Genomic DNA, 115,343 nt, shown 5'->3' with positions numbered 1-115,343 from the left:
CCACGGACTCCAGCGCTTCGGTCGAATCGATCATGCTCGGGAGCCTAGTCGGCGGTGTTCTCCCGCAGCCGCCTCAGCATCAACGCCAGGTGCAGCCGGAACCGGCCGGCCGCCGAGTCGAGCTCGAACCCGAGCACCGACTCGGCGCGGGCGAGCCGTGCGGGCATCGTGCTGTGGTGCCGGTGCAACGCCGCCGCGGCCTTGCGCACCGAACCCGTGGCGCACACCACGTCCAGCATCGTGATCATGCCCGGTTCCGCGGCCAGCCGGTCGAGCGCGCACACGTCGGGCAATGCCGTGATGTCCGCCAGGCCGACCTGTTCGGCCAGAAGCGCGAGGCCGCCAAGCCTTTCCCACCACACCACCGGCTCACTGTCCGATGTGTACCGCAGCGCCGTGCGCGCGGCCTGCCAGGACCTGGCCGCGTCGATCGCGGGCAGCGACGGGCCGACGCCGAGCCGGGCGGCCGTCTCGGGGACCTCGGTGGTCAGCACCGCACGCACCGAGCCCAGCAGCACCGACCGTCCGGGAACCTCTGCGGTGGCCGCCAGCACGCGCAACGGCGCCGTGGCGGCGATGCCGAGCAGGTGCAGCGCGCGGGAGCGTTCCGCCGTGCCGACGCCGTCGGACAGGACGAGCTCGACCAGCGCGGGGTCGCCCAGTTCCGGCAGGGGCACGCTGGAGTGCTCGAGCAGCACGGCGGCGGCGATCGCGAACCGTTCCAGCAGCATGTCGTCCAGCGGCGCGGGTGCGCCCTGGCGGGCGACCCAGACCTCCACGCCGGCCTCGAGCGCGCGGACCGAGGCCTTCGCGGGCACCGGGCCCGCGGTGACGGCGCCTCCGGCGTCGGCGCGCAGCAGGAGGCCCTGGCCGGGCGCGTGCAGGCCGACCGGGCAGCCGGCGAGTTCGGAGGTGCTGCGCACCAACGCGTCCAGGCCCGCGCGCTCGGTGATCAGGCGATCGAAGAACCCGATCACCCTCACCGCGCTCTCGGCGTCGGCGTCCAGCCCGGACAACCTCAGCAGCAGGCCCTTCATCCCGTCACCATAGCCCCGACAGGTGGCTGGCCGAGTGGCCGAATCGCCCGCCACGTGTCGGCTGCCCGCACCGCCGTTCCGAGCCGAGGATTGGTCCCATGAGCTACGACCTGGATCCCGAACTGCTGCCCTGGCTCGACATGCTGCCGCAGGTGACCCTCACCGACTACGACGCCCTGGTCGCCGGCCGCACCCAGCAGTCGGAGCTGGCGAACCTCGTGCCGGTGTACGAGCCGGCCCACCCGATCGAGGTCCGCGACGAGGCGGCTCCCGGTCCGTCCGGCGCCCCGGACGTGCGGGTGCGCGTGTACGGCCGGGCCGGCCGCGAGAACCCCGTGCCCGGTCTCGTGTACATCCACGGCGGCGGGTTCATCATCGGCAGCGTCGAGATGTTCGAGGCGCACGTGCTCAAGCTCGTGGACCAGCTGGACATCGTGGTCGTGTCCGTCGACTACCGGCTCGCCCCCGAGCACCCGTTCCCGGCGCCGGTCGAGGACTGCTACGCGGCGCTGCGGTGGACGGCGGCCAAGGCCGCCGAGCTCGGCATCGATCCCGCGCGGCTCGGCGTCGGCGGCGAGAGCGCGGGTGGCGGGCTCACCGCCGGAACCGTGCTGCTCGCCCGCGACCGCGGTGGCCCCGAGCTCGCCTTCCAGCTCCTCGGCATCCCCGAGCTCGACGACCGGCTCGACACCGAGTCGATGCGGGACTACGTCGACACCCCGCTGTGGAACCGTCCCAACGCGATCTACAGCTGGACCGCCTACCTGGGCACCGAACCGGGCGGCGACGACGTCTCGCCGTACGCCGCCCCGTCGCGTGCCACCGACCTGTCCGGGCTCCCGCCCGCGTTCGTCACCACCTGCCAGTACGACCCGCTGCGCGACGAAGGCGTCGAGTACGCGCGACGGCTCGCGCACGCGGGTGTACCGACCGAGCTGCGCCTGTACCCCGGCACGTTCCACGGTTCCTCGCTCGTCGAGAGCGCGGAGATCTCACGCCGGATGTTCGCCGACGAGGTGGACGCGTTGCGCCGCGGCCTGAAGGTCACAGACTCCCGGTGACCGTGCTGCCGGACTTGGTGACGTAGTAAGTGACGGTGGCGCCGCTCCAGTAGTGGAACGTCAGCGTCACCCGCGCGTTGTCGTTGACCTCGGCGAAGAACTCCGGGGTCAGCGTCGTCGCGCCGGTGGTGTAGTTCGGTGCGAACGCCCGGTCGAACTCCTTGAAGGAGGTCCAGTTGTGCGGTCCGGCGTTCGACCCGTCGGCGTACTTCGCTTCCATCGTGGCGAGCAGGTCGCCGCGGAAGGTGGTCGGAATCGCGAACGAGCCCGTGGTGCCGGTCGCAGCGGACAGCACCGGTGTGTCGTGCGTGATCAGGTTGACCCGCCACGGCACGCCTGCGGAGAAGTGGGCCGTGAGCACGGCGTTCGTGCCGTAAGCGCGTGATCCGCTCAGCCTGGTCATCGCCGCGGCGGGCAGGGTGAGCTGGTCGCCGGAGATCGTGTAGTCGGTGCCCCGCACCAGTTCCGTCGTGCCCTGACGCAGGCCGGTGAACGTGGTCCCGTTGGGGCTCAACGTGATCGTCTTGGCGGTGACGGCACTCGACCGGGCGCTGAACACCTGGTCGGACGAGGCCGTGCCGGAGCGGGTGGTCCAGCTCGACTTGATCTGCGCGGCGAGTTCCGGGTCGCTCCACTGGAAGGATGTGCGGCCGAGGTGCTGGCCGTTGTCCCACAGCATGGTGGTGATCTTCTTGGTGCGCGCGTAGTGGCCGAAGTGCTCGAAGAACTTCAGCTTCTCGCCCTGTTCGATCGTGCCGGTGTGGCGGTCGAACCCGAGCAGTCCGTACTCGCCGAGGATCACCGGGACGCCGCGCGCGACGAAGGTGTTGTGCACGCGGTCGAACGAGTCGGTCAGGTCCTTCTGCGCGGTCGCGTCGTACCGCGTGCCGCCCGCCACATTCACGCTGAACGGCCAGTAGCCGTAGTAGTGCACGGTCGCGGCCAGGTTCGCGTCGCCGAATCCGTTGATCGACGTCGCCAGCTCGTCGAGGCGTGCCTGGTCGGACGACGTGTGCAGGGTGGGCAGCACCAGGAGGCGGGTCGCGTTGTTGCCGCCCGAGCGCCGCACGATGTCGCGGAAGGACGCGTTCAGCTCGTGCAGCAGCTGTGCGTTCTGGGCGTCACCCGAGCTGCCGGTGAACTGCGGCTCGTTCACGCTCTCGAACACGAGCTTGCCCGGTGAGTCGCGGAACGCGGTGGCCAGCTGCGTCCAGATCGCGTTGTAGCGGGTGAGCACGCCGGTCCGGTTCGACGGCATGGCCGCGATCCACTGCCACGAGTCGTGGTGGATGTTGATCATCACGTGGAAGCCGTCCGCCAGCGCCCAGCCGACGACCTCCTTGACGCGGTTCAGGTACGCCGCCTCGATCACGTGGTCCTGGCCCTGGTGCTGGCCCCACGTGACGGGGATGCGGATGCTCTTGAAGCCCTGCGCCTTCACGTTGTCCAGCAGTGCTTCCGTGACACGCGGATTGCCCCACGACGTCTCGTCGCTGCCGGTGGCGTCCAGCGTGTTGCCGAGGTTCCACCCCGGCTGCATCGCCGCGACCTGTGCCATCGCGTCGCCCGGCACCGGGTTCCCGGTGGTGGTCGTCGTGGTCGTCGTGGTCGGGGGCGTGCCCGGTTCGCCGGTGCACGTGACGCCGTTGAGGGCGAACGACGGCGGTGCCGCGTTGGTGCCGGACCAGCTGGCGTTGAAGCCGAAGGACACCGAGCCGTTCGACTCGATCACCGCGTTGTAGCCGGCGTTGACGGCGGTGGCGTCGGCACCGGACGACGTGACGGTGGCGTTCCACGCCTGGGTCACCCGCTGACCGGACGGCCACGTCCAGGTCAGGCGCCAGCCGTCGACGCGCTCACCGAGGTTCTTGACGGACACGTTCGCGGTGAACCCGCCGTTCCACTGGCTCGGTACCGCGTAGTCGACCTTGCAGCCCGGCGCCGCCGCGGCGGGAGCCACGACCGCCAGGCCGACGCTCGCGGCCACCGAGACGAAACCCGCTGCCAGCGCGGCAAAACGTCTTCCGAACACGACACACCTCCCGGTCTGGGAGCGTTCCCAGATGGCCGCACTGTAGCCATCTCCCAGAACGCCAGGAAGCGTTCCGTCGATTCGAAATCGAACGCGAAATCGCTCTGCCGAATCGCTTTCGTGACCGTTACAGTCCTCAATCTGGGAGCGCTCCCAGTCCCAGCTCCCCTGTCATCGGAGGCTGACGTGCACCGTCGCGTGATCAGAGCTGTGACAGCCGTCGTCGTCGCGCTGCTCGCACTGGCGGCCGGTCCGCTGGTGTCCCCCTCGGCGGCCGCACCGGCGTTCAACTACGGCGAGGCGCTGCAGAAGTCGGTCTGGTTCTACGACGCCCAGCGCTCGGGGAAGCTGCCCGCCGGCAACCGGGTGAGCTGGCGCGGGGACTCGGCGATGCGCGACGGCGCCGACGTCGGCCTCGACCTGTCCGGCGGCTTCTACGACGCCGGTGACCACGTGAAGTTCGGGCTGCCCTTCGCGTTCAGCGTGTCGATGCTCGCGTGGGGCGCCGTCGAGAACCGGGCCGCCTACGCGGGCTCCGGCCAGCTCCCGCACCTCATGGCGAACCTGCGGCACGGCACGGACTGGATCATCAAGGCTCACCCGTCCCCGAACGTCGTCTACGGGCAGGTCGGCGCGGGCAACCCCGACCACGCGTGGTGGGGCTCGGCGGAGGTCATGCCGATGGCCCGTCCGTCGTACAAAGTGGACAGTTCGTGCCCCGGATCCGACCTCGCCGGCGAGTACGCGGCGGCGATGGCCTCGGCCTCGATGGTCTTCAAGGACACCGACCCCACCTACGCGGCCACCCTCCTCACACACGCCAAACAGCTCTACACGTTCGCGGACACCTACCGGGGCAAGTACAGCTCGTGCATCACGGACGCCGCGAGCTTCTACAACTCCTGGAGCGGCTACCAGGACGAGCTCGTGTGGGGCGCGATCTGGCTGCACCGCGCCACCGGTGACGCGAGCTACCTGACGAAGGCGAAGGCGGAGTACCAGAAGCTCGGCACCGAGCCGCAGAGCACCGAACGCTCCTACAAGTGGACCATCGCCTGGGACGACAAGTCCTACGGCGCCTACGTCCTGATGGCGAAGCTGACCGGCGAGCAGGGCTACGTCAACGACGCCAACCGCTGGCTGGACTTCTGGACCACCGGCTACAACGGCAACCGGGTGCGCTACTCCCCCGGCGGTCAGGCGGTGCTCGACAGCTGGGGTTCGCTGCGGTACGCCGCCAACACCGCGTTCGCCGCGCTGACCTACTCGGACTGGCTGTCCACTCGCGACAGTGCTCGTGCCAGGACCTACCACGACTTCGGCGTGCGGCAGATCAACTACGCCCTGGGCGACAACCCGCGCAACGCGAGTTACGTCGTCGGGTTCGGCACCAACCCGCCGCGCAACCCCCACCACCGGGGCGCGCACGGTTCGTGGGCCGACAGCATCCAGGAGCCCGCCGTCAGCCGGCACGTCCTCCACGGCGCACTGGTCGGCGGTCCCAGCACGAACAACGACGCCTACACCGACAGCCGCAGCGACTACGTGATGAACGAGGTCGCGCTCGACTACAACGCAGGCTTCACCGGTGCGCTCGCCCGCCTGTACGGGGAGTTCGGCGGCACCCCGCTCGCCTCCTTCCCGGCCGCGGAGACCCCCGACGGTCCCGAGCTGACCGTGCAGGCGTCGGTGAACCAGAGCGCCGCCCAGTTCACCGAGATCAAGGCCTTCGTGCTCAACAAGAGCGCGTGGCCGGCGCGGACGTTCAACGGCACCCTGCGCTACTACTTCACGCTCGACGGCGCCACCACGCCCGGCCAGATCACGGTCACCACGAACTACAACCAGTGCGGCACGCCGGGAGCGCCGGTGCAGCACAGCGGCGCGATCTACTACGTGGAGATCCCGTGCACCGGAGTGGCTCCGGCCGGGCAGTCCGCGTTCCGCAAGGAGGTCCAGTTCCGCATCACCAGCGCGGGCACGTGGGACCCGGCCAACGACTGGTCGCACACCGGCCTCGGCAGCGGCAACACCGTCGCCCAGACCGACCGGATCACGCTGCGCCAGGACGGGAGGACGGTGTGGGGCACCGAGCCCGGCGGCGCCGTGGAGGACAGCGAACCGCCGTCCGTCCCCGGTGGACTGACCGCCTCCGACGCCGGTCCGACGAACGTCACGCTGAACTGGACCGCCTCCGCGGACAACGTCGGAGTGGCCGGGTACGACGTGCTCAGCGGCACTACCGTCACAGGAACGGCGACCACGACCAGCCTGCGGGTCACCGGCCTCTCACCGGACACGCCGTACTCGTTCTCGGTGCGCGCCCGGGACGCCGCGGGCAACGTGTCCGGTGCCAGCACCCCGGTCAGCACGCGCACGCTCCCCGGCGTCGCCGCCACTCTCGCGGTGCAGCACAAGGGATCCGGCTCGGCCACGTCGAACCAGATCGGCGCCACGCTCCAGCTGACGAACCGCGGCACGGCGCCGGTCAGCCTCACCACCACGACGATCAGGTACTGGTTCACCGGCGACGCACCGTCGGCGAGTTACCAGGTGTGGTGCGACTGGGCGCAGATCGGGTGCGCCACCGTCCAGGTACGCGTGGTCAAGCTCCCCGCCGCGCGCACGGGCGCCGACGCGTACGTCGAGGTCTCCTTCAGTTCCGGCAGCCTCGCGGCGGGAGCGAGCACGGGTGAGATCCAGGTGCGGACAGCGAAGTCCGATTGGTCCTCTTTCAACCAAACCGACGACCACAGCTATCGCGTGAGCAACGCGCTCAGCGACTTCGACCGGGTCACCGCCCACACCGGCGGCTCCCTCACGTGGGGCACCGAGCCCTGACGAACTTCGGGGCGGGACGTTCTGCACGGCACAGGCGTCCCGCCCCGTTCCCACTTCGCGGTCGCGCTCTCACGAATCGGACACGCGGGCGTTTCGTCACGTTCGATCTGACGGTCGCGGACTCCTACGATGAGCGTCATGACGGAGATCGACCGGCAACGACGGCCCGGCCCGCGGATCGAAGAGGTCGCCCGGCTGGCCGGAGTGTCCAAGTCGACGGTCTCCCGGGTGATCAACGGCGAGCAGTACGTGAGCGCCAAGGCACGCGACGCCGTGCACACGGCGATCACCCATCTCAAGTACAGCCCGAACCAGGCGGCCCGCTCCCTCGCGGGCAACAAGGCGAACGCCATCGCGTTGATCGTCTCCGAGCAGGGCAGCAGGGTCCTCGGCGACCCGTTCTTCGCGGGCGTGCTGCGCGGCGTGCACGCGGAGCTGACCGGGCGGCGCATCCAGCTGCTGCTGATGCTGAGCCGGCCGGAGGACCACGACGACCTCCTCGCCTACCTGGCGGGCGGCCACGTGGACGGCGCGCTGCTGGTGAGCCTGCACGGCGACGACCCGCTGCCGCTCCTGCTCCAGGAGTACGGCCTGCCGGTGGTGGTCGGCGGCCGCCCTCTCGCGGCGGGCTCCGTCCCGTTCGTGGACTCGGACAACTTCACCGGCGGCCTCGACGCCGTGCGGCACCTGGTCTCGCTGGGACGCACGAGGATCGCGACCGTGGCGGGCCCGCGCGACATGGCGGCGGGCCTCGACCGGCTCAGCGGCTGGCGGCGGGGCCTCGGCGAGGCGAGGCTGTCCGCCGACCTGGTGGCGGAGGCCGACTTCACCCCGGAGAGCGGTGCCCTCGCCATGACGGAACTGCTCGACCGGGCCCCCGGCATCGACGCCGTCTTCGTCGCCGCCGACATCATCGCCCTGGGCGTGCTGCAGGTGCTGCACGCACGGGGCAGGCGCGTTCCCGAGGACGTGGCGGTCGTCGGGTTCGACGACTCGCTGCTCGCGTCGACCGCGACTCCCCCGCTCACGACCGTCCGCCAGGACGTCGAACAGCTCGGCCGCACGATGACGTGGCGGCTGCTGGGCGAGCTCGCCGGTGACGCCGGCCTGCCGCCCTCGCTGCTGCTGCCGACGTCTCTGGTGCGCCGCGCGAGCGCCTGAGCCGGCGCAGACCGGGCGTGATGACCGCTGGGCGCGGCGACCCGGAACGCAGGCTCCGCCAGAGGCGGTGGGCAGCAGGACAGCGGGCGCCGGAGACGGCGTGCGCCGAGCCGTTCGAGGCCCGGCGGACGCGGTGCGCACGACGCCATCACGCCTGACGCAGCCTCACCGAACATCGCCCCGCATCAACCTTTCCGGCCCAACGCCGTCCTCCGAACGGCGCTGTCCCCGAAGACGCCATCCGCCACCGGACGCGTTTCCCAGGCGGACATGTCCGCACCCGCTCCCACCACCCGCTCGACGCGTTCAGTGCCGGAAGAAGCACGCAGTGTTAACCCATCGGTCACTTTTCCGGGAACGCTCCCAGGTTTCAAAACTGTGACCTGAACCATGAACGACGAGGTCATGCCGTTGACCGGCGCCGAAAGCGCTTGACACTGACCGAAGTGTGTCTTGACACACGTTCGAAGCCGGGACGACACTCCTCGACGTCTGGGAGCGCTCCCAGAACCGCCGCCGAGACCAGAGGAGTTCTCCCGTGCGACACCGTTGGATCAGCGTGCTGATCTGTGCCGCCGTGTCCGCCGCCGCCACCACAGCGTGCGGGACAGGTGGGGCTAGTCAGACGGCAGATGGAAACACCGAGCTGACGATCGCCACGTTCAACGAGTTCGGTTATGAAGAGCTGTTCAAGGAGTACGAGGCAGCTCACCCGGACGTCAAGATCACGCAGCGCAAGACCGGCCAGGGTCAGCCGCACCACCAGAACCTGTTCACCAAGCTGGGTGCGGGATCCGGCCTCGCGGACATCGAGGGCGTCGAAGAGGGCTACCTCAGCCAGGTGATGTCGAAGGCCTCCCAGTTCAACGATCTCAAGGAGATCGGCCCGAAGATCGAGGACGGGCGCTGGCTGGACTGGAAGACCCAGGCGATGACCACCAAGGACGGCAAGCTCATCGGCTACGGCACCGACATCGGTCCGCTGGCCATGTGCTACCGCAAGGACCTGTTCGCGCAGGCCGGTCTGCCGTCCGACCCCGAGGGCGTCAAGGCGCTCTTCGCCACGTGGGACAGCTACTTCGCCGCCGGTGACCAGTTCGTCGCCAAGGTTCCGGGCGTCGCGTGGTTCGACAGCGCCGCGCAGGTCTACAACGCCATGCACAACCAGCTCGAGACGGGCTACTACGACAAGTCCGACAAGCTGGTCGTCGACACCAACTCCGACATCAAGTCCAACTGGACCGCGGTGACCGGGGCTGTCGCCAAGGGACAGTCGGCTCGGCTCGGTGCGTTCAGCAACGAGTGGAACACCGGCTTCAAGCTCGGCAAGTTCGCCACCAAGACCTGCCCGTCGTGGATGCTCGGCGTGGTCGAGACGCAGGCCGGTCCCGAGAACAAGGACAAGTGGGCGGTCACCGACGCGTTCCCGAACGGTGGCGGCAACTGGGGTGGCTCCTACCTGAGCGTGCCGAAGCAGAGCAAGAACGCGAAGAAGGCCGCTGAGCTCGCCGCCTGGTTGACCGCGCCGGAGCAGCAGATCAAGGCGTTCAAGGCCAAGGGCACGTTCCCCAGCCAGACCAAGGCCCTCGAGGCGCCTGAGCTGCTGGAGCAGACCAACGCCTACTTCGGCGGCGTCAAGGCCGGCGAGCTGTTCGCCACGCAGGCCAAGAAGATCAAGGCAGCGCAGTACAAGGGTCCGGCCGACGGCCAGATCCAGGAGACGGTGTTCAGCCCGGCACTGCAGTCGGTCGAGCAGGGCAAGAACGCCGACGAAGCCTGGACGACCGCCGTCGAGGGCGCGAAGAAGGCGGCCAAGTAGTGACGGCCACTCTCTCCAAGGTTGACCGCGGGCGAGCGCAGGAGGCTCGCCCGCGGCCTCCGCGGCGGTACCGGCTGTCCAATCTGGACACCAAGGTGTCGCCGTACCTCTTCGTCGCACCGTTCTTCGTGCTCTTCGGGGCCATCGGGCTGTTCCCGTTGCTCTACACGGCCTACGTCTCCCTGTTCGACTGGGAGGTCGGCGCCGACGAGCCGCTGTTCATCGGTCTGGAGAACTACCGGACGCTGTTCGAGGACGACCAGTTCTGGAACGCGCTCTTCAACACCTTCAGCATCTTCCTGCTCTCGAGCGCGCCGCAGATCGTCGTCGCGGTGCTGATCGCGGCACTGCTGAACGCGAACCTGCGGGCCCGCACCGGGTGGCGGATGGGCGTGCTGCTCCCCTACGTGGCGAGCCTCGTGGCGTTGACGATCATCTTCGGCAACCTGTTCGGCCCGCAGTACGGCCTGGTGAACGACGTGCTCGGCATCATCGGCATCGACCCGATCGACTGGCAGGCCAGCACCTTCGGCAGCCACGTCGCCATCGCGTCGATGGTGAACTGGCGGTGGACGGGCTACAACGCGTTGATCATCCTCGCCGCCATGCAGGCGATTCCGCGTGACGTCTACGAAGCCGCGCTGGTGGACGGCGCGAGCGCGCTGCGGCAGTTCTTCAGCATCACGCTCCCGATGCTGAAGCCGACGCTGATCTTCGTGATCATCACCACGACCATCGGCGGCCTGCAGATCTTCACCGAGCCGAAGCTGTTCGAGCCGTCCGGCGGCAGCGGCGGCGGTACGGAGCACCAGTACCAGACCGTCGTGCTCTACCTGTACCAGTCGGCGTTCCAGGGCCTCGACCTCGGCTACGCCTCCGCGATCGCGTGGGTGCTGTTCATGATCGTGATCGCCGTCGCCGCCCTCAACTTCTTCATCACCAGGAGGGCCGTCCGATGATGAAACGACCTTCCTTCGTGATCTACGGGATCCTCGGCGCGTTCGTGCTCGGCTCCGCCTTCCCGTTCTACTGGTCGTTCCTGGTCGCCAGCCGGGACAACTCGGTGCTGACCGGCGACTTCACGCTGATCCCCGGCGGGAACTTCTTCTCCAACGCGGCACGGGTGTTCGACACCGTGCCGTTCTGGAAGGCGCTGGGCAACAGCTTCATCGTGTCCGGCACCGTGACGTTCTCGGTGGTGCTGCTCTCGACGCTGGCCGGGTTCGCGTTCGCCAAGCTGCGCTTCCGCGGCCGGGGCGTGCTGTTCCTGTTCGTGGTGGCGACGCTGGCGGTGCCGACCCAGCTCGGGATCATCCCGCTGTACATGGCGATGGCCGAGTTCGGCTGGGCCGGCAGGCTGGAAGCCGTGATCGTGCCGAACCTCGTCACGGCGTTCGGCGTGTTCTGGATGCGCCAGTACCTGCTCGACGCCATCCCCGACGAACTCGTCGAGGCGGCGCGGATGGACGGCTGCAGCCTGTGGCGCGCGTTCTGGCACGTCGCACTGCCCGCCGCCAGGCCGGCCGCCGCGATGCTGGGCGTGTTCACGTTCATGCAGTCCTGGAACGACTTCCTGTGGCCGTTGGTCGTGCTCAACGCCGACAATCCGACGCTGCAGGTCGCGCTGGAGAAGCTGCAAAGCGGTTACTACGTCGACTACTCGCTCGTTCTCGCCGGAACCACGCTCGCGACGGTTCCGGTGCTCATCGTGTTCCTCGTGCTCGGGCGGCAGATCGTCGCCGGTGTGATGCAGGGCGCCGTCAAGGGGTGAAAATGGAGAACATTGTTTTCCCGCAGGGTTTTCTGTGGGGAGCCGCGACCGCCGCGTTCCAGGTGGAAGGTGCGACCGACGTGGACGGCCGCACAGACTCCATCTGGGACGAGTTCTGCCGTCAGCCCGGCAAGGTGGTGGGCGGTGACTGCGGTGAACCCGCCGCCGACCACTACCGGCGCTTCGAGCAGGACGTCGCCATGATGGCGGACCTGGGACTCAAGGCCTACCGGTTCTCGATCGCCTGGCCGCGCGTGCGACCGGACGGCGGGAAGGTCAACCAGGCTGGGCTCGACTTCTACCAGCGGTTGATCGACTCGTTGCTGGCGCACGACATCGTGCCGTGGCCGACGCTGTACCACTGGGACCTGCCGCAGAAGCTGGAGGAGGCCGGCGGCTGGGCGAACCGCGACACCGCGTTCCGGTTCGCCGACTACGCGGCCTCCACCGTCGAGGCGCTCGGCGACCGGGTCGGCACCTGGACGACGATGAACGAGCCGTGGTGCTCGGCGTTCCTCGGCTACGCGGGCGGGAACCACGCCCCCGGCCGCACGGAGCCGGCCGCCGCCGTCGCCGCCGTGCACCACCTGCTGCTCGCGCACGGGCTCGCGGCCGACACCATCCGCGCCGCCCAGCCGGACGCCAAGGTGGGCATCACGCTCAACATGTACCCGATCATCCCCGTGGACCCGGGCAACCCGGCGGACCTCGACGTCGCGCGAAGGCTCGACGGTCTGCAGCAGCGGATCTTCCTGGACCCGTTGCTGCGCGGGGAGTACCCGGCCGACATCCTCGCGGACCTCGAGCCGTACGGGTTCGGCGAGCACATCAAGGACGGCGACCTCGGTGTCATCTCGGGGCCGATGGACATGCTCGGCGTCAACTACTACACCGAGCACTACGTCAGCTCGACGCCCAACGGCGAGGCCGGCCCGTCACCGTGGGTCGGCGTGCAGCACGCCTCGTTCCCGGCCAGGGACGCTCCCATGACGGACATGGGCTGGGAGGTCAGGCCGGACGGGCTCACCACCGTGCTGATGCGGGTGCACCAGGACTACCCGCGGCTTCCGCTGTACATCACGGAGAACGGCGCCGCGTTCCGCGACGACTTCTCCGGCAACGGTGCGATCGACGACGTGGACCGCACCGGTTTCATCGCGTCCCACCTGCGCGCCGCCCACGCGGCGATCGAGGCGGGCGTGGACCTGCGGGGTTACTTCTGCTGGTCGCTGCTGGACAACTTCGAGTGGGCAGAGGGGTACGCGAAGCGGTTCGGCATCGTCCACGTCGACTACGACACGCAGATCCGCACGCCGAAGATGAGTGCGAGGTGGTACAGCAGGGTGGCGCGTGACAACGCGCTGGTAGCCGTCTCATGACAGAAGGCAGGAGTCGGCGCCCCGGCCCGCGCATCGAGGAGGTCGCGCGCGTGGCCGGGGTGTCGAAGTCGACCGTCTCCCGGGTGATCAACGGCGAGAAGTACGTGAGCGAGCGGTCCCGCCAGGCGGTGCACCGCGCGATCGCCATGCTCGGGTACAGCCCCAACCACGCCGCGCGCACCCTCGCGGGCAGCAAGGCGAACGCGATCGCCCTGGTCATCTCCGAGCAGGGCAGCCGGGTGCTCGCCGACCCGTTCTTCGCCGGGGTGCTGCGCGGGGTGCACGCGGAGCTCGCGGGACGGCACGTCCAGCTCCTGCTGATGATGAACCAGCCGCTCGACGGTGAGGACCAGATCGCGTACCTCACCGGCGGGCACGTCGACGGCGCCCTCGTCGTGAGCCTGCACGGCGAGGACCCGTTGCCCAGGACGTTGCACGAGACGGGGCTGCCCATCGTGGTGGGCGGCCGTCCGCTCGCGGGCGGCTCCGTCCCGTTCGTCGACGCGGACAACTTCAACGGCGCGCTCGGCGCCGTCCGGTTCCTCATCTCCCTGGGCCGCGAGAAGATCGCCACGATCGCCGGCCCGGTCGACATGGCGGTCGGCATGGACCGCCTGAGCGGCTGGCGGTGCGGGCTCGCGGAACACGGCATGCCAGTGGACCTGGTGGTGCACAGCGACTTCACGCCCGACAGCGGCGCGCTCGCGATGGAGGAGCTGCTGCGCAGGGCACCCGATCTCGACGCGGTCTTCGTGGCGGCGGACATCATGGCGCTGGGTGCGTTGCGGGTGCTCCAGGAGCGCGGCTACAAGATCCCCGACGACGTGGCGGTGGTGGGCTTCGACGACTCCGTGCTCGCGTCGACGGCCGTACCGCCGCTCACCACCGTGCGGCAGGACGTGGAGGGGTTCGGCCGGGCCCTGACCTGGCGGCTGCTCGCCGAGCTGGCCGGCGAGGAGAAGCTGCCGCAGTCCATGCTGCTGCCCACGTCGCTGGTGCGCCGCTCGAGCGCGTGATCGTGCTTGTACGCCAACGGTTCGATCGTCCCGCGTCGAATCGACTCGAACCCATTCGCGGCGGAAGTAATTCCTCCCGGGCCTGAACCAGAGCCAGGACCAGGCCGTATTACGACATGCGAGTGGGAGAGAGCGGGGGTTGCGGATGCAGGCGGGCCGATTCTTCGACGATTCACCGGACGACGGTCCGGAACTGCCGGACACAGCGGTGCTGCGCGTGTTGTGGATGACCGCGCAGGGGATGGTGTGGCCGTGGTTGCTGCAGAGCATGTGCCGGCGTGACGCCATCGAGCACGCCCTGAAGAGCGAGCTGATCTGGGCGCCGGTCGGCGACCACCTCGGCTACCACATCACGGACGCCGGGCGGCGGCGCATCATGGACTGGTACCAGGAGAACCGCCCCGGCACCCAGGACGACTCGGCGCACTGGCGCGCCGTCACGATGCGCTGAAGCCCTCGGCCGCGTCGCGGCCGAGGGACATCAGCGTCGTGTGGTCAGACGGTGGCGGCGGCGCGAGCGGCGAGGCCTTCGACCACTCCGGACAGCTTCTCGGTGACCTCGGGGTCGTCGACCGGGTGGAGCTCGGCGAAACGCACCACCGACTCGGGGATCGAGAGCGTCAGGTCCTCGGCGACCACGCCACCGGCGATCTTGACGGCCTTGCGGGCCTCGTCCTGCGCCCACACGCCGCCGTACTGGCCGAACGCGGTGCCCACGACGGCGACCGGCTTGCCGGACAGGGCGCCCGCGCCGTAGGGCCGCGACAGCCAGTCGATGGCGTTCTTCAGCACGGCGGGGATCGTGCCGTTGTACTCGGGCGACACCAGGAGCAGGGCGTCCGCCTCGGCGGCGGCCTCCCGCAGCCGGGCGGCGGAGGCGGGCACGCTGCCTTCGGCGTCGATGTCCTCGTTGTAGAACGGCACGGTGTCCAGACCCTCGAACAGGCCGACCTCGACGTGCTCGGGCGCGATCTGGACCGCCGCCTCGGCAAGCCTGCGGTTGTGCGATCCCGAACGAAGGCTGCCGACGAGCGTGAGGATGCGAACGGCCATGGAGAGACTCCCAGGTGCGTTGTGTGCTTGAACGACTACACGCTAAACGGGACGCGGCCCGGTTATCTTCCGGATACGCTGCCCAGGTGATCGACGGCACATCCCTGTCCCTCGCCGGCGCCGAGCCACAGCTGCGCGCGGACGCCGTGCGCAACCGGGCGTTGCTGCTGGAGGCAGCCGCCCGGCTGGCGGCACGACGGGGTGCGGCGGCGATCACGATGGAGTCGGTCGCCGCGGAGGCCGGGGTCGGCAAGGGCACGGTGTCGCGGCGCTTCGGTGACCGCAACGGCCTGATCCGGGCCCTGCTGGACCGTTCGGAGAGCCAGTTCCAGGAGTCGTTCCTCAGCGGAGCACCACCGCTCGGACCGGAGGCGGACGCGGCCACGCGGCTCAGGGCGTTCGGCCCGGCCCTGCTGCGCCACGAGCACGCCGACCTCGAGCTCTACCTGGCGGCCGAACCGTCGCCGAGCCGCCGGTTCTCGGTCCCGGCCCGGCAGTTGCGCCACCGGCACGTGGCCGTGCTGGTGCGCGCGCTCCTGCCCGGCGCCGACGCCGACCTGCTCGCCCACACCCTGCTGGCGTCGGTGGACGTCGTGCTGACCGACCACCTCGTCCGCGGCCACGGCATGGCGCTGGCGCGGGTGGAGGCCGGGTGGCACGACCTCCTCGACCGGCTCCTGGCCTGACCTCTACCGCTCCAGGCGGCTGGGATCCCCCACGTCGCTGCGGCGGACCAGCCAGGCCTCGGTGATGTGCGTGAACATGGCCTCGGCGGCACCGGCGGGGTCGTGGGCGGCGATCCGTTCGCAGACGCGGCGGTGGCCCGCGTTCGAGGCGGCGCACAGGGCTCGGTCGCTGCGGCCCGTGTAGCGGGCGGTGTTGATCACTTGGCTCTCCAGCGCGCGCACCACTCCCCTGGCGATGCGGTTGCCGGAGGCCCGCATGATCCGGTCGTGGAAGAGCCGGTCCTGCTCCCGGTACGCGTCCGGGTCACCGGTCAGGCGGTCCATCAGCTCCACGAGGTCACGCAGCGCCGTGACGGTGGCCTCGTCGGCGGTGCGGGCAGCGGCCTGGGCCATGTCCGACTCGAGCAGGCGCCGGGTCACCACCAGGTCGTCGAGCACGGCGAGCGTCTCGTCCTCGGCGACGACGGCTCCCAGGACGAGCTCGTCGAGCACGTTCCACGCCGACGGCGGGGTGACCTGGGTGCCCGCACCCTGGCGCACCTGCACCAAACCCTTCTCCTGCAGCACTTTCACCGCTTCGCGGATGACGGTCCTGCTCACCGAGAAGGCCTCGCACAGCGCCGGCTCGGGAGGCAGCGACGTCCCGGAGGGGTGGTCGCCGCGCACGATCCGGCTCACCAGCTCGGCGGTCACCGCGCTGGCCAGACTCGCCGGCCTGCGCACCCAGCTCGGGGTGGCGGCGGCCGGTCTCGGGCCTGACGCGGTCATCGGTCCTCCGGTCGCGTCGTGCGGGCAGGTGCGGCGAGGGTACTGCAGAACGGGCGATTGACGTAATACGTCATACGACTTACGTTCACCGCACCCCGTCGGGAACGACGCAGCCCGGCGCCCTCTCGGGAAGAGAAGTGAGCCAGCGATGAAGCAGCGCACGCTCTGGTCCGCCGCCCTGGTCGTGGGGCTGACGCTGACGGCGGGATGCGGCAGCGCGTCCGGGCCGGGCTCCTCGACCGGCTCGAGCGACAAGCTCGTGGTCTGGGACTGGAAGTCCGGTGACGCCGAGGCCGCCGCCTACGTGGAGAAGGCGAAGGCCGACTTCGCGAAGAAGCACCCCGGTGTGACCGTCGAGTTCGTAGCCCAGCCGTTCGACCAGTACTACACCCTGCTCGGCGCGGCCATCCAGGCCGGCAAGGGTCCCGACGTCGTGCTGTTCAACGGTGGCGGGCAGATCCGCGACCGCGCCGCCGCGCTCACCCCGATCGACACCTACGTCGGCGACGACCGGCAGCGGCTGGCCGGCTGGGACGCGTTCACCAAGGACGGCAAGACCTACGCCGCACCCGTGACCCTGCAGGGCCATCCCGTCTACTACAACAAGGACCTCTACGGGAAGGCCGGCCTCGACCCGGACGCCCCGCCGAAGACCTGGGACGACTTCGTCCGGAACTGCGGTGTGATCGCGGCGAAGACCGGCGCGAAGTGCCTGGCACAGGGCAACAAGGAGGGCTTCGGCATCCAGTTCTTCCTGTCCGCCATGGGATCGTCGGTCCTGACACCGCAGGAGTACGACGACTGGATCGCCGGGAAGCGCGACTGGGCCTCGGCGGACGTCAAGCGGATCTTCGAGCTGTGGAAGCAGACCGGCGACTCCGGCCTGAACACCGACGGCGCCAACTCCACGGCGATGTTCAACGACGCGTTCGCGCTCTTCAACTCCGGCAAGGCCGCCCACGTCATCGGCCTGATGTCGGACGTCGGGCACTGGAAGGACTTCGCCGAGTTCCTCACGCCGGAGAAGCTCGGCGTGATGCGGGCGCCCGTCGTCACCACCGCGGCGAAGCCGAGCCTGCCGTTCGACGGCGGCATCGGATACGCGGTCGCGAAGTGGACCAAGGACCCGAAGCTGGCGGCGGACCTGGTGCGCTCACTGACTTCCGCCGACGCGCTGAAAGCGTTCTACGCCGACGGCGGCGCCATCGCGTCCGACGCGACGATCGACGTCTCCTCCGGCGGGCCCGCCGTCAAGACGATCGTCGCGGAGGTCGAGGCGGGCAAGCCCGCATTGCACGTCGCCCTGTCGTCCAAGACCCTCGACCTGATGGGACGTCTCTCCCAGCAACTCCTGAGCGGATCGGCCACAGTGGACGACGCGGTAGCGCAGCTGGCCGCCTCCGACAAGACCGGCTGACGCCGTGGCGGCACCCACGCTCTCCCCCGCGCGCCCGGCTCCGGCCGGGCCCGCGAGGCCGCGCCGGTCCGGCTCGCGGGCCGAGCGCCTCGCTCCCCTGGCGCTCGTGGCACCGGCCGTCCTGATCATCGCCGGGCTGCGCCTGTGGCCGTTGGTGCTGGGCGTCAACTTCTCGTTCACCGGCGACGGTGACCGCGACGGCGTGATGGTCGGCCTCGACAACTACGCGACCCTGTTCGCCGATCCGCTGTTCCGCACGGCCCTGCGCAACGTCGGGCTGCTCGTCCTGTTGCTCCCGGTGGCGGTGGCGATCCCGGGGCTCCTCGCCACGCTGATCTACCTGCGCGTGCCAGGACACCGGCTCTACCGCGGCGTCTACTTCTTCCCCGCGGTGCTCTCGCCGGTGATCGTCGGCGCGATCTTCACGCTGCTGCTGGCGTTCGACGGCCCGCTCAACGGGTTCCTCGGCGGCCTGGGACTCGGTCCAGTCGACTGGCTCGGCGATCCCGACGTGGCGTTCTTCGTTGTTGTCGCGGTGCACGTCTGGGCGACGTTCGGCATGGCGCTCGTCGTCTTCCTGGCCGGGTTCGCCACCCTCGACCAGTCGCTGCTCGACGCGGCGAAGACGGACGGCGCGTCGTTCCCGCAGACGGTCCGGCACGTGATCGTCCCGAGCCTCACGCGCACGATCCAGTTCGTCTTCGTCACCACCATGATCGGCATGCTGACCTCGATGTTCGGCCTGCTCTACGTGATGACGAGCGGCGGGCCGGAGGGGTCGACGTACCTGCCCGAGTACTACATCTGGATCCAGCAGGGCCGGTTGAACCAGCCCGCGCTCGCCTCCGCGGCCTCGACCGCGCTGTTCCTGATCATGCTCGTGGTGGGGCTGGCGCAGATCGCGATCCTGCGCCGCGCCGCCGGCAAGGAGGACTGATGCCCGGCACCCGGCCGGCCAGGTGGGTGGCCGCCGTCCCGATGGCCGCCCTCGCCGTGGCCACGGTCTACCCGCTGGTGTTCACCACCAACGTCGCCATGAAGACCCGCCGTGAGTACGTCCTCGACCGGTTCTCCCCGGCGGACTCGTTCAGCCTCGACAACGTCGTCAGGGCGTGGACGAGCGTCGGGATGTCCCGCTACTTCCTGAACTCCGTGGTCGTCGTGGCGTGCTCGGTCGCACTGCTGCTGTTGTTCGGATCGATGGCGGGCTTCGCGCTGGGGCGGCTGAGGTTCCGCGGCTCGTCCGCGCTCTTCCTGGGGATCCTCGCGGCGTTGTTCGTGCCGTTTCAGGTGATCATGGTGCCGCTGGCGCGGACCATGGCGGACACCGGTCTCATCGACACCTACCCCGGCCTGGTGCTCGCGTACGTGGCGCAGTTCCTGCCGTTCACGATCTTCCTGCTGACGAGCTACTACGCCACCGTGCCGGCGGAGATCGTCGACGCCGCGCGCATCGACGGGAACTCCGTCTACGGGGTCTACTGGCGGATCATGCTGCCGATAGGTGCGCCCGCGCTGTTGTCGGTCGGTGTGCTCAACGCGTTGTTCTGCTGGAACGACGTACTCATCTCGTTGCTGATGATGCCGTCCGCGGAGCACCGCACGCTCATGATCGGCGTCACGTCGTTGCGCGGGCAGTACTCCGACGACATCCCCACGTTCGCGGCGGGCGTGCTGATCGCCGCGGTCCCCGTCCTGGTCGTCTACCTGTTCCTGCAACGCCAGATCGCCGACGGTGTCACCGCCGGGTCCACGAAGGGCTGACATGCGCATCACTGGCTACCGGACGCTCACGACGGTCCAGGACTGGGGCCGTCCGGTCGGCGACGCCAACGGCGTGATCCCCGACGGCCTCGTCCGGGTCCCGATCGTCGTCGTGGAGACCGACGAGGGCCTCACCGGTGTGGGACTCGGCCCGCACGTGGAGATCGAGGCCGTCTTCGCCGCCATCGAGGGCGAGGACCCGCGCTGCGTCACCGCCCTGTACGACCGGATGCTGCGCCGGATGTTCAAGGCCGGGCACGCCGGTGCGGTGTTCGGCACCATCGGCGCGTTCGACAGCGCGTTGTGGGACATCAAGGCCCAGGCGGCAGGGGAACCGCTGTGGCGGTTGCTCGGCGGCCGGGACCGCCGCGTGCCCGCCTACGCCTCAGCCTTGGACATCGCGCTGACCGACGACGAACTCGTTGCGGCGTACCAGATCTACGCCGATCACGGGCTGCGCGCGGCGAAGATCAAGGGCGGCCTCGACGTCGACCGCGACCGGCACCGCCTCGGCCTCGTGCGGGACGTCCTGACGGAGGCGGGCGGCGGCGCCCGGCCGGGCCTGATGCTGGACGTCAACGAGACCTGGACGCGCAAGCAGGCGGTCCGCTACGTCGCCGAGCTCGAAAGGACCTTCGACCTCACGTGGGTCGAGGAGCCCGTCCGGCGCTGGGACGTGGAGGGCCACGCCGCGGTCGGGCGCGGGATCCGCGCCTCCGTCGCCACCGGCGAGAACCTGACCGGGCTCGAGCAGCACCGCCCGCTCATGGCGGCCGGCGCCGTCGACGTCGTGCAGACCGCCGGAGTCTGGGGCATCACCCACTTCCTCCGGGTCGCCGCCCTCGCGCACGCCCACGACCTGCCCGTGAGTCCCATCGGCACCAGCCCGATCGGCCTGCTGCACGGCGCCACGTCGGTGCCCAACCACCTGGTCAGCGAACTGCAGGACCTGCGGCCCGCGGTGGGCGTCTCACTCGACCTGCACGTCGAGGACGGCGCCTACGTCCTCGGCGACAGCCCCGGGCTGGGCGTGCGGCTCGACGAGAAGACCATCGCCGCGTCGAGCCACCTGCTCCCCCACCCCACGGCCGGCGGGACGCACATCCGGCCCGAGCACGCGGGACGGCGCCTGTACGCGGTGGAGGCGGGCGAGGAGAGCCCTGTTCTCAACGCCGGGGTGTAGCGGGTCATTCGACTGTCCACAGTGGATTTTCTCGGTCACACCAGGCGGTTCGAGTCGAATCGATCGTCGAAAGCGGGCCGGTGAACGAACGGGGCTTGTAGCCGTCAGCGAACTCGGCCTACGGTCTGGGAGCGCTCCCAGACCGACCGTCGACGAGGACGGAGAACCTCAAAGCATGAGATCGCAACCCCCACGTCTCCTCGCCGCGACCCTGCTCGCGGTGCTGGCAGCGAGCTCACTCCAGGGCGCCGCTGCGGCGGCGGACTACGAACGCGTGCTCAACGGCACGTTCGACACCGGCGCCGCCGATCCCTGGTGGAGCGGCGCCGGGGTGACCAACCGGGTCACCGGCGGCGAGTTGTGCGCGGCGGTCACCGGCGGCACCACGAACCCGTGGGACGCCCTGATCGGCCAGAACGGCGTCCCGTTCGAGACCGGCCAGTCCTACACCTTCTCGTTCGACGCCCACGCCACGACCGCGCAGCCGATCACGGCCGCCGCGGGCGAGAGCGTGAGCCCGTACCGCGGGATCGCGAGCCAGCAGTTCACGCTCTCGCCGGCCAAGCAGCGGTTCACGTTCACCTTCACGTCCACATTGGACTTCCCGGACGCGGGCAACGGTCAGGTCGCGTTCCAGCTGGGCGGACAGGCCGCCGACAACACGATCTGCGTGGACAACGTCTCCGTGGTCGGCGGCGTGAAGCCGCCCGGTGGCGTCAACCCCAACCCCACCAAGAAGGTCCAGGTCGACCTGGTCGGGTACGTGCCGGGTCTGCCCAAGCGCGCGACCCTCGTCTCCACGGCGACGACGCCGCAGACGTGGACGCTCAAGAACTCCGCGGGCACGGCCGTCGCCACCGGCCAGAGCACGCCCAAGGGCGCGGACGCCACGTCCGGCGACCCGGTGCACCAGATCGACTTCTCGTCGTTCGACACGGCCGGAACCGGCTACACGCTGTCCGTCGGCGAGGACAGCAGCTTCCCGTTCGACATCTCCGCGGACCCGGTCAAGCGGCTGCGCTACGACTCGCTCGCGTTCTTCTACCACCAGCGCAGTGGAACGCCGATCGAGGCGCAGTACGTCGGGGACGAGTACTCCCGGCCCGCGGGGCACGTCAACGTCGCGCCGAACCAGGGCGACAACAACGTGCCGTGCCGCGCCGACCTCGCCTGCGGTTACACGCTCGACGTGCGCGGCGGCTGGTACGACGCGGGCGACCACGGCAAGTACGTGGTCAACGGCGGCATCGCGGCCTGGCAGCTGCTCAACTCCTACGAGCGGGCCACCCGCGTCGGTGACGCGACGGCGTTCCGCGATGGCACGCTCGCCATCCCGGAGAAGTCCAACGGCGTGCCGGACCTGCTCGACGAGGCGCGCTGGGAGGTCGACTTCCTGCTGAAGATGCAGGCACCCGACGGCATGGCGCACCACAAGATCCACGACGCGAACTGGACGGCCCTGCCGACCCGTCCCGAACTGGACGACCAGCCGCGCCGCCTGTCCGCGACCAGCACGGCCGCGACGCTGAACCTGGCCGCCGTCGCCGCGCAGGCGTCCCGGCTGTGGAAGGGCGTCGACGCGACATACTCCGCCACGCTGCTCACGGCGGCCCGCAAGGCCTACGCGGCGGCGAAGGCGAACCCGGCCAAGATCGCCGACCCGAACGACGGCACCGGCGGTGGCGCCTACAGCGACAGCACCGTCAGCGACGAGTTCTACTGGGCGGCGTCGGAGCTGTACGCGACCACCGGCGACACCGCCTACCGCACCGACGTGACGGCCTCACCGCACTACAAGGCAGCCGGTCTGACCAGGGCGGGCTTCTACTGGGGCGGCACCGCGCCGCTCGGTGACATCACGCTCGCCCTGGCCCCCAACGGCCTGCCGGCGGCGGACGTCACGGCGATCAAGTCCGCGTTCGCCACCGTCGCGGACCAGCACCTGACCGCCATGGCGGGAATGGGCTACGCCGCTCCGTACGACAACAGCGTGGACGGGTACGTCTGGGGCTCGAACTCCGCGGTCCTCAACAACGCCCAGGTGCTCGCGCTCGCCCACGACTTCACCGGTGCCGCCAAGTACCGCGACGGCGTGTTCGAGGCACTGCACTACGTCCTCGGCCGCAACCCGCTGAGCACCTCGTACGTGGCGGGTTACGGCGACCAGGCGATGCGCAACGCGCACCACCGGTTCTGGGCGAACCAGAACGACCCGACCCTGCCGATCGCGCCGCCCGGTTCGCTGTCCGGCGGCCCGAACAGCGCCCTGCAGGACCCGGTGGCGCAGCGGCTGCTCGCCGGCTGCCCGCAGCAGAAGTGCTGGGTGGACGACATCGGCGCCTACTCGGTCAACGAGGTGGCGGTGAACTGGAACTCCGCTCTCGCCTGGGTCTCGGGCTGGGCCGCGGAGAAGTCCGGCACCTCCACGCCGAAGTCCGACTGCGAGGTCGGCTTCACCGCCGGCAGGTGGAACGACGGACTGTCGGCCCAGGTGAAGATCACCAACACCGGCACGACCGCGTGGACGTCGTGGAAGCTCGGGTTCGCGTTTCCCGGCACCCAGAAGGTCACCGCCGGGTGGTCGGCGACGTGGAGCCAGACCGGGCGTGACGTGACGGCCGCCAGCATGCCGTGGAACGGCCAGGTCGGACCGGGCAAGTCGGTCCACATCGGATTCAACGGTTCCGGCACCGGAACCGACCCGACCGCCTTCACGATCAACGGGAAGGCCTGCAAGATCGCCTGACCGCACCAGGGATGCGCCCGCTGTCACTTCGGTGGCGGCGGGCGCTCTGCGTTTGCGGCCTCTGTGAGCGCTAACAGGCAGTACCTGCTGTTATCCAGATGAAACTTGACGGGCCAGTTGTTAGCGATAACACTCGCCGCCTACAGCATTGTTGCCTGTCGGTGACATCGAGGAGAAGCAATGAGGCTTGCCAGGATCGCGGCCACCACCGCACTCGCCGTCACCCTCGCCGCCTGTGGTTCGGCGCAGAAGACGGTCGACCAGCAGACCACGAGCAGCGAAGGTGCGCTGGTGGGCGTCACCATGCCGACGCGGTCGTCCGAACGCTGGATCCACGACGGCGACAACATCAAGAAGGCCCTGGAGGGCAAGGGGTACAAGGTCGACCTCCAGTACGCGGAGAACGACATCCCGACCCAGGCCAACCAGATCGAGAACCAGATCACCAAGGGCGCCAAGCTCCTGATCGTCGCCTCGATCGACGGCACCGCGATCACCTCGCAGCTGCAGCAGGCCGCCGACGCCAAGATCCCGGTGATCGCCTACGACCGGCTGATCCGCAAGAGCCCGAACGTCGACTACTACGCGACGTTCGACAACTTCAAGGTCGGCGTGGAGCAGGCGAACTCGCTGCTGGCCGGGCTGAAGGCGAAGGGCGAGGGCCCGTTCAACGTCGAGCTGTTCGCCGGGTCGCCGGACGACAACAACGCCACGTTCTTCTTCAACGGCGCCATGTCCGTGCTCCAGCCGCTCGTCGACCAGGGCAAGCTCGTCGTGAAGTCGGGTCAGAAGGACTTCAAGACCGTCGCGATCCTGCGCTGGGACCCCGCGACCGCGCAGAAGCGCATGGAGGACCTGCTCACCTCGACCTACGGCGGTGCCAAGGTCGACGGCGTGCTGTCCCCCTACGACGGCATCTCGATCGGCATCCTCTCCGCGCTCAAGAGCGGTGGCTACGGCACGGCCGGCCAGGCCTACCCGATCGTCACCGGTCAGGACGCCGAGGTCGCCTCGGTGAAGTCGATCATCGCCGGTGAGCAGTACTCCACGATCCACAAGGACACCCGCCTGCTCGCCGACGTCACGGTGAAGATGGCCGACGCGGTGCTCAAGGGCGGCAAGCCCGAGGTCAACAACACGAAGGACTACGACAACGGCAACAAGGTCGTGCCGTCCTTCCTGCTCCAGCCCGTCCCCGTGGACAAGGCGAACTACCAGAAGGAACTGATCGACTCCGGTTACTACACCGCCGACCAGCTCAAGTAGGTCCTGTGTCCGACGACATCCTGGTGATGCGCGGTATCACCAAGAGGTTCGCGGGTGTCACCGCGCTGCACGAGGTCTCGTTGACCGTGCGGCGCGGTGAGATCCACGCGATCTGCGGTGAGAACGGCGCGGGCAAGTCCACGCTGATGAAGGTGCTGTCCGGGGTACACCCGCACGGCACGTACGACGGCGACATCCTCTTCGAGGGTGAGCCGTGCGCGTTCGACGGCATTCGCGACAGCGAGCGCCGCGGCATCGTGATCATCCACCAGGAGCTGGCGCTGTGCGGCCAGCTCTCCGTGGCGGAGAACCTGTTCCTGGGCAACGAGAGGTCCCGGCGCGGGTTCATCGACTGGAACCGCACCAACCACGAGGCCCAGGCGCTGCTCGACCGCGTGGGCCTGCGGGAGAACCCGACGACCCCGGTGAACGACCTCGGCGTCGGCAAGCAGCAGCTCGTCGAGATCGCCAAGGCGTTGTCCAAGGAGGTCAGCCTCCTGATCCTGGACGAGCCGACGGCGGCGCTCAACGACGACGACTCGCAGCACCTGCTGGACCTGCTCGACGGCCTGCGGGACGAGGGCATCACCTCGGTGATCATCTCCCACAAGCTGGGCGAGGTCACCCGGATCGCCGACACCGTCACGGTGCTGCGCGATGGGAAGACCATCGAGACGTTGCCCGCCAAGGGTCTCAGCGAGGAACGCATCATCTCCGGCATGGTCGGCCGCGACCTCGAGCACCGGTTCCCGCCGCGCACGCCCGACATCGGCGAGGAGGTGCTGCGCATCGAGGACTGGACCGTGCACAGCCCCGCCCAGCCGGACCGGGTCGTCGTGGACAACGCCACGCTGACCCTGCGGCGCGGGGAGATCGTCGGTCTCGCCGGTCTGATGGGCGCGGGCCGTACGGAGCTCGCGATGAGCGTCTTCGGCCGCTCGTACGGCGTCGGCATCTCCGGGCGCGTGGTCAAGAACGGCCAGGAGATCGACACGCGCACCGTGCGCGGCGCGATCCGGCACGGCCTCGCGTATGTGAGCGAGGACCGCAAGAAGTACGGGCTCAACCTGATCGAGGGCGTGCAGCGCAACGTCTCCGCCGCGGCGCTGGACAAGCTCGCGAACCGCGGGTGGGTGAACGAGAACGAGGAGTACACGGTCGCGGAACGGTTCCGGAAGTCGATGGGCATCAGGACCGCCGCCGTGTCGACCCCGACCGGCACGCTGTCCGGCGGCAACCAGCAGAAGGTCGTGCTGGCGAAGTGGATGTTCACCGACCCGGACGTGCTGATCCTCGACGAACCGACGCGCGGCATCGACGTCGGCGCGAAGTACGAGATCTACTCGATCATCAACGACCTCGCCGCCCAGGGGCGCGCGGTGCTGGTGATCTCCTCGGAGCTACCGGAGCTCCTCGGCCTGTGCGACCGCGTGTACGCGCTGTCGGAGGGCCGCATCACCGGCGAGGTCAGCCGCGAAGAGGCCACGCAGGAACGCTTGATGCAGTTTATGACGCGAGGACAGAGCTCATGACCACGAAGACCGCGCCCGCTCCCGCCGCAGCCCCGCCCGCCCGGTCCCGGCGGTTCTCGATCAACCTGCGGCAGTCGGGCATCTACGTCGCGTTCGCGCTGATCGTCGTCCTGTTCGCGGTGCTGACCGACGGCGCCCTGCTGCAGCCGCAGAACATCTCGAACATCATCGTGCAGAACTCCTACGTGCTGATCCTCGCGATCGGCATGATCCTGGTGATCATCGGCGGGCACATCGACCTCTCGGTCGGCTCGACGGTGGCGCTGACCGGGGCGATCTGCGCGGTGCTGACCGTCCAATGGGGACTGCCGTGGCCGGTGGCGGTGCTGCTGACGCTGCTCTCGGGTGCGTTGATCGGCGCGGCGCAGGGTTACTGGATCGCGTACTTCGGCATCCCGGCGTTCATCGTCACGCTGGCGGGCATGCTGGTGTTCCGCGCGCTCACCCTGACGACGCTGGGCAACCAGGGCATCGGGCCGTTCCCCGACGAGATCCGCTCGCTCGCGAACGGCTTCACGGGCGGCTACCTCGGCAACATCGGTCTCGGCCCGCTCGGCGGCGCCGACCTGGTGAGCCTGCTCGCCGGACTCGCGTTCGTGGTCGGGTTCGCGTTGTCGCAGTGGCGCAAGCGCGCGGCCCGGCTCGGCTACGGCCAGGTCGTCGAGCCGATGCCGGTGTTCGTCCTCAAGATCGTCGGCGTCGGTGTCGTCGTGATGGCCGTCGTGGTGCAGCTCGCCCGCTTCCGCAACCTGCCGTGGGTGCTGGTGCTGCTCGCGGCGCTCGCGCTCGGCTACTCGCTGATGGCCGGCAACTCCGTGTTCGGACGGCACATCTACTCGATCGGCGGCAACCTGCAGGCCGCCACGCTGTCCGGCGTGAAGGTCAAGGCCGTCACGTTCTGGGTGTTCGTCAACATGGGCGCGCTGGCCGCGCTGGCCGGCGTGATCTTCGCCGGCCGGCTCAACCAGGCGGGCCCGACGGCGGGCATGTCGTTCGAGCTGGACGCCATCGCGGCCGCGTTCATCGGTGGCGCCGCGGTCCAGGGCGGTGTCGGCAAGGTCGTCGGCGCCATCACCGGCGGCCTGATCATGGGTGTCATCAACAACGGCATGTCGCTGATCGGCGCACCCAGTGAACGCGTGATGCTCGTGAAGGGTCTCGTCCTGCTCGCGGCGGTCGCCTACGACGTCTGGACCAAGCGGCGCGCCTGAAGTCCCCCTGCCCACCCCGGAAGGCGAACAACAACGATGTTGTCATCCCTGCGCCGTTTCGGTCTGGTGGTGGCCGTGACGGCCGCCCTGGTCCCCATCACCCCGGCCGCCGCCGAACCGCTCGTGCGGACAGCGGCGAACGCGTTGGAAGTCCCGAACATCGACGACGTCCGCGGCCACCTCACCCTGCCCACCACCGGTGCGCACGACACGAGCGTCACGTGGAAGTCGTCCAACGCCAAGGTGATCACGCCGACCGGTGAGGTGAGCCGTCCTCCTGCGGGCGGCAAGCCCACCAAGGTCGTGCTGACGGCGAAGGTGAGCCGCGGGCAGCAGAGCACCACTCGCGCGCTCACCGCCACCGTCGCCCCGTCGCCCGCCAAGGAACCGCTGGCGGGCTACAGCTTCTTCTACTTCACCGGTGAAGGCAGCCCGATCGGCGAGCAGATCTACGCCGCCGCCAGCAACGGCAACAACCCGCTGGACTTCTCCGAGGTCAACGGCGGCCAGCCGGTGCTGAAGTCCAGCCTCGGCGAGCTGGGCGTGCGCGACCCGTTCATCCTGCGCTCCCCCGAGGGCGACAAGTTCTTCCTGCTGGCCACCGACCTGAAGATCAACGGCGGACGCGGCTGGGACGCGGCGCAGCGCAGCGGCAGCCGGTCGCTGATGGTGTGGGAGTCGACGGACCTGCGGAACTGGTCGCGCCAGCGCAGCGTCCAGGTCTCGCCGCCGACCGCGGGCAACACGTGGGCACCGGAGGCGTTCTGGGACGCCAAGCGTGGCAACTACGTCGTCTACTGGGCCTCGAAGCTGTACGCGGAGAGCGATCCCGGCCACACGGGCGACAGCTACAACCGGATGATGTACGCGACCACGCGCGACTTCGTGACGTTCAGCCCGGCGAAGGTGTGGATCGACCCCGGCTACTCGGTCATCGACTCGACGGTCATCGAGCACGGCGGCACCTACTACCGCTACACCAAGGACGAGCGGAACAACTCGTCGTCCTCGCCGTGCAGCAAGTACATCACCGCGGAGAAGTCGGCGGACCTGCTGAACCCGGAGTACGACTTCGTCGCCGAGTGCATCGGCAAGGCCACCCCGACCAGCCCCGGCCTGAGCGCCGGTGAGGGCCCGACCGGGTTCAAGTCCAACACCGAGAACAAGTGGTACCTGTTCATCGACGAGTACGGCGGCCGCGGCTACGTGCCGTTCGAGACGACCGACCTCGCCTCCGGGAAGTGGACGATGTCCACGGGCGCCCGCCTGCCCGCGTCCCCGCGCCACGGCACGGTGCTGCCGGTGACCCAGGCCGAACTGAGCCGGCTCACCGCTGCACCGCCGCCGGTGAAGGCCGATACGAAGGGCCTCGTCGCGCACTGGCCGCTCACCGGTTCCACCGCCGACGCCGCCGGCCACGGCTACGACGGCGTGCTCGCCGGCGACGCCGCGTTCTCCGAGGGGTCCCTGTCGCTGCGCGGCGGGCACGTCCAGCTGCCGAACAACATGCTGACCGGTGCCCAGGCGGCCACGATCTCCGCCGACGTGCTGGTGGACCCGGCCCAGCAGACGCCGTACTTCCTCTACGGCTTCGGCAACACCGCGCCGAACGGCACCGGCAACGGTTACCTGTTCAGCACCGGTGACACCTACCGAGGTGCGATCGCCACCGGCAACTGGACGACCGAGCAGGGCGTGAACTCCGGCAAGGCGTTGCCACGCGGCGTCTGGAAGAACGTGACGCTGACGGTCGGCAACGGCGTGGAGGTGCTGTACCTCGACGGCGTCGAGGTAGCACGCAACACCGCCGTCTCCATCAAGCCGTCCGACATCGGCGGCGGGATCACGGCGGCCAACTACCTGGGCAGATCGGTCTACGCGGCGGACAGGACCTTCCAGGGCAGGATGAAGGACGTCCGGCTCTACAACCGGGCGCTCGCGAGCACCGAGGTGGCCGCGCTGCCGTTCAACGCGACCCTGATCCGGTCAGTCGCGCACAACTCGCTCAAAGCACCCGCCGTCATCGAACCGGGCAGCGTCGTGCTCCCCGTGCGGCCGGGCACCGACCTGCGGCGGGTCGCGCTCGACTTCGGTCTGGCTCCCGGAGCGTCCATCACGCCCAGCGGCCCTGTCGACCTGCGCAAGCCGCGGCAGTTCACCGTGCGGTCGGGCCGCGAGAGTCGGGTGTGGACGGTCGAGGCCCACGAGATGCGCAGCCCCGTGCTGCCGGGTCTCAACGCCGACCCGAACGTCGTCGCGTTCGGCGACACCTACTACATCTACGCGACCACGGACGGCTTCGACGGCTGGAGCGGCACGAAGTTCTCCGCCTGGTCGTCGAAGAACCTGGTCGACTGGAAGGACGAGGGCGTCATCCTCGACCTCGGTCCCGGCGTGAGCTGGGCGGACCGCAACGCGTGGGCGCCGGCCATCGTCGAACGCGACGGGAAGTACTACTTCTACTTCTGCGCCGAGGCCAAGATCGGCGTCGCCGTGAGCGACTCCCCGACCGGCCCGTTCGTCGACTCCGGTCAGCCCCTGATCTCGCGCAACCCCACCGGTGGGGGCCAGGCCATCGACCCCGCCGTCTTCGTGGACCGCTCCGGACAGGCGTACCTGTACTGGGGCAACGGCGAGGCCTACGTCGTTCCGCTCAACAGTGACATGATCTCCTACGACCCGGCCAAGATCACCCGCCTCACCGGGCTGACGGACTTCCGGGAGGGCCTGTTCATGGTGGAGCGCAAGGGCACCTACTACCTGAGCTGGTCGATCGACGACACCCGCAGCGAGGACTACCGCGTCGCCTACGCCACCGCGCCCAGCCCGACCGGCCCGTTCACGAACCGCGGCCTGATCCTGAGCAAGGACCTGAAGCTCGACGTCAAGGGCACCGGCCACAGTTCGATGCTGCAGGTGCCGGGCACGGACGACTGGTACCTCGTCTACCACCGCTTCGCCATCCCCGGTGGGGACGGCACGCACCGCGAGACCACGATAGACAGGATGAGGTTCGGCCGCGACGGCTCCATCGTCCCGGTCGCACCGACGCTGGAGAGCGTCGCACCACAACGGATCCGGCCTCAGCACTGCCGGGCCCTGATCAACTGATACGAGGAGTTCGATGTCGCAGCGGGAACCCGAGCTACGCCGGGAACTGTTCGGACGGGCCGGTGACACCGACGTCCACCGGTACGTCCTGGCGTGGCCGGGCGGGCTGACCGTGCGGGTGCTGGACTACGGCGGTGTGATCCAGTCGCTGGAGGCACCGGACCGCCACGGCGTTCCCGCCAACGTGGTCCTCGGGTTCCCCTCGCTCGACGACTACGTCGCGAACAACCGGCCCGACGCGGCCAGGGTGTTCTTCGGCGCCGTGATCGGCCGGTACGCCAACCGGATCGCCCGCGGCGCATTCACCCTCGACGACGTCCAGCACCAGCTCCCGCTCAACAACGGCCCGAACAGCCTGCACGGCGGGCCCGCGGGCTTCGACACGCGGGTGTGGTCCGCGACCGAACTGCACGAGACGGACAGCGTGGGCGTGCAGCTCGAACTGGTGAGCCCGCACGGGGACGGCGGGTTCCCGGGCACCGTGGAGGCTCAGGTGACGTACCGGCTCGACCGGCACAACCGCCTGAGCATCACCTACCGCGCGACGACGGACGCGCCCACCGTCCTCAACATGACCAACCACACCTACTGGAACCTGGCCGGTGAGGGCAGCGGCGACGTGCACCGCCAGTCGCTGATGCTCAACGCGAGCCGGTTCTGCGCCGTCGACGAGAACCTGATCCCGGTGGGGGCGCCCGTGCCGGTCGAGGCGAGCCCGTTCGACTTCCGGCTGCCGACCGCGATCGGCTCCCGCATCGGCGCGGACCACCCCCAGCTGCGCACAGCGGGGGGCTACGACCACAACTGGGTGCTGGACTCCTCCGGAGCCTCCTTCGCCGCGCAGGCCTGCGACCCGGTCTCCGGGCGCCTGCTGACCCTGTGGACCAGCGAGCCGGGCCTGCAGTTCTACTCGGGCAACTTCCTGACCGAGGACCTGGTCGGTACCAGCGGGCGCCCGTACGGCCGTGGCGCCGGCTTCGCCCTGGAGGCGCAGCACTTCCCGGACTCGCCGAACCGCCATGACTTCCCCAGCACGGTGCTGAGGCCGGGTGACGTCTACCACCAGGAGACGGTGTTCCAACTGTCCACTGCGGACTGATCTACGCCGCGTGACTGCACGTGGGGCAGCTGCATTCGGCACACGTGCAGTTCGCGCACGAGTCAGTGCACCCGTCACACGCGCATTGTGCGTGGTTGCAGGTCGGGCAGTCGCATTCCGAGCAGTCGCACTGCGCGCACGAGTCCGCGCAGTGCGCACACCTGCACTTGTCGCACTCGTCGTAGTGCACACCGCGATCCGTCACGTGTTCGCGGTGCAGGTGCCCGTCGTGCAGGTAGTCGACGTGGTCCCGGTGCACGAGGGCGTCGTGGCCGCAGCCGGGACCGTGCGTGTGGCGGTGCAGTTCCGCGGGAGCGTGCTCGACAGTCGTCATAGGACAGATGCTCATATGCGCAGACGTCTATGACAAACGCAGGAGCACGGGATCATCCGTCCGGGTGACGGGACACCACAGCTCCTTTGCTGCCAGAAGCTTTACACCACAAGCACTTTTCGATTCGACGGGTGATTCGACACGACGTGAACTTCCCGGCGGGCTGTCTCGTTCAAGCGGTTGCCCACGTACCGCTCACGAAAGGGCACCCGCCGTGACAGCCGTGTTCCAGGAATCCGCCCTGTTCGACCTGTCCCCCGCCGACCGCGAACTGTTCCAGGTGTTCGGCGCCGGTCCCGTCCGGACCCCTCCGTCCGACCACGTCCACCACGCCTTCGAAACGCACGCGGCGCGGCGCCCGCACCTGACAGCCGTGGAGCACCTCGGCGATTCCCTGACCTACGGGGAGCTGGACTCGAGAGCCACGCTGCTGGCCGAGCTGCTGGTCCGGCGCGGTGTGCGCCCCGGCGACCACGTGGGACTGTTCCTGACGCGATCGATCTCCATGGTGGTGGGCATCCTTGCGGTGCTCAAGGCGGGAGCGGCCTACGTGCCGCAGGACGTGCGCATCACCCCGGAGGCCCACCTGCGGCACATCGTCCGGGCCGCGCACGTCGACGTGGTGCTCACGACGACCGCGGACGCGGCCTCGCTGCCCCCTCACCTGGCCACGATCGTCACGATCGACACCCTGCCCGACGTCAGCGCGTTCTGCCGCACCATCACGGCGGAGTCGGACATCGCCGCCGTCATCTTCACCTCCGGCACCACCGGCCGTCCCAACGGGGTGCGGGTCTCCCACGCCAACCTGTGCAACGTCCTGCTGACGGCGCCCGGTTCTCTGGGCGTCGCCCCGGGGGTCAGGGTGTCCCAGCTGCTCAACATCGCCTTCGACATGGCGATGTGGGAGATCCTCGGCACGCTCGCCAACGGCGGCACGCTGGTGATCCGCGGCGACGACCTCGCGCGGACGGCGAGCACGGTGGACGTCGTGATCGCCACGCCCAGCGTGCTGGCGACGCTGGATCCCGCCGCGTGTCAACGGGTGCGCACGGTCGCGGTCGCCGGTGAGCGCTGCCCGCAGGCCCTCGCGGACGAGTGGGCCCGCCGCGTGGCCTTCCACAACGCCTGCGGTCCCACCGAGGTCACCATCGTCAACACGGTGCACCGCTACGAACCGGGCACCGGGCAGCTCACCATCGGCAGGCCGGTGCCGAACACGACCGTCTACGTGCTCGACGACGACCTGCTGCCGTGCCCCATCGGCGCGGTCGGGGAGATGTGGGCCGGCGGGGCGTGCGTGACGGCGGGGTATCTGGGCGACCTCGACCTCACGTCGGAGCGCTACCGCCCCGATCCGTTCCTCGGCGGCGACCACCTGATGTTCCGCACGCGCGACCTCGCCAGGTGGACGCGCGAGGGCCGGCTGGAACACCGCGGCCGCACCGACGACCAGGTCAAGGTGCGCGGGTTCCGCGTCGAGCTGGACGCGGTCACCGCCGCGCTGGAACGCGCGGAGGACTGCGACCGCGCCACGACCGTGGTGCACGACGGGAAGCTCGTCGGGTTCATCAGCCCCGGCACCGCGACGCCGGAGCAGGCGCGGCGGGCGGTCTCGCAACGGCTGCCGTACTACTGCGTGCCGACGTTGATCGTCCCGGTCGACACGCTGCCGACGACCGACCGCGGCAAGGTCGACCGGCGCGCTCTGCTGTCGCATGTGGACGGACTGCGGCGGGAGCCCGTGGCATGACGCTGCACGAGGTCGTCCTGCCGCCGGCGGATCGCTCCCTCCGCGCGGTGCTGCGCCGGCGCCCGTTCACCCACCACAACCGGCTCGCCGCGACGGTCGTGCTCGCGAACCTGGTCTTCGCCGTGACCGGCGACTGGCGGGGCGAGCCGGACGTGCTGACCACGCTCGTGGTCGTCAACGTGGCCCTCGCCGCACTGGTCCGCCAGCAGCTGGTGATCAACCTGCTGTTCCGGCTGGCCACCAGCGCGCCGAAGCACTGGCCGTTGCGGGTGCGGTGGACGCTGGGCAAGGTCTACCACTTCGGTGGCCTGCACGTCGGAGCCGCCGTCTGCGCCGTGGCCTGGTTCCTCCCGCTCGCCGTCACCACGCGCGGCGCACTGCCGGTCGCGCTGAGCTGGACGATCCTCGCCCTGCTCGTCGCGATGACGGTGCTCGCGCTCCCCCGGCTCCGCGCGCGCCACCACGACCTCTTCGAGCGGTCGCACCGGTTCGGCGGCTGGACGGTGCTCGTGCTGTTCGCCGCGCTGGCCGCCGTCTCGAACCCGGTGTTCCTCTGGCCGCTCGCCCTCGTGGTGGCCAGCGTCGCGCTGCCGTGGCTCCGGCTGCGGCGCGTGCCGGTGCGGATCGTCAGTCCGTCCCCGCACGTCGCACTGGTGTCGTTCGACCACGGCGTCACGCCGTTCGCGGGCTCCTCGACGGCGGTGAGCCGCAACCCGTTGCTGGAATGGCACTCGTTCGCGAACGTCCCCGCGCCGGGACGCTCCGGCTTCCGGCTCACCATCTCCCGAGCCGGCGACTGGACGGCGAAGCTCATCGCCGACCAGCCGAGCCACCTGTGGGTGAAGGGGATCCCGACCGCGGGCGTCGGCAACATCGACAAGCTGTTCCACCGCGTGGTCTGGGTGGCGACCGGCAGCGGCATCGGCCCCTGCCTGCCCCACCTGCTCGCCCGCACCGCGCCGGCGACGCTGGTGTGGTCGACCCGCGACCCGCGCCGCACCTACGGGGACGCGCTGGTCGACGAGATCCTCGACGCGCAGCCCGGCGCCGTCGTCTGGGACACCGCCGGTCAGGGCAAGCCGGACCTGGTCGCGCTCGCGCACGACGCCTGCCGCCGCTTCGACGCGGAAGCGGTCATCTGCATCTCGAACAAACAGACCACCTGGCACGTCGTCGAAGAGCTGGAGGCCAGGGGAATCCCCGCCTACGGCGCGATCTGGGACTCGTGAGGAGACCACAGTGGACTATCAGAACCTCGTGCTCGACGAGCAGGGCGGCGTGCTGACGGTGACCGTGAACCGCCCGCACGCCCGCAACGCCCTGTCCCAGCGGACCCTCACCGAACTGCGCCACCTGCTGTCGACCCTCTCCGGTCCGCGTGCGGTCCTGCTCACGGGCTCCGAGGGACCGGCGTTCATCGCGGGCGCCGACATCCGCGAGATGGCGGCCATGACCCCGGAGGAGGGCGAGGCGTTCGGCGCGCTGGGCCAGGAGGTGACGTGCCTGCTCGAACGGCTCCCCGTCCCCGTGGTCGCCTGCGTCGACGGCTACGCGCTCGGCGGCGGCTGCGAGATGGCGCTGGCGTGCGACTTCGTCTACGCCACCCGCAAGGCCGTGTTCGGGCAGCCGGAGGTGCTCCTCGGGCTGATCCCCGGTTTCGGTGGCTGCGTCAGGTTGTTCCGGCGGGTCGGCGTGGCGCGGGCCCGCGAGATGATCTACTCCGGCCGCCGGGTGGACGCGGCGGAGGCGCACCGCACCGGCCTGGTGAACCAGGTCTTCGACACCCGCGAGGAGATGCTCGCCGCCGCACGGCTGGTGCTCGCCGACATCGCCGCCAACTCACCCGCCGCCGTCGCCGCGTGCAAGTCGGTGATCAACGCCGCGGACGGCCTGCCCGTCGGCCTGGGACTGCACGCCGAGCTCGAGGCGTTCCGGCACGCCTTCACCACCGACGACATGCGTGAGGGCACAGCGGCGTTCCTCGGCAAGCGCTCCCCGGTGTTCCGCACCTAGGCGCCCGGCCAGACGTTCTGTCTCAGAGCGGCATCGCCGCCACAAGCCCCTGAGGTTGATGAGGGGAGCTTTCATAAACCTCAGGTTTATGAAAGCTCCCCTCATCAACCTTGGGTTCGGAACGCCCTAGGCGTTTCGAACAAGACTCCTGGCTGGCTGTTTAGGAGGGGTGCGTCATCAAGAACGACCACATCGCCCTGTTGCGCGCGCTGCACGACGGCCACGCCGCCGCACTGTGGCGCTACGCCCTGCGGCTGACCGGGGACCAGCAGCTCGCCGAGGACATCGTCCAGGAGGCCCTGCTGCGCGCCTGGCGCCATCCCGAGGTCCTGGAGCAGGGTTCGTCGGCGTCCAAGGCGTGGCTCTACGCCGTGGCGCGCAACTACGCCATCGACGAACGGCGCAGCGCCCGTGCCCGGTGGGAGGTCGACTCGGAGAGCCTGCCCGAACGTTCGCGGGCCGACCACACCGACTCCACGCTCGACGCCTGGCTCGTCGCCGACGCCCTGTCCACGCTCAAACCGGAGCACCGGCAGGTGATCGTGCGGGCCTACTACCGCGGCGAGTCCATCGCGGAGCTCGCCGACGCGCTGGAGGTGCCGCAGGGCACCGTGAAGTCGCGGCTGCACTACGGCCTGCGGGCGCTGAGACTGGCCTTGCAGGAGAACGGGGTCACAGGGCGGTGAACACACCGGATCCGTTCCGGGAGTGGGACGGCGCCTACGTCCTGGGGGCGCTGTCGACCGCGGAACGGCTGGCCTACGAGCAGCACCTCGCGCAGTGCGCGTCGTGCGAGCGCGAGGTCTGCGGGCTCGCGGGGGTGACGGCCCTGTTGTCACGCGTGCCGGAGGCGTGGGCGTTGCAGTCGCTGGGCACCGAACCGGAAGTGCCCGCCGCCGTCCTGCCCCGGCTCGTCCGGGCAGCGCGGCGGCGTCACCTCCTGGTCACGGCGGCGGCGGTCCTCGTCGCCGCCGTGACCGGCGCGGTGCTCAGTGCGCTGTTCTGCTGCTACCTCTGAGCTGTCACGGCGTGGACAGCTCGAAGCGCTGCACGCCCACCGAGCCGCCGAGCGCCTGCGTGGCGTGGTTGAAGACGCCGAACCGGTAGCCCATGAAGAACTGCCAGTCGCTCTTCAGCGTGAAGCCGCTGCCCAGCGACGTGAAGTTCACGCCGTCCGTGCTGTAGGAGAACCGGGCCTGCCGTCCGCTGCCCGGTCTGATGTCGGCGTTGGCGCGCAACCAGATCCGCGTGCCGGTGAGGTTCGCGCTCGCGACCTCGGTGCCGGTGCCGGTGGTGTTCCAGCTGCTGTCCATGGTCAGGCCGTTGACCACGACCACGCGGTTGCGGCCGCTGTCGCGCTTGACCCCGATCCACGCCGAGGAGTCGCGCAGCATCGCCAGGCCGGTGCGGTCGCCGTCGCGCATCGATGCGAGGTCGAGCGTGACGGTGGCCGTCGAGGTCGGGCCCTGTATTCGGTGGGTGAGGGTGTTGCGGGCGTTGTACAGGTCGTTGGTGACGGTCGCGGTGGACAGCCGCAGACCGTTGTTGACGCTGTACTTCGTGGTGTCCGGGTTGTGGTTCCACTCCCACTGCGGCCCGAGTCTCGTGCCGTCGAAGGTGTCCACCCCGGTCATGGGTTTGACCTGGCGCGGTGGCGGGGGCAGGTTCGGCATCGGGTAGTTCGCGCCCCAGCCGCCGTTGACGGTGGTGATGCGCGGCCAGCCGTCGGAGGTCCAGGTGATCGGCGCGAGCACCGGCACTCGGCCGCCGGGGTAGGCGTCCACGAACGCCATGTAGTACCAGTCGCCGTTCTGCGTCTGCACCATGCCGCCCTGGTGCGGGACTCCCCCGCCCTGGATGGGCGTGGGCATGTTCAGCAGCACCTGCTGGACGGTGTAGGGGCCCCACGGGCTCGACGACTTGAGCACGTACTGGCCGTTCGCCGGCCTGGTCAGCCAGATGTAGTAGCTGCCGTTGCGCTTGTAGAACCGCGCGCCCTCCAGCGTGCCGATGTTGGACGGCGTCTGGAACACCTGCTGCGACCGCACTTCCGACTTCCCGTCCGCCGACAGCTGCGCGACGCTGATCGTGGTGTTGCCGTACGCGACGTACATCGTGTCGTTGTCGTCGACCAGCATTCCCGCGTCGTAGTAGCACTTGTTGATGGTGGAGTGCTTCGACCACTGCCCGTCCACGGCCGCGGCGGTGTAGATGTGGGTCTGGGCGAAGTCGATGCACCCGCCCCAGTAGAAGGTGTTGTTGCTCTTGCGGTGGTTGAGGAACGAAGCCCAGATCCCCCGCACGTAACCCCGGCCGCCGTTGAGGTCGTACTTGGAGCCGAAGTCCAGGCGTGGCACGGAGTGTCCGGCGAACTCCCAGTTGACGAGGTCGTAGGAACGCAGGATCGGCGCCCCCGGCGAGTAGTGCATGGTCGACGCCGAGTAGTAGTACGCGTCACCCACGCGGATGATGTCGATGTCCGCGAAGTCCTGCCACAGCACCGGGTTGCCGAACGAGGCGGGCAGGGGCGTCGACGTCGTCGTGGTCGTCGTCGTGGTGGTGGTCGTCGGATCCGTGCCGCCGTTGCAGGTGGTTCCGTTGAGGCGGAACGACACCGGGTCGGCGTTGGCGGAGCCGGACGTGGCGTTGAACCCGAAGTCCACCTTGCCGCCGGCGGGCACGGAGCCGTTGTAGGAGGCGTTGCGCGCGCTGACCTGGCCGCCGCTCTGCGTGATCACGGCGTTCCAGTGCTGCCCGACCTGCTGGCCGGAGGCGTACGCCCACTCGAGCGTCCAGGCGGTGATCGCGTCACCGGTGTTGGTGATGGACACGGAGGCGCCGAAGCCGCCCTGCCACTCGGAGGTCTTGGTGTAGGTGACCGAACAGCCGGGAGCGGCCTGCGCGGTCGTGCTGGCGGCGAGTCCGGCGGCCACCAGCGTGAGGGCGGACACCGCCGCCGCGACGGGAGCCCATCTCATGATCGTGACCACCTCTGGTTGGTCTGGCCGTTGCAGGTCCACAGCACCAGCTTCGAGCCGTTGCCGGTCGCGGCCCGTTCGACGTCGAGGCACAGCCCGGCGTTCGTGTTGCGCAGCGTCCCGTCGGAGCCCAGCGTCCAGCGCTGGTTCGCCTGACCGTTGCACTGCCAGACGATGACCCTCGTGCCGGTGGCGGTGCCCTGGTCGTACGCGTCGAGGCACTTGTCGCCGAACACGCGGACCTCACCGTTCGTCCAGGACGTCCACCGCTGGGAGGCCGGGGTGAGGCAGTCCTGGATCACGACCGCGGCCCCTGCCGCCGTGGACCCGTTCTCGACGTCGAGGCAGCGGTTCGACCCGGCTCCGCGCAACCGGGAGGTGGTGTTCTGCAGCGGATTGCCGCCGGTCACCCGGAACGCGGTGACGCCGTGCGCGGGCACGGACGCGGAGATCGCTCCCGACGTGCTGGACGTGCCGCCGGTCCAGAGGTCCGTCAGCGTGAAGCTGCTGCCGGACAGGCCGATCTGGGCGGCCGTGGTGGCGATGGTCGCCGTGCCGCCGCCCCGGTTGAACAGGCCGACGGCGACCGAGCCGTCCGCGAGCGGTTTGGCGAACACCTCGGTGGCGCCGTCGTCACGCACCCGGCGGCCGCCCGCGCCGAGACTGTCCTGGTTCACGGTGATCAGGCGCTGGTTGCGCAGGACCGCGCTGACGTCGGCGGACATGGTGCGGATGTCGTTGCCCGCCATGAGCGGCGCCGCCATCAGCGACCACAGCGTGAAGTGCGACCGCGACTCGGTGAGCGTGAGGCCGGGGCGTCCGACGACGAGCATGTCCGGGTCGTTCCAGTGGCCGGGACCGGACTGCACGGCGAGCGGGGCGGTGATGTCGACGACGTTGCCCACGCCCATCGGGTAGCTGTTGGTGTTGCCGTTCTGCCAGATGTCCAGCAGGTCCTCGGTGGTGCGCCACAGGTCGGCGACCTCGCTCCAGTCGTACCTGTCGCCGGTGGGGGCGTGGAAGCTGTTGGAGTTGATGCTGTAGACGATCGGGCGGCCGGTGGCGCGCAGGGCGTCGCGCATGATCGTGAACCGGGCGATCTGCTCGTCCCGGGTGCCGGCGCCCGAGCACCAGTCGTACTTCAGGTAGTCGACGCCCCACGACGCGAAGATCCGCGCGTCCTGGACCTCGTGGCCCTTGCTGCCGGTCGAACCGGGGTGCGCGCCGGTGCCCTGCGCGCACGTCTTCTCGTTCGGCGCCTGGTAGATGCCGAACTTCAGGCCGCGGCCGTGGATGTAGTCGCCCAGCGCCTTCATCCCGCTCGGGAACTTCGACGGGTGCGCCCGCAGGTTGCCGGCGGAGTCGCGCTGCGGGTCGAACCAGCAGTCGTCCACGACGACGTACTGGTAGCCGGCGTCGCGCATGCCCGACGACACCATCGCGTCGGCGGCCTGGCGGACCTGGCCCTCGGTGATGCCGCAGCCGAAGCTGTTCCAGCTGTTCCAGCCGAGCGGTGGCGTGAGCGCCGGGCTGCCGGGAGCGGCGGTGGTGGTGGCGGGGTTCGCGGTGACGGTCGCCATCGCCGCCAGCAGGACGGCGGCGAGGTGCGTGAGTTTCCTGGACCAGGAGGGCATCGTTGCCCCTTTCTCGCAGGGGGACGCCGCCGGTGCGCGTGCCCGGCGGCGTCGGTCCTGCACTCAGCAGGTCGAGTTGGTCTGGGTCAGCAGGCCGAGCCGCCAGGGCAGCCGGTTGTAGTCACCGCCGGCGTTGGGATCCATGCCCTGGTAGAGGTAACTGAGCTTGCAGGGGCTGATCTCCATGGTCTGGTCGACGTTCGTGCGCACCATCTCGCCGTGACTGATGTCGCGGGTCCACTGTCCACCCGGGAACGTGACGTTGTTCGAGCGGGCGAACGGGTTCGACTCGCTCTCGGCCAGCCCCGTCCACGGACCGGTGATCGAGGGCGCGGTCCAGGAGCGGAACCAGCGGCGGCCGTCCGTGCCGATCGCCTCGTGCACCAGGAACCACTGGTTCTTCCCGGCGATCTTGTAGACGTTGGACGCCTCGAACAACCGGTTGCGGTTGCTGTCCTGCATGGCGATCACCGTGTTGGTGAAGCCGTTCGGGAACTGCGCGAGGCCGGTCTCCGACCTGTAGAGGTGGCCGTTGTCGTCGGAGGAGAACAGGTAGCACTTGGCGGTGTCGCACACCGTCCAGAAGTCGACCCAGTAGCCGTTGCCGATGTTGTCGCGGATGATCTGCGGCATCCCGCCGGCGTAGAAGTTCTTCGGCGTGGACCACGACGCCGGGTTGGCGATGTCCGTGGTCGTGGAGTACGACGCGTTGTCCCCGGTCTGGTAGACGAGGTACCAGAGGCGTTGCGGCGCGAAGTAGAACACCTGCGGCGCCGCCCGGTACCCGCCTCCGATGCCGGAGCGGTCGAGGTAGTAGTGCGGTGCGGCCGATGCCTGCGACCAGTCGCTGAAACTGGTGTACATCAGGTTGTAGCCGTTGGTGTAGGTCGACGCGAACACGTGGTACTTGCCGTTGTGGTAGACGACGCTCGGGTCCTTCACCGCGACGTTCGCGTGCGTGGCGTCCGGCTTCGGACCGATCAGCACACCGCTGGAGTTCCAGCGGAAGCTCGACGGCAGGTTGCCCACGGGCGGGTTGCCCGTCGTGGTCGTGGTCGTGGTCGTCGTGGTGGTAGTGCTGGTGGTGGGGCCGACGTCGCCGGTGCACAGGGTTCCGTTGAGCGTGAACGCCGTGGGGTTCGGGTTGGTCGTGCCCGTGGAGGAACCGTTGAACCCGAACTCGACCCGGCCGCCGGTGGGGATCGCCGCGTTGTACGAGACGTTGCGGACGGTCACCTCGCTCCCGGACTGGGTCGCCTCGGCGTTCCAGGCCTGCTTCACCTGCTGGCCAGCGGAGAAGCTCCAGGTGAGGGACCAGCCGTTGACGGCGTCGCCCAGGTTGGTGACGCTGACGTTCGCCGTGAAGCCACCGTCCCACTGCGACGGTGCGGAGTAGGTCACCGAACAGCCCGGTGCGGCAGCGGCGGGGGGCACCGCCACCGCGGCGAGCGTGGACACCGCGATGAGCGGCACGGCGGCGACGGCCGTGAGCAGGGCTCGTCGTGATGTGAACGATCGTGCGAAGAACATGATCACCCTTCGTCGTCGGAGGGAGCAGGGATCACGCGCCGGCGCAGGTGGCGGTTCCGACCGCCGCCGCACCGGGACCGGACGCGAGGAAGCCGAACGTCGCCGAGGCGCCGGGGCTGATCGAGCCGTTGTAGGGGGCGTTGGTGACCGTGACCGAACCACTGGCGGCGCCGCCCCAGATCTGCGACACGGTGTGCCCGTTGGGAAGCGTGAACTTGACCGTCCAGCCGGTGATGGGGGACGCGGCCGGGTTGGCGACCGTGACCTCGGCCTGGAAACCACCGTTCCAGGTGCCCGTGACGCTGGACGTGGCGGTGCAGGTGCCGCCGGGCGCGGGAGGATCGCCGATGCTGCCGGGAACCGACGACAGCGCGTTGAACCAGACCGTCGCCATCTTGGCGTAGCCGGCCGCGTTCGGGTGGATGCCGTCGGGCAGGTCGGAGATCGGCACCGCCGGGTACATGTCCACGACGTGCACCTTCTTGCCGGCCGCCGCCTTCGCCCGCAGCAGCGGGACGATGGCGGCGTTGTAGCCGCGCACGGTGGAGTCGGCGAAGCGGATCGGGATGATGGTCGAGACGAACACGGTCGCGCCCGGTGCCTGCGCGGTGATCTTGTCCACCAGCGCGGAGAGCCGCCGCGGCGCACCGGCCGGGTCGCTGCCGTACATGTCGTTGGTGCCGATGTGCAGCAGGATCGTGCGCGGGGTGTAGGTCCTCAGCCAGTTCACGACGTTCGCGTCGACCTGCGCGATGGTCCAGCCGGGATGCCCCTCGTGGTTGCGGTCGGGCATGGAGCCCGGCCCGTCCGCGAGCGAACCCACGAAGTCGACGGTGCGTCCGGCGGCACGCAGCTTCGTGCCGAGGTCGAGGCGGTAGCCGCCGATGGAACCGCCCTGGGTGATGGAGTCACCCAGCGGCATCACCCGCACCGGGTCGACGAAGGCGGCCGGATCATCCACAGTGGACTGTTCGGCGAAGGCGGGTGACGCCGCCAGCAGGACGGCGATCAGCGCACCGCACAACGCTTTGAGCGGGCTCGGCATGATGAGCCTTTCGACGAGCGGTCAGCGGCGGGGCGGCTTCCAGTGGCGTGACACAGAACGTCGGCGGCGTATCCGCGTTCAGCAGGATCCGTCGCGGCACCTCCCCCACGCCCCCGTACAACCAGTACGAGGACGTGGGGGAGGCACCACGACACACCCGTCTGACCACGAATACACCGGCAACGTTCTGAGCCACGCCACTAGCAATGTAGAAGACCCCGTCACGCCGGGTCAAAGCTAAATGTGAGCGCTAACCTTTAGCAGAACGGCGTTCAGGCGCGTCCATCACCCGACCAGACGCCTTCGTTCTGTTAACGCGAACATATAGCCGTTCACGGCTGCGGCCGCGCGACCGAACCACCCTCGCGCACCGGCATCGGCACCCGGCGGATCAGCGGGGGGCGGGCGCCGCGTCCCCGCCGTCCCAGCATCTCCACCAGCACCTCGACCGCCTGCACGCCGAGCTCGTGGTGCGGCATGGCGATGGTGGTCAGCCGCGGACGCATCCACGACGCGACGGGGTGGTCGTCGAACCCGAGCACGGAGACGTCGCCCGGCACCGAGAGCCCGGCCTCCCCGAGCGCCTGGTAGGCCCCGAACGCCAGGCGGTCGTCGAAGCACACCAGCGCCTTGGGCAGGTGGCGGCGCAGCAGTTCCCTGGTCGCGTCGTAGCCGGCCTCGGGTGTCCACCTGGGACAGCGGTGCGCGCTGACCACCTCGACGCCCGCGACCGCGAACACCTCGCGCAGTCCCATTAGGCGTTGCACGGCCGCGATGCTGTGGGGCGGGACGTCGTAGGAACCCGGCCCCGCGCCGATCAGGTGCACACCGTGGCGGTGCCCGGCATCGACCAGGAGGCGCGCCGCCGAACGTCCGCCCTGCACCTCGTCGGACACCACCGACGGGATGGCCGAACGGGCGCCGGCGGTCGCGTTGAGCAGGACGGCTGGCCCGTGGTGCAGGCGTTCCGGCACCGCGATCGCCCTCGTGTGCGTTGTGGCGAGCACGATGCCGTCCGCGCGCCGGTCGCGCATCGCCTCGACCAGCGACCGCTCGAGTCCCGGGTCCCCGCCGGTCTCCCCGGCGAACAGCATGAAGCCGTGCCGGTAGGCGGCCTCCACCGCGCCTTTCACCACCTCGCCGGCCAGTCCGGACGAGGTGACGGTGTCGAGCACGAACCCGATCGTCCGCGAAGGCCCCGGCCGGGGCCCGCTCACCAGCACACCGCGCCGGTAGCCCAGCTCCTGGGCCGTGGAACGGACCCTCCGCTCGGCGTCCTCGGAGATGCGTAGTTCACGCGCGCGTCCGGTCAGCACGAGCGATGCCGTCGTCACCGACACCCCGCTCGCCGCCGCGACGTCGGCCAGGGTCACGCGAGTTCGTCCCACAGCAGATCCGCCTCCCGTGCCGTGCGGGCCCGGCCGTGTTCCGGCCGGATGTTCCACGAAATGGTTGTGGTCACACGCCTTCCGCCGAACGGCCCTGGCGGAGGGGACCGTCCGGCGACGAGCGCTCTACCTCTTCAGGCGGCCGGGGTCGCCCGCCTCACCGCGGCGCACGAGCCACGCCTCGGTGATGTGGGTGAACATGGCCTGCGCCGCACCGGCGCCGTCGTGGGCGGCGATGCGTTCGAAGATGCGGCGATGCCCCTTGTTGGACGCCGTGCACATGTCCCGGCCGCTGCGGCCGTGGTAGCCGGCGGAGCCGAGGACCTGGCTCTCCAGCGAGCGCACGACGCCACGGGCGATGCGGTTACCCGAGGCCTGCATGATCGTGTCGTGGAACAGGCGGTCGTGCTCCTCGTAGGTGGCGGTGTCGCCGACGAGCTCGTCCATCCGGTCCACCAGGGCGCGCAACCGGTCCAGGACGTCCTCGCCGGCGGTGCGCGCGGCCACCTGTGCCATGTCCGACTCGAGCAACCGGCGTGTCACCACCAGGTCGTCGAGGATCGAGAGGCTCTCGTCCCCGGCGACGGCGGCGGCGAGCACCAGCTCGTCGAGCATGTTCCACTGCGCCATCGGGGTGACCGTGGTGCCGGCACCCTGGCGCACCCGCACCAACCCCTTCTCCTGCAGGACCTTCACCGCCTCGCGGATCACCGTCCTGCTCACCGAGAAGGTCTCGCACAGCACCGGCTCGGGCGGGAGCGTGGCGCCAGGGGCATAGGTGCCGCGCACGACGCGTTGCACGAGCTCGGCGGTGACCGCGACGGCCAGGCTCGCTGGTCTCCGCGTCCATCCGGGGATCTCGGCCGCACCCTGTTCCGGACGTGTCACCGACATCTCGCCTCCGTTGCGCCGCAACCTGTTGCCAGGGCCCGACAGTATACGTAACACCATTGACGTCACACGTCATACGAGTTACGTTCACGTTGTTCCTGAACCGGCCCGGACGCCCGGTCCTCCCGTCCACGGAGACCCGTCCGCACGCCCCGTTCCACGGTGCCGTCGCCGCGAAGTCCTCCGGCCGCCGCGTTCCCCGGCACGACGAAACCCGAACGTCCACACAGGACGCGAGCTGTCCCGTCCGCCGCAGCGGGAGAGGTGATCAGGCCACACCCACCAGGAGGTCACTTGTCCACGTCCTCGTCACCCGCCGCACGCGGGCGGATCGCACTCGCCGCCACCGCGGCGGTGATCGCCGCCCTCGCCACCGCTCCCCCGGCAACCGCTGCCACCACAACCCTTCACGCCTCTCCGACGGGCACCGGCACCGCCTGCACCGCCGCGGCGCCGTGCTCGTTGCTCGGAGCGCAGGCCGCGGTGAGGTCCCGCAACACGTCCATGTCCGGTGACATCGTCGTGGAGCTGGCCGGTGGGACCTACCGGCTCACCGCGCCGTTCCGGCTCACCGCGGCGGATTCCGGCAGCAACGGGTACCGCGTGCTGTGGCAGGCCGCCACGTCGGCGCGTCCCGTCATCAGCGGTGCCAGGGCGGTCACCGGGTGGTCGCTGGCCGACGCCGGCAAGAACATCTGGCGGGCAGGCGTCGGCACCGGCGTCGAAAGCCGCCAGCTGTACGTCAACGGTGCCATCGCCACACGTGCACGCACTCAGGTGAACCGCGCCGACTTCACGTTCACCGACACCGGCATGCGCTTCTCGAACAGTTCGCTGAACTACCTCAACAACCTGGCGAACCAGAACCGCGTCGAGGTGGAGAGCGTCAACTCGTTCACCGACCGCTACTCACCGGTGCAAAGCATCGCGGGCAACTTCCTCACGATGCAACAACCCGCGTGGAACAACAACACCTTCGGCTACGACACGCTCAGCAAACCGCACCGGGCCGGACCGCTGTACCTGGCGAACGCGTACGAGTTCCTCGACGCGCAGGGCGAGTGGTACATCAACCCCGGCGCGGGCGCGCTCTACTACATCCCGCTCGCCGGGCAGACCATGAGCAACGTCAGCGTGGAACTGCCGGTGCTGCAGTCACTGGTCAACGTCGGCGGCACGTACGACGCTCCGGCGCGCGACATCACGTTCGGCGGCATCACCTTCACCGGCACGTCGTGGCTCGGGCCCAGCAGCAACCAGGGGTTCGCCGACCAGCAGACCGGCGCCTACATGGCGGGCAACCAGAACTGGCCCGCCGACCGGATCAACTCGTGCCAGCAGGGCTGTGCGCAGTTCGAGGCGGCGCGGCCGCACTGGTCCCAGATGCCCGCGGCCGTCCAGGTTTCAGCGGCCAGCGGCATCACCTTCACCGACTCGCAGTTCGTCAACCTCGGCCAGACCGCGATCGGCATCGGCAACGACGCCAACGCGCACGCCAGCGGTGTCGGCCTGGGCGCGTCCGGCATCACGGTCACCAGGTCGGAGATCGCGCGCAACTCGGCGGGCGGCGTCGTGGTCGGGGGCGTGCGAGCCGACGCGCACCACCCGGGCGACCAGCGGATGGTCAACCGGAACATCACGGTCAGCCACAACCGCATCCACGACATCGCCGTCGAGTACCGCGGCAACGTGTCGGTGCTCAACACCTACGTCAGCACGGCGACCGTGTCCCACAACGAGATCTACAACCTGCCGTACTCCGGACTGTCCCTCGGCTACGGCTGGGGCGCCAACGACGCGGGCGGCAGCAACCACTACGCGAACCGCGGTCTGTACAACTACCAGCCGCGGTACTCCACGCCCACCACAGCGTCCAACAACAAGCTCATCAACAACTACGTCCACGACATCATGCAGCAGATGACCGACGGCGGCTGCATCTACACGCTCGCCTGGAACCCGAACGCGGAGATCAGCGGCAACCACTGCCTGCGCACCAACGGGTGGTTCGGGCTCTACTTCGACGAGGGCTCCAAGTACTACCGCGCGACCGGCAACGTCTTCTCCTCCACCGGCACGTGGGCCACCGCCAACTACTGGGGCGGCGAGAACATGGGCAACTGGACGCTCACCGGCAACTGGTCGACCAACAACAGCACCAACGTGACCAATGGCGACCGCGGCAACGTGGTCAACGGCAACGTCGTCGTCTCCGGCGGCAACTGGCCGTCCGGCGCCCAGGCCGTGATCGCCAACGCGGGACCGGGCGGTACCGGCGGTGGCCGGGAGAACGTCACGGTCGTCGGAAGCCAGTCGGGCCGTTGTCTCGACGTGGCCGCGACGAGCAACAACACCCAGGCGAGGCTCTGGGACTGCAACGGCGGCACGGACCAGCGCTGGAACCACACGGCCGGCAGGCAGCTCACCGTGCAGGGCAAGTGCCTCGACGCCTCCGGTGGAGGAACCGCCAACGGCACCGCGGCGATCCTGTGGGACTGCCACGGCGGCGTGAACCAGCAGTGGAACGCCAACGGCGACGGCACCATCACCGGCGCGCAGTCGGGGCTGTGCCTCGACGCCAGCGGCAACGGCACCGCGAACGGCACGCTGATCCACCTCTGGGCCTGCCACGGCGGGACGAACCAGCAGTGGAGCCTGCGCGGCTGACAAGGCGAGGTCCCCGCACCACCCGGTGCGGGGACCCGTTGGTCGCCTCAGGAGCAGGCGACGCCGTTCAACACCGCTGAGGAGAACGGAGGCGTGCCACCGTTGTAGCTCGCGTTGAACCCGATGCTCAGCTGCGCACCGGCGCCCAGCGAGCCGTTCCAGGCCGTGTTCGTCACGCGGACCTCGTCGCCCGTGTCGCTCCACGTGCCGTTCCAGCCCTGCGTGACGGACACGCCGGGAGCGGAGAAAGAGAACGTCCAGCCGTTGACCGCCTGGCCGCGGTTCTCGATCACGATCTCGCCGGTGTAGCCGCCCTGCCACTGGCTGACGACGCGGTGGGTCGCCTTGCAGCCGCCGGGGTTGCCGCCACCCGTGGTGGTAGTGGTCGTCGTGGTCGTGGTGGTGGTCGTCGTCGTGGTGATCGGGCCCGCCGCCATCGCGAGCTCGTAGGCGCGCTGCGGCACGAACTGACCGGCCGGCGCGATGCAGCCGTCGGACTCACCCGGCAGCTTGACCCACAGGAACGCCTCGATCTTCGAGTCGCCCGTGTTCGTCGTGCTGGGCGTGCCGATCGCGCGTCCCGCCGGGTCGCACCACTCGCTGCCGTTCGGGCCGTTGCCGTTGCGGCTCGTGTCGACCACGGCCTTGAGACGGCTGTCGCCGACGGCGTTGAGCACGTTCTTGGCGAAGTTGACCGAGTCGGACGTGGAACGGTAGTTCGACACGTTCGTCGAGATGCCGTCGGCGCTGTTGGAGACGTCCGCGGCGCGCAACCGGTTCGCGGCCTCGGACGGGCTCAGCCACGCGGAGTGCCCGATGTCGAAGTACACCTTCGCCTGCGCGGAGCCGGACTTGAGCTTCTTGCCGGCGTAGGCCATGGACGCCCTGGTCTGGTTCTGCTGGTCCGCGTTCTGACAGCTGGTCATCAGCGGCAGCACGTCCGGTTCGAGCACGATCGTCGCCGGACGGCCGGCCAGGCCCGCGGCCACCTCGTCCACCCAGGCCCGGTAGGCCTCGTGGGAGGAGGCACCGCCGCCGCTGGCTCCTCCGCAGTCTCGGTTGGGGATGTTGTAAACCACCAGGATCGGGATCTTGCCGGCGGAGGCCGCCGCGCCGACGAACGAGCTGATCTCCGACCGCACCGTGGAGGTGTTGGTCGTGGTGTACCAGCGCGCCTGGGGCACCGACGCGATGCGGTCGCGGATGACCGCCGCGCGCGAGTCTCCCGGGTTGGAGGCGACCCACCTGGCGCCGGAGCTCGACGGGTCGACGTAGAACGCCGACTCGGCCGCGTTGACGGCCGTGCCGCCGCCGACCACCAGGGTGGTGATCCCGGCGACGAGCGCGGACGCGAACAGGCACGCGCCCGCCGCCCGCCTCCTCGGTGCCGTCGTGACTTCTCGGGACGGAACAGTTGCTGTCATTCAAGTCCTCGCAGCGTCGTTGCCATGGGGAAAGGGGGCGATGCGTGAGAGCGCTCTCACGGGCAGCGCGCGAAACGTGCGGCGCACAGCCGAGCACTCGGTCCGCCTCGGACCGGCATCGCGGAAAAGCGAATACGAGTTCGGGTCAACGTAGCCTCGGAACACCACTCCGTCAACGCTAAAAATGTTAGCGCTAACTTTAGCCAAATGCGGTTTCAATGCCGTTCGACGATCGCATTCAAACGGTTTGACGTTTGCACTGGGAGCGCTCCCCTACATTCGTACGCCGATCGAGTCAACCTGCTGTCGAATTCGACAGTGCGTTCTTGTGAGCGTGAACAGTGAGCTGAGACACTTCTTGTCGCTCAACGGGATCCGGCACTGGCGCACCGGACCTCGTGAGCTGACCCTGCCCATCACACCCCGCAACGGGTGTTCCGGCGAAAGCGTGAATGATGAGACTGACATCGAAGTCAGTGGCTCTGATCCCGATCATTGCCACGGTCGCGACTGTGGTAATCGGCGCCACCCTGATCGCACCTCCCGCCGCGAACGCGGCGACCACCCTCGGCGCGGCCGCCCAGCAGAGCGGTCGTTACTTCGGTACCGCGGTCGCCGCGGGCAGGCTCGGTGACTCGACCTACACCGGGATCTTGAACCGCGAGTTCGACATGGTCACGGCCGAGAACGAGATGAAGATGGACGCGACCGAGCCGAACCAGAACCAGTTCAGCTACGGCAACGCCGACCGGATCGTGAACCTGGCGCGCAACCAGGGCAAGCGAATCCGCGGACACGCACTGGCATGGCACTCGCAGCAACCCCGCTGGATGGAGAACATGTCCGGCACCGCTCTGCGCAACGCGATGCTGAACCACGTCACGCAGGTCGCGACCTACTACCGGGGCAAGATCTACGCCTGGGACGTGGTGAACGAGGCCTTCGCCGACGGCAGCGGCGGCGGACGCCGTGACTCCAACCTGCAGCGCACCGGCAACGACTGGATCGAGGCCGCCTTCCGCGCGGCACGGGCCGCCGATCCCGGCGCGAAGCTCTGCTACAACGACTACAACACCGACGACTGGTCGCACGCCAAGACCCAGGGCGTGTACCGGATGGTGCAGGACTTCAAGTCCCGCGGTGTGCCGATCGACTGCGTCGGCCTGCAGTCCCACTTCAACTCGCAGAGCCCGGTACCCTCCAACTACCAGACCACCCTGCAGAACTTCGCCAACCTCGGCGTCGACGTGCAGATCACCGAACTGGACATCGAGGGCTCCGGTAGTTCCCAGGCGTCGAACTACGACCGCGTGACGCGGGCCTGCCTCGCCGTGACGCGGTGCACCGGCATCACCGTGTGGGGCATCCGCGACACCGACTCGTGGCGCGCCTCCGGCACCCCGCTGCTGTTCGACGGCAACGGCAACAAGAAGGCCGCGTACAACTCGGTGCTCGACGCGCTCAACGCGGGCGGCCCCGGTCCGACGTCCACCACGACGACGACCACTACCACCACCACGAGCAACGACCCGGGTACCGGCGGCTGCACGGCGGCGGTGTCGCTGAACCAGTGGAACGGTGGTTTCGTCGCGACGATCAAGGTCACGGCCGGCTCCAGCGCCCTGCGCGGCTGGAGGGTCACCACCACGCTGTCGAACGGCACGGTCACCAGTTCGTGGAGTGCCAACGGAAGCGGCACCAGCGGAACCGTCAACTGGTCCAACGTGGACTACAACGCCAACGTGCCCGCCGGCCAGTCCACCGAGTTCGGTTTCCAGGGCAACGGCAGCGGAGCAGGGCTGAACCCGTCCTGCACCGCGAGCTGACTCCGCACCACACGACCGGCAAGCTCCGGCGGACGGGTGACCGTCCGCCGGAGCGCCCTGCCCTGGGAAGAAGATGATGGTCAAGACACGAAGGCTTTGGGCGAGCATCGCCCTGGTGGTGGGCACGGTCCTGACGGTGGTCTCGCCGGTGAAGGCGGACAACCCGATCGTGCAGCACATCTACACGGCCGACCCGGCGCCGTTGGTCCACAACGGACGGGTCTACCTCTACACCGGTCACGACGAGGACGGCTCGACCTGGTTCACCATGAAGGAGTGGCGGGTCTGGTCCTCGGCCGACATGGTGAACTGGACCGACCACGGCTCTCCCCTGAACATCGCCTCGTTCAGCTGGGCGAAACAGGACGCGTGGGCGGGCCAGGCCGTGGAACGCAACGGCAAGTTCTACTGGTATGTCCCCGTCGTCACCAAGGCCACCGGCCGCCCGGCCATCGGTGTCGCCGTCGCCGACAGCCCCACCGGCCCGTTCCGCGACGCCCTCGGCCGCCCCCTGGTGGAGAACGGCGAGATCGACCCGTCCGTCATGATCGACGACGACGGCCAGGCCTACCTGTACTGGGGCAACCCCAACCTCTCCTACGTCCGCCTCAACGCCGACATGACGTCCTACTCGGGCGGCATCAACAGGATCCCGCTCACCACCGCGGGGTTCGGCACCCGCACCGGCGACCCTAACCGGCCCACCCTCTACGAGGAAGGCCCCTGGGTCTACAAGCGCAACGGCCTCTACTACAACGTCTTCGCCGCCAAGTGCTGCTCGGAGTTCATCGCCTACTCCACCTCCCCCGGACCGACTGGACCGTGGACCTACCGCGGCACCGTGATGGCCACGCAGGGCAGCAGCTTCACCAACCACCCCGGCATCATCGACTTCAAGGGCAGCTCGTACTTCTTCTACCACAACGGCGCCCTGCCCGGCGGTGGCGGCTTCACCCGCTCCGTCGCCGTCGAGAAGTTCACCTACAACGCCGACGGCACCATCCCGTCCCTCACCATGACGACGACCGGACCACCGGCGGCGGACACCCTCAACCCCTACGCACGTCAGGAAGCCGAGACCATCGCCTGGGGCAACGGCATCGAGACCGAGGCCTCGAGCGAAGGCGGCATGAACGTCGGCTACATCAACAACGGCGACAACATCAAGGTCAAGAACGCCGCCTTCGGCAACGGCGCCTCGACGTTCACCGCGCGAGTCGCGTCCACCGTCGCGGGAAGCTCCGTCGAGGTGCGCAGCGGCAGCCCGACCGGCACTCTCGCCGGCCGCTGCACGGTGCCCAGCACCGGCGGCTGGCAGGCGTGGACCACGGTCACCTGCCCGGTGAGCGGGCTGACCGGCACGCGTGACCTCTACCTGAGGTTCAGCGGTGGCAGCGGTTATCTGCTCAACATGAACTGGTGGCAGTTCAGCGGAGGGAGCTCGTCATGAGCAACACGAACCGGGCGAGCCTCGACGGACTCAGCCTCGCCGGCATCATCGCGGCCGTGCTGGTGCTGGTCGCGGCGGTCGCGATCTCACTCGTGCCACAGCCGGCGCAGGCCGCATCTCTGGTGCGGGTCACCAGCTTCGGCACCAACCCGACCGGCCTGAACATGTACGTCTACGCACCTGACCGGCTCGCGGAACGCCCGGCCCTGCTGGTGATGGTGCACTACTGCACCGGTTCCGCGAGCGCGGTGCACAACGGTGGCGGACGCGACTACGTCACGGCCGCGGACCGCAACGGGTACGTGATCATCTACCCGGAGGCCACCAGGGACGGGCACTGCTTCGACGTGTCGACCCAGAACGCGTTGCGCCGCAACGGAGGCAGCGACTCCACGGGAATCATGTCGATGGTGTCGTACGCGCGCCAGCGCTACAACGTGGACCCGGAGCGCATCGTCGTGTCGGGCATCTCGTCCGGCGCGATGATGACCAACGTGCTGGCCGCCCAGTACCCGGACGTGTTCAGCGCCGGCGCGGCCTTCGCGGGCGTCCCGGCGGGCTGCTTCGCGACGACGGACGGGTCGATGTGGAACAGCCAGTGCTCGGGCGGAACCCTGCTGAAGACCCCGCAGCAGTGGGGAGACCAGGCGAGGGCGATGTACCCCGGCTACACCGGGCGCTACCCGCGGATGCAGCTGTGGCACGGCACCGCCGACACGACGCTGGCGTACCCGAACTTCGGTGAGGCGCTCGACCAGTGGACGAACGTGCACGGGGTGAGCAGGACGCCGACGACCACCGACCAGCCGCAGGCGAACTGGACCCGCACCCGCTACGGCACCGGCACGCCGGCCGTCGTCGAGGGCATCAGCGCGCAGGGCACCGGGCACGACGTGCCGACGGCGGGGATGGTCGCGCACGCCATCACCTTCCTCGGCTTGGACCGCCCGCCCACGACGACCACCACCACCACGACCACGACGACCACCACGACACCGCCGCCGTCCCAGGGCTGCTCGGTCAAGGCAGTGGTCAACGCCTGGAACACCGGCCTCACCGAGACGATCACCATCACCAACACGTCCTCGGCACCGGTGAACGGCTGGGAGCTGCAGTTCACGCTTCCCGGCGGGCAGACCGTCACGGGCGGCTGGAGTGCCACCTACTCCCCCGTCACCGGCCAGGTGACCGCCCGCAACGTCGGTTACAACGCGCAGATCCAGCCCCTCGCCCAGGTGTCCATCGGCTTCCAGGCCACGCACACGGGCAACAGCGCACCAGCGGACGGGTTCACGCTCAACGGCGTGCGTTGTGCCGTGACCTGACCGCGCACACCACTGGAGGACCGGCATGTCCGACCTGAACCGCCGGCAGCTCATCAAGCTCGGCGCGGGTGTAGCGCTGACGCAGGCGGGGTGGACCGCGAGCCCCGCCTCCGCGGACGTGCGGGCACCCGGTGACCTCTCGCTGTGGTACGGCGGGCCTGCCGGGAACGACTGGCTGCGCGCCCTGCCGATCGGCAACGGGCGGCTGGGCGCGATGGTGTTCGGCAACACCGACATCGAACGCCTGCAGCTCAACGAGGACACGGTTTGGGCGGGCGGGCCGCACGACTACACCAACCCGCGTGGCGCCGGATCTCTCGCCGAGATCCGGCGGCTCGTGTTCGCCGGACAGTGGACGCAGGCGCAGTCGCTGATCGACCAGACCATGCTCGGCAGTCCCGCCGGGCAGCTGGCCTACCAGCCGGTCGGCGACCTGCGCCTGACGTTCCCCTCCGCGACCGCCTCGTCCTACCAGCGGTCGCTCGACCTCACCACGGCGACGACGGCCGTGACCTACACGGCGAACAACGTCCGATATCAGCGGGAGGTGTTCGCCAGCGCACCGGACCAGGTGATCGTGATGCGCCTGACGGCCCAGACACCGGGCTCGATCTCGTTCACCGCGTCGTTCAGCTCACTGCAGCGCACGACGACGTCCACAGTGGACGGCACGACGATAGGGCTGGACGGTGTCTCCGGCACCCAGCGCGGCATCGCGGGCACCGTCCGGTTCCTCGCGCTCGCCAGGGCGGTCACGGAGGGCGGCACCGTCAGCAGCTCCGGTGGCACGTTGCGCGTGACCGGAGCGAACGCGGTGACGGTGCTGATCTCCATCGGCAGCAGCTACGTCGACTTCCGCACGGTGAACGGCGACTACCAGGGCAACGCGCGCAACCGCCTGAACGCGGCGCAGGGCATCGCCTTCGACACCCTGCGGGCCCGGCACGTCGCCGACTACCAGGCCTTGTTCGGACGCGTGTCGCTCGACCTCGGGCGCACGGCGGCGGCCGACCAGCCGACCGACGTCCGAATCTCCCGGCACGCGGGCACGAGCGACCCGCAGTTCGCGGTGCTGCTCTTCCAGTACGGCCGCTACCTGCTGATCTCGTCGTCGCGCCCCGGCACGCAACCGGCGAACCTGCAGGGCATCTGGAACGACCAGATGGCACCGTCGTGGGACTCGAAGTACACCATCAACGCGAACCTGCCGATGAACTACTGGCCGGCGGACACCACCAACCTCGGCGAGTGTCTCCAGCCGGTGTTCCGGATGGTCGAAGACCTGACCGTCACCGGCGCCCGCACCGCGCAACTGCAGTACAACGCGCGCGGCTGGGTCACCCACCACAACACGGACGCCTGGCGCGGTTCCTCGGTCGTCGACTTCGCCGCGGCGGGCATGTGGCAGACCGGCGGGGCGTGGCTCTCGACGCTAATCTGGGACCACTATCTGTTCACCGGCGACGTCGGTTTCCTGCGCAGGTACTACCCGGTCCTCAAGGGCTGTGCGCAGTTCTTCCTGGACACGCTCGTCACCGAGCCGAGCCTCGGCAACCTCGTCACCAACCCGTCGAACTCGCCGGAGCTCAACCACCACACCAACGCCAGCGTCTGCGCCGGGCCGACGATGGACATGCAGATCCTGCGCGACCTGTTCGACGGCTGCGCGGGCGCCTCCGAGGCGCTCGGTGTCGACGCCGACTTGCGCACGCAGGTGCGCACCGCTCGGCAGCGGCTGGCCCCGATGCGGATCGGGTCGCGGGGCAACGTGATGGAGTGGCTCTACGACTGGACCGAGACCGAGCGCAACCACCGGCACGTCTCGCACCTCTACGGCCTGCACCCGAGCAACCAGATCACCAAGCGCGGCACTCCCCAGCTGCACGCCGCGGCCCTGCGCACCCTCGAGCTGCGAGGTGACGCGGGCACCGGGTGGTCGCTCGCCTGGAAGATCAATTTCTGGGCCCGGCTGGAGGAGGGCGCCAGGGCGCACGACCTGCTCCGGTCGCTGGTGACGACCGACCGCCTCGCGCCCAACATGTTCGACCTGCACCCGCCGTTCCAGATCGACGGCAACTTCGGCGCGACCTCCGGCGTCGCGGAGATGCTGCTGCACAGCCACAACGGGGAGCTGCACGTGCTGCCCGCGCTGCCACCGGCCTGGTCCGCGGGCAGCTTCACGGGGTTGCGCGGGCGAGGTGGGTACACCGTCGGCGCGATCTGGGGGGCCGACGGTTCCACCACCCTGTCCGTGACGCCGGACCGCGACGGCGCGGTCCGGATCCGCAACCGGGTCTTCGGCGGCACGTTCGAGCTGCGCGACACGACGAGCGGCGCGGTGGTCGAGCACGCCAAGCCGGAAGCCGACGTCATCACGTTCTCCGTCCAAGGTGGACACACCTACCGAGTGACGGGTCAGGCCTCCGGCCCTGGCGTGCGGCCAGGGGTCCACTACCGGCTCATCGCACGGCACAGCGGGAAGTGCTTCGACGTCAGCGGCGGGTCGGCCGCGGCAGGGGCGCTGCTGCAGCAGTGGGCCCCGACCAGCGGACTGAACCAGCAGTTCGACTTCCTCGACTCCGGCGGCGGCCACTACCGCGTCCGGGCCCGGCACAGCGGCCTGGTGCTCCAGGTCGCGAGCTCCAGCAGCGGCGCGGACATCACCCAGCAGCCCGACACCGGCGCGACGAGCCAGCAGTGGCGGGTGGCGGACCACGGCGGCGGCGTGATCAGCCTCGTCAACCGCCAGAGCGGGCTCGCCGTGGACGTCTGGGAGGCGTCGGCCGCCGACGGCGCCCGGCTGTCCCAGTGGAGTCCGACCGGCACCAACAACCAGCGGTTCCAACTCCAGCAAGCGTGACGAGCGAAGGGACGATGATGTTCCACCTGCACAAGGGGTTCTGCCATGTCGCGGCATAGGTCCGTCCTCGCGGCGGCCGCCGCGAGCGTCGTGGTCTTCCTGGGCGCGGCGGGGATCGCACTGGGCGGCCAGACCGCCGGGGAGACCGGCACCGCGGCGGCGACGGCGGGGTGCGGCAAGCCACCGGCGCTGACGAGCGGCCAGCACACGATCAACAGCGGTGGCCAGAACCGCTCGTTCATCCTGCGGCTGCCGCCCAACTACGACAACAACCGCCAGTACCGGCTGTTCGTCGGCTTCCACTGGCGGGGCGGCACCGCGAACGACGTCGACTCCGGCGGCACCGACGGCTACAACTGGTCCTACTACGGGCTGCGGCGGCTCTCCGACGCCGCGAACAACGGCACGATCTTCGTGGCGCCGCAGGGCAACGGCAACGGCTGGGCCAACCCCGGCGGCCAGGACCTGAGGTTCGTCGACGACCTGGTCAACCGCCTCGACTCGGGGCTGTGCATCGACACGACGCAGCGCTTCGCCGGCGGCTTCAGCTACGGCGGCGGCATGTCGTACGCGGTGGCCTGTGCCCGCGCCAACGTGTTCCGCGCGGTGGTCGCCTACTCGGGCGCGCAGCTCAGCGGGTGCGACGGCGGCACCCAGCCGATCGGCTACATGGGCATCCACGGCATCAGCGACAACGTGCTCGGCATCGGACTGGGCCGCGGACTGCGCGACACGTTCGTGCGCAACAACGGCTGCACGCCGCAGAACGCTCCCGAACCGCGGGCGGGCAGCCGGACGCACATCGTCACGAACTACAGCGGCTGCCGGGCCGGTTATCCCGTGGTGTGGGCGGCGTTCGACGGCGGCCACACGCCGGGTCCGATCGACTCGGGCGGTGACGGCTGGCGGACCTGGACGTCCGGTGAGGCATGGAAGTTCCTCACCCAGTTCGCGGGCGGCGGCGGCCCGACGAGCACCACCACGACGACCACGACCACCTCGCCTCCCGGTGACGCGACCTGCCGCGTCAGCAACGTGATCAGCGCCTGGAACAACGGGCTGACGTCGAACATCACCATCACGAACACCGGTTCCTCGACGATCAGCGGCTGGTCGCTGGTCTTCACCCTGCCCGGCGGGCAGACGATCACGTCCGGCTGGAGCGCCACCTACTCCCCCGCTTCCGGGCAGGTCACCGCGAGGAACGTCCAGTACAACGGCGACATCGCGCCGAACGCGTCGATCACCGTCGGTTTCCAGGCCACGCACACCGGCGACAACTCGGCGCCGGCCTCGTACAGCCTCAACGGCAACACGTGCTCGGTCGCCTGACCGCCACTACAGGGAGCGCGAACAAACCCATGCACCAGCACAAGAAGTGGTGGCTCACCACGGTGGCCATCGCCGCACTCGTCCTCTCCGGCGTCAGCACCGGCACCGCTGCCGCCGAACCGCAGACACCTCTCGCCCCCGGCTCCCAGGCGCCTCTCGCCGCGACACCAGGTTGCGGCAAGGCCCCGACCCTGCGCAGCGGCACGCAGACGATCCAGAGCGGGGGCAAGAGCCGGTCGTTCGTCCTGAGCGTCCCGGACAACTACGACAACACCCGGCAGTACCGGCTGGTCTTCGGCTTCCACTGGTGGGGCGGCACGATGAACGACGTCGCCACCGGCGGGAGCGACGGCGACGTCTACGCCCATTACGGCCTGCGGCGGCTGGCGAACAACTCCGCGATCTTCGTCGCGCCGCAGGGCATCGGCAACGGCTGGGCCAACTCCGGCGGTGAGGACGTCACGTTCGTCGACGACATGCTCCGCCGGATCGAGAACGACCTCTGCGTCGACACCACGCAGCGCTTCTCCCTCGGCTTCAGCTACGGCGGGGCGATGAGCATCTCGCTCGCGTGCTCCCGGCCGAACGTCTTCCGCGCGATCGCCGCCATCGCGAGCCCTGGCGAGATCAGCGGGTGCGCGGGCGGCACGGCACCGGTCGCGTTCATGGGTATCCACGGCATCGGCGACAACATCGGCTCGGGCCGCGGCCAGCGCGACAGGTGGGTGCGCAACAACGGCTGCCAGTCCCAGAACGCACCGGAACCGGCAGCGGGCAGCCGCACCCACATCACCACCACCTACTCGGGCTGCCGGTCCGGGTACCCGGTGGTGTGGGCGCCGTTCGACGGAGGCCACCAGCAGGGACCGGTGGACGGCTGCGCGGGCTGCGAGAGCGGAGCCCGCAGCTGGGTGAAGACCGAGGTCTGGAAGTTCTTCACCGGCGGCACCACGCCTGCCCCGACCACGTTCCGGCTGCGCGGCGAGGCCTCCGGCCGTTGCCTGGACGTGAGCGGCGCCGGCACGGCCAACGGCTCCCCGATGGTCGTGTGGGACTGCCACAGCAACGCCAACCAGCAGTTCACCCGCACCGGCCAGACCCTGCAGGTCCTGGGCAAGTGCCTGGACGCTCCCGCCAACGCCGCGGCGGGCACCGCGGTGCGGCTCTGGGACTGCCAGGTCGGTGCGAACCAGCAGTGGAACGTCAACTCCAACGGCACCATCGGCAACGCCCAGACCGGGCTGTGCCTGGACGTCAACGGCGCCGGCACCGCCAACGGGACGGCCGCCATCGTGTGGACCTGCCACGGAGGCACGAACCAGCGCTGGTCGCAGGTGTAGGCCGGGTTCCCGCGGGTTCGATGGGACTCACGGGCGGGAGGTTTGGAGAAGCCGCCGGGACGGCCTCATACGGGCGTGTCCGGTCGTGTCGGCGGTGCCGCCGGGGCTTTCGCCCGTGACCTGTCGAGGACTGGACCGCGGGACGTTGTTCGGCTGAACGGAGGGCTTTCACCGACCTCAGGTCGGTGGGAGCCCTCTCACCTCGCCGCCGCCAGCCCTTCCGCCAGCACCGCGATCCCGTCCGGCCCGGTCCGGCAGCACCCACCCACCAGCCGGGCACCACCACCGACCCAGTCCAAGGCCCGCGCGGCGAACCCGCTCCCGTCCCCCGACCACGACCGCGCCGCCGCGTCCCACTGCTCGCCGCTGTTCGGGTACACCACGACCGGCAGCCCGGCCACCCGGCGGGCCACGGCGACCGCGCCCGCCACGTCCTCCGGCGCGCAGCAGTTCACGCCGACGGCGATGACCTCGTCCACGCCGGCCGCGACGGCGAAGGCCTCCTCGAGCGGTTGCCCGGCGCAGGTCCGGTCGCCGCGCACGGTGTAGGAGAGCCAGACCGGCACCCCGCTTCCGCGCACCACCTCCAGCACGGCCTCGGCCTCGTCCACGTCGGGGACGGTCTCGACCGCGAGCACGTCCGGCCCGGCCCCGCAGAGCGTTTCGATGCGAGGGGCGTGGAAGCGGACCAGTTCCTGCCGGCTCAGGCCGTAGCGGCCGCGGTACTCCGAGCCGTCGGCGAGCACCGCCCCGTACGGTCCGACCGACGCCGCGACCCAGCGCGGTCCGTCCACTTCGGACGCGGCGGTACGGGCGAGCTCCACGCTGGAGCGCAGCAGCCGTGCCGTCTCGGACTCGCCGATGCCGCGGCGGGCGAAGCCGGAGAAGCTCGCCTGGTAGCTCGCGGTGATGGCGACCTCGGCGCCCGCCCGGTAGTAGGCGAGGTGCGCGGCGCGCACGGCGTCCGGGTCGGTGAGCAGCAGTCGGGCCGACCAGAGTTCGTCGGACAGGTCGTGCCCGGCGAGTTCCAGGGCCGTCGACATCCCGCCGTCGAGCACGACCGCCCTGCGCGCCAAAGCCTCTGCCAGTTCCACCCCGGCGAGTCTACGGCCCTCAGATGCAAGGGGAGGGGTGCGCGACGGCCGCTCCGCCGTGGTGTCGCGCACCCCTCCAGGACGATCTTCGGGGGCCTCCGCGTGTGCGCGCCGCATTTCCGCACGCGCGGAAGCCGTCCCAGTGACCGCCCGTCATGCCCCGGTCCGCCGACGGCGGACCGGTCAGCCCGTCGCGCCGCGGTGTGCGGCGTGATCCGGTGTGCTCGCCCGCCGGGAGAGTCTGGGGGGCAACAGCATCAGTGGTGGCGGCTGCTTCCCCTCCAGCTTGGCGACGAGCAGGTCGACGGCGTGCCTGCCGAGCTCCTCCGCGGGCAGGCGCACCGAGGTGAGCAGCGGTGACGTCTGCTCGGCCAGTTCGTCCGGGCAGATCGCGACCACGGCCACGTCGCCGGGGACCTGGCGGCCGGCCGCGCGCAGGCACGCGGTGATCCAGCCCAGTGCCGCCTCGTTGTGCACGACCAGCGCCGTCATCGACGGGTGTGCGCGGATCAGGGCCTTGGTCGCCCTGAGCACCGAGTCGTGGTCGCCCTCGACGGCCAGTGCCGTCGCGGCGACTCCCCTGCGCATGGCGGCCGCGCTGAACCCGTTCATGGTGCGGTGGGCGAAACCTGTGCTGCGGCGGTAGACCGCGCTCGGCGCGCCGAGGAAACCGATCGAGCGGTGCCCGAGGTCGGCGAGGTGGTCGACGCACTTCGCGCCCGCCGCCTCGAAGTCCAGGTCCACGCAGGTGAGCCCGCGGGCGGCCGCCGGGTGTCCGATGAGGACGGACGGTTTGGACAGCTGCCGGAGCAACGGCACGCGGTCGTCGTCCATCTCCACGTCCATCACCAGGAAGCCGTCGACCTGGGCGCTGTTCGCGGCACGGCGGAGACCCGCCGCACCGTCGTCCGCGGTCATCAGGAGGAGGTCCATGTCGTACCTGCGCGCTGTCGTCACCGCCGCCGTGACGAAGCGCATCACCGCGGGCAGGTGGGTGCCCGCTCGCAACGGGAGCACCAGCCCGATCACGTTGGTCCTGCCGGTGGACAGCACCCGGTCGGAGGCGTGGGGCTGGTAGCCCAGTTCCCTGATGCTCTCGCGAACTCTCGTCTTCGTGTCCGCCGAGATCGATCTCTTGCCTGTGAGCACGTAGGAGACTGTGCTCGGGGCGACCCCCGCGTGCCGCGCGACATCCGCGATGGTGACCACACAGCCTCCTTTCACACTTTCACTCACTGAGCGTGTCGACACCATAGGGAGCACCTTCTGATGACATCAAGAGAGATGTGCGCGTTAACATTGCGCGTCAACGGTGGTCCAGACGAATTCTGCACCGTCTGGAAACTTCTCGAACAGAACTCCGTATCAATTAAGAAGAGCGTGCCCACGCGTCCAGATCTTGGGACGCGAGGCCGGCCGCGTGGGCACGCTCACATGCTCAGGCTCAGAGCGCCGGGTAGGCGTTGCGCATGAGCTCCTGGAACTGGGCGGAGAACCAGTGACCGGACAACGGGGCGTCCGCAAGTGCGCCCGACATGTTGTTGCCGTTGCGCACGTTGCCGGTGTAGGTCGGGTCGCACATCTTGTCCGCGCCCTTGCCCTCGTTGTTCGGGATCTCCTCGCTCGCGCCGTCGGACTCGCCCGGGGGCTTCATCCACACGTACGCGTCGATGCCCGACTCCGGCGCCGCCTTCGGCCGCTCACCCAAGCCGGCACCCGACTGGTTGCACCAGTTGCCGAGGTGGATGCGGCGGTCCAGCTTGCCGCCGTTGACGTAGGCGTCCACGGTCGTCGTCGGGCCGGGGCCCGTCGGACGGGCGCTGCCGCCCCAGCCGTTGCGGCTGGTGTCGATCAGCATGCCGACGTTCGCGTCGAAGCCCGCCTGCACGGCCCGGTTGCGGAACGCCTGCGCGTAGGACAGCTCGTCGACGTAGCGGTTCCAGTCCACCCACTTCGACTGGCGCACGGACGTGCCGTTCACCGAGTCCTCGATCTTGAAGTAGGGCTCCTTCAACGCGCCGTAGTTCGCGGTGTTGGCGATGAAGCCCTGGACGTTCGCCTTCGTGCTGCCGGAGGCGTTCGCCGCCTGGAACAGCAGTTCGGCGGTGGCACCGAAGTTGTCGTCCCAGCCGATCCAGCCGTGGTGGCCGATGTCCAGGTAGTTGTAGACGTTCGGCACGGCACCCAGCTTCGCGAGCGCGTAGCCGACACCGGTGACGTAGTTGCCGTTCGCCTTCATCACGTCACACGCCGGCACGGCGGTGGGCCGCGGCGACACGTTGGTGATCAGGTTGGGCAGCGAGTCGATCTCCACCGTCGTGACGATCCGCAGGCCGGCGTACGCGGGCCTGGCGAGGATCGCCGCGATCGGGTCGATGTACTCCGACTTGTAGCGGTCGATCTCCGTCGCCTTGAGCTCACCGTTGGAGGCGAGCGCCGAGCAGTCACGACCGGGCAGGTTGTAGATCACCAGCTGGATGACGAGTGGTGAGCCCGCCGCCTGGCGCACCGCCTCGTCCAGGTGTCCGACCAGGCCGCGGGCGCCCGTGGTGCCCGCGATCGCCGCGATGCGGTCCATCCACACGCCGGTCGGCTGGTTCGCGATCCGGCTGCCGCCCGCTTCGGCGGCCGCCTTGGCGGACCAGTCCGGGTTCACGTACTGCTTCGCGCCCACGTACGGGTTGTCGACGCGGGTGCCGGGGTCGGGGTTGTTCGACGTCGTCGTCGTGGTGGTCGTCGTAGTGGTCGTGGTGGTCGTCGGCGCTCCGGTGCACTCCGTGCCGTTCAAGGTGAACGTCGTCGGGTTCACGTCACCGCTGGCCGCGTTGGAACCGTTGAAGCCGATGTCGATGGACGCGTTGGTGCCCAGGCTCCCGTTCCACGGCATGCTCGCCGCGGTCACGTTCGCACCCGACTGCGACCAGGTCGCACTCCAGCCCTGTGCCACTCGCTGGCTGCCGGGCAACGCGAACTTCAGCGTCCAGCCGCCCGTCACCGCGTCACCGAGGTTGGTGATCTTCACCGAAGCGCCGAACCCTCCGCCGCCCCAGTTGTTCGCCGTGTAGTCCACACGGCAGCCGGGTGCGGCGCCCGCGGGTGGCGCGCTGAGCGCCACCGCGATCGTCGCCGCGGTGGTGGCGACCACGACTCCGGTCGCGGCCCACCGCCTCTGTCCGTTGAGCTTCATTGCTCCGGATCTCCTGTCTCTCAATGATGTTCTATCTCCATGAGCGAACACGCGGTGGGCGTGCACTCAAGTCTTTTCAGCCCGAGGTACTCCATGCCGATCGAGCCGGTGAGCGCGAACCCGTCCCCGAAGGCGAGGTCCGGGTCGCCCCGGACCTCGCCGTTCGCGAGCGCCGTCCGCCAGGCCTGTTCCAGGCCCGGCTTCAGGACCAGCAGCCCGAGCCGCTCGTAGGGCGGCTTGGCGCAGGTCCCCCACTCCGCGATGAACGGCGCGTAGACCTTCGACCGCACCGGCCCTGCGAAGTCGGTGAAGTCGTTGCCCCGCTGGACGTCCGTGCACTCGTCGGTCAGACCGTGCAGCCAGGCGGCGATGCCGTCGACGCCTCGGCTGAGGTCCGGGGTGGGTTCGGCGCGTCCGACGAGGAGGACGAACGCGACCGAACCCACCACCAGGAGGGCGGCCAGGGCCCTCGTCACCGGATGGCGCACGCCGACCCGTTGAGCGTGAAGGACGTCGGATCAGCAGGTGTGGACGACGTCGTGGCGTTGAACCCGAACGTCACCGAGCCTCCGGCCGGGATGTCCGCGTTGTACGACACGCCCTTCGCGGTCGCCTGCCCGCTCGCGACGGTCACCGTCGACGACCAGGCCTGCGAGAGTTGCTGTCCCGAAGGGAACGCCCACACGAGCTGCCACGCGCTGATCGCGCTGGTGCCGCTGTTCGACACCGTCACGTTCGCGGTGAAACCGCCGCTCCACGAGCTCGGCCGCGTGTACGCCACCGTGCAGGAACCCGTGGGACCACCGCCACCGGTCGAGGTTCTGACCGTGACGCCCGGCGACGCCGACGAGGCGTTGCCGGCGGAGTCCGTCGCCACCACGGTGAACGAGTACGAGGTGTCCGCACTCAGACCGCTGACCGTCACCGAGTTCGTGGCAGAGGTGGCGACCACCTGGCCACCGCTGTAGACGCGGTAGGAGGACACGCCCACGTTGTCCGTCGACGCGCTCCAGTCCAGCTTCACCGTACTGCCGGTGACGCCTGAAGCGACAGGGGTCCCCGGCGCCGACGGCGCGGTGGTGTCCGGCGTACCGGTGCCACCGCCGAACGCGACGTCCGAACAGCTGTAGAACGCCTCAGGGCTGTCCGAGCGCTGCCAGAGCGAGTAGATGATGTGCCTGCCGGACTTGTTGGGAAGCCGGGCCTGCCACGCGTACTCGCCGTTCGCCAGCGGCGGGTTCGTCACCTTGTCGAACGGAACCGGCTCGAGGTCGGACCACTTGAGCGGCTTCGTGACGTCGAAGCCGTCCTTGGTGACGTACTGCTCCCAGGTGCCGGGGTGCGGCGCCCACGCGTTGTACCGGAACGTCACCGTGGAGTTCGCCTGCACCTGCGTCACCGGCCAGTCGGCGCGGGCGAGGTTGTAGGCGGAGAACTTCGTGGTGGGACCGCACAGGCTGCCGTCGGGAACGATCTCCCGGTGGCGTCCGGCGGCGTTGCTGATCAGGTTGCCGAACCAGTCCCACAGCGGCTGCTTCCCGCCCTGGGCGACCGCCGCGGCACATGCGGGGTTGGTCGGGTTGAGATCACCACCGCCGCCGCCGGCGCGGCCGTCCTCGTAGCAGAGGTAGGTGCGGCTGCCGGGCCAGACCATCGACCCGTGCGCGACGGCCGTGCCACCGGTGTGCACCAGCACGGCGCCCACAGCGGCTGCGACTGCCAGCAGAGCTATGCGTTTCCTCATCTCGGGACTCCTCACCCGTAGATCTCGGCGTGCAGGGAGAACGCCGTCGCGATCTCGGCTTGCGCCCAGAACCGGTGGTAGGTGAACGTCGGTGCGGGTCCACCGTCCAAATAGGACTGCACCTTCGGCCACTGCGGGTCGTTGCGGAACATCGAGCGCATCGACAGGAACGAAGAGCCCTGCCCGATCTGGTCACCGTTGGGCATCTTCCCGGTCCAGCCCGGTGGCACGTACGGGCCTTCCGCGGTGGAGGTGTTGTAGACGTCGTCGAACCGGTTGTAGTCCGTGCGGGTCTCCGGCGTCGCGATGCCCAGGTTGTCCTGGTGCGAGAGCAGCGACGTCAGCAGCGACTCACCCGTGGTCTTGGCCGAGGCGTTGCCCGACCTGGCCGCGTAGTTGAGCAGCACCTTGGCGTACGACGCGGCGATGCCGACGTCCTGGTTGTGGTTGACCACGCGGACCCTCAGGTTCGCGTTCGCGCCGGGGTTGGTCGCGTTCCACGTGTCCGGTGCGCCCGACCACTCCAGGTCCGCGGGGATCTGGAAGTTCGTGCCCGTGGTGGTGTTCGCGATCGCCCACGGCACCCACTTGTCGAGGATCTTCTTGGCGCGCGCGTCACCGGTCAGCCGGTACAGCGCCGCCGTGCGCTCGATCCCCCACACCTGGAAGCCGAACCACCGGTTGCTCGGCGGGTCGCGCCACACCGGGTGGGCGTCGTAGTGCATGCCGTAGAACGTCGGCGTGCCCGCGGGAGGCGAGGCGTACTGACCTTCCCAGCTGTTCGTGACGCCACCGGCGAGACCGCCGTCGGCCGACTGCAGCCACTGCAGCATCTCGAGCTGCCTGTTCAGGCTCGTCGCCCAGTCCTGCTGCCCGGTGGCGGACAACGGCTTGAGCGCCGGCACGTTCGCGAGAGCGTGCGCTGCCAACGGGTTCTGGTAGCCCTGGTGCGAGGCACCGTCGCCGATGCGCCACGCCCAGCCGGCGGACGTGTCGGTCGCGCCACCCCACGCGTAGTACCAGGACATCAGGTAGTGCGCGCTGTCCTTGCCCGTCGCGCCGGGGCACGACGAGGGGCTGTTGCAGTTGCCGACGCGCTTGAAGTACTTGTCGAACATGGCGTACCGCAGGTAGTCGCCCATCTTCGCGGACTTGCCGATTTCGCTGGAGATGTCCCCGGCCTTGCCCTGGGCCGTGGCCCACTGCTGGGCGAGCAGCGCCACCTGCACCACGCGGGCGTCCGCGTCCGGTGCGTTGGTGTACTTCCACTGCTTGGCGTAGGAGGCGTCCTTGGTGAACAGGTCCAGGAAGCCGTTGGGGCCACCGTGCTTGAACGTGTCGCACGAGGGCTGCGGGATGGTCTCCCACACCGATTCCGACGAGCCGCGCTGGTAGGTGTTGATGTACGCGGGGACCGTCGTGCCGTCGCCGCACCGGCCGAAGCCGTAGGTGTTGTCGACGTCGATGAGCCAGTGCATGCCGTAGACGTCCGAGTTGCCGTACGCGGTCTTCAGTTCCGCCGCGATCGGGTCCCGGCCCACGGGCACGGTGCCGTCGAGCGTGGACGGGTAGGCGTCCATCCTCGGGTGCTCGGGCGCGTAGGTGGCCGGCTTCGACGGGTCGTACTTGTCGTTGGTCGGCTGGTCGGCCTTCGCCGGGATGATGAACTTCTCCATCGAGGCGAACGCGGACTTGAACGGCGCCCAGTCACCGGTGACCCGGCCGTAGCTCGCTTCCAGCCACAGGTAGTAGCTGAACGCCTCGGACGTGGTCTGGTGACCGTGGTCCGGTGCCTCCACCATCAGCGTCTCGACCGAGTGGTAGGGCACGAGCAGGTCGCCGAACTTGCGGAAGTAGCCGCTCGCCGGGTCCTTGATCTTGTTGTACTGGTCGAGGAACGCCTTGTTGAAGTCCGAAGTGGACGGGTCGATCTCGTTGACCGTGACGCTCGCCGGGCTGTACCCGGTGGCCGAGGCCGTGAACGTGGCGGTGCCGAGCGCGCCACCGTTGTTCGCCGACGTCACCGTCACCGTCTGCTTCGCGGTGCCGGAGAACGTGAGCGTGGCCGGAGTCGCCGTCAGGTCCGCGCTGCCGCTGCGGGCGAGCGTGACGGTGACGGGCTGGCTCGGTGCCGTGGCCAGGGAGACGTCGAACGTGGCCGTCTGGCCCTGCTTGACCGAGAGCGTGCTGGGCGAGGCCAGCACCGCCGGTCCGGACAGGACCTTGACCGCTGCCGGTGCCGAGGTCTTGGTGGCACCGAGGTTGTCCGTCGCCCTCGCGGTGATGCTGTGGTCACCCGCCGGCGCCGACGTCCACGTGCCGCTGAACGGCGCGCTGGTGTCGGTGGCGATCAGGGTGTCACCCGCGTAGAAGTCGACCTTGGCCACCGTTCCGTCGGTGTCCTGCGCGGTCGCCGCCAGCGGAATCTGTGCGGGCAGGGTGTAGCTGCTGCCACTCGCAGGCGCCGTCAGCGCCACCGAGGGCGCCTGGTTGGGGCCGGTGCAGGACACGCCGTTCACGGCGAAGTCCGTGGGTGGCCGGTTCGTCGAGCCCTTGCTGCCGTTGAAGCCGACCTGCGCCGTGCCACCGGCTACCAGCGTCGGGGCCCAGGCGGGGTTCGTCACGCTCACGACCGCACCGGTCTGCGTGAAGTTGCCACTCCAGCCCTGCGTGACGCGTTGCCCGTCCGGGAACGTCCAGGTCAGGTTCCAGCCATTGAGTGCCTCCCCGTCGTTGCGGATCGACACGGCCGCGCCGAATCCGGTGTTCCACTCGTTGGTGACTTGGTAGGTGACGGTGCAGGCCACCGCAGCTGGTGCCGCGACGGCGGGAGCTCCGCCGACCAACACCACCGCCGCAACCGCCAACGCCACTCTTCGTCGAGTCATGCCGCCGCCCTCTCGACAACTGGGAGCGCTCCCAGAGTTCACGGCACTGTAACGTGGCCCACAGCGGTCAATGGTTCAGAGGTGTAACCGATTCTAGGCCGTGAAGTCCTGCAAATTAAGACTTTCAGAGCAACGCTGGTTGCTCTACCGGTTCCTCTTGCTGCTCTCTTCGAGTGGAATCCTGGGAGCGGTCCCAGAAGGGGGTGGGGGCGCCCACGCCACTTCGGGCGCCCCCTGGTCTCATCAGCCGCGCCCGGCTCCAGCACCGGCCGTGACCACGCTCTTCACGCTGCTCGCGCTGTCCAGCGGGTACGAGTAGGGAAGGCTCTTCACGGAGCCGCCCTGGTCGCCCGTTCCCGAGTTGACGAAGTGGTTGTTGCGCGCCACCAGCGAACCGCCGGGCGAGCTGCCCTCACCGCGGTGGAAGGGGTCCTCGGTGTTCTCGAAGTAGTTGCCTTCGACCAGGACCCCGGCCTCGACGGTCGACGCGACGCCGTAGTCGGTCACACCGCCGTAATAGTTGTTGTAGACGTGCACCGGGTTGCCGAACCGCACGCGCGGGTGGCGCTGCTGAGTGCCGGCGAACCAGTTGTGGTGGTAGGTGACCCGGAGCTTGCCGCGATCCTCCGAGCCGTTGTCGTCGCTGTGACCCAGCAGCATCGCCTTGTTGTGGCTGCTGAACTTGTTCCAGGACACCGTGACGTAGTCCGAGGCCCGCTTGACGTCGACCGCTCCGTCGTAACCACTGGAGAAGGAGTTGTGGTCGATCCACACGCGGGTGGAGTACTGCACGTTGACCGCGTCGTCACCCCAGCTCCGGAAGTTGAGGTTGCGCACGATCACGTTCGAGGCGTTGGCGATGTTCAGGCCCTGCCCGGTGATCGTCGCGGTCGAGCCGACGCCCTCGATGGTCTTGTTCGAGGCGACCTTCGTCATGCTCGGCAACGAGATCGTGCCGGAGACCCGGATCACCGCCGCGCCTGACGCCTTGGCGGCCGCGACGAACGCGGACGCCGTGGTGACGGTGACCGGAGAGGCGCTGCCGCCACCCGTCGTGCCACCACCCTGAGTGGCCCAGCCGACCAGCCCGAACGGAGCGGCGGCCGCCTGGGGAACTGATATCGCACCCAGGACCAGCGCGACGGCGGAAATCAATGCTGTGCGCTTAGGAATCATTTACTCGCTCCCAATGAGAGTGAGCGGCGGTAGAACTCACACAACCAGCACCGGACAGAACGGTCAACCTGTTCGACGATATTCGATTCGAACGTTCGAATGAAGGTTGACAGAAAAGATCTCCGCTCTACGATTGAATTACCGCCGCGCATCCCCCTGCAAGCGGAGCGCACATGAAGAAATATGCACCATTGGTGTTGGCCGCGGCTCTGGCCGCGTTTCTCGCACCTCAGGCACAGGCTGCGGGCAGCACCTTCCCCACCCCGTCCGGATCGAAACCGGTCGGCACGACCATCAAGGTCGGGTCGAGCGGCTACGACGGTGGCATGCAACGGTTCTACGGCACCGGCGACCTCGGTTCGGGCGGTCAGGGCGAAGACCAGGGCCCCATCTTCCAACTGGCGGACGGCGCGACGCTGAAGAACGTCGTGCTCGGCGCGCCGGCCGCGGACGGGGTCCACTGCCTCGGCACCTGCACGCTCACCAACGTGTGGTGGGAAGACGTCGGCGAGGACGCGGCCACGTTCAAGGGCACGTCGTCGTCGCAGACCATGACCATCAGCGGTGGTGGCGCGCGCAAGGCGTCGGACAAGGTGTTCCAGCACAACGGACCGGGCACGATGGTCATCCGCAACTTCCAGGTGGACGACTTCGGCAAGCTCTACCGGTCCTGCGGCAACTGCAAGACGCAGCACAAGCGGCACGTCGTGCTGGAGAACATCACCGCGTTCTCCCCCGGCAAGTCGCTGGTCGGCATCAACACCAACTACGGCGACACCGCGCGGTTCTCGAGGATCACCGTCGTCGGGGACAGCAGCAAGAAGATCGCGATCTGCGACAAGTACCAGGGCGTCACCAGCGGTGAACCGAAGAAAATCGGCAGCGGTGCGGACAGCACGAACTGCCTGTTCAAGTCCTCGGACATAACCTACCGGTAGAGGAAATGCCCCGGCCGCCGGCCGGGGCATTTCTCACCTCACTTCAAGAGTGTGAACTCCGATGTGTTCGAAATTCCAGTCGTCCCCGATTCCGGGTATCAGCGGAAGCACCACTTCGCCGTTCTCGTCCAGCGGATCGGCGATGGAGTTCCGGTGTGGCGGGACCCGGTCGAAGTCGACGTGCGGGTGCAGCAGGCCTCGTTCGTACCACCGGCCGGCGTCGGTGGCGCCGAGCACGGTGAGGCTGGCCGCCCCGTTGCCGTGGACCTCGCAGTCCATGTTGAACGACTCCGCGAGGTGCACGGTCTTGAGCACCGGCGTGATGCCGCCGCTGCCCGCGGGGCCGGCCCGCAAGATGTCGCAGGCCCCGGCGGTGATCCACTCGGCGCGGGTGAGGTGTTTGCCCCACGCCACCTCCGGGCCGATCACCGGGATGTCCAGCTGCTCGGAGAGCCACCGGTAGGAGCTGATCGACGCCTCCTCCATCGGCTCCTCGAACCAGTAGAAGTCCAGCTCCTGCAACGCCCTGCCGAGCCGCAGCGCCTCGGTCCGCGAGTACCAGTGGCTCGCGTCGAGCATCAGCGCGACGTCCGGCCCCACCGCGTCCCGCACCGCCTGACACGCCTCGACGTCCCGGGAGACGCTCGGCGCGCCGGGCACCGGCGGCATCCACGTGTGCAGCTTGATCGCCCGGTAGCCCACCGACACGAGGTGCTTCGCGAAGTCCGCGTAGTCGCCCGGTGTCGCCAGGCCGTCCGTGTCCCCGCACATCGTGCTGGCGTAGGCGGGGATCCGGTCACGAGCGCCGCCGGCGAGCTTCCACGCGGGCAGCCCGGCGCGGCGGGCCACCAGGTCCCACAGCGCCTGGTCGACGAACCCGAGCGCGCGGTCGGTGAACCCGCCGTGCGCGCCGCGCTGCCGCCGCCCGAGCAACCGCCACAGCCGTTCGCGGTCCCACGGGTCCTGGCCCAGCAGCACCGGCCGCACGTGCTTGTCCAGCACTGCAGGCCGCAGCTGGTCGGGCTGGACCTGACAGTACCCCGTGACGCCGTCGGTGTCGGTGATCTCCAGCAGCGCCTCGACCACCTCGTGCTCCGGCGCCGGGTGCCGGTGCCCCTCCGGGTCGACGGACGTGGCCGCCGTGGTCTTGAACGTCCGCACCTCCACCCGTTCGATCACTTGCGCTTCTCCCAGTCCTGCTGGGCGGTGGTGAGCTTGGCCGCGAGCTGGTCGAGGAACTCCTGCGCGGACATCTGGCCCAGCAACACCTTCTGGTACAGCGGTTCGGTGTCGGTCTTGGTGATCGACGAGTACTCGGGCAGGTAGACCGGCGCGGGCACGAGCACGGTGGCCGAGTCCTCCAGCACCCCGAGCGCCATCTTCACGGCCGGGTTCTTCTGGATCCACTCGGCGCCGCGCACGTCCGTGTTCGCCGGGATCTGGCCGACCTTCTCGTTCCAGTAGCCGTTGCTCTCGGCCGAGGTCAGGAACTCGACGAACTTCCAGGACGCGTCACGGTTCTTGCTGCCCTTGAACACCGCGAAACCGTCGGTCGGGTTCGGCACCACCGTGCGCTTGCCGGACGGTCCCTTGGGCAACGGCATGGCGGCGACGCGTTCCGGGCCGAGCGCCTTCATCACGTCCGCGGTCGAGCCGAGGTTGTGGTGCATCATCGCCACCGTGCCACCGGTGAACTGCGCGACCATCTGCGTGTAGCTGTTGCTCACGTCGGCTTCGGGCGTGGCCTTCTTGTACAGCTCGGCCACCTTGCGGACGAGCTCGGCGTTGCGCGGGTCGGCGACCGTGCTCTTGCCGCCGTCGTAGAACTTCTCGATGCCGGAGTAGGAGTAGGCCTCGGACAGCAGCTGGAAGACCGACCCCGCACCACCGCGGATCGTGAAGCCGTACTGGTTGTCCGCCGGCCTCGTCAGCTGCGTGGCGGCCTTGGCCAGGTCGTCCCAGGTGACCGGTTCCGGGATCTTGTTCTCCTCGAACCGGTCGGACCGGTACCAGATGATGTCCATGTTGCCCGACGCGGGAACGGCGTAGAGCTTGCCGTCGGGCGCGGTCTGCCGCACGGTCTCGAGCAGTCCCGGCAACAACTTGTCCTTGAGCGCGCCGTTCTCGATCCGGTCGTCGGCCGGTTCGAGCGCGTCCTGCCCGACGAGGTGCGCCAGGTAGGACGTCGTGACGCCGCCGACGTCCGGAGTGGACCCACCGGCGATCGCCGTGTCGTACTTCTGCTGCACCGACGAACTCGGGATGCCGACGTACTCGATCTTGATGTCCGGGTTCGCCGCCTCGAACCGCTTGATCAGCTCCTGGTAGATGGGCGTGCGGCCGGGGCCACCGTTGTTGTCCCAGAACGTGACCGTCGTGGGTCCGTCCTGTCCTCCCGCGGAACACGCGCTCAGCACGAGCGCCAGCGCGACCAGCAGTCTCTTCATGTGCTCTTCCTCATCCCTTGACCGCGCCGGCGCTGAGTCCCTGCACCAGGAACCGTTGCACCACGGCGAAAACCAGTACGACCGGCACCGCGGCGATGACGCCGCCCGCCGCGAGCGCCCCGAAGTCGGTGTTGAACTCCCCCAGCGCGTAGCTCAGCCCGACCGGCAGCGTGAACTTGTCCTGCTTGCTCGCGAACATCAGCGCGAACAGGAAGTTGTTCCAGGCACCGATGAACGCGAACGACCCGACGGCCACGATCGCCGGCTTCAGCTGGGGCAACGTCACCGCGAAGAACGCGCGCAGCCGCGAACACCCGTCGACCATTGCCGCCTCTTCGAGCTCGACCGGGACGTTGCGCACGAACCCGCTCATCAGGATCAGCGCGAGCGGCAGCTGGAACGCGGTGTCTGCGATCACCAGGCCGGTCAGGCTGTTCAGCAGCCCGGCGGACTTGAAGATCACGAACAGTGGGATCAGCATCATCGCGCCGGGGATGAACTGCGTGCACAGCAACGCCAGCAGGAAGACCCGCTGACCGCGGAACTTGAAGCGCGCCAGCGCGTAGCCGCCCATCAGCGCGAACACGGTGACGACGACCAGCGTGCCGACCCCGATGATCAGGCTGTTCTGGAAGAACACCCCGAACCCGACACCGTTCCACACCGTGTCGAAGTGCTCGAACGTGATCGGCCACGGCACGAGCGAGGTGCTCCCCGCCGGCCGGAAGGCGAAGACGACCATCCAGTAGAACGGGATCAGGGTGAACAGCAGGTAGAGCACCAGCGGGAGGTGCAACCGGAAGTACCGGCTCGGGTCGCGGTGCTTCTTGCGTCGCGGCGGCGCCGGCGGTGGGTCCAGAACCGTGGCCGGGCGGGTGAGGGTCTGGGTCATGCTCGGCTCCCGAACTTGGACAGCCTCAGGTAGAGGATCGAGAAGAACAGGAGGATCACGAAGCCGGCCATCGTCAGCGCCGATCCGTAGCCGAAGTCGTGCGAGTCGACGGCCTTGCGCGCCACGTAGAGCGGCAGCGTGGTGGTCTGGTTGGCCGGACCACCACCGGTGAGCGTGTAGATGAGGTCGACGTTGTTGAACTCCCACACCGCCCGCAGCAGCGTGGACAGCACGATCGCGTCACGCAGGTGCGGCAGGGTGATGCTCACGAACGTGCGCCACCGCCCGGCGCCGTCGACCGACGCGGCCTCGTACAGGTCCTTCGGGATGGACTGCAGGTCGGCGAGCAGCAGGATCGCGAAGAACGGCACCCCTCGCCACAGCTCGGTGACGACGGTCGCGGGGAACACCGTCTCCGGATTGCCGAGCACCGAGGTGCCGGCATCACCGATGCCCCACTGAGCGAGCTGCTGGAAGATGCCCGTCGACGGGTTGTAGAGCAGGATCCAGATGCCGGTGGTGAGCACGCCGGACACCGCCCACGGCGAGAACACCAGTGATCTGGCCAGCCCGCGGCCGACGAACGTCTCGTTGACGATCAGCGCGAGGACGAGTCCCAGCACCAGCTGCAGACCGACTTCGACGACCACCCACTTGGCGCTGAACACGAGGCTCTGCCAGAACAGCTGGTCCTCGAACAGCATCCGCCGGAAGTTCTCGAACCCGATGAAGCCGTTCTTCCACGGCTGCGTGACGGTGTGATGGCGAAGGCTGAACCACCCGACACTGGCGATCGGGTAGACCAGGAACACCGCCATCAGCACGAGCGTCGGGGCGATCAGGGCGTACGGCGCCCACGTGCGGGTCTTCACGCCGGGTTCCACCCGCTCAGGTAGGTGGCCTTCGTGTGCTGCCGCGCCTGCTCGTCGGTGAGCTGGGGACGGTCGGTTCCGGTGCCCGCGCCGGGTCCGGTGTTGCGGTACTCCGCGAACCTGGCCTCCCGCCACGGGAACCCGGACATGTCGGTCCACGGCTGGCGTTTGACCGCCGCGGGCAGCTCGGTGTCACGGATGACGACCTGCGCGATAGCGTCCGGGTCACCGCCGGGGTGCCAGGGCCTGCCGAGGAAGTACGTGCCGGCCGGGGCGTCGCTGCGGATCTTGGAGTTGACGATCAGGAAGCCGTGCGGGTTGTCCCTGCGGGTGCTGGCGGCGGTCACGTACCCGTTGGGGTCCCCGCCGCGGTTGAGCGCGGTGATAATCGCCCGTTCGAAGACGGCCGTCGCCCTGCCGAACAGGAAGTCGACGTCGCCGGTGATCGCGCAGTCCCGGTAGTACTGCCGCGACCGCGTGTTCACGGCCGGCGTGTCGGCGTACAGGGTGTCCTGGTGGCCTTCGAAGCGCACGCGGTCGAACAGCATTCGATCGCCGGTGGCCTTGACGGCGACGGCCTGCGTCGCGGTGATCTCCGGGTGCTTCGCGCGGTCGAACGAGTTGCGGAAGGTGATGTCACGGGCGGTGAACCCGTCCGCGGCGATGGTGGCCGTGGCGCTTCCCGTCGTTCCGTAGGTGGTGCCGTCGGGCTTCTTCGTGCCGCTGGCGTTGTCGAAGTCGATCACCACGTCCTGGGCGCGCCCGGTGGCGCCGCGCAGGGTGAGGTCCTTCTTGGTCGCCGGGATCTTGACGACCTCCCGGTACACGCCCTTCGGCAGGGTGATCACGCCTCCGGCCGGTGCCGCGTCGATCGCGGACTGGACGGTGGCGAAACCCTTGCCCACCACGAGGTGGTGTCCCGCCGGGGACGCGCCCGCGTGGAGGTGCCTGATCCGGTGCGCGGGTTCGAGACCGCGGTTCAGCGTCGGCGTCCACCCGGCGTCGGTGCCGAGGGCCTTGTCCGGGAACGCCGCGTTGTGCGCGTTCACCAGGCTCACCGGCTTGCCGTCGACCAGGTTGCCGGTGTCGGTGATCGCCGTGCCGCCCCAGTTGTAGACGATCTTCTCCGGCGCGATGCCCTTGATGTAGTTGTTCTGCGCGTGGATCTGGGACCTGACGCCGACGCCCCAGCTGTAGGTCTGCGCGCCTTCGTACAGGTTGTTGTAGACGTGCACCTGGCCGAACCGCACGCGGGGCGCGCGTTCCAGCACGTTGCGGAAGACGTTGTGGTGCACCGAGACGCGCAGCTTGCCCGGATCGGTCGTCGAGGAGTTCGACGAGCCGATCAGCATGGTCTTGCCGTGCTCGGCGAAGACGTTGCGGGACACGGTGACGAGGTCGGAGCCGTTGGTGATGTCGAGCTGCCCGTCGTGCACCTGGTACGGCCGTCCGAAGTGGAGCGGCTGGGTGCTGTCGACGTTCGGCTCGTCGGTGAACGTGCTGTGGTCGACCCACACGTTCTCGGACCGCTGCACCGACACCGAGTCGTAGAGCGAGTTCCAGTTGCCGGGCGGCGAGCCAGGGCTGTTGTCCGTGGGATCCCACTGCGGGAAGCAGTCACGGGTGTCGCGAAAGGTCAGGTTGCGCACGATCACGTTGCGCGCGTTGTGGATCCTGAGGCTGCCGCCCGTGATCCCGGCCCCGCGGCCGACCCCGATGATCGTGGTGTCCGCGAGGACGTTGAGCCCGATGACCGCTTCCTGCTTCTTGGCAGACGCCACCCGAGCGTTCTCGAGCGCCCCTTCGGGCTCCCGCTCCCACCCCCAGACCGCCGGGTCGTACGCCGCGAGGTACCCGGCCAGCGTGTAGCCGTCGGCCGCGTAGTCCTCACACCGCAACGGTTTCCCGTCGGCGCCGGTGTTCGCGTCGACCACTCCCCTGACCTTGATGATCCGCGGGGCCGGCGAGGCCAGCGCCGCGACGAGCTCGGCCCGCGTGCGCACCTCGTGCACGTTCGCGGTGGGGGCCGCCGCTCCCCCGGTCGTACCCGGCCCGGCCGACGCCCAGCCGTCCCCCGCGGGCAGCACCTGCCGCGCCGGGTCGTGACCGGCGTGCGCGGGAAGGCTCACCACCCCGGCGGATGCGCAGGCCAGAACCAGCGCGCCAACGAAAAGCCGCATGACGGAATACCCTTCGGAAAGGAGGATTCACATTCTTGAACAAGGTCCACGATCGTGAACCGAGTATTACGAATGCTTCCGGCATGCGTCAACGAAGTGAATTCATTCGACGATTCGGCACGGCGTTCGACCATTCTTCGAATCGAATACCGTCGAACGTCGTGCCGGTGGATCAGCGGTTGATCAGTTCTTGCGCCCTCGGTGTGGTGCAAACAGACGAACGCCGCGATCGGAAGTCGATCGCGGCGTTCGTTTCTTCGACGGTCGGGAGAACCTCAGCCCTTGGGCTGCCGCAGCGAAGGCGTCAGCACCAGCGCGGGCAGCAGCAGGAACGGCACGACCAGCAAGGCCCGCAACACCCCCGACTGGTTGCCGAGCAGCCCCACGAGCGGCGGCCCCGCCAGGAACGCGGTGTACCCGATCACCGCGACGACGCTGACCCGGGCCGCGGCACGGTCGGGGTCGTCGGCGGCGGCGCTCATGCCCACCGGGAAGCCCAGCGCGGTCCCGAGTCCCCAGACGGCCACGCCGGCGACCGCCAGCCCGAACGATCCGGCGAACACCGCCAGCGTCACGCCCGCGGCGGCGAGCAGCATCGACAGGACGACCGCGGACACTCGGCCCCAGCGGTCCAGTGCGATGGTGCCGAAGATCCTGCCGAACGTCATCGTCGTGACGAACACGCCGAACACGAGGGCGCCCAGGGCCGGGTCGACGTCGTAGCCGTCGATGAACGCCACCGCGACCCAGTCGTTCGCGGTGCCCTCGGTGAACGCCAGCACCAGCACGAGCAGGCCGATCAGCAACGTGCGGGGTTCGCGCCACGCGGCCATGACCCCGCTGCCGGTGCCGTGCTCCGCCTCAGCGGCCAGGCTGTACGTGCGCGCGGCGAGCAGCGTGCCGCCGGCGACCACGACGGCCACCACGGCCAGGTGTGCGGTGACGGGCAGGAGCGCCCATGCCGCGAACGACGCCAGGCCCGCGGCGGCGACCGTGCCGAGGCTCCACATGGCGTGGAAGCGCGGCATCACCGTCTTGCCGAGGGCACGTTCCACCTCCGCTGCTTCTACGTTCATCGCGACGTCGCACAGGCCCGAGCCGTAGCCGAGCACGAAGATCCCGATCGCGGTCACGACCGGCGACGGGTAGGCGCCGATGCCGACGCCCGCGATCGCGAGTCCCAGCGCGACCGTGACCGCCGACAGGCTGACCGTCCGCTTCGGCCTGAGCCGGTGCGTGACCTCGCCCGCGGTGAGCATCGCCAGGCACGCGCCCACGGACATCGACAGCAGCAGCAACCCCAGCGCGCCCGGTGTGAGGCCCAGCGCGTCACGGGCGGCGGGCACGCGGGCGAACCACGTCGCCACGGCCGCGCCGTTCAGCCCGAAGGTGACCGCGACCCCCGCGGCGGCGGCTCGGACCTGACTGCGTGGCACCGTGACCGACATCCCGGTCCTCCTTTCTCGATACACGAAGTACCCACCCCATACATGGAAGCGCTTCCACCGCAATACTGCAGAGATGACGGGAGAACGCACCGCGACACTCGACGACGTGGCACGGGCCGCAGGCGTGTCCCGGGCCACCGCCTCGCGCGTGGTCACCGGCCAGGGTCCCGCGTCGCCGCGGGCACGGGACAGGGTGACCGCGGCCGTGGCGGCGCTCGGGTACGTGCCGGACGCCTCCGCCCGTGCGCTGGTCACCCGCACCGGCACTCGCCTCGCCATCGCCGTCATCGGCCACACCGCCGCCGTGCTCGACGACCCCTACGTCGGCCGTGTGCTGATCTCCGCGGCGCACGTCGCCGCCGAGCGCGAGGTCGGTGTCTCCCTGCACTGGCTGCCCCTGGACGACCCCGGCTCGCTCGCCCGGCTCGCCGACGGGCGCGGGCTCGGCGGCCTGGTGGTGGTGAACCCGACACGACCGGCGCTGGAGAGCGTGCCGCGGACCCTGCGCGGCCGGGTCGCCGCGGTCGGGGTCGGCGCACGGCACGTGCCGTCGTTCGACGTCGACAACCGCGCCGGCACGGACGGGGTCGTGCGGCACCTCGTGCGCACCGGCAGGCACCGGATCGCGATGGTCACCGGGCCGGCCTGGCTGCCCTGCTGCGACCGCGCCGTCGACGCCTACCGGCGGGTGCTGCGCGACAGCGGCGCCGAACCCCGGATCGTCCACGGTGACTTCACCGCCGCCCGCGGCGCCGAGGCCGCCACCGAGATCATGGCGCGGTGGCCCGACACCGACGCGGTGTTCGCGCTCAGCGACCTCACCGCGCTGGGTGTCCTCGACGGACTTCACGCGCTGGGCGTCCGGGTGCCGGGAGACGTGGCCGTCGCCGGGTTCGACGACATCGCGTTCGCCGGGCTCAGCCGCCCCGCGCTCACGACGACCACACACCCGGTGGAGGACATCGCCGCCGCGGCGGCGCAGGCCGTCCTCGACCGCCGTGACACCTCCGGGGCGACGTTCTACCCCTCCGCGCTCGTCGTGCGGGACAGCGCGTGATCACTCGACCGAACAGGACTGGCCGTTGAGGCTGAAGGCGCCGGGAACTGAGTTGCCTCCCCGCACCGAGCCGTTGAACCCGATCGACACCGAACCACCCGGCTGGATCTGCGGGTTGTAGTCGGCATTCGCCGCGTTGACGGTCGCGCCGGACTGCCGCGCTTTCGCGTTCCACATTTCCGTGACGGTTTGACCATTTGCGAAACTCCACCGCAGCGTCCAGCCGTTCACGGACGTGGAACCGGTGTTGCGCACGCTCACATTCGCCTGGAAGCCGCCCGGCCACTGGCCGGAGATGCGGTAAGCGACCGCGCACGTCCGTGCGGGCGGCTTCGTCGTCGTGGGTGCCGGACGGGGTGGCACCGTGGTCGTGGGAACGGGCCGCGGCGGCACCGAAGTGGTGCCCGGCGCCGGGAGACCCGTGGTGGCAGGCGGCAGCGGCGCGTCAAGACCGTCGCAGGGCGGACCCCACAGGCCCTTGTTCGCCCCCGCTGCCTCGGACTCCGCCGTGAGCAGCGCTCCGCCGTCGACGCCTTGCGCCCGCAGCACGCCTTGCCGCACCGCGAGCAACGCGTAGTCGGTGCCGTCCTCCAGCGTCAGGTTCACGTCGCCGGAGACGACGGGGCTGATGCGGACGGCGGTGGCGAGCAACGTCGTCCTGGCGAACGACAGCGCGCCCTCGGACCAGCAGGCCGGAGGTTCCGCCAGCTGCGCGATGCGGGTCTTCGTGCCGTCCGCCAGTTCGACGGTCCGGCCGTCGATCACGTCGCGCACGAAGTGCAGCACGCCCTGGTACCGCGCCTCCTCGTTGACGAGGGACGGCGGTTTCCAGGGCGTGCGGGTGGACGGTGCCGGTGACGGCGGCTCTGCCGTGCAGGCTCCGGTGAGCAGGACCAGAACCACGAGCCAGTGCTTGCGCGCCACCACTACCCCAAATTGTCGTTGAACCCTCAACAACCTTAGAGGGTCGCGGACCCGGCGCAATCGACCGTTCGGAGTGGACTACCTGCGCGGAACGGCCGCCATCGACCAACGCTGGTTGGCACCGGAAGTCGCCTGGTACAAACCAATTCTGGCACCGTCCTCACGCGACTCTCCGGCCACGTCGAGCAGACTTCCGTTCTCCTGGTTGACGAAGGTCCACGTGCCGTCCCCGGTCGACGAGAGCACCCACCTCGCGGCCGGGCCGTCGGAGGAGCTCAGCACGACGTTCCCGCCGCCCGCCGCGATCCGCTGGCCGGTGGCGGCGTTGACGATGGAGAACTGGGCGCGGTTGTCGTAACCGCCGGACCGGCGGTCCACGCGCCACACCTGGTTCGCCGCGGCCGGATCAGTGGTGCGCTGGATGAGCGAGGTGCCCGACGGCGCGAGCGACTTGCTGCTCTGCACGCCGGTCAGCCGGTACTCCCCGCCCAGCGCCGCCGCGCGGTTCACCCCGCTGACACCGCTCACCTCGAACGTGGTGACCGACTTCGCCGGCACGGACAGCGTCACCTTGCGGTCCTTCACGCGCACGGCGGCGCCCTTCATCAACGCGCCGTGCTGGTCCGTCACGACCGGACGGACGGAAGCGTTCTGCCGCACCGACCCGAACGCCGACAGGTCCAGGGTCACGGACTGCGCCTGCTCAGACTTGTTCAGGTGCACCACGGTCTTCAGCTCGGTGTTGCGCACCGCCGCCACGTCGGTCGTGGTGTTGACCTTCACCAGCCGGTCGCCGGGCTTGACGAAGTGGGTGAAGTTGCGCAGCGCGTGGAACTTCGTGTTGACGCGCGCAGGGCAGGTCGCGAGCGTGTCCTGGGCCCCGCAGTCGAACGGGATCTGGATCACGCCCCAGTTCATGCCGTCCGGGGACTCGGCACCGGGCTTCATGTTGTTGTAGTCCTCGACCGCCTGCCACAGCAGCCAGGCGCGCGGTTCCAGCTCCCGCAGGTCGTCGATCACCCGCTCGGCGATGCCGAGGCCCGGTTCCATGCTGGTGAAGCTCTGCCCGGATCCCCAGTGCCCGTCGACCTCGCTCATCCACAACGGCTTGTCCGCGCCCTTGGCGATGTCACGGGCAGACGTGCGGCGTGCCGTGCCGTAGGTGTGCACGTTCAGCTGGCTGACCTGCGCGCGCACCGAGGCGGGATAGCCCGCCCAGTCCTCGGCGAAGATGCCGGGGTTGGTCTCGTCCGGTGCGGACACCGTGGCCTTCAGCCTGTTCGCGCGCAAGGCCTGCGCCATCGCGGGCACCACCTTGGCCTGCAGGGCGGGCCCGAGGTGGGCCCCCTCCTGGCGCCCGCCCGTCGGGTTGCCGTCCGGGCCGAGAGTCGTGCGCCAGTAGGAGGTGTTGGGCTCGTTGAACGGGTCGACCGTCGCGAACTTGATGCCGTGGGCCCGTTCCAGTTCGGCGGTGGCCTGGGCGAGGTAGGCGGCGAAGTCGCCGATCCGGTCCTCGCGCAACTGGTCCGAGTTCGGGTCGAAGCCGCCGGAGACGTACCCGCTGACGGTCTGGAACCACGGCGGCGAGTTGCTGAACGACTCCCACCGGGTCACGTCCTGCTTGATCCGGTCGACCCACCACCGCTGGCGCGGATCCGCGTCGGCGTCGAAGAAGCGCGGATCGCCCGGCTTCCACCAGTCCGTGTCCGTGCGGGTGGTGCCGGCGGGCGCCTTCCACCAGCCGGGCACCGCGGCGCCCGCGCGCAGGTACTCCGGCACGTCCGGGGCGTTGCCGCCCCCGATGTTGTACCGCGCGATGTTGAGGTTGAGACCGTCCTCGCCGAACAGCAGTTCCGCCAGCTGGTTGCGGATCTCGTCCGGGTAGCCACCGGTGGCGTTGGCGAACCACACCAGGCTCGTGCCCCAGCCCTGGAACGGCTCCTGCTGGTAGGTCGGATCCGGTCTCACCGTGACGGCCTCGACGGCGGCCGTCGCAGGGGCCGCGGTGGAGAGCGTGAGCGCCGAAACGGCGAGCAGGGCAAGAAGTCTGGTCATCGGTTCTCCGTTGAACGCGCGATGTTCACGCTAACATCTATCGAGAACCTACTCGTGCGTCAAGGTCCTGCCGGGCAGAGGCGCGTCCGCCCGGCAGGCCCCGTGGAACGCTCGCCCCCGAGGAGACGGGTCCCGCGCGCTCGAACCCCGAGGAGAGTTACTTGAGCGAGCAGGTGGCGAAGCGTTCCAGTCCCTGAGGCCGCGCCCCCACGCGGCCGATGGAGATCGCGATCCGGTCCAGCGCCGCGTTCCGCTTGCTGGCCAGCGGGCCGAGGATCGCGTTCTGCACGAAGTTCGGCCCGCCCTGGCCGGCCGACGTGCGCAGCCGTTCGTTGGCCTCGGCCAGCTGCTTGCCGAGGTTGGCGAGCTCGCGGTCGACCTCGGCGCGCGCGGCCGCGGGAACGTTCTGCACCACCGGAAGCGGGCATTCGATCACCTGCCCGGCCGCCGAACCGGTGCCGGCGTCAGCGCTCGTCGACGCCGGTTGCGTCGTCGCCGCCGGTGCGGACACGGCAGGCGCCTGGCCAAGCCCGCAGGTCGCGAACCTCTCCAGCCCCTCTGGCTTCTCCGCGACCCTGCCGATGGCGGTCTCGATGCGGTTCAGCGCCGCGACCCGCTTGCTCGCCAGCGGGCCGAGGATCGCGTTCTGCACGAAGTTCGGCCCGCCTTCCCCGGCCGACGTGCGCAGCCGGTTGTTCGCCTCCGCTATCTGCTTGTCGAGGTTGGCCAGCTCTCGCTGGACCTCGGCCTGCGCCGCGGCCGGTACTGCCGGAACGACCGGCTGCGGACACGCGATCGAACCGGTGACGGTCTCCCCGCCGGCGAAGGCGACGGCCGCGGTCACCGCGGTCAACGTCGCGGCGACGGCGACTCCGGCCACGAGCACCCGCTTGCTCCGTTGCGGTCGTGCATGCGCTCTCGACATATTCGAACCTCACGACTTGGGGACGTTTTGTGCCGGCACAAGTGGAGTACGGACCGGGAAAGCAAAAAGTTCAACCACTTGTGAGCGTTCACAGCTGATGGCATGCTCTCGACTCATTCCGCAGTACCGCACCTGCGAAGAACCGGGGAACAGCCATGTCATCGGCAGACAGAGTCGTCCACGAGCAGATCCCGTTGCGCATCCACGGGGTGAACCTCAAGGTCGCTTCGGTGCGCCGCGGGGGCGTCGACGCCCCTGTCGTCTTCCTGCACGGATTCGGCACGAGCAAGGAGGACTACCTCGACGTCCTCCAGCGGCACGACTTCGCCGGACGCCCGTTCCTCGCCTACGACGCACCCGGTGCGGGCGCCACGGAGTGCGCCGCCCTGGGAGAGGTCGACCTGCCGTTCCTGGCGGAGACCGCGCGGGCGGTGCTCGACCGCGCGGGCATCGGCCGGTTCCACGTGGTCGGGCACTCGACGGGCGCGCTCACGGCGCTCCTGCTGGCGCACAAGGAACCTGGCCGGGTGATGAGCTTCGTCAACATCAAGGGCGTGCTCGCCCCCGAGGACTGCGTGCTGAGCAGGGAGGCGCTGAACCACCGCGATCCCGGCGACTTCCTCTTCAGGCTGGCCGAACGGAGCCGGGAGACGCCCTGCTACGGCGGCGGCCTGTACGCGGCGAACCTTCCCAACAAGGTCCGCCGCGGTGCCGTCTCCACCGTCTTCCGTTCGATGGTCGAACTGGCCGACCACGGGAACCTGCTCCAGAAGTTCGTGTCACTGCCCTGTCCGCGGATGTACCTCTACGGCGAGCAGTGCGCCAACCTCTCGTACCTGCCGCTGCTCGACGCGAACGGGGTGGAGCTGGCGGAGATCCCGCACAGCGGGCACCTCCCCATGTACTCCAACCCCGTCGCGATGTGGCGGCAGATCGCCGAGTTCCACGCTCGTCAGCTGATTCCCAGCGCCAGGCGGTGGTAGGCGGAGTTCCAGCGCAGCCGGTCGATGAACGAGGCGGGGGTCGTCTCGGAGTCGATCAGCACGAGCTCCGTGGCGGCCATCTGCGCGAAGTCGCGCAGCACCTCGGCCCCGACGGCCTGCGTCATCACGGTGTGGTGCGGGCCGCCCGCGGTGAGCCAGCACTCCGCCGACGTCGAGAGCGACGGCGCCGGCTGCCACACGGCCCGTGCGACCGGCAGCTTCGGCAGCGGCTCGTCCGGCTCGACCACCGTGACCTCGTTGGCCACCAGGCGGAACCGGTCGCCCATGTCGGCCAGGCCGACCACCACGGCGGGTCCGGGCGCCGCGTCGAACACCAGCCGCACCGGGTCCTCGCGGTCGCCGATGCCCAGCGGGTGGATCTCGCAGGACGGCTGGGCCGCGGCGATCGTCGGGCAGACCTCCAGCATGTGCGCGCCGAGGATCTTCGGCGTGCCCGGCCCGAAGTGGTAGGTGTAGTCCTCCATGAACGACGTGCCGCGGCCGGTGCCGGTGCCCATGGCCTTCACGGCCGCGAGCAGCGCCGAGGTCTTCCAGTCGCCCTCACCGCCGAAGCCGTAGCCGTCCGCCATCAGCCGTTGCACGGCGAGACCCGGTAGCTGCCGCAGTCCGCCGAGGTCCTGGAAGTTCGTGGTGAACGCCCCGAACCCGCCGTCGTCCAAAAAGGACCGGAGACCGATCTCGATGCGGGCCGCGTAGCGCAGCGAGTCGTGCCGCTCTCCCCCGCGTGCCAGCTCCGCCGAGAGCCGGTAGGTCTCGGCGTAGTCGGCGACGAGCAGGTCGATGCTCGCGTCCGGCACGGCGTCGACCACGGCGACGAGGTCGTTGACGCCGTAGGTGTTGACCGAGACGCCGAACCGCAGCTCCGCCTCGACCTTGTCGCCCTCGGTCACGGCGACGTCGCGCATGTTGTCGCCGAACCGGGCCAGCTTCAGGCCGCGCAGGTGCGCGCGACCGGCGGCGGCACGGGCCCAGCCGTCGATCCGCTCGGCCACCACGGGATCACTCGCGTGCCCGGCGACCGTCTTGCGCGCCACCCCGATCCGGGTCTGCACGTAGGCGAACTCGCGGTCACCGTGCGCGGCCTGGTTGAGGTTCATGAAGTCCATGTCGATGGTGGACCACGGCAGTGCCTCGTTGAGCTGCGTGTGCAGGTGCAGCAACGGTTTGCGCAGCAGGTCCAGCCCGGTGATCCACATCTTCGCGGGCGAGAACGTGTGCATCCACGCGATCACGCCGACGCACGACGGGTCGTTGTTCGCCTCCTGCATGATCGCGCGGATGGCGCCGGAGTCGGTCAGCACCGGCTTCCACACGATCTCCGCGCTGATCCGGCCGGACTCGCTGAGCATCCGCTGGATCTGCTGCGACTGGGCAGCGACCTGGTCGAGCGTCTCGGGGCCGTAGAGGTGCTGGCTGCCGGTGAGGAACCAGATCTGGGGCTTGTCCGGCATGTGCTCTCCTTCTGGGCTCACTGGCCGTAAACGTTCTGGTAGCGCTCGTAGAGCCGGTCGACGTGCTGCTGTTCGATCACGTCCGGCTTGCCGAGCTGGAGTGCGAAGTGGACGGTACGGGCGACGTCTTCCACCAGCACCGCGGCTTTGACGGCGGCGCGGGCGGTCGCACCGACGGTGAACGGGCCGTGGTTGCGCATCAGCACGGCGGGAGACCTGCTGGCACTGAGGGTCTCCACGATCCCCTTGCCGATCGAGTCGTCGCCGATCAAAGCGAACGGCCCGACGGGGATGTCACCGCCGAACTCGTCCGCGATCATGGTGAGCACGCACGGGATGGGCTCACCGCGCGCCGCCCACGCTGTCGCGTAAGGAGAATGCGTGTGCACGACGCCGCCGACGTGCGGCATGTGCCGGTACACGTACGCGTGAGCGGCGGTGTCGGAGGACGGTGCGAGCTCACCCTCGACGAGCTTCCCGTGCAGGTCCGTCACGACCATCGCGTGCGGTCCCAGCTCGTCGTAGGACACCCCCGACGGCTTGATCACCATCAGCTCCTGGTCTGGCACCCGCGCGGACACGTTGCCCGCCGTCCAGCTCACCAGTTCGTAGCGCGTCAGCTCGCGGTGGAGTTCGGCGACCGTGCGGCGGAGTTCTGCCGTTGCGGACATCAGCTCTTCCCCTCCAGGGCGGCGCGGCGGTACTCGCGCAGCCGGTGCATGACATCGTTGGCGCCCCGGCCGAAGTAGTCGTGCAGCTCGAGGTAGTCGTGGAAGAGCCGTTCGTACGCCTCGACGTTCTCCGGCACGGGCGTGAAGACGCTGCGCCGCACCGATCCCATCGAGTCCGACGCCTCCCGGATGTCCTGGTACGCGCCCGCCGCCACCGCGGCGTGCATCGCGGAGCCGAGTGCGGGTCCCTGTGCCGAACCGATCACCGACAGCGGCAGGTTCACGACGTCGGCGTAGATCTGCATCATCAGCGTGTTCTTGACGAGCCCGCCGGCGATGACGAACTCGGTCACCGGCACGCCCGCGTCGACGAAGGTGTCGATGATCATCCGCGTGCCGAACGCCGTGGCCTCCAGCAGTGCGCGGTAGACGTCCTCGGCCTTCGTGGCGAGCGTCTGGCCGACGACCACACCGGACAGTTCGTGGTCGACCAGCACGGACCTGTTGCCGCTGTGCCAGTCGAGCGCGACGAGCCCGTGCTCGCCGACCTGCTGGCCGGCCGCCAGTTCGGAGAGCAGGTCGTGCACCGTGATGCCGCGCTCGCTCGCCTGCTCGTGGTAGGCGGGCGGCACCTGGTTGCGCAGGAACCACGCGAAGATGTCGCCGACGCCGCTCTGCCCGGCCTCGTAGCCCCACAGCCCCGGCACGATGCCGCCGTCGACGACACCGCACATGCCCGGCACCTCGCGCAGCACGTCGCCGCTCATCACGTGGCACGTGGAGGTGCCCATGATCGCGACCATCTGGCCGGGCCCGACCGCCTGCGCGGCGGGCGCCGTGACGTGCGCGTCGACGTTGCCGACCGACACCGCGATGCCCTGGGGCAGCCCGGTCCACTCCGCGGCCTGCGCGGTCAGTCCGCCGGCCCGGTCGCCGAGCGCGGACAGCGGGTGGTCGAGCTTGTCCGCGACGAACGTCGCGAACTCGGGGTTGAGCTCGGCGAGGAAGTCGTCGCTCGGGTACCGGCCGTCCTGGTGGATGCCCTTGTAGCCGGCGGTGCAGGCGTTGCGCGTGTACGTACCGGTGAGCTGCCAGACGATCCAGTCGGCGGCCTCGACCCAGTGCTCCATCGCCGCGTAGACCTCGGGTGCCTCCTCCAGCACCTGCAGCCCCTTGGCGAACTCCCACTCCGAGGAGATCAGCCCGCCGTAGCGCGCGAGCCACGGCTCCTTGCGCTGACGGGCGAGCTCGTTGATGCGGTCCGCCTGCGGCTGGGCCGCGTGGTGGCGCCAGAGCTTGATGTAGGCGTGCGGGTTCTCCGCGAACTCCGGCAGGTCGCACAACGGCGTGCCGTCCGCGGTGACCGGCACCATCGTGCAGGCGGTGAAGTCGGTCCCGATGCCGACCACCTGTTCCGCGGAGATCCCGGCCGCCTCGACGGCCTGCGGGACGGCGGTGCGCAGGACGTCGAGGTAGTCGGTGGGGACCTGCAGCGCCCACTCCGGCGGTAGCGGCCGGCCGGTCGCGGGCAGCACCTGGTCCACCACTCCGTGGCGGTACTCGTGCACAGCGGTGCCGAGCTCGGCGCCGTCGCGGACGCGCACGACCACGGCGCGGCCGGACAGCGTGCCGAAGTCGACACCCACCACGCACGCGTCGCGGTCGATCGTCATGTCAGTCACGACCTGAGTGTTATCGCTAACAATCAGGGAGTCAAGATGTGCCCGATACATCGTGATTTCCCTGCGAGTGGGGGAAATGGTTGCGGCGTGAGCGCACGACAATCCCGTCCGTGCCGGGACCAGTGCGGGAGCGGCACGGGAGCGGGGCCCGCGCAGGGGAACGGCCTGGTTGCGCAGCGGGGCTTCACCCGATGCGATGCCGCAGTCACCACGTGAACAGCTTTCAACAGGAGAGGCCGCTCCCCCTGCCCAGCCTCTCCAGTCCGACTTGTCCCACCCGGCTCGCCCAGCCCACCTACCGGGGCGGCGGGGCCACGCTGTCCCGCTTCACCAGCATCGGTGCGACCGTCCGCTGAGGACGGGTCGTCTCCCCGTCGCTGACCTGCTCGAGCAGCAGCCCGAGCGTCTCGTGCGCCACCGCGGCGAAGTCCGGGCGCACGGTGGTGAGCGGCGGGATGAAGTACGCCGCCTCGGGCACGTCGTCGAAGCCCACGACGCTCACGTCGTGGGGCACCCTCCTGCCGCGCTCGCTCATCGCGCGCAGCACACCGAGGGCGAGGTGGTCGTTCGAGCAGAACACGGCCGTCACCTCGGGCATCCTGGCCAGCATCTGGCCTGCCCGGTAGCCCGACGCCGCGCTCCAGTCGGCCGCCACGACCGGGGGCACCTCGGCCGAGGTGGCGTCGAGCGCCGCGCGCCAGCCCTGCACGCGGCCCGCCGCGTCGAACCAGTCCGCTGGGCCGGACACGTGCCAGACGGTCTCGTGGCCCGCGTCGATCAGGTGCTTCGTGGCCTCGAACGCGCCCTTCGCCTGGTCGACGGTCACGAGCGGGGTAGGGCGGTCCGGGTCGCCGTCCACGGTCACCAGGGGCACGCCCGCCGGCACGTCGGCCAGTGCGTCCGCCGCGGACGAGTTCGGCGCGATCACGACGATGCCGGCCACCCGCTGGTCGCGGTGGCGTTCCACGGCCGCGGCGATGGAGTCGCGGTCGAGGACCTTGACCCTGCCGACGCTGACCGCGAACCCGGCCGCGCCCGCCGCCTCCTCGAAGGCGGACAGCAGCGAGGCCGGGCCGTACAGCGTCGAGTTCTGCGCGACCACGCCGATGAGCTGCGTCTTGCCGGTGACCAGCGCGCGGGCCGCGCGGTTGGGCCGGTAGTCGAGTTCCTTGATGGCCGCCTTCACCCGGAGCCGGGTCTGCTCGCGGACGTTCGGGTGGTTGTTGAGCACACGCGAGACCGTCTGGTGCGACACCCCGGCAAGTCGTGCCACATCGGTCATCGCGGGGTCACGCGACGTCTTCTCCACGAGCGGTCTCCGATCTTCGATCTGAGCCGGTGATGTTAGCGATAACACCAGGTCGGCTTCGATGCAGTGCTCATTGTCCACTTATTCGAGTCGGAATGTGGCACGTCGGCGCGCGTCGCGGTCGCTTCCTGGTCTGGACAACACGACGCGGCCGTTGTCGTGGGCCAGATACGTGTCCGCGCCGGCACGCAGTGACACCGCGGCGCGGTCCGCAAGTCCCGGTACACGAACGAAACTCGCCGCGCGACCGTAAGCGTCGGTGTCCTCGAACGGGTCGATGCGGAACACGTCCCCGTCGACCCGCACGTACCGGTCCGGGAAGTTCACCGACTGCAGCGCGACCGTGCCGGCACCGAGGAATCCCGGCACGAAGCGGAACTGGCTGTCGGCGACGTCCCGGACGTTGCCGTCGACCCGCAGCCGGTACTCGTAGTGCCGCAGCACCAGCGAGGGCGCGTCCACAGGCGACAGCCGCGCGATCGGACCGCCGCGACCGACCGGAACGCCGAACGACGGTGTGCCGTCCGCGTTCCAGTGGAGCTTCTGCACGCGGGTGTGCCGGTTCGGGTCGAACAGCGGATCACCGGTGATGTCGCGGTAGTCGCGGGCGTGGTAGACGAGCACGTCGGTGGAACCCACCGTGGTGAACGAGTTGTGCCCCGGCCCGTACTGCGACGTCGGCACGTGAGTCGCGAACACCGGGTTCGGCGACTTCGTCCACGACCGCGCGTCGAGGAGGTTCGCGTTCTCGTCGGCGGTCAGCAGGCCCATGCAGTAACGGGCGTCGGTGGCGCTCGCGGAGAACGTCACGAACACCCGGCCGTTGCGGACCAGCACCGCGGGCCCCTCGTTCACCTTGAAGCCCTGCACCTCCCACGGCAGCGTCGGCGTCGCGATGCGCACCGGCGCCGTCTTCAACGCGAGCGGCGAGGCCATCTCGGCGATGTAGAGGTTCGTGTTGGTGGCGATGCCGGGTTCGCTCTGCGCCCACAGGAAGTAGCGCTTGCCCCGGTGCGCGAAGGTGGTCGCGTCCAGGGTGAACGTGTCCCACGCCGTCATCATCTGCCCGCGCAGCACCCAGCCGCCCTCGCGCGGGTCGGCGTTCGGCGACTCCAGCACGTAGGTGCGGATCCGGAACGGTTCGTCCTTGTCACCCGCGGCGAAGTAGACGTACCACTTGCCGTCGATGCGGTGCAGCTCCGGCGCCCAGATGTAGCCGCCCATCCTGCCCGACGCGGGCCGCCGCCAGATGGTGCGCTCACGGGCGGCGGACAGACCGTCCAGAGTGGACGCACCACGGATGACGACCCGGTCGTACTCGGGCACGGACCCGGTCAGGTAGTACATGCCGTCGGTCGGCGGCGTGATGAACGGGTCGGCGCGCTGTTCGACCAGCGGGGTGCGGGTCGGCACCTCCGCGGCGGGTTCGGCGGCGGTGGCGGCGGGTGCGGCGGAGCTGAGCGCCCCGGTCGCGGCGAGCACGCCGCCCGTGGCCAGCAGAGATCGTCGGGTGATCACGAGCGGCTCCTGATCCGGAGGAACGTGACGGAGTGGGGCGGGAAGGTGTGGGTGAAGCTGCTCGCCACCCTGACCTGCTCGGCACGAGCGCGGATCGGCTGGCTGAACTCGGTGTTCACGTCGTCGGGACGGCCCTGCAGCACGGTCGCCCGCGCCGTCGAGGCCACCGGCACGCCGAGGTCGACGCGCGTGCGGGCGGCGTTGTCCTGGGCGTTGACCACCTTGACGATCAGCTCACCGGTGGCGAGGTCGCGGGTGACGACCTGGCGGAACGGCTCGGCGAGCTTGTCGTCGGTGAACTCGCCCCACTTCTGGCCGTCGAGGAACAGTGCGACGTGCCGTCCGCGGACCTCGACGCGCACGTCGTACGTGCGGCCGGCGTCGATGCGGGTGCCGTTGGTCATCAGCGTGCTCTTGGCCCCGCCGACGGCCTTCTCCACCGCCGACTGGGTGTTGTTCCAGCCGCCGAGGTTCCACCAGTAGTAGTTGCCGGTGTCCTGCACGCCGAACGCGACGAGGAAGCCCTCGCGCCCGGACTGCTTGGTGGCCTTGAGGTTCAGCGTGTAGTCACGCCAGGTCCTGTCCCCCGCCGTGACGAGCGTGTCCTCGGCGGCGGCATCGGACTGGACGTACGCGCCGTTCACGACGTTCCACGCGCCGCGGCCGGACTTCGTCCACTGCGCGTCGGTGCCGGAGAAGTCGTCGCGGAACAACGCCTGACCGGACGCACCGGTGACGCTCACGTCGTCGTAGGTGGCGGCGGTCGCCCACGTCGAGAGCCCGATCGCGCCGGTGATGGGCGCCTGGGTCGACGGCGTGGCGGACGCGGTGCTCGGCACGACGTGGTCGCCCACGTTGGTCATGAAGAGCTTCTGCGTCTCGTAGCTCGCCGAGCCCCACGACGCGTGGTTGTTGAACCAGATCATGTCCGGGCGCCACTGGACGTAGTCCTCGTTGGCCAGCAGAGGTGCGTACGAGGCGAGCTTCACGACGTCGGCGTTGCGTTCGAGACCGGTCATGAACGCCGCTTCGCTCAGCGCGTTGAAGTACGTGTTGTCCAGCGAGGCGTACTCGCCGAGGAACACCTTGGGACCGTTGCGGTCGTAGGAGTCGTAGCGGTTGTTGTTCTCCAGGAACCAGCTCGGGCTGTTGTAGTAGTGCTCGTCGATCATCTTCACGCCGGCCTGCTTGTTGAGCTGCCACAGGCGGTCGAAGTTGCCACCCGTGTCGTCGGGCCCGGAGTTGCTGACGACGGTGATGTCCGGGTACTTCGCGTTGATGGCGTCGCGGAACTGCGTGAAGCGGGCCATGAACTCGTCGGGCAGGTTCTCCTCGTTGCCGACGGCGACGTGGGTCAGCTTGAACGGCTTCGGATGGCCCATCTCGGCGCGCTTGCGGCCCCAGGTGGAGTCGGCGGGACCGTTGGCGAACTCGATCAGGTCCAGCGTGTCCTGGACGTGCCTGGCCAGCAACGCGGGGTCGTCCGTGGCTCGGTTCTGGCCGCAGCCGGTGACCAGCGCGGGGACGACGGGCAACGGCATGGCGCCGACGTCCTCGGAGAACTGGAAGTACTCGTAGTAGCCGAGGCCGTAGGACTGGTTGTAGCCCCAGAAGTTCCAGTTGGTGGCGCGCTGCTCGACCGGGCCGATGGTGTCCTTCCACTGGTACGAGCGGCGGCGCTCGAAGCCCGGCGCGTCGTAGCCGTAGTGGCTGCCGGTGTTGACCAGGCAACCGCCGGGGAACCGGACGAAGCCGGGCTTGAGCGCGGCAATCTTCTCGGCCAGGTCGCGGCGCAGGCCGTGGCCCTTGAAGGTGTCCTGCGGCATCAGCGAGACCATGTCGAGGCGCAGGGTCCCGGTGCCGCCGCCGGTGACCAGCAGCCTGCCGGTCGTGGTGGACTTCTTCGCACGGACCGTGCCGGTGTAGCGGGCCCAGCCGTCGCCGTTCACCTGGACCTTCACCGGGTCACCGAGGGTTGCGCCAGCCGGGTCGGTGATCGTGGCGGTGAGCTGCGCCGACTGGTCGGCTCGCGCCCAGACGGAGAAGTCGTAGCGCTGGCCGCTCTGGACCGCGATGCCGCTGTTGTAGCCGGAGTTGATGACCCCGGCGGGCAGCCCCAGCTTCAGGTAGCGGCGGTTGCGCTCGTTCATCCGGCCGCTGTCGTCGGCGAGGTCTACGGTGCCGCTGTGCGGTGCCCAGGAGGTCAGGCCGTGGTAGCTCGCGTTGTCCGCCGGGTCGTACTCGAACGAGCGGTTCTGGACGAGCTCGGCGTACAGGCCGCCGTCGGCGGCGCGGTTGATGTCCTCGAAGAACACGCCGTACATCGAGTCGTCGATCGACGCGCCCTTCTTCGTGGCGTCGATCTTGAGCGTGTAGTCGGTTTCGGCAGCCGCCCCGGATCCGGGAACGGCGACCAGCAGGCTGGCCGCGAGAGCGGCGCTCAACAGGACGTGCTTGCGGGGCACGGGATTCCTCCCCAGGCTCGGAAGTGAGCGTTAACATAGGGCTGCGAACTCGTTACGAGCAAGGCCTTGACGCAACAGTTGTGAGCGTTCACTCTTGTCCACCTGACAACCGCGGACACGCGGTCGAGCTCCGCGACACCGTCGTCACCCCGGAGGAACCCCAGTGCTGAAGAAGATCACGACAGTCGCCAGCGTGGTCCTGCTGAGCGCGCTCACCGCGTGCGGTTCAGGAGGCGGTGCGGACACCGGTTCGACCCCGGCCGGCGGCACCATCACGATGGGCTTCGCCCAGGTCGGTGCGGAAAGCGGCTGGCGCACCGCCAACACCAAGTCGATCCAGGACGAGGCCAAGGCGGCCGGGATCGACCTGAAGTTCTCCGACGCGCAGCAGAAGCAGGAGAACCAGATCAAGGCGATCCGCTCCTACATCCAGCAGAAGGTGTCGGTGATCGCGTTCAGCCCGGTCGTGGAGACCGGCTGGGACACCGTGCTGCTGGAAGCCAAGCGCGCCAACATCCCGGTGATCCTCACCGACCGCTCGATCGACTCCGACGACACGTCGCTGTACAAGACGTTCCTCGGTTCGGACTTCGTCGAGGAGGGTCGCAAGGCCGGCGACTGGCTGGTGGCCAACGCCTCCGGCCCGACGAACGTCGTGGAGCTGCAGGGCACCACGGGCGCGGCACCGGCGATCGACCGCAAGAAGGGCTTCGAGGAGAAGATCGCCTCCAAGCCGGACATCAAGGTCGTGGCGTCGCAGACCGGTGACTTCACGCGGTCCGGCGGCAAGCAGGTCATGGAGGCCTTCCTCAAGTCCCAGCCGAAGATCGACGTGGTGTACGCGCACAACGACGACATGGGCCTGGGCGCGATCGAGGCCATCAAGGCCGCGGGCAAGGTGCCCGGCAAGGACATCAAGATCATCACCGTGGACGCGGTGAAGGACGGCATGCAGGCGCTGGCCAACGGCGAGATCAACTTCATCGTCGAGTGCAACCCGTTGCTGGGCAAGCAGTTGATGGACCTCACGAAGAAGGTCGTCGCCGGCGAGCAGGTGCCGGAGCGGGTCGTGACCGAAGAGGGCACGTTCACGCAGGAGCAGGCGAAGGCCGCGCTTCCGCAGCGCCAGTACTGAGTTCCCGGCAGTTCGGCCCTGTCCCGCGAGTCCGTTCGGCGGCTTGCGGGGCAGGGCCAGACCCCAGACCCCGCGGGGCCCGTCATTCGCGCGCATCCGCGTGACGGGTCCCGCGGCCCCATCGACGAAGGCCAGAGCCCATGACCGAGTCACCGCCACCTGTCGTCGAGATGCGGGGCATCAGCCTCGCGTTTCCCGGCGTGAAGGCGTTGCAGGACGTCGACTTCCGGCTGTTCCCCGGTGAGGTGCACGCCCTCATGGGCGAGAACGGCGCCGGGAAGTCCACCCTCATCAAGACCTTGACCGGCGTGCACCGGCCCGACGCCGGCCAGGTCTCGCTGGCGGGCGAGGACGTGGCGTTCTCCTCCCCCGGCGAGGCCCAGCACGCCGGGATCAGCACGGTGTACCAGGAGGTCAACCTCTGCGCGAACCTCACGGTCGCGGAGAACATCCTGCTGGGCCGGGAACCCCGCCGCCTCGGCGGCATCGACTTCCCGGCGATGCGGCGCCGTGCCGCGGAAGTGCTGGCGCGCATCGGCGTGCACATCGACCCGGCGTCGAGCCTCAGCGAACACCCGATCGCCGTGCAGCAGCTGGTCGCCATCGCCCGTGCCATCGCGATCGACTGCAGCGTCCTCGTGCTCGACGAGCCGACGTCCAGTCTGGACGCCGGCGAGGTCGCGGAGCTGTTCCGGATCATGCGGGTGCTGCGCGACGAGGGCGTGGCGATCCTGTTCGTGTCGCACTTCCTCGACCAGGTCTACGAGATCTCCGACCGGATGACGGTGCTGCGCAACGGAACGCTCGTCGGTGAGCACCTCACCGCGGACGTGGACCGCCGCACGCTCATCGCGCAGATGATCGGCCGCGACCTCGGCACGCTGGAGGCCATCGAGGACGCCGCGGAGAAGCGCAAGCCCAGCGGTCCCGCTCTGGTGCGGGCCGAAGGACTCGGCAAGCGCGGCGCGATCGAACCGTTCGACCTCGACATCCGGGCGGGTGAGGTCGTCGGCCTCGCCGGGCTGCTCGGGTCGGGCCGCACGGAGCTCGCCCGCCTGCTGTTCGGCGCCGACCGCGCGGACTCGGGCAGGCTGCTCGTGGACGGCGCGCCGCTGAAGCTGCGCGGACCGCGTTCGGCGATCGCGGCGGGCATCGCGTTCAGCTCGGAGGACCGCAAGGGCGAGGGCCTCGTCGCGGACCTGTCGATCCGCGACAACCTGGTGCTCGCGATGCAGGCGGCCCGCGGCTGGACCCGTCCGCTGCCGCGCAGGACCAAGGACCAGCTGGTCGAGAAGTACCTGAAGGCACTGGACATCCGGCCCGCCAACCCGGACGCGCTGGTGCGCACCCTGTCCGGTGGCAACCAGCAGAAGGTGCTGCTGGCGCGCTGGCTCGTCACCGAGCCGCGGCTGCTGATCCTGGACGAGCCGACCAGGGGCATCGACGTCGGCGCGAAGGCCCAGATCCAGCAGCTCGTCACCACGCTCGCCGCGGAGGGCACCGCGATCCTGTTCATCTCCGCGGAACTGGAGGAGGTCGTGCGCATCGCCGACCGGATCGTCGTGCTGCGCGACCGCCGCAAGATCGCCGAGCTGGACGGCTCGGTGACCGGCGTGGACGAGGTCGTCGAGCTGATCGCGGGCGGGGCCGCGCCCGAGAAGGTGGTGTCGTGAACCGCCAGGACGAACTCACCGCCGCTCACGGCCGGACCGCACCGGAAGAGGTGACCCCATGAAGAACCGGTTGCTGTGGCCGCTGCTGGCGCTGGTCGCGCTGTTGCTGCTCAACCTCGCCGTGACGCCGTCCTTCTTCGCGTTGCGCATGCAGGACGGCCACCTCTACGGCGGCCTCGTCGACGTGCTGAAGAACGGCGCGCCGACTCTGCTGATCGCCCTCGGCATGACCCTGGTGATCGCCACCCGCGGCATCGACCTCTCCGTCGGCGCCGTGGCGGCGATCGCGGGCGCCGTGACGTGTGTCCACATCGGAACGTCAGGAAGTGCCGCCACCGCGTTCGCCGGAATGGCGATCGCACTGGTCCTCTGCGCGGCGCTGGGACTGTGGAACGGGTTCCTGGTGGCGGGGCTCGGCATCCAGCCGATCATCGCGACCCTGGTGCTGATGACCGCGGGCCGCGGCGTCGCGATGCTCGTGACCGAGGGGCAGATCGTCACGGTCAACAACACCGCCTACCGCCAGGTCGGCGCCGGGTTCGTGGTGCTGCCGGTCTCGATCCTGATCGCCCTGCTGGTGCTGGGGCTGGTGGCGTTCGTGACCCGGAAGACCGCGCTCGGCATGCTGATCGAGGCCGTCGGGGTCAACCCCGAGGCGTCGCGGCTGGCCGGGGTGCGGTCGCGCACGATCATCTGGACCGTCTACGTGTTCGCCGCGGTGTGCGCGGGCATCGCCGGGCTGATGATCAGTTCCAACGTCAGCGCGGCCGACGCCAACAACGCCGGGTTGTGGATCGAGATGGACGCGATCCTCGCCGTCGTCATCGGCGGCACGTCGCTGGCCGGCGGGCGCTACTCGCTCACCGGCACGCTCCTCGGCGCGCTGATCATCCAGACCCTCACCACCACCGTCTACACGATCGGCGTCGCCCCTGAGGTGACGCTGGTCTTCAAGGCGGTCGTCGTCATCGCCGTGTGCCTGCTCCAGGCACCGAAGGCCCGCGCCGCACTGAGCTTCCGGAAGGTGGCCGTCTCATCATGACCACTCTCACCCAACGGGTGCCCTCGCGGTTCCTGCCGGTGCTCGCGACCGTCGTGCTGTTCGTCCTCGCGTTCGGCTTCGGCTCGGCGCGCTACGACGGGTTCGCGTCCGGTCAGGTGATCGCGAACCTCTTCATCGACAACGCCTTCCTGATCGTGCTCGCGGCCGGCATGACGTTCGTGATCCTGAGCGGCGGCATCGACCTGTCCGTCGGTTCGGTCGTCGCGCTGTCCACGATGGTCACGGCCTCGGGCCTGCAGGCGGGGTGGCCCGTGCCGCTGGTGGTCCTCGCGGTGCTGCTCACCGGCTCCACGCTCGGCCTGCTGATGGGCCTGGTGATCCACCACTTCGACATCCAGCCGTTCATCGTCACGCTCGCCGGCATGTTCCTCGCCCGCGGCCTGTGCTTCCTGATCAGCGTGGAATCCGTGTCCATCAAGGACAAGACGTTCCGCAACGTCGCCACCGCCGCGATCGAACTTCCCGGCGGCGTGACCATCACCTACAACGTGGTGATCGCGCTGCTGGTCGTCGCCGCGGCGATGTACGTGCTGCACCGCACCCGCTTCGGCCGCACGGTCTACGCCGTCGGCGGCAGCGAGTCGTCCGCGCTGCTGATGGGTCTGCCGACCACCCGCGTCAAGGTGGGCGTCTACGTCATCAGCGGGCTGTGCTCGTCGCTGGCCGGCCTGCTGTTCAGCCTCTACATGCTGTCCGGTTACGGCCTGCACGCCGTCGGCATGGAACTGGACGCCATCGCGGCGGTCGTGATCGGCGGGACGCTGCTGGCGGGCGGTGTCGGGTACGTGCTCGGCGGGCTGGTCGGCGTGCTCGTGCTCGGCACGATCCAGACGCTGATCTCGTTCCAGGGCACGCTCAGCTCGTGGTGGACGAAGATCGTGATCGGTGTTCTGCTGCTGGTGTTCATCGCCGTGCAGCGGACTATGGTTCGGCGGTGAGACGCACCCGCCCACTGCTGTTCGTCCTGCTCGCGTTGCTGGTGGCGGCCGTCGGCGTGGTGGTGCTGCGGGATCCGCAAAGTGTCGCGGGCACGCCCGTGGCCGGCTCGAGCGCCGCGCCCGCGACCACCACCCCGCCCCCGGCGACCACTACGACCACGTCGGTCCCGAGTTCCACGACGACGACCACAACCACGACGACTCGGGCGGCTGCTCCCCTGGCCGGGAAGATCAAGCCGGGTGAGCCTCGCCAGGGTGTCGCGACGTTCTACGACTCCGACGGCGGCGGCGCCTGTTCGTACGACCCGGGCCCCGACCCGCTGACCGCCGCGATGAACGAGGCGGACTACGAGGGCTCGGCCGCGTGCGGCGCGCACGTCCTGGTCCAGGCCGGCGGCAAGAGCATCACGGTGCGGATCACGAACCTCTGCCCCGCGCCGTGCCGTCCGGGGCAGCTGGACCTCAGCGCCGAGGCGTTCGCCCTGCTGGCACCACCCGTGAAGGGCGAGATCCCGGTCACCTGGACCCTCGTCAGCCCGGAGACGGCCAAGACGATCGCGATCCGCTACAAGACCGGTTCCAGCCAGTACTGGTGCGGCATCCAGGTGCTCGACCACCGCAACCCCGTGGCCCGGCTGGAGGTCCAGGCGGGCGGGCAGTGGCGGCAGCTGAAACGCGCCGAGTACAACTACTTCCTCTCCGAGAACGGCGCCGGGTGCGGCGGGGCGATCGCGGTCACCGACGTCCACGGCGAACGCCTGGTGGTCGACGCCCTGCCGGTCAGGCCGGACGCGGTCCAGGCCACGAACGTGCAGTTCGCCCGCGCCGGGGAATGAGACCGGCGCGGCCGTCGTTGATCGTGACATGGCAGATGTGAAGCTCAGCCCGACCGAGTGGGTCCAGGAGCAGACGAAGAAGATCCTCGAGACCGGGACGACCGAGGGCATCCTGGTCCTCGGCAAGCCGATCGTGCTGCTGACCGTGCGCGGCGCGAAGACCGGCGCCCTGCGCTACACCCCGGTCATGCGCGTGGAGCACGACGGCAGCTACGCGGTCGTCGCGTCCAAGGGCGGCGCGCCCGAGCATCCGACCTGGTATTACAACATCCAGGCCCACCCGGAGATCGTCCTGCAGGACGGCACCGTGGTGAAGGAGTACGTCGCCCGCGAGGTCGACGGCGCCGAGCGGGCCGAGTGGTGGGAGCGCGCCGTCGCGGCCTACCCCAGCTACGCCGAGTACCAGGAGAAGACCGACCGGCAGATCCCGGTGTTCGTGCTCGACCCGAAGTGACCGCCTGGGGCTGTCCCGCTCACCAGCCCAGGGACAGCCCCGCCAGGTAGTCGCGCAGCTTCCCCGCGATCAGCCGGTGGTCGCGGGCGGAGAAGTGCCAGTCGCACCCGAGGCGGTCCAGCGCCGGGTCGCTGTAGTTCCAGTGGCGGACCCGGCTGTCGCCCTGGCTGTTGCGGTCCTGCACGACCTGGCGGACGGCGTCCGCGAACGCGCCGGACGCCTCGGGGACGCTCACGACGATCGTCGTGGCCGGGCCGTACCGGGTGCGCAGCTTGTCGAGGAAGCCCTGGTAGGCGGACTTGTACGCGGTGACCAGGCTGTTCTGGTCGGGCCACTGCTCACCGGGGTTGAGGGCGGTGGAGAAGTCGTTGGTGCCCAGGCCGACCACGACCAGCTGCGGGCGCCACGTGCCGGGGTTCTGCCACACGTCGCCGTCGACGTGCAGCAGCGCCCGGTCGTAGTAGGTGCGGTAGCTGGTTCCAGGCTCGCCGCCGTTGTAGTTGCGCACCATGCCGCGGCCGGAGAACGCGTTGACCTGGTAGTCGGCGTTCAGCGCCTTCGCCGCCAGCGCTCCGAAGCTGATGTCGGTGTTGGTGTTGCGGGCGACGCCGCCGTTCGCGGAGCAGTCGCGGGTGGTCGAGAGGTTGCCGTAGCCCGCGGTCAGCGAGTCGCCGATGAACTCGACCTGCCGGGTCCGTGCGGCGGGCTTGGCCAGGATCGATCCGCCGTTCGCCGCCACGAAGCCGCCGAACTCCCCCGCCGCCCAGGTGCTCTCGGTCCGCTTGACCAGCCGCACGCGGTGCTCGGTGTTGCTCAGGTCGCGGACCCAGTGCGTCGTCCTGCCCGGCGTCACCAGCGTCGCGACGGTCGCGCCGTCGATGTGCACGTCGTAGTCGTTCACCGAGTCGTTGAGGACGATCCCGACGCCGGTGCCCCGGAACCTGCCCTCGAAGTAGACGCCCGGCCAGGTGTACTGGCCGGACGCGGTGACCCGGCCCGCCGTGTGCGCCTGGCTGAGCGGGTCCGGTGCGGGCGGCGTTCCCGTGCACTCCGTGCCGTTGAGCGAGAAGCCGGCGGGAACGGGGTTCGCGGAGCCGTTGGTGGCGCCGACGAAGCCGAACCCGGCACTGGTGCCGGTGCCGAGCGAGCCGTTGTGGCCCGCGTTGTCGACCGAGACCTGCGCGCCGGACTGGCGCACCGTGCCGTTCCAGAGCTGGGTGACCGTCTGGGCGGCGCCGAACGACCACGTCAGCTTCCACGCGGTGACCGGGTCGCCGAGGTTCGTGACGTTCACGTCCGCGCTGAAGCCGCCCTGCCACTCGTGGGTGACCTGGTAGGAGACCCGGCAGCCCGCGGCGGCTCCGGCCTGCGGGACGCTGCTGATCGTGACCGCCGCGGTCAGTGCGGCGGTGAGGACGGCGGCCGCCGCCGGTTTGAACCGGTACACCTGTGCTCCTTGAGTCCACTGTGGATGGCTGCGCGAACACGGAACGTCGTTGGAGACCAACGGTAGTGTCGAATGACGTCGAACGGGAGGGCGATCCCGTTCGACGCCCCGACGGATCAGACCGTCGTGCCGGTCACCGAGCTCCCGGACCTGACGACGACGTAGGTGACCTTGGCGCCGCTCCAGTAGTGGAACGTCAGCGTCACCCGCGCGTTCTCCCGGACGGCGGCGAAGAAGTCCGGTGTCAAGGTGGTGTGCCCGTCGGCGTAGTTCGGGCGGAACGCCCGGTCGTACTCCTTGAAGGACGTCCAGTCGTGCGGCCCCGCGTTGGTCCCGTCGTCGTACTTGGCCTCCATGGTGGCGAGCTGGTCACCGCGGAAGGCCGTGGGGATCTCGAATTCCTCTGTCGTCCCGGAGACGTTCGACAGCACCGGGGTGTCGTAGGTGATGACGTAGAACCGCCACGGCACGCCCTGGGAGAAGCGGGCCGTCAGCACCGCGTTCGTGCCGTAGCCCCGGGAGCCGCTCAGCCTCGTCAGCGCCGGCGCGGTCAGGGTGAGCTGGTCGCCCGAGATCGTGTAGTCACGGCCACGCGTCAGCTTCGTGGAGCCGTGGTAGAGGTCGGTGAACCTCGTGCCGTTCAGGTTGAGCGCCACGGTCTTGGCGGTGATGGGGCTCGACTTCGCGCTGAACACCTGGTCCGTGTACGCGGTGCCGGAGCGGGTCGTCCAGCTGGACCTGATCTGCGCGTAGAGCTCGGGGTCGTTCCACTGCCCCGAGGTGCGGTTCAGATGCTGGCCGTTGTCCCACAACATGGTGGTGAGCTTCTTCGTGCGGGCGTAGTGGCCGAGGTACTCGAAGAACTTCAGCTTCTCGCCCTGCTCGATGGTGCCGGTGTGGCGGTCGAACCCGAGCAGGCCGTACTCACCGATGACCACCGGGATGCCGCGCGCGACGAAACTGTCGTGCACGCGGTCGAACGAGTCGGTGACGTCCTTCTGCGCGGTCGCGTCGAAGCGCGTGCCACCGGCGACGTTCACGCTGAACGGCCAGTAGCCGTAGTAGTGCACGGTCGCGATCAGGTTGGGGTCGGTGAACCCGCGGATCTGCTCCACCAGCGGGTCGACGTACGCCTGCTCGGACGAGGTGTGCAGGGTCGGCAGGACCAGCAGGCGGGTGGCGTTGTTGCCGCCGGACCGGCGCACGATGTCGTGGAACGACGCGTTCAGCTCGCTGTTGAGCTCGATCTCCTGCGGCTTGCCGGTGCTCCCGGTGAACTGCGGCTCGTTCCAGCTCTCGAACGTCAGCTTGGGCCCGAACTCCGCGAAGGCGCCCGTCAGCTGCGTCCAGATCGCGTTGAACCGGGCGAGCACGCCGTCGTGCTCCGCCGGCATGTTCAGCATCCACTGCCACGAGTCGTGGTGGATGTTGAGCATCACGTACAGGTCGCGCGCCAACGCCCAGCGCACGACCTCCTTGACGCGGGCCAGGTACGCCGCCTCGATCACGTGGTCAGGCCCCAGGTGCGCGCTCCACGTCACGGGCAGGCGCACGCTCTTGAAGCCCTGCGCCTTCACGTTGTCCAGCAGGGCCTCCGTGATGCGCGGGTTGCCCCACGACGTCTCGTCGCTGCCCGTCGAGTCGAGGGTGTTGCCCAGGTTCCACCCCGGCTGCATCGCCGCGGTGTGCTGCATCGCGGTCAGGCGCGGGCCGCCGTGGACGCAGGTGACCCCGTTGAGGGAGAACGACAACGGCGCCGTGTTGGCCTCCGCCCAGGTGCCGTGGAAACCGAACTTCACGGTCGCGCCGGTCGCGATCCTGGCGTTGTACCCGGCGTTCGCGGCCGTGACCTGATGACCGGACTCGGTGATCTTCGCGTTCCAGCCGTGGCCCGCCTGCTGACCGGACGGCCACTCCCAGCTCAGCTCCCAGCCGTCGAGGGGTGCGCCGCGGTTGGTCACGGCGACGTCGGCGACGAAACCGCCCTGCCACTGGCTCGTCGTGGAGTACGTGATCTCGCAGCCGGTCCCGGCGGCCGCGGACGCCGTCGCCGGCACGACGGTGGTCACCAGGGCCACCACCGCGCCGAGGACCGCGTGCACTCTCCTGCGTGATCCGTTCATGAACCCTCGCTCTCAGTTGAGCCGCTGGTACTCGAACCAGTCGAAGTGGACGGTCCCGGCCGCGGCGTACAGGCCGATGACGCGGCCGGTGAACCCACCGGCCACCTCGGTCGAGAGGTACTTGCCGTCGAGCGTGGCGAGCGCGCTGAAGGTGCCGCCGGGCTCCTCCACGCCGAACGTCAGCGTGTCGGGCCCAGAGCGCGCGTCTCGCAGCGTCCGTGCCTCGTCGACCCGCACCACCAGCACCAGCGGCCCTTCCGGTATCGGCCGGGACGCGACCACGGCGCTCACCGGTCCGACACGGGCGAGAACCCGCACCTCCCCGTACGCGACCTCGATCTCGTAGTGGTGTTCCTCGTCGAGCCGGACCGCCAGGCCGCCGCGGCCCTCCGCCGGGTCGAGCAGCGTGCGGGCGAGGCAGGACAGGTGCTGCTGGCGCCGCCCGGCGAACACGACGGCAGGATCGTCCATTCCGGACCCGCGGGCGTGCAGCGTGAGCCAGCCGGCGCGTTCCTTCGTCGTGCAGTACTGCTCGGAGCGGTCGCGCACGGAGATCCACGACGGCGGCAGTTCGGTGAGGTCGAAGTCATCCCGTTCCGGCGCAGGGAAACCGGGCTCACCGGGCACCAGCTCGCCGACCACCGGCCAGCCGTCGGTCCAGGTCACCGGTGCCAGGAAGGTCTCCCGGCCGAGCACGTGCCAGCCGGGGGTGCCGCCACCGGGCCGCACACCGAGCAGCACCATCCACCACGCGCCGTCCGGCGCCTGCACCAGATCCGCGTGACCGGTGTTCTGGACGCGCTCGTCGGTGCTGCGGTGACTCAGTACCGGGTTGGCGGGGCACGGTTCGAACGGGCCGTCCGGCCTCGAGGCACGGGCGATCGAGACGCCGTGACCGCGTTCGGTGCCGCCCTCGGCGATCAGCAGGTACCAGCGGTCACCGATCCGGTACAGGTGCGGCGCTTCCGGTGCCTTGGCGCCGGGGGTGCCGGACCACAGCCGTCGCGGTTCGCCGAACGTCTCACCGGTCACCGGGTCGATGCGGTACTGCCGCACCCCGGCCACCGTGCACCAGCAGTTGCCGTCCTCATCCCAGGCCAGGTCGGGATCGATGCCGGCGACTCCGGGCAGCACGACCGGGTCGGACCACGGACCGGCCGGGTCGGTGGCGGTGAACACCATGTTGCCGCCACCGTGGCTCACGCTCGTGACGATCAGCCAGAACCGGCCGTCGTGGTGGCGCAGCGTCGGTGCGTAGATCCCAGCCGACGACGGTGTCTCCGCGGTGAGGTGCAGTTGGCTCGGGCGCTCCAGGGCGTTGCCGATCTGGTTCCACCGCACGAGGTCCCGGCTGTGGAAGACCGGGATGCCGGGGAAGTACTCGAAACTGGAGCACATCAGGTAGTAGTCCTCCCCCACCCGGCACACGCTCGGATCGGGGTGCATTCCCGGGATCACGGGGATCACAGCGGACTTCCTCCCAGCACAACGCATCCGCCGGCCGGCAGCTCCCGCACCGGTCCGCCGCTCAGCACGTCGTGAACGGCATCGGGCAGCGGCACGGGTTCGGCGCCGTGGTTGAGCACGAACTGCCAGCGACGGCCGTCCTCTCCCCGCCGAACGACGACCTCGATGCCGGGTGGCAGGCCGGGCAGAACCGGTCCGGCACCGGCGGCTTCCAGCAGCCGGGACATCAAGGCTGTGTAGTCCGCGTCGTCGAGCCGGGTGGACAGGTACCAGGCATCGCCCGCGCCGCAGTGGTTCCGGGTCAGTGCGGGAGAACCGGCGAGTGCGCCGTGGGTATAGGCGGCGATGGTCTCCGCGCCCTGGGTCCGCACCGACTCGCTCCAGACCGTGCCGTGCGAGGAGTCGGAGAGGACGATCCGTTCCTGGTGCCGCAGCGGCCGGTACTCCTCGACCCGGATGCCCAGTGCCTCGCGCAGCGGAGCGGCCGGGTAGCCGCCGAGCCGGGCGTGCGCGCGGCTGTCGACGACCCCGCTGAAGTACTGGACCAGCAGCGATCCACCGTCGACGACGTACCGGCGCAGGTTCTCCGCGCCCGCGTCGGAGAGCAGGTACAGCGCCGGGGCGACGACCAGCCGGTACCGGCTCAGGTCCGCTTCCGGGTGCGCGAAGTCGGTGACGACCCCGTTGTCCCACAGCGCCCGATGCGCTTTTCGAAGCGCGGAGTGGTAGCTCAGTTCGGACGACGGCAGGCCGTCCGAGTTCATCGCCCACCAGGCGTCGGAGTCGTGCAGCACGGCCACGTCGGCGGTCACGGTCGAGCCCGCGAGACCGCCGAGCCGGGACACGGCCTCGCCCGTCGCCTTCACCTCGGCGAAGACCCGGCTGTCCGGGCCGGCGTGCGGGACCATCGCCGAGTGCCACTGCTCGGCGCCCGCCTTCGACTGGCGCCACTGGAAGAACAGCGCCCCGTCCGAGCCGCGCGCGATGTGGCCGAGGGAGTGCCGCAGGATCTCGCCGGGTTCCTTGGCCAGCGTCCGGCCCTGCTCGTAGACGGTGCTGGTGCCCTGTTCCATCAGCAGCCACGGCCTGCCGCCGCCGAACGAGCGGGCGCGGTCCGCGGCGAACGCCACGTCCGCCGCGGCGTCGAGGCCCGGCCGGTCCGGGTAGTGGTCGATCGCGACCAGGTCGACCTCGCGGCTCAGCGCCCACAGGTCGACGTTCTGGTAGCCGGGCTGCATCATGTTGGTCGTCACGGGCCGGTCGCTGTGCGCGCGGATCGCGTCCCGCTGCTCGGAGTAGGCGGCGACCACTTCGTCGGAGAAAAACCGGCTGAAGTCCAGCGTGAGGCCGGGGTTGCGGTGCCACTGGGTGGCGCGCGGCGGCAGGACCTGTTCCCAGCTGCCGTACCGCTGGCTCCAGAACGCCGTTCCCCACGCCTCGTTGAGCGCGTCCAGCGAGCCGTGCCGGGCGCGCAGCCAGACCCGGAACGCGGCGGCGGTGTGCTCGCACCAGCACAACGTCACGTACTCGTTGTGCACGTGCCACAACGCGACCGCCGGGTGGTCGCCGTAGCGTTCCGCGAGCGCGGAGGCGATGCGCCGGGCCGCCGCGCGGTAGGCCGGGGCGCTGAGGCAGTAGGTGTCGCGGCTGCCGTGCACGAGCCTGGTGCCGTCGGGGGTGACCGGCATGGCGTCCGGGTGGGCCAGCGTGAACCACGGCGGCGGGGAGGCCGTCGGCGTGGCCAGGTCGACCGCGACCCCGTTGGCGTGCAGGCGGTCCAGGTGCGCGTCGAGCCACGCGAAGTCGTAGCGGCCCTCCTCCGGCTCCAGCAGGGCCCAGGAGAAGACGCCGACCGTGGCCAGGTTGACCCCGGCCTCGCGCATCAGCTCGTCGTCCTCCTTCCACACCCGCTCGTCCCACTGCTCGGGGTTGTAGTCGCCGCCGAAAGCCAGGCCGCCCAGCCGATCCGCGATCACGCTTCCTCCCGCACGGGCAACCGGGCGCCGTCGCGCAGGAACAACGGGATGCGGTCGAGCGGTGCCGCGACGGTGACCGTCTGCCCGCCCTCGTGCTCCTCGCCGGTCCACGCGTCGGTCCACCGCGCGCCGGCGGGCAGGTGGACGTCGCGCTCACGGGCACCTGCCTCGGTGATCGGCGCCACGAGCAGGTCGGGGCCGAGCAGGAAGGCGTCTTCGACCTGCCACGCCGCCGGGTCGTCCGGGAACTCCAGGAACACCGGCCGCATCGGCGGCACACCGGTCTCGGAGGCCGTGCGCATCTGCTCCATCACATAGGGGCGCAAGCGTTCGCGCAGCCGCAGGTGCCCGGCGAGGATCTCGTAGGCCTCCTCGCCGTAGGACCAGACCTCGTTGGCCAGTCCGGTCATCGCGGGCTCCAGCACCTGTTCGTCGCCGCGGAAGCCGTGCAGGCGGAACAGCGGGCAGAAGGTGCCGTACTGGAACCAGCGCACGAGGACCTCGCGGTAGGCGGGATCGTCCGGGTCGCCGCCGTGAAAACCGCCGATGTCCGTCGTCCACCAGGGGATGCCGGACATCATCACGTTCAGCCCGGCCTTGATCTGCGTGCGCAACGTGGCGAAGTCCGTGCCGATGTCGCCGGACCACAGCGCGGCGCCATACCGTTGCGCGCCCGCCCACGAGGAGCGGTTGAGCGAGATGATCTCGGTCTCCCCCGCCGCGCGCAGTCCGTCGTGGACGGTGCGGGCGTTCTCGCGCGGGTAGAGGTTGCCGACCTCCAGGCCGGGACCCGCGTGGTAGCGCAGGTTGTACTGGTGGCCCGGTTTGAGCTCGGGCTCGCCGGCGTCCAGCCAGTACACGGAGATGCCGAGGTCGTGGTAGCCGCGCCGGATCCGTTCCCAGACGTACTCGCGCGCCTCGGGGTTCGTGGCGTCGTAGAAGGCCACCTGGGCGGAGTAGGCGCCGAGCCCCTTGTCCGGCCAGTCGGCGTGGGCCGTCGGACCGAACTCGGTGCCCACGAACAGGCCCTGGTTCAGCATGGGGTGGTAGTTCTCGCTGGCCGGGCTGACCGAGGGCCAGACCGAGACCATCAGCTTGACGCCCATCTCGTCCAGCTCGCGGACCATCGCCGCCGGGTCGGGCCACTCGGCCGGGTCGAACTTCCACTCGCCGAGGTGGGTCCAGTGGAAGAAGTCGCAGACGATCACGGACAACGGCAGCCCGCGCCGCCGGTACTCGCGAGCGACCTCGAGCAGTTCGTCCTGGGTGCGGTAGCGCAGCTTGCACTGCCAGAAACCGGACGCCCACTCGGGAAGCTCCGGCGAGTGCCCCGTCACGTCGGCGTAGTGCCGCAGCACGTCCGCCGGTTTGCCCGCGGTGACCCAGTAGTCGATCTGGCGGGCGCTGTCGGACACCCAGCGCGTGCCGGTCTCCGCGAGCTCCACCCGTCCGATCGCGGGCGAGTTCCACAGCAGGCCGTAACCGCGGTCCGAGACCAGCAACGGGATGGTGACCTCGGCGTTGCGCTGGACGAGGTCGATGACCGCGCCCTTCTGGTCGAGCATGCCGTGGGTGTGCTGGCCGAGACCGTAGAGCCGTTCCCCTGGGTAGGCGCGGAAACGCTGCTCCAGCCGGTGGTGGCCGTTGCCCGTCGCGGTGGCGAGACGAGGCCCCGGCCACCAGAAGTGGGCCGGCTCCTCCGCGAGGAGCTCGGTGCCGTCCTCGGTCCTGCTGAACGTCAGCGTGCCCGCGGTCGCCCCCAGTTCCGGGGTCAGGCCGCCTTCGGTGCCGGCGTCGATCCGCACGGTGAGCGCGCCGTGCACGAGGGTGGCGTGGTGCTCGGAGATCTTGACCTCCACCGCGCCGCCGTCCGGTGGCGTGCCGAGCAACGCGCCGGGCAGGTCGTCGAGCAGCGGACCGGCCGGAGTGGCGCGCACGCGGACCCCGTCGGAACCCCACGCCTCGACTCGGAGCGTCTCGCCCCTGGCCCGCCATTCGAGCGCGGTGCCGAGGTCTCGGAAGTACTGGGGCATGCGGAAGCTCCTCACGTTCTGGATGAGTGCGGAGAAGGTCAGGGCAGCAGTGGCGCGGGTCCCGTGCTCTCGCGCACGGTCAGCGTCGGAGTGAGCAGCGCCCGGTCGTCGTCCGGACGGCCGCCGTCGTTCGACGTGGCGAGCCTGCCGACGATCTGCTCCACGGCGACCCGGCCCAGCTCCTGCGCGGACCCGGTCACCGCCGTGAGCCTCGGCGCGAACTGCTCGGCGAGCTGGTCCTGGCACAACGCGATCACCGAGACGTCCTCGGGGACTGTCCGCCCGCTGGTGCGCAGCAGGGTGAGCAACGGTCCGATCGCGCCCTCGTTCTGCACCACGAACCCGGTGGTGCCGGGACGGTCCGCCAGGACACGGGCGAGGGTGCCCGCGGTGCTCTCGTAGGTGCCTTCGCAGGTGCGGTGCAGGAAGCGCAGACCGCGCTGCCCCGCCCTGTCCCGGAACCCGGCGAGCGTGCGCTCGGCGTACCCGGCGTGCCGGTGGTAGACCCCGGAGCCGTAACCGATGAACGCGATCTCGCGGTGACCGAGATCGGCGAGGTGGTCCGCGCACAACGCGCCGGCCGCGACGAAGTCGTGGTCCACACAGGACAGTCCGCGCGCGTCGTCGGCCAGGCCGATGAGCGTGGCCTGGGTGCCCTGCGCGCGCAGCACCGGGATGCGCTCGTCGTCCAGCTCGACGTCCATCAGGATCAGGCCGTCCGCCAGACCGCTGGCGGCGATCCTGCGGACCCCGTCCGGCCCCTCGTCGTTGGTGATCAGCAGGACGTCGTACCCGTGCTGACGGGCCGCCGTCGTCACCGCGATCGCGATCTCCATCATGACCGGGACGTAGACGTCGGTGCGCAACGGCACCATCAGCGCGATGATGTGCGACCGCCGCGCGGCGAGCGCCCGCGCACCGGCGTTGGGGTGGTACCCGAGCACCTGCACGGAGCTCCGCACCCGGCGGCGGGTCTCCTCGGAGATCGCGCGCTTGCCGCTGAGCACGTAGCTCACCGTGCTGGACGACACGCCCGCATGCCTGGCCACGTCGGCAATGGTCACCATGGATGTTCAGCCCTTGATCGCGCCGGTCAGGACGCCCGTGCGGAAGTGCTTCTGCACGAACGGGTAAACGATGAGCAACGGCACGAGCGTCAGCACCACCACGGCCATCTGCAGCGACAGCGGTGCCGTCTGGGAGAACGCGGTGCCGAAGCCCGAGTTCACCGAGCCCGGCATGCCGTTGCCCCGGTTGACGTACGTGTAGAGCACGTACTGCAGCGGCCACTTCTCGCTGTCCGTCGGCATGTACAGCATGACGTTGAAGAAGGAGTTCCAGTAGCCGACGCCGTAGAAGAGCGCCATCACCGCGGTCACCGCGCGCGAGGTCGGCAGCACGATGGACCACAGGATCCGCCAGTCCCCCGCGCCGTCGATCCGCGCGGCCTCGATCAGGTCGGCCGAGGTGCTCGAGTAGAACGACCGCAGGATCAGGATGTTGAAGACGGAGATCGCGCTCGGCAGGATCAGCGACCACCACTGGCCGTAGCCGCCCAGGCCGGTGACGACCAGGAAGGTGGGGATCAGGCCGCCGTTGACGAACATCGTGACGATCAACAGAGTCAGCAGGAAGCGGTGCGCGAACGAGCGTGAGCGGGACAGGCCGTAGGCGCACATGACCGAGACCGCCATCGACACGAGGGTGCCGATCGCGGTGATGCCGAGACTCACCAGCAGTGCGGTGCGCACCGTGGTGTCCTCCAGCATCACCCGGTAGGCCTCGAACGTCACGCCATCGGGCCAGAGCACGAGACCACCGGCGCGGTTGACCGCCCCCTGGGTGGACAGGCTGGTCACCACGATGATCCACAACGGCACCACCATCACCAGCAGCACAACGCCTAGCGTGAGGCCCTTGACGGCCTCGCCGCCGACCGTCGGCGGTTCCTCCCACGCCGGTCGCGGGTTCCGCTTCTTCCTGCGCACCGCCTGCGGTGCAAGAGTGTCCGCGGCCTCGAGCGTGCGTTCGATCGTGAGCATGTCGGTCACCTCCGGTACAACCCGTCCTCGCCGAAGGCGTGCGCCAGCTTGTTCGCACCCCAGATGAGCAGTAGTGAGATCACGCTCTTGAACAGGCCCGCCGCCGCGCCGTAGCTGTAGTCGCCGGTCGCGATGCCGTAGTAGAACGAGAAGGTGTCCAGCACGTCGGCCGTGTCGTAGCCGACGGCGTTGCGCTGGATCAGGAACTGTTCGAAGCCGACGGTCAGCGCGTTGCCCAGGCGCAGCACCAGCATCAGCACGATGACGCCGCGCAGGCCGGGCAGGGTGATGTGCCACAACCGCCGCCACCGCCCGGCGCCGTCCGCCGCCGCGGCCTCGTAGAGGTCGGTGTTGATGGCGGCGAGCGCGGCCAGGAAGACGATGATCCCCCAGCCCGCCTCCTTCCAGATCACCTGGGCGGAGACCAGCAGCGCGAAGGTGTCCGGGTTCGTCATGACGTCCCAGGTACCGACGTCGTTGTTGCGCAGGAAGTGGTTGAGCGCGCCCGCGCCGCCGAGCATCTGCTGGAAGATCGTGATGGCCAGCACCCACGAGAAGAAGTGCGGCAGGTAGACGACCGACTGGATGAAGTTGCGGATCCTCAGCGACAGCACCGAGTTCAGCAGCAGCGCCAGCGCGATCGGCACCGGGAAGAACAGGACCAGCTGGACGAAGCTCAGGTACAGCGTGTTCTGCACCGCGTTCCAGAAGTTCGCATCACCGAACAGCCGCTGGAACTGGTCGAGTCCCGCCCACGTGCTGTACCAGATCCCGGCCAGCGGGTCGTACTCCTGGAACGCGGTGACGAGCCCGAAGAGCGGGACGTAGTTGAAGACCAGCAGCAGGACGACGGCGGGCAGCGTCATCAGGACCAGCGACCGGTCGCGGCGCAACCTCACCCGCCAGCTCTGCCGCGCCGGTCGTGTCCCGCGGTCCGGCCGCGTCGGGGTCGCCGTGGTCACTGCCCGGTGCCGTGCTTCTGCAGGACGTTGTCATTGGTCCACTGGATCAGCTTGTCGCCGCCGCCACTGGTCTTCCAGCTCGCCACGGCCTCCTTCACCTCGGCCACCGACTTCTTGCCGTGGATGCAGTCCCTCATCGCGTCCTCGACCTGCTGGCCGGCGTCCGCCGTGGCCTGCGCCTGGGGCATGCTGATGTTCATGTTCCAGAAGACCGGCTTGGCCAGCGCCTTCACGTTGGCGGCCTGCCAGGAGGTGTAGTCCCTGGTGACGAGTTCGACGCCGGGGCTGTTGACCACGGCGGCGGGGGCGGCCAGGAACGGGTAGGTCTGCGCCTGGACTTCCTTCTTGCCGGCCTCGGTGGCCGTCGGAACCCCGTCGACCATGGTGAAGTGGGTGCCCTCGACGCCGAAGTTGACCATCGTGAACTCGGCGGAGCCGTACGGCGCCGCGAGGTAGTTCGCGACGGCCAGGCACTCCTCGATCTGCTCCGGCTTCATGTTGATGTTGAGGTAGCTCATGATGCTGGCGCCCGCGCCCATGTCGACCCGCGGCGTGCTCTTGCCGTCGGCGGCGATGATGTTGAACGCCCCGCGCCGGTAGTCCGGGTCGGCGGCCCTGCCCGCCTGGAGGTCGGCGAGGTTCCACGTCCCCGTGCCGCCACTGGAGATCAGCGTCTTCCCGCCGAAGAACCGGGTGTTGCCGTTGGCGTTGTCCCCCGCCAGCGCGTCGGGGTGCACGTAGCCGGCGGCGGCGAGCCGGTTGTTCCAGTCGAGCGCCGCGTAGAACTCCTCGGTCTCGAACAGGTGGACCAGCTTCCCGTTGTCCACCCGCCACTTCAGCGGCGCGCCGAAGGAGGTGTAGAGGTAGCGGTAGACGTCGTCGAAGGCCCACACGCCGTTCTTGGCGTCGGTCAGCTCCTTGCCGAGCTTCATCAGGTCGTCGGCGGACTTGACCTGGTCGGCGGTGATGCCCTTGGCGTCGAAGACGTCGCGGCGGAAGTAGAGCGTGCCCGCGATCTGGAAACCGGTGGCGAAGGAGGGGATCCCGTACAGCTTCTCGCCCCACGCGCCGGTGCGCCACGCGGCGGTCGGGATGGCCGCGAGGTTGGGGTACTTCTTGATGTTGTCGCCGGACAGGTGGGGCGTCAGGTCCGCGAGCTGGTTCCCCACCAGCCCGCCGACGTTCATCTGGGAGTTCCACCAGGTCGGCAGCTGGATCCAGTCCGGCAGCCGCTTCGAGGCGGTCATCGTCGGGATGATGGTGTTGTAGTTGTTGCCGTCCGCCGGCTTCATCTCCAGCTGGACGCCCAGCGCCTTGTTCATGGCCGCGTAGAACGCGTTGTCGGCCGGCGGGATGGTCCCCCACAGCGGCGTGACCGCCGAGTACGTGCCGCCCTTGCCCGGGATGCCGGACACCGTCGCGACCCGGTTCGCCGGGTAGCTGAGGAAGCCCGGGTTCGTCATCACGTCGGGGCCGCCCGCGATGGACGGGATGTCCGGTTTGATCGACGTGTTCGGCACGTAAGCCGGTAACACGGCCTTGAGAGCTGCTTCCGAACCGACTCCGGCCCGCTGCGCCGGGCCACTTCCGCAGGCGGACAGCAGTGGCCCCATCGCGACGAGCCCTGCCGCCGAGACGGCGGCGTTCAGGAAGCTTCTGCGGTTCAACTCGTTGCCCATGGCGGAACCGATCCTTCATCGTTGAAGTGTCGAAGCGCTTAAACAGATGCCGGGGAGGTTAGTGACGCAGGTCGCATGAAACAAGACCGTTGACAGCAGAAACCACTGCGTGACACCGTCGAAACGCTTCAACGCTAGCTCTGAGCTGAGGGGTCACCACGTGGTTTCCGAGTCCGTGCCCGCCGTTGACCGGCTGCCTTTTCGCGACCCCGCGCTGCCGACGCGCAAGCGCATCGACGATCTCCTCGCGCGCCTCACGCTCGACGAGCGGATCGCGATGCTGCACCAGTACTCACCGGCGGTGCCCCGCCTCGGCGTGGACCTGTTCCGCACCGGGTCGGAGGCGCTGCACGGCGTCGCGTGGCTGGGCCCCGCCACCGTCTTCCCCCAGGCGGTCGGCCTGGGCGCGACCTGGGACGAGGAGCTGGTGCGCCGCGTCGCCGAGGCCACCTCGGTCGAGCTGAGGGCGTTCCACTACCACCGCCCGGCCGCGGTCGGCACGGGCAGGAACAGCCTGCAGGCGTGGGCTCCGGTGCTGAACCTGCTGCGCGACCCGCGCTGGGGCCGCAACGAGGAGGGCTACTCCGAGGACCCGGTGCACACCGCGCGGATCGGCACGGCGTTCTGCCGCGGCCTCACCGGCGACCACCACCGGTTCCTGCGCACGGCCCCGGTGCTCAAGCACTTCCTGGCCTACAACAACGAGGACGACCGCTGCGTCACCTCCTCCGGGCTGCGCCCGCGCGTGCTGCAGGAGTACGACCTCGCGGCGTTCCGCCCCGTGGTCGCCTCGGGCGCCGCCACCGGCGCCATGGCCGGTTACAACCTCGTCAACGGCCGCCCGTGCCACGTCACGCCGCTCATCGGGACGGAACTGCGCCGCTGGGCCGAGCCGACCGGGCACGAGCTGTTCGTGGTCAGCGACGCGGAGGCGCCGTCCAACCTGGTGGACCCGGAGCACTACTTCGACGACCACGCCGAGTCCCACGCCGCCGCGCTCAAGGCGGGCATCGACAGCTTCACCGACCACGGGCAGGACAGCGCCGTCCCGATCGGCAGGCTCCGCGAAGCGCTGGAACGCGGCCTGATCGACGAGGAGGACGTGAACCGCGCGGTGCGCCGGCAGCTGGAGATCCGCTTCCGCCTCGGCGAGTTCGACCCCGATCTCGACCCGTACGCCACCATCGGTCCCGAGGTCATCGGCTCCGCCGAACACCGCGCGCTCGCGCTTCGGTCCGCGACGGAGTCGGTCGTGCTGCTGCGCAACGAGGGACTGCTCCCGCTCGACGCGGGCAGCACGCCGCGGATCGCCGTGATCGGCCCGCTCGCCGACATGGTGTGCGAGGACTGGTACAGCGGCACGCTTCCGTACGAGGTGACCGTCGCGAGTGGACTCCGGTCCGTCCTGGGCGAGAGCGGCGAGGTGGTCGTCGCGGACGGCTCCGACCGGGTGGCGCTGCGCTCGCGAACGAGCGGCGAACTGCTGGGCAAGACACCGTTCGACGTCGTCGACTGGGGCGACGGCGTGCTGACGCTGCGATCGGTGGAGTCCGGGCGTTACCTGAGCCTGCAGGACACCTCGCTGGCCGCCGACCAGGAGCGGATCAAGAGCTGGGAGGTCCGCGAGACGTTCCGCCTCGTGCCCGTCGAGGACTCGGTGCTGCTGCAGAACGTGCTCACGGGCCGGTACGCCGTCGTCGACCCGGTCGACGGCCGGGTGACCGTCACCGCGCAGTCCGCCGACGCCGCCGAACGCTGGGAGCGCGAGGTCCTGCGGGACGGCACCGCCGAGGCGCTGGCCGCCGCGCTGTCGGCGGACGTCGCCGTGGTGGTCCTCGGCAACCA

At 69.5% G+C, this 115,343-nt stretch carries 85 protein-coding genes (2 of these 85 running past the window's edge); 42 read left to right on the top strand and 43 right to left on the bottom strand.

Annotated elements, in window-relative coordinates:
* Positions 1 to 34, bottom strand: partial view of a GNAT family N-acetyltransferase gene (locus LX88_RS30155; RefSeq protein ID WP_258951149.1) — the beginning only. It extends 758 nt beyond the left edge of the window; the window shows 34 of its 792 coding nt (coding positions 1–34); the start codon lies at positions 32 to 34; the stop codon falls past the left edge of the window.
* A gap of 10 nt (positions 35 to 44) precedes the next feature.
* The gene (locus LX88_RS30150) at positions 45 to 1,037 is read right to left on the bottom strand and encodes a helix-turn-helix domain-containing protein (RefSeq protein ID WP_258951148.1); all 993 of its coding nucleotides are present in this window, start codon (positions 1,035 to 1,037) and stop codon (positions 45 to 47) included.
* A 98-nt stretch (positions 1,038 to 1,135) separates the two neighbouring features.
* On the opposite strand from LX88_RS30150, the gene LX88_RS30145 reads away from it, so the two are divergent.
* Entirely contained in the window at positions 1,136 to 2,098 is a 963-nt protein-coding gene (locus LX88_RS30145) for an alpha/beta hydrolase (RefSeq protein ID WP_258951147.1), read from the top strand.
* Here the strand turns inward: LX88_RS30145 and LX88_RS30140 are convergent.
* Positions 2,082 to 4,130, bottom strand: a complete 2,049-nt coding sequence (locus tag LX88_RS30140; protein ID WP_258951146.1) for a cellulase family glycosylhydrolase — start codon at positions 4,128 to 4,130, stop codon at positions 2,082 to 2,084. The two genes, LX88_RS30145 and LX88_RS30140, sit on opposite strands and share 17 nt — an antisense overlap.
* Before the next feature lie 198 nt (positions 4,131 to 4,328).
* Between LX88_RS30140 and LX88_RS30135 the strand changes: the two genes are divergently transcribed.
* The 8 genes from LX88_RS30135 (at position 4,329) to LX88_RS30100 (ending at position 14,568) form a co-directional block, all read left to right on the top strand.
* Positions 4,329 to 6,971 (top strand): glycoside hydrolase family 9 protein, encoded by a 2,643-nt coding sequence (locus LX88_RS30135; RefSeq protein WP_258951145.1) that lies wholly within the window; start codon positions 4,329 to 4,331, stop codon positions 6,969 to 6,971.
* Positions 6,972 to 7,109: 138 nt separating this feature from the next.
* Positions 7,110 to 8,132, top strand: a complete 1,023-nt coding sequence (locus tag LX88_RS30130; protein ID WP_372511441.1) for a LacI family DNA-binding transcriptional regulator — start codon at positions 7,110 to 7,112, stop codon at positions 8,130 to 8,132.
* 538 nt (positions 8,133 to 8,670) lie between these two features.
* The gene (locus LX88_RS30125) at positions 8,671 to 9,951 is read left to right on the top strand and encodes an ABC transporter substrate-binding protein (protein WP_372511440.1); all 1,281 of its coding nucleotides are present in this window, start codon (positions 8,671 to 8,673) and stop codon (positions 9,949 to 9,951) included.
* A complete protein-coding gene (locus tag LX88_RS30120; RefSeq protein WP_258951143.1) occupies positions 9,951 to 10,910 on the top strand; it encodes a carbohydrate ABC transporter permease in 960 nt (319 codons plus the stop codon). Before LX88_RS30125 ends, LX88_RS30120 begins: the two co-directional genes overlap by 1 nt.
* Complete coding sequence (locus LX88_RS30115) at positions 10,907 to 11,722, top strand: carbohydrate ABC transporter permease (protein WP_258951142.1); 816 nt, start codon at positions 10,907 to 10,909, stop codon at positions 11,720 to 11,722. Before LX88_RS30120 ends, LX88_RS30115 begins: the two co-directional genes overlap by 4 nt.
* Positions 11,723 to 11,724: 2 nt before the next feature.
* Positions 11,725 to 13,101 (top strand): GH1 family beta-glucosidase, encoded by a 1,377-nt coding sequence (locus LX88_RS30110; protein WP_258951141.1) that lies wholly within the window; start codon positions 11,725 to 11,727, stop codon positions 13,099 to 13,101.
* Positions 13,098 to 14,117: a LacI family DNA-binding transcriptional regulator gene (locus tag LX88_RS30105; protein WP_090064639.1), complete on the top strand. Its 1,020-nt coding sequence runs from the start codon at positions 13,098 to 13,100 to the stop codon at positions 14,115 to 14,117. The genes LX88_RS30110 and LX88_RS30105 overlap by 4 nt, the downstream gene beginning before the upstream one ends.
* 145 nt (positions 14,118 to 14,262) lie before the next feature.
* The gene (locus LX88_RS30100; RefSeq protein WP_090064640.1) at positions 14,263 to 14,568 is read left to right on the top strand and encodes a hypothetical protein; all 306 of its coding nucleotides are present in this window, start codon (positions 14,263 to 14,265) and stop codon (positions 14,566 to 14,568) included.
* A gap of 44 nt (positions 14,569 to 14,612) precedes the next feature.
* On the opposite strand, the gene LX88_RS30095 is transcribed toward LX88_RS30100, so the two are convergent.
* Positions 14,613 to 15,170 (bottom strand): NAD(P)H-dependent oxidoreductase, encoded by a 558-nt coding sequence (locus LX88_RS30095; RefSeq protein ID WP_258951140.1) that lies wholly within the window; start codon positions 15,168 to 15,170, stop codon positions 14,613 to 14,615.
* Between the two features lie 86 nt (positions 15,171 to 15,256).
* Here LX88_RS30095 and LX88_RS30090 point away from each other — a divergent pair, with 86 nt between their 5' ends.
* Positions 15,257 to 15,856 (top strand): TetR/AcrR family transcriptional regulator, encoded by a 600-nt coding sequence (locus LX88_RS30090; RefSeq protein WP_258951139.1) that lies wholly within the window; start codon positions 15,257 to 15,259, stop codon positions 15,854 to 15,856.
* Positions 15,857 to 15,859: 3 nt separating this feature from the next.
* Here the strand turns inward: LX88_RS30090 and LX88_RS30085 are convergent, their stop codons facing one another.
* Positions 15,860 to 16,624, bottom strand: coding sequence for a FadR/GntR family transcriptional regulator (locus LX88_RS30085; protein WP_258951138.1), 765 nt, complete (start codon positions 16,622 to 16,624; stop codon positions 15,860 to 15,862).
* A 148-nt stretch (positions 16,625 to 16,772) separates the two neighbouring features.
* On the opposite strand from LX88_RS30085, the gene LX88_RS30080 reads away from it, so the two are divergent.
* From LX88_RS30080 to LX88_RS30005, 15 genes are all read left to right on the top strand, one after another.
* On the top strand, positions 16,773 to 18,041 hold the full coding sequence (locus tag LX88_RS30080; protein WP_258951137.1) for an ABC transporter substrate-binding protein: 1,269 nt from the start codon (positions 16,773 to 16,775) through the stop codon (positions 18,039 to 18,041).
* Between the two features lie 4 nt (positions 18,042 to 18,045).
* On the top strand, positions 18,046 to 18,978 hold the full coding sequence (locus LX88_RS30075; RefSeq protein ID WP_258951136.1) for a carbohydrate ABC transporter permease: 933 nt from the start codon (positions 18,046 to 18,048) through the stop codon (positions 18,976 to 18,978).
* On the top strand, positions 18,978 to 19,805 hold the full coding sequence (locus tag LX88_RS30070) for a carbohydrate ABC transporter permease (RefSeq protein WP_258951135.1): 828 nt from the start codon (positions 18,978 to 18,980) through the stop codon (positions 19,803 to 19,805). Before LX88_RS30075 ends, LX88_RS30070 begins: the two co-directional genes overlap by 1 nt.
* A gap of 1 nt (position 19,806) precedes the next feature.
* Positions 19,807 to 20,988, top strand: coding sequence for a mandelate racemase/muconate lactonizing enzyme family protein (locus LX88_RS30065; protein ID WP_258951134.1), 1,182 nt, complete (start codon positions 19,807 to 19,809; stop codon positions 20,986 to 20,988).
* A 175-nt stretch (positions 20,989 to 21,163) separates the two neighbouring features.
* On the top strand, positions 21,164 to 23,734 hold the full coding sequence (locus tag LX88_RS30060; protein WP_258951133.1) for a glycoside hydrolase family 9 protein: 2,571 nt from the start codon (positions 21,164 to 21,166) through the stop codon (positions 23,732 to 23,734).
* 180 nt (positions 23,735 to 23,914) lie between these two features.
* Complete coding sequence (gene chvE / locus LX88_RS30055; protein WP_258951132.1) at positions 23,915 to 25,000, top strand: multiple monosaccharide ABC transporter substrate-binding protein; 1,086 nt, start codon at positions 23,915 to 23,917, stop codon at positions 24,998 to 25,000.
* Between the two features lie 26 nt (positions 25,001 to 25,026).
* Positions 25,027 to 26,532 carry a multiple monosaccharide ABC transporter ATP-binding protein gene (gene mmsA, locus LX88_RS30050; RefSeq protein ID WP_307791496.1) on the top strand — a complete coding sequence of 502 codons (1,506 nt, stop codon included), beginning with the start codon at positions 25,027 to 25,029 and terminating at the stop codon, positions 26,530 to 26,532.
* The gene (gene mmsB / locus LX88_RS30045) at positions 26,529 to 27,743 is read left to right on the top strand and encodes a multiple monosaccharide ABC transporter permease (protein ID WP_258951130.1); all 1,215 of its coding nucleotides are present in this window, start codon (positions 26,529 to 26,531) and stop codon (positions 27,741 to 27,743) included. Before mmsA ends, mmsB begins: the two co-directional genes overlap by 4 nt.
* 36 nt (positions 27,744 to 27,779) lie before the next feature.
* A complete protein-coding gene (locus LX88_RS30040) occupies positions 27,780 to 30,854 on the top strand; it encodes a family 43 glycosylhydrolase (RefSeq protein ID WP_258951129.1) in 3,075 nt (1,024 codons plus the stop codon).
* A 13-nt stretch (positions 30,855 to 30,867) separates the two neighbouring features.
* Positions 30,868 to 31,953, top strand: a complete 1,086-nt coding sequence (locus tag LX88_RS30035) for an aldose epimerase family protein (protein ID WP_258951128.1) — start codon at positions 30,868 to 30,870, stop codon at positions 31,951 to 31,953.
* 548 nt (positions 31,954 to 32,501) lie between these two features.
* Positions 32,502 to 34,040, top strand: coding sequence for an amino acid adenylation domain-containing protein (locus LX88_RS30025; RefSeq protein WP_258951126.1), 1,539 nt, complete (start codon positions 32,502 to 32,504; stop codon positions 34,038 to 34,040).
* On the top strand, positions 34,037 to 35,269 hold the full coding sequence (locus tag LX88_RS30020; RefSeq protein ID WP_258951125.1) for an FNR domain-containing protein: 1,233 nt from the start codon (positions 34,037 to 34,039) through the stop codon (positions 35,267 to 35,269). The genes LX88_RS30025 and LX88_RS30020 overlap by 4 nt, the downstream gene beginning before the upstream one ends.
* A 10-nt stretch (positions 35,270 to 35,279) precedes the next feature.
* Entirely contained in the window at positions 35,280 to 36,053 is a 774-nt protein-coding gene (locus tag LX88_RS30015) for an enoyl-CoA hydratase/isomerase family protein (RefSeq protein WP_258951124.1), read from the top strand.
* A 200-nt stretch (positions 36,054 to 36,253) separates the two neighbouring features.
* Positions 36,254 to 36,739 carry a sigma-70 family RNA polymerase sigma factor gene (locus tag LX88_RS30010; RefSeq protein ID WP_307791431.1) on the top strand — a complete coding sequence of 162 codons (486 nt, stop codon included), beginning with the start codon at positions 36,254 to 36,256 and terminating at the stop codon, positions 36,737 to 36,739.
* Positions 36,736 to 37,071 (top strand): anti-sigma factor family protein, encoded by a 336-nt coding sequence (locus tag LX88_RS30005; protein ID WP_258951123.1) that lies wholly within the window; start codon positions 36,736 to 36,738, stop codon positions 37,069 to 37,071. Before LX88_RS30010 ends, LX88_RS30005 begins: the two co-directional genes overlap by 4 nt.
* 4 nt (positions 37,072 to 37,075) lie before the next feature.
* On the opposite strand, the gene LX88_RS30000 is transcribed toward LX88_RS30005, so the two are convergent.
* From LX88_RS30000 to LX88_RS29975, 6 genes are all read right to left on the bottom strand, one after another.
* Entirely contained in the window at positions 37,076 to 39,031 is a 1,956-nt protein-coding gene (locus LX88_RS30000) for a family 43 glycosylhydrolase (RefSeq protein WP_258951122.1), read from the bottom strand.
* Positions 39,028 to 40,665: a glycoside hydrolase family 27 protein gene (locus LX88_RS29995; protein WP_258951121.1), complete on the bottom strand. Its 1,638-nt coding sequence runs from the start codon at positions 40,663 to 40,665 to the stop codon at positions 39,028 to 39,030. The genes LX88_RS30000 and LX88_RS29995 overlap by 4 nt, the downstream gene beginning before the upstream one ends.
* 63 nt (positions 40,666 to 40,728) lie before the next feature.
* On the bottom strand, positions 40,729 to 42,195 hold the full coding sequence (locus LX88_RS29990; protein WP_258951120.1) for a glycoside hydrolase family 62 protein: 1,467 nt from the start codon (positions 42,193 to 42,195) through the stop codon (positions 40,729 to 40,731).
* Between the two features lie 31 nt (positions 42,196 to 42,226).
* Complete coding sequence (locus LX88_RS29985; protein WP_258951119.1) at positions 42,227 to 43,240, bottom strand: cellulose binding domain-containing protein; 1,014 nt, start codon at positions 43,238 to 43,240, stop codon at positions 42,227 to 42,229.
* Between the two features lie 332 nt (positions 43,241 to 43,572).
* Positions 43,573 to 44,613 (bottom strand): LacI family DNA-binding transcriptional regulator, encoded by a 1,041-nt coding sequence (locus LX88_RS29980; protein ID WP_258951118.1) that lies wholly within the window; start codon positions 44,611 to 44,613, stop codon positions 43,573 to 43,575.
* Between the two features lie 141 nt (positions 44,614 to 44,754).
* Positions 44,755 to 45,522, bottom strand: coding sequence for a FadR/GntR family transcriptional regulator (locus LX88_RS29975; protein WP_258951117.1), 768 nt, complete (start codon positions 45,520 to 45,522; stop codon positions 44,755 to 44,757).
* 291 nt (positions 45,523 to 45,813) lie between these two features.
* On the opposite strand from LX88_RS29975, the gene LX88_RS29970 reads away from it, so the two are divergent.
* The gene (locus LX88_RS29970; RefSeq protein ID WP_258951116.1) at positions 45,814 to 48,186 is read left to right on the top strand and encodes an RICIN domain-containing protein; all 2,373 of its coding nucleotides are present in this window, start codon (positions 45,814 to 45,816) and stop codon (positions 48,184 to 48,186) included.
* A 47-nt stretch (positions 48,187 to 48,233) separates the two neighbouring features.
* On the opposite strand, the gene LX88_RS29965 is transcribed toward LX88_RS29970, so the two are convergent.
* The gene (locus LX88_RS29965) at positions 48,234 to 49,610 is read right to left on the bottom strand and encodes a glycoside hydrolase family 6 protein (RefSeq protein ID WP_258951115.1); all 1,377 of its coding nucleotides are present in this window, start codon (positions 49,608 to 49,610) and stop codon (positions 48,234 to 48,236) included.
* 455 nt (positions 49,611 to 50,065) lie between these two features.
* Between LX88_RS29965 and LX88_RS29960 the strand changes: the two genes are divergently transcribed.
* From LX88_RS29960 to LX88_RS29935, 6 genes are all read left to right on the top strand, one after another.
* On the top strand, positions 50,066 to 51,436 hold the full coding sequence (locus LX88_RS29960) for a glycoside hydrolase family 10 protein (protein WP_258951114.1): 1,371 nt from the start codon (positions 50,066 to 50,068) through the stop codon (positions 51,434 to 51,436).
* 76 nt (positions 51,437 to 51,512) lie between these two features.
* Positions 51,513 to 52,886 (top strand): glycoside hydrolase family 43 protein, encoded by a 1,374-nt coding sequence (locus LX88_RS29955; protein ID WP_258951113.1) that lies wholly within the window; start codon positions 51,513 to 51,515, stop codon positions 52,884 to 52,886.
* Entirely contained in the window at positions 52,883 to 54,211 is a 1,329-nt protein-coding gene (locus LX88_RS29950; RefSeq protein ID WP_258951112.1) for an extracellular catalytic domain type 1 short-chain-length polyhydroxyalkanoate depolymerase, read from the top strand. The genes LX88_RS29955 and LX88_RS29950 overlap by 4 nt, the downstream gene beginning before the upstream one ends.
* Before the next feature lie 25 nt (positions 54,212 to 54,236).
* Complete coding sequence (locus tag LX88_RS29945; protein WP_258951111.1) at positions 54,237 to 57,071, top strand: glycosyl hydrolase family 95 catalytic domain-containing protein; 2,835 nt, start codon at positions 54,237 to 54,239, stop codon at positions 57,069 to 57,071.
* Positions 57,072 to 57,116: 45 nt separating this feature from the next.
* Positions 57,117 to 58,403 (top strand): CE1 family esterase, encoded by a 1,287-nt coding sequence (locus tag LX88_RS29940; RefSeq protein WP_258951110.1) that lies wholly within the window; start codon positions 57,117 to 57,119, stop codon positions 58,401 to 58,403.
* A gap of 29 nt (positions 58,404 to 58,432) precedes the next feature.
* Complete coding sequence (locus tag LX88_RS29935; protein ID WP_258951109.1) at positions 58,433 to 59,743, top strand: RICIN domain-containing protein; 1,311 nt, start codon at positions 58,433 to 58,435, stop codon at positions 59,741 to 59,743.
* A gap of 197 nt (positions 59,744 to 59,940) precedes the next feature.
* On the opposite strand, the gene mmuM is transcribed toward LX88_RS29935, so the two are convergent.
* The 7 genes from mmuM to LX88_RS29900 all read right to left on the bottom strand — a co-directional run bounded on the left by mmuM (position 59,941) and on the right by LX88_RS29900 (position 69,832).
* Positions 59,941 to 60,837, bottom strand: a complete 897-nt coding sequence (mmuM, locus tag LX88_RS29930) for a homocysteine S-methyltransferase (RefSeq protein ID WP_258951108.1) — start codon at positions 60,835 to 60,837, stop codon at positions 59,941 to 59,943.
* Between the two features lie 183 nt (positions 60,838 to 61,020).
* Positions 61,021 to 62,046 (bottom strand): LacI family DNA-binding transcriptional regulator, encoded by a 1,026-nt coding sequence (locus tag LX88_RS29925; protein ID WP_030478547.1) that lies wholly within the window; start codon positions 62,044 to 62,046, stop codon positions 61,021 to 61,023.
* 235 nt (positions 62,047 to 62,281) lie between these two features.
* Positions 62,282 to 64,024, bottom strand: a complete 1,743-nt coding sequence (locus tag LX88_RS29920; RefSeq protein WP_307791430.1) for a glycoside hydrolase family 6 protein — start codon at positions 64,022 to 64,024, stop codon at positions 62,282 to 62,284.
* 20 nt (positions 64,025 to 64,044) lie between these two features.
* A complete protein-coding gene (locus LX88_RS29915) occupies positions 64,045 to 64,512 on the bottom strand; it encodes a hypothetical protein (RefSeq protein ID WP_258951107.1) in 468 nt (155 codons plus the stop codon).
* Positions 64,497 to 65,768 carry a lytic polysaccharide monooxygenase gene (locus LX88_RS29910; protein ID WP_258951106.1) on the bottom strand — a complete coding sequence of 424 codons (1,272 nt, stop codon included), beginning with the start codon at positions 65,766 to 65,768 and terminating at the stop codon, positions 64,497 to 64,499. The genes LX88_RS29915 and LX88_RS29910 overlap by 16 nt, the downstream gene beginning before the upstream one ends.
* Positions 65,769 to 65,779: 11 nt before the next feature.
* Positions 65,780 to 68,656: a glycoside hydrolase family 48 protein gene (locus tag LX88_RS29905; RefSeq protein WP_258951105.1), complete on the bottom strand. Its 2,877-nt coding sequence runs from the start codon at positions 68,654 to 68,656 to the stop codon at positions 65,780 to 65,782.
* 243 nt (positions 68,657 to 68,899) lie between these two features.
* Positions 68,900 to 69,832 (bottom strand): pectate lyase family protein, encoded by a 933-nt coding sequence (locus LX88_RS29900; RefSeq protein ID WP_258951104.1) that lies wholly within the window; start codon positions 69,830 to 69,832, stop codon positions 68,900 to 68,902.
* A 173-nt stretch (positions 69,833 to 70,005) separates the two neighbouring features.
* Here LX88_RS29900 and LX88_RS29895 point away from each other — a divergent pair, with 173 nt between their 5' ends.
* Entirely contained in the window at positions 70,006 to 70,770 is a 765-nt protein-coding gene (locus LX88_RS29895) for a pectate lyase (protein WP_258951103.1), read from the top strand.
* Positions 70,771 to 70,803: 33 nt separating this feature from the next.
* Here the strand turns inward: LX88_RS29895 and LX88_RS29890 are convergent, their stop codons facing one another.
* The 6 genes from LX88_RS29890 to LX88_RS29865 form a co-directional block, all read right to left on the bottom strand.
* Positions 70,804 to 71,949, bottom strand: a complete 1,146-nt coding sequence (locus tag LX88_RS29890; protein WP_258951102.1) for an enolase C-terminal domain-like protein — start codon at positions 71,947 to 71,949, stop codon at positions 70,804 to 70,806.
* Positions 71,946 to 73,217, bottom strand: a complete 1,272-nt coding sequence (locus LX88_RS29885; RefSeq protein WP_258951101.1) for an ABC transporter substrate-binding protein — start codon at positions 73,215 to 73,217, stop codon at positions 71,946 to 71,948. Before LX88_RS29885 ends, LX88_RS29890 begins: the two co-directional genes overlap by 4 nt.
* A 10-nt stretch (positions 73,218 to 73,227) precedes the next feature.
* Entirely contained in the window at positions 73,228 to 74,109 is an 882-nt protein-coding gene (locus LX88_RS29880; protein WP_258951100.1) for a carbohydrate ABC transporter permease, read from the bottom strand.
* Positions 74,106 to 74,981: a carbohydrate ABC transporter permease gene (locus tag LX88_RS29875; protein ID WP_258951099.1), complete on the bottom strand. Its 876-nt coding sequence runs from the start codon at positions 74,979 to 74,981 to the stop codon at positions 74,106 to 74,108. The genes LX88_RS29880 and LX88_RS29875 overlap by 4 nt, the downstream gene beginning before the upstream one ends.
* The gene (locus LX88_RS29870) at positions 74,978 to 77,161 is read right to left on the bottom strand and encodes a pectinesterase family protein (protein WP_258951098.1); all 2,184 of its coding nucleotides are present in this window, start codon (positions 77,159 to 77,161) and stop codon (positions 74,978 to 74,980) included. Before LX88_RS29870 ends, LX88_RS29875 begins: the two co-directional genes overlap by 4 nt.
* A gap of 275 nt (positions 77,162 to 77,436) precedes the next feature.
* Positions 77,437 to 78,609, bottom strand: coding sequence for an MFS transporter (locus tag LX88_RS29865; protein ID WP_258951097.1), 1,173 nt, complete (start codon positions 78,607 to 78,609; stop codon positions 77,437 to 77,439).
* A 73-nt stretch (positions 78,610 to 78,682) separates the two neighbouring features.
* Here LX88_RS29865 and LX88_RS29860 point away from each other — a divergent pair, with 73 nt between their 5' ends.
* The gene (locus LX88_RS29860; RefSeq protein WP_258951096.1) at positions 78,683 to 79,666 is read left to right on the top strand and encodes a LacI family DNA-binding transcriptional regulator; all 984 of its coding nucleotides are present in this window, start codon (positions 78,683 to 78,685) and stop codon (positions 79,664 to 79,666) included.
* Here the strand turns inward: LX88_RS29860 and LX88_RS44415 are convergent, their stop codons facing one another.
* From LX88_RS44415 to LX88_RS29845, 3 genes are all read right to left on the bottom strand, one after another.
* Positions 79,667 to 80,593, bottom strand: a complete 927-nt coding sequence (locus LX88_RS44415) for a cellulose binding domain-containing protein (RefSeq protein ID WP_258951095.1) — start codon at positions 80,591 to 80,593, stop codon at positions 79,667 to 79,669.
* Between the two features lie 75 nt (positions 80,594 to 80,668).
* Positions 80,669 to 82,645 (bottom strand): RICIN domain-containing protein, encoded by a 1,977-nt coding sequence (locus tag LX88_RS29850; protein ID WP_258951094.1) that lies wholly within the window; start codon positions 82,643 to 82,645, stop codon positions 80,669 to 80,671.
* Between the two features lie 157 nt (positions 82,646 to 82,802).
* A complete protein-coding gene (locus LX88_RS29845; protein ID WP_258951093.1) occupies positions 82,803 to 83,570 on the bottom strand; it encodes a hypothetical protein in 768 nt (255 codons plus the stop codon).
* A 155-nt stretch (positions 83,571 to 83,725) separates the two neighbouring features.
* Between LX88_RS29845 and LX88_RS29840 the strand changes: the two genes are divergently transcribed.
* Positions 83,726 to 84,553 carry an alpha/beta fold hydrolase gene (locus LX88_RS29840; protein ID WP_258951092.1) on the top strand — a complete coding sequence of 276 codons (828 nt, stop codon included), beginning with the start codon at positions 83,726 to 83,728 and terminating at the stop codon, positions 84,551 to 84,553.
* On the opposite strand, the gene araA is transcribed toward LX88_RS29840, so the two are convergent.
* From araA to LX88_RS29810, 6 genes are all read right to left on the bottom strand, one after another.
* Complete coding sequence (gene araA / locus LX88_RS29835) at positions 84,523 to 86,025, bottom strand: L-arabinose isomerase (protein ID WP_090064684.1); 1,503 nt, start codon at positions 86,023 to 86,025, stop codon at positions 84,523 to 84,525. The two genes, LX88_RS29840 and araA, sit on opposite strands and share 31 nt — an antisense overlap.
* 17 nt (positions 86,026 to 86,042) lie before the next feature.
* Positions 86,043 to 86,696, bottom strand: coding sequence for an L-ribulose-5-phosphate 4-epimerase (locus tag LX88_RS29830; protein ID WP_090064685.1), 654 nt, complete (start codon positions 86,694 to 86,696; stop codon positions 86,043 to 86,045).
* Positions 86,696 to 88,369 (bottom strand): ribulokinase, encoded by a 1,674-nt coding sequence (gene araB / locus LX88_RS29825; RefSeq protein WP_258951218.1) that lies wholly within the window; start codon positions 88,367 to 88,369, stop codon positions 86,696 to 86,698. The genes LX88_RS29830 and araB overlap by 1 nt, the downstream gene beginning before the upstream one ends.
* 304 nt (positions 88,370 to 88,673) lie before the next feature.
* Complete coding sequence (locus LX88_RS29820) at positions 88,674 to 89,660, bottom strand: LacI family DNA-binding transcriptional regulator (RefSeq protein WP_090065199.1); 987 nt, start codon at positions 89,658 to 89,660, stop codon at positions 88,674 to 88,676.
* A 108-nt stretch (positions 89,661 to 89,768) separates the two neighbouring features.
* Positions 89,769 to 91,205, bottom strand: coding sequence for a family 43 glycosylhydrolase (locus tag LX88_RS29815; protein ID WP_258951091.1), 1,437 nt, complete (start codon positions 91,203 to 91,205; stop codon positions 89,769 to 89,771).
* Entirely contained in the window at positions 91,202 to 93,670 is a 2,469-nt protein-coding gene (locus LX88_RS29810; protein ID WP_258951090.1) for an alpha-L-arabinofuranosidase family protein, read from the bottom strand. The genes LX88_RS29815 and LX88_RS29810 overlap by 4 nt, the downstream gene beginning before the upstream one ends.
* Positions 93,671 to 93,833: 163 nt before the next feature.
* Between LX88_RS29810 and LX88_RS29805 the strand changes: the two genes are divergently transcribed.
* The 6 genes from LX88_RS29805 to LX88_RS29780 all read left to right on the top strand — a co-directional run bounded on the left by LX88_RS29805 (position 93,834) and on the right by LX88_RS29780 (position 99,769).
* On the top strand, positions 93,834 to 94,805 hold the full coding sequence (locus LX88_RS29805; protein ID WP_090064689.1) for an ABC transporter substrate-binding protein: 972 nt from the start codon (positions 93,834 to 93,836) through the stop codon (positions 94,803 to 94,805).
* Between the two features lie 140 nt (positions 94,806 to 94,945).
* Positions 94,946 to 96,478, top strand: coding sequence for a sugar ABC transporter ATP-binding protein (locus tag LX88_RS29800; protein WP_258951089.1), 1,533 nt, complete (start codon positions 94,946 to 94,948; stop codon positions 96,476 to 96,478).
* Positions 96,479 to 96,536: 58 nt separating this feature from the next.
* On the top strand, positions 96,537 to 97,520 hold the full coding sequence (locus LX88_RS29795; protein ID WP_258951088.1) for an ABC transporter permease: 984 nt from the start codon (positions 96,537 to 96,539) through the stop codon (positions 97,518 to 97,520).
* Entirely contained in the window at positions 97,517 to 98,479 is a 963-nt protein-coding gene (gene yjfF / locus LX88_RS29790) for a galactofuranose ABC transporter, permease protein YjfF (protein ID WP_258951087.1), read from the top strand. Before LX88_RS29795 ends, yjfF begins: the two co-directional genes overlap by 4 nt.
* Positions 98,476 to 99,315 (top strand): expansin EXLX1 family cellulose-binding protein, encoded by an 840-nt coding sequence (locus tag LX88_RS29785; protein WP_258951086.1) that lies wholly within the window; start codon positions 98,476 to 98,478, stop codon positions 99,313 to 99,315. The genes yjfF and LX88_RS29785 overlap by 4 nt, the downstream gene beginning before the upstream one ends.
* 28 nt (positions 99,316 to 99,343) lie before the next feature.
* Positions 99,344 to 99,769: a nitroreductase family deazaflavin-dependent oxidoreductase gene (locus LX88_RS29780; protein WP_258951085.1), complete on the top strand. Its 426-nt coding sequence runs from the start codon at positions 99,344 to 99,346 to the stop codon at positions 99,767 to 99,769.
* A 19-nt stretch (positions 99,770 to 99,788) separates the two neighbouring features.
* Here the strand turns inward: LX88_RS29780 and LX88_RS29775 are convergent, their stop codons facing one another.
* The 9 genes from LX88_RS29775 to LX88_RS29735 form a co-directional block, all read right to left on the bottom strand.
* A complete protein-coding gene (locus LX88_RS29775) occupies positions 99,789 to 101,216 on the bottom strand; it encodes a cellulose binding domain-containing protein (protein ID WP_258951084.1) in 1,428 nt (475 codons plus the stop codon).
* 116 nt (positions 101,217 to 101,332) lie between these two features.
* Positions 101,333 to 103,339, bottom strand: coding sequence for a cellulase family glycosylhydrolase (locus LX88_RS29770; RefSeq protein WP_258951083.1), 2,007 nt, complete (start codon positions 103,337 to 103,339; stop codon positions 101,333 to 101,335).
* Between the two features lie 12 nt (positions 103,340 to 103,351).
* Complete coding sequence (locus LX88_RS29765) at positions 103,352 to 104,806, bottom strand: glycoside hydrolase family 43 protein (RefSeq protein ID WP_258951082.1); 1,455 nt, start codon at positions 104,804 to 104,806, stop codon at positions 103,352 to 103,354.
* The gene (locus tag LX88_RS29760; protein WP_258951081.1) at positions 104,803 to 106,782 is read right to left on the bottom strand and encodes a beta-galactosidase; all 1,980 of its coding nucleotides are present in this window, start codon (positions 106,780 to 106,782) and stop codon (positions 104,803 to 104,805) included. Before LX88_RS29760 ends, LX88_RS29765 begins: the two co-directional genes overlap by 4 nt.
* Entirely contained in the window at positions 106,779 to 108,815 is a 2,037-nt protein-coding gene (locus tag LX88_RS29755; RefSeq protein WP_258951080.1) for a glycoside hydrolase family 31 protein, read from the bottom strand. The genes LX88_RS29760 and LX88_RS29755 overlap by 4 nt, the downstream gene beginning before the upstream one ends.
* Before the next feature lie 38 nt (positions 108,816 to 108,853).
* Positions 108,854 to 109,882 (bottom strand): LacI family DNA-binding transcriptional regulator, encoded by a 1,029-nt coding sequence (locus LX88_RS29750; protein WP_258951079.1) that lies wholly within the window; start codon positions 109,880 to 109,882, stop codon positions 108,854 to 108,856.
* Between the two features lie 6 nt (positions 109,883 to 109,888).
* Entirely contained in the window at positions 109,889 to 110,857 is a 969-nt protein-coding gene (locus tag LX88_RS29745) for a carbohydrate ABC transporter permease (protein ID WP_258951078.1), read from the bottom strand.
* 5 nt (positions 110,858 to 110,862) lie between these two features.
* Positions 110,863 to 111,756 carry an ABC transporter permease gene (locus LX88_RS29740; protein WP_258951077.1) on the bottom strand — a complete coding sequence of 298 codons (894 nt, stop codon included), beginning with the start codon at positions 111,754 to 111,756 and terminating at the stop codon, positions 110,863 to 110,865.
* Positions 111,757 to 111,815: 59 nt separating this feature from the next.
* Entirely contained in the window at positions 111,816 to 113,498 is a 1,683-nt protein-coding gene (locus tag LX88_RS29735) for a type 2 periplasmic-binding domain-containing protein (RefSeq protein WP_258951076.1), read from the bottom strand.
* Between the two features lie 160 nt (positions 113,499 to 113,658).
* On the opposite strand from LX88_RS29735, the gene LX88_RS29730 reads away from it, so the two are divergent.
* On the top strand, positions 113,659 to 115,343 hold the 5' portion of the coding sequence (locus LX88_RS29730) for a glycoside hydrolase family 3 C-terminal domain-containing protein (protein WP_258951075.1). The gene runs 1,138 nt beyond the window's last position; only the first 1,685 of its 2,823 coding nucleotides appear in the window; it begins with the start codon at positions 113,659 to 113,661; the stop codon falls past the right edge of the window.

It is taken from the genome of Lentzea californiensis, assembly GCF_024648825.1.
GTDB lineage: Bacteria > Actinomycetota > Actinomycetes > Mycobacteriales > Pseudonocardiaceae > Lentzea > Lentzea californiensis.
Note: the sequence above shows the minus strand (reverse complement) of the source record. Positions and strands in the feature narration are given on the sequence as shown.

Bases quoted from the DNA above. Each gene is read 5' to 3' on its own strand.
- LX88_RS30150 (WP_258951148.1), bottom strand. From the start codon at position 1,037: ATGAAGGGCCTGCTGCTGAGGTTGTCCGGGCTGGACGCCGACGCCGAG.
- LX88_RS30145 (WP_258951147.1), top strand. From the start codon at position 1,136: ATGAGCTACGACCTGGATCCCGAACTGCTGCCCTGGCTCGACATGCTG.
- LX88_RS30130 (WP_372511441.1), top strand. From the start codon at position 7,110: ATGACGGAGATCGACCGGCAACGACGGCCCGGCCCGCGGATCGAAGAG.
- LX88_RS30115 (WP_258951142.1), top strand. From the start codon at position 10,907: ATGATGAAACGACCTTCCTTCGTGATCTACGGGATCCTCGGCGCGTTC.
- LX88_RS30110 (WP_258951141.1), top strand. From the start codon at position 11,725: ATGGAGAACATTGTTTTCCCGCAGGGTTTTCTGTGGGGAGCCGCGACC.
- LX88_RS30105 (WP_090064639.1), top strand. From the start codon at position 13,098: ATGACAGAAGGCAGGAGTCGGCGCCCCGGCCCGCGCATCGAGGAGGTC.
- LX88_RS30100 (WP_090064640.1), top strand. From the start codon at position 14,263: ATGCAGGCGGGCCGATTCTTCGACGATTCACCGGACGACGGTCCGGAA.
- LX88_RS30095 (WP_258951140.1), bottom strand. From the start codon at position 15,170: ATGGCCGTTCGCATCCTCACGCTCGTCGGCAGCCTTCGTTCGGGATCG.
- LX88_RS30085 (WP_258951138.1), bottom strand. From the start codon at position 16,624: ATGACCGCGTCAGGCCCGAGACCGGCCGCCGCCACCCCGAGCTGGGTG.
- LX88_RS30080 (WP_258951137.1), top strand. From the start codon at position 16,773: ATGAAGCAGCGCACGCTCTGGTCCGCCGCCCTGGTCGTGGGGCTGACG.
- LX88_RS30070 (WP_258951135.1), top strand. From the start codon at position 18,978: ATGCCCGGCACCCGGCCGGCCAGGTGGGTGGCCGCCGTCCCGATGGCC.
- LX88_RS30065 (WP_258951134.1), top strand. From the start codon at position 19,807: ATGCGCATCACTGGCTACCGGACGCTCACGACGGTCCAGGACTGGGGC.
- LX88_RS30060 (WP_258951133.1), top strand. From the start codon at position 21,164: ATGAGATCGCAACCCCCACGTCTCCTCGCCGCGACCCTGCTCGCGGTG.
- chvE (WP_258951132.1), top strand. From the start codon at position 23,915: ATGAGGCTTGCCAGGATCGCGGCCACCACCGCACTCGCCGTCACCCTC.
- mmsA (WP_307791496.1), top strand. From the start codon at position 25,027: ATGCGCGGTATCACCAAGAGGTTCGCGGGTGTCACCGCGCTGCACGAG.
- mmsB (WP_258951130.1), top strand. From the start codon at position 26,529: ATGACCACGAAGACCGCGCCCGCTCCCGCCGCAGCCCCGCCCGCCCGG.
- LX88_RS30040 (WP_258951129.1), top strand. From the start codon at position 27,780: ATGTTGTCATCCCTGCGCCGTTTCGGTCTGGTGGTGGCCGTGACGGCC.
- LX88_RS30035 (WP_258951128.1), top strand. From the start codon at position 30,868: ATGTCGCAGCGGGAACCCGAGCTACGCCGGGAACTGTTCGGACGGGCC.
- LX88_RS30020 (WP_258951125.1), top strand. From the start codon at position 34,037: ATGACGCTGCACGAGGTCGTCCTGCCGCCGGCGGATCGCTCCCTCCGC.
- LX88_RS30000 (WP_258951122.1), bottom strand. From the start codon at position 39,031: ATGAGATGGGCTCCCGTCGCGGCGGCGGTGTCCGCCCTCACGCTGGTG.
- LX88_RS29995 (WP_258951121.1), bottom strand. From the start codon at position 40,665: ATGCCCTCCTGGTCCAGGAAACTCACGCACCTCGCCGCCGTCCTGCTG.
- LX88_RS29990 (WP_258951120.1), bottom strand. From the start codon at position 42,195: ATGTTCTTCGCACGATCGTTCACATCACGACGAGCCCTGCTCACGGCC.
- LX88_RS29985 (WP_258951119.1), bottom strand. From the start codon at position 43,240: ATGCCGAGCCCGCTCAAAGCGTTGTGCGGTGCGCTGATCGCCGTCCTG.
- LX88_RS29975 (WP_258951117.1), bottom strand. From the start codon at position 45,522: ATGTCGGTGACACGTCCGGAACAGGGTGCGGCCGAGATCCCCGGATGG.
- LX88_RS29965 (WP_258951115.1), bottom strand. From the start codon at position 49,610: ATGACAGCAACTGTTCCGTCCCGAGAAGTCACGACGGCACCGAGGAGG.
- LX88_RS29960 (WP_258951114.1), top strand. From the start codon at position 50,066: ATGAGACTGACATCGAAGTCAGTGGCTCTGATCCCGATCATTGCCACG.
- LX88_RS29955 (WP_258951113.1), top strand. From the start codon at position 51,513: ATGGTCAAGACACGAAGGCTTTGGGCGAGCATCGCCCTGGTGGTGGGC.
- LX88_RS29950 (WP_258951112.1), top strand. From the start codon at position 52,883: ATGAGCAACACGAACCGGGCGAGCCTCGACGGACTCAGCCTCGCCGGC.
- LX88_RS29945 (WP_258951111.1), top strand. From the start codon at position 54,237: ATGTCCGACCTGAACCGCCGGCAGCTCATCAAGCTCGGCGCGGGTGTA.
- LX88_RS29940 (WP_258951110.1), top strand. From the start codon at position 57,117: ATGTCGCGGCATAGGTCCGTCCTCGCGGCGGCCGCCGCGAGCGTCGTG.
- LX88_RS29935 (WP_258951109.1), top strand. From the start codon at position 58,433: ATGCACCAGCACAAGAAGTGGTGGCTCACCACGGTGGCCATCGCCGCA.
- LX88_RS29920 (WP_307791430.1), bottom strand. From the start codon at position 64,024: ATGAAGCTCAACGGACAGAGGCGGTGGGCCGCGACCGGAGTCGTGGTC.
- LX88_RS29910 (WP_258951106.1), bottom strand. From the start codon at position 65,768: ATGAGGAAACGCATAGCTCTGCTGGCAGTCGCAGCCGCTGTGGGCGCC.
- LX88_RS29905 (WP_258951105.1), bottom strand. From the start codon at position 68,656: ATGACTCGACGAAGAGTGGCGTTGGCGGTTGCGGCGGTGGTGTTGGTC.
- LX88_RS29900 (WP_258951104.1), bottom strand. From the start codon at position 69,832: ATGATTCCTAAGCGCACAGCATTGATTTCCGCCGTCGCGCTGGTCCTG.
- LX88_RS29895 (WP_258951103.1), top strand. From the start codon at position 70,006: ATGAAGAAATATGCACCATTGGTGTTGGCCGCGGCTCTGGCCGCGTTT.
- LX88_RS29885 (WP_258951101.1), bottom strand. From the start codon at position 73,217: ATGAAGAGACTGCTGGTCGCGCTGGCGCTCGTGCTGAGCGCGTGTTCC.
- LX88_RS29880 (WP_258951100.1), bottom strand. From the start codon at position 74,109: ATGACCCAGACCCTCACCCGCCCGGCCACGGTTCTGGACCCACCGCCG.
- LX88_RS29870 (WP_258951098.1), bottom strand. From the start codon at position 77,161: ATGCGGCTTTTCGTTGGCGCGCTGGTTCTGGCCTGCGCATCCGCCGGG.
- LX88_RS29865 (WP_258951097.1), bottom strand. From the start codon at position 78,609: ATGTCGGTCACGGTGCCACGCAGTCAGGTCCGAGCCGCCGCCGCGGGG.
- LX88_RS29860 (WP_258951096.1), top strand. From the start codon at position 78,683: ATGACGGGAGAACGCACCGCGACACTCGACGACGTGGCACGGGCCGCA.
- LX88_RS29850 (WP_258951094.1), bottom strand. From the start codon at position 82,645: ATGACCAGACTTCTTGCCCTGCTCGCCGTTTCGGCGCTCACGCTCTCC.
- LX88_RS29845 (WP_258951093.1), bottom strand. From the start codon at position 83,570: ATGTCGAGAGCGCATGCACGACCGCAACGGAGCAAGCGGGTGCTCGTG.
- LX88_RS29840 (WP_258951092.1), top strand. From the start codon at position 83,726: ATGTCATCGGCAGACAGAGTCGTCCACGAGCAGATCCCGTTGCGCATC.
- araA (WP_090064684.1), bottom strand. From the start codon at position 86,025: ATGCCGGACAAGCCCCAGATCTGGTTCCTCACCGGCAGCCAGCACCTC.
- LX88_RS29830 (WP_090064685.1), bottom strand. From the start codon at position 86,696: ATGTCCGCAACGGCAGAACTCCGCCGCACGGTCGCCGAACTCCACCGC.
- araB (WP_258951218.1), bottom strand. From the start codon at position 88,369: ATGACGATCGACCGCGACGCGTGCGTGGTGGGTGTCGACTTCGGCACG.
- LX88_RS29820 (WP_090065199.1), bottom strand. From the start codon at position 89,660: ATGACCGATGTGGCACGACTTGCCGGGGTGTCGCACCAGACGGTCTCG.
- LX88_RS29800 (WP_258951089.1), top strand. From the start codon at position 94,946: ATGACCGAGTCACCGCCACCTGTCGTCGAGATGCGGGGCATCAGCCTC.
- LX88_RS29795 (WP_258951088.1), top strand. From the start codon at position 96,537: ATGAAGAACCGGTTGCTGTGGCCGCTGCTGGCGCTGGTCGCGCTGTTG.
- yjfF (WP_258951087.1), top strand. From the start codon at position 97,517: ATGACCACTCTCACCCAACGGGTGCCCTCGCGGTTCCTGCCGGTGCTC.
- LX88_RS29780 (WP_258951085.1), top strand. From the start codon at position 99,344: ATGGCAGATGTGAAGCTCAGCCCGACCGAGTGGGTCCAGGAGCAGACG.
- LX88_RS29770 (WP_258951083.1), bottom strand. From the start codon at position 103,339: ATGAACGGATCACGCAGGAGAGTGCACGCGGTCCTCGGCGCGGTGGTG.
- LX88_RS29755 (WP_258951080.1), bottom strand. From the start codon at position 108,815: ATGCCCCAGTACTTCCGAGACCTCGGCACCGCGCTCGAATGGCGGGCC.
- LX88_RS29750 (WP_258951079.1), bottom strand. From the start codon at position 109,882: ATGGTGACCATTGCCGACGTGGCCAGGCATGCGGGCGTGTCGTCCAGC.
- LX88_RS29745 (WP_258951078.1), bottom strand. From the start codon at position 110,857: ATGCTCACGATCGAACGCACGCTCGAGGCCGCGGACACTCTTGCACCG.
- LX88_RS29735 (WP_258951076.1), bottom strand. From the start codon at position 113,498: ATGGGCAACGAGTTGAACCGCAGAAGCTTCCTGAACGCCGCCGTCTCG.